This window comes from Rubritalea squalenifaciens DSM 18772, assembly GCF_900141815.1.
Lineage (GTDB): Bacteria > Verrucomicrobiota > Verrucomicrobiia > Verrucomicrobiales > Akkermansiaceae > Rubritalea > Rubritalea squalenifaciens.
Genome location: NZ_FQYR01000002.1, coordinates 1,031,280 through 1,146,622, shown reverse-complemented (window position 1 = coordinate 1,146,622; position 115,343 = coordinate 1,031,280). Strand labels below are relative to the sequence as shown.

General features: G+C 51.4%; 89 protein-coding genes and 4 tRNA genes (2 of these 93 cut by a window edge). 58 read left to right on the top strand and 35 right to left on the bottom strand.

The annotated features are described in order from the left end of the window. Positions 1-415 carry the beginning of a DEAD/DEAH box helicase gene (locus tag BUB27_RS05230; protein WP_143158473.1) on the bottom strand. Its footprint begins 1,361 nt before the window's first position, so the window shows 415 of its 1,776 coding nt (coding positions 1-415); the start codon lies at positions 413-415; the stop codon falls past the left edge of the window. Between the two features lie 327 nt (positions 416-742). On the opposite strand from BUB27_RS05230, the gene BUB27_RS18865 reads away from it, so the two are divergent. Next, positions 743-940, top strand: coding sequence for a hypothetical protein (locus tag BUB27_RS18865; protein ID WP_159434816.1), 198 nt, complete (start codon positions 743-745; stop codon positions 938-940). 142 nt (positions 941-1,082) lie between these two features. Here the strand turns inward: BUB27_RS18865 and BUB27_RS05225 are convergent, their stop codons facing one another. Beyond that, on the bottom strand, positions 1,083-1,418 hold the full coding sequence (locus BUB27_RS05225; protein WP_143158472.1) for an ArsR/SmtB family transcription factor: 336 nt from the start codon (positions 1,416-1,418) through the stop codon (positions 1,083-1,085). Between the two features lie 58 nt (positions 1,419-1,476). Beyond that, on the bottom strand, positions 1,477-4,026 hold the full coding sequence (locus tag BUB27_RS05220; protein WP_143158471.1) for a DNA translocase FtsK: 2,550 nt from the start codon (positions 4,024-4,026) through the stop codon (positions 1,477-1,479). Between the two features lie 147 nt (positions 4,027-4,173). Here BUB27_RS05220 and BUB27_RS05215 point away from each other — a divergent pair, with 147 nt between their 5' ends. Next, on the top strand, positions 4,174-4,875 hold the full coding sequence (locus BUB27_RS05215; protein ID WP_143158470.1) for a TIGR04282 family arsenosugar biosynthesis glycosyltransferase: 702 nt from the start codon (positions 4,174-4,176) through the stop codon (positions 4,873-4,875). Between the two features lie 155 nt (positions 4,876-5,030). Continuing rightward, positions 5,031-7,253, top strand: coding sequence for a sulfatase-like hydrolase/transferase (locus BUB27_RS05210; RefSeq protein WP_143158469.1), 2,223 nt, complete (start codon positions 5,031-5,033; stop codon positions 7,251-7,253). Position 7,254: 1 nt separating this feature from the next. Here the strand turns inward: BUB27_RS05210 and BUB27_RS05205 are convergent, their stop codons facing one another. After that, on the bottom strand, positions 7,255-8,865 hold the full coding sequence (locus BUB27_RS05205) for an excinuclease ABC subunit UvrC (RefSeq protein WP_234991669.1): 1,611 nt from the start codon (positions 8,863-8,865) through the stop codon (positions 7,255-7,257). Positions 8,866-9,012: 147 nt separating this feature from the next. On the opposite strand from BUB27_RS05205, the gene BUB27_RS05200 reads away from it, so the two are divergent. The 4 genes from BUB27_RS05200 (at position 9,013) to BUB27_RS05185 (ending at position 14,955) form a co-directional block, all read left to right on the top strand. Next, a complete protein-coding gene (locus BUB27_RS05200) occupies positions 9,013-9,885 on the top strand; it encodes a MotA/TolQ/ExbB proton channel family protein (RefSeq protein ID WP_234991668.1) in 873 nt (290 codons plus the stop codon). Positions 9,886-9,900: 15 nt separating this feature from the next. Continuing rightward, the gene (locus tag BUB27_RS05195) at positions 9,901-10,320 is read left to right on the top strand and encodes an ExbD/TolR family protein (protein WP_143158468.1); all 420 of its coding nucleotides are present in this window, start codon (positions 9,901-9,903) and stop codon (positions 10,318-10,320) included. Between the two features lie 20 nt (positions 10,321-10,340). Continuing rightward, positions 10,341-12,695: a tetratricopeptide repeat protein gene (locus BUB27_RS05190; protein WP_143158467.1), complete on the top strand. Its 2,355-nt coding sequence runs from the start codon at positions 10,341-10,343 to the stop codon at positions 12,693-12,695. Between the two features lie 178 nt (positions 12,696-12,873). Further along, complete coding sequence (locus BUB27_RS05185; RefSeq protein ID WP_143158466.1) at positions 12,874-14,955, top strand: sodium-translocating pyrophosphatase; 2,082 nt, start codon at positions 12,874-12,876, stop codon at positions 14,953-14,955. An 82-nt stretch (positions 14,956-15,037) separates the two neighbouring features. On the opposite strand, the gene BUB27_RS05180 is transcribed toward BUB27_RS05185, so the two are convergent. The 3 genes from BUB27_RS05180 to BUB27_RS05170 form a co-directional block, all read right to left on the bottom strand. Then, a tRNA-Glu gene (locus tag BUB27_RS05180) sits at positions 15,038-15,112 on the bottom strand. A 146-nt stretch (positions 15,113-15,258) separates the two neighbouring features. Next, positions 15,259-15,663: a YkgJ family cysteine cluster protein gene (locus BUB27_RS05175; protein WP_143158465.1), complete on the bottom strand. Its 405-nt coding sequence runs from the start codon at positions 15,661-15,663 to the stop codon at positions 15,259-15,261. Between the two features lie 126 nt (positions 15,664-15,789). Further along, on the bottom strand, positions 15,790-16,311 hold the full coding sequence (locus BUB27_RS05170) for a peptidoglycan recognition protein family protein (RefSeq protein ID WP_234991667.1): 522 nt from the start codon (positions 16,309-16,311) through the stop codon (positions 15,790-15,792). Between the two features lie 499 nt (positions 16,312-16,810). On the opposite strand from BUB27_RS05170, the gene mfd reads away from it, so the two are divergent. The 9 genes from mfd (at position 16,811) to BUB27_RS05125 (ending at position 34,106) form a co-directional block, all read left to right on the top strand. Further along, complete coding sequence (gene mfd, locus BUB27_RS05165; protein ID WP_234991666.1) at positions 16,811-19,990, top strand: transcription-repair coupling factor; 3,180 nt, start codon at positions 16,811-16,813, stop codon at positions 19,988-19,990. A gap of 130 nt (positions 19,991-20,120) precedes the next feature. Further along, positions 20,121-21,536, top strand: a complete 1,416-nt coding sequence (locus tag BUB27_RS05160; RefSeq protein WP_143158463.1) for a BNR-4 repeat-containing protein — start codon at positions 20,121-20,123, stop codon at positions 21,534-21,536. 271 nt (positions 21,537-21,807) lie between these two features. After that, complete coding sequence (locus tag BUB27_RS05155; RefSeq protein ID WP_143158462.1) at positions 21,808-22,629, top strand: phosphate ABC transporter substrate-binding protein; 822 nt, start codon at positions 21,808-21,810, stop codon at positions 22,627-22,629. A gap of 142 nt (positions 22,630-22,771) precedes the next feature. Then, positions 22,772-24,742 carry a phosphate ABC transporter permease subunit PstC gene (gene pstC / locus BUB27_RS05150; protein ID WP_143158461.1) on the top strand — a complete coding sequence of 657 codons (1,971 nt, stop codon included), beginning with the start codon at positions 22,772-22,774 and terminating at the stop codon, positions 24,740-24,742. 39 nt (positions 24,743-24,781) lie between these two features. Beyond that, entirely contained in the window at positions 24,782-26,914 is a 2,133-nt protein-coding gene (locus BUB27_RS05145; RefSeq protein ID WP_143158460.1) for a PstA family ABC transporter permease, read from the top strand. 113 nt (positions 26,915-27,027) lie between these two features. Continuing rightward, a complete protein-coding gene (pstB, locus tag BUB27_RS05140; RefSeq protein WP_234991683.1) occupies positions 27,028-27,783 on the top strand; it encodes a phosphate ABC transporter ATP-binding protein PstB in 756 nt (251 codons plus the stop codon). A 51-nt stretch (positions 27,784-27,834) separates the two neighbouring features. Further along, positions 27,835-28,527: a phosphate signaling complex protein PhoU gene (phoU, locus tag BUB27_RS05135; protein ID WP_143158459.1), complete on the top strand. Its 693-nt coding sequence runs from the start codon at positions 27,835-27,837 to the stop codon at positions 28,525-28,527. A gap of 117 nt (positions 28,528-28,644) precedes the next feature. Further along, positions 28,645-32,106 carry a translocation/assembly module TamB domain-containing protein gene (locus BUB27_RS05130; protein WP_143158458.1) on the top strand — a complete coding sequence of 1,154 codons (3,462 nt, stop codon included), beginning with the start codon at positions 28,645-28,647 and terminating at the stop codon, positions 32,104-32,106. Then, positions 32,106-34,106 carry a BamA/OMP85 family outer membrane protein gene (locus tag BUB27_RS05125; RefSeq protein ID WP_143158457.1) on the top strand — a complete coding sequence of 667 codons (2,001 nt, stop codon included), beginning with the start codon at positions 32,106-32,108 and terminating at the stop codon, positions 34,104-34,106. The genes BUB27_RS05130 and BUB27_RS05125 overlap by 1 nt, the downstream gene beginning before the upstream one ends. A 57-nt stretch (positions 34,107-34,163) precedes the next feature. Here BUB27_RS05125 and BUB27_RS05120 read toward each other — a convergent pair whose 3' ends face one another. Further along, entirely contained in the window at positions 34,164-35,294 is a 1,131-nt protein-coding gene (locus BUB27_RS05120; RefSeq protein WP_143158456.1) for a citrate/2-methylcitrate synthase, read from the bottom strand. A gap of 214 nt (positions 35,295-35,508) precedes the next feature. Between BUB27_RS05120 and tsaB the strand changes: the two genes are divergently transcribed. Both tsaB and BUB27_RS05110 read left to right on the top strand, forming a co-directional pair. After that, the gene (gene tsaB / locus BUB27_RS05115) at positions 35,509-36,171 is read left to right on the top strand and encodes a tRNA (adenosine(37)-N6)-threonylcarbamoyltransferase complex dimerization subunit type 1 TsaB (RefSeq protein WP_143158455.1); all 663 of its coding nucleotides are present in this window, start codon (positions 35,509-35,511) and stop codon (positions 36,169-36,171) included. An 8-nt stretch (positions 36,172-36,179) separates the two neighbouring features. After that, a complete protein-coding gene (locus BUB27_RS05110) occupies positions 36,180-37,004 on the top strand; it encodes a 1-acyl-sn-glycerol-3-phosphate acyltransferase (RefSeq protein ID WP_143158454.1) in 825 nt (274 codons plus the stop codon). Positions 37,005-37,011: 7 nt separating this feature from the next. On the opposite strand, the gene rnhA is transcribed toward BUB27_RS05110, so the two are convergent. Beyond that, positions 37,012-37,467, bottom strand: a complete 456-nt coding sequence (rnhA, locus tag BUB27_RS05105; protein WP_234991665.1) for a ribonuclease HI — start codon at positions 37,465-37,467, stop codon at positions 37,012-37,014. Positions 37,468-37,542: 75 nt separating this feature from the next. On the opposite strand from rnhA, the gene trmD reads away from it, so the two are divergent. Further along, a complete protein-coding gene (gene trmD / locus BUB27_RS05100) occupies positions 37,543-38,220 on the top strand; it encodes a tRNA (guanosine(37)-N1)-methyltransferase TrmD (RefSeq protein WP_143158452.1) in 678 nt (225 codons plus the stop codon). Here trmD and BUB27_RS05095 read toward each other — a convergent pair. Beyond that, positions 38,217-39,308, bottom strand: coding sequence for a substrate-binding domain-containing protein (locus tag BUB27_RS05095; protein WP_143158451.1), 1,092 nt, complete (start codon positions 39,306-39,308; stop codon positions 38,217-38,219). The genes trmD and BUB27_RS05095 overlap by 4 nt on opposite strands. 233 nt (positions 39,309-39,541) lie before the next feature. On the opposite strand from BUB27_RS05095, the gene BUB27_RS05090 reads away from it, so the two are divergent. After that, the gene (locus tag BUB27_RS05090) at positions 39,542-40,273 is read left to right on the top strand and encodes a PEP-CTERM sorting domain-containing protein (protein WP_143158541.1); all 732 of its coding nucleotides are present in this window, start codon (positions 39,542-39,544) and stop codon (positions 40,271-40,273) included. A gap of 372 nt (positions 40,274-40,645) precedes the next feature. Next, positions 40,646-41,377 (top strand): PEP-CTERM sorting domain-containing protein, encoded by a 732-nt coding sequence (locus tag BUB27_RS05085; protein ID WP_159434815.1) that lies wholly within the window; start codon positions 40,646-40,648, stop codon positions 41,375-41,377. Positions 41,378-41,455: 78 nt separating this feature from the next. Here BUB27_RS05085 and BUB27_RS05080 read toward each other — a convergent pair whose 3' ends face one another. Then, entirely contained in the window at positions 41,456-42,157 is a 702-nt protein-coding gene (locus BUB27_RS05080) for a DUF2845 domain-containing protein (RefSeq protein ID WP_143158449.1), read from the bottom strand. Positions 42,158-42,311: 154 nt separating this feature from the next. On the opposite strand from BUB27_RS05080, the gene hemL reads away from it, so the two are divergent. After that, positions 42,312-43,595 carry a glutamate-1-semialdehyde 2,1-aminomutase gene (hemL, locus tag BUB27_RS05075; protein ID WP_143158448.1) on the top strand — a complete coding sequence of 428 codons (1,284 nt, stop codon included), beginning with the start codon at positions 42,312-42,314 and terminating at the stop codon, positions 43,593-43,595. A gap of 77 nt (positions 43,596-43,672) precedes the next feature. Here the strand turns inward: hemL and BUB27_RS05070 are convergent, their stop codons facing one another. Next, positions 43,673-45,529 carry a LamG-like jellyroll fold domain-containing protein gene (locus BUB27_RS05070; RefSeq protein ID WP_159434814.1) on the bottom strand — a complete coding sequence of 619 codons (1,857 nt, stop codon included), beginning with the start codon at positions 45,527-45,529 and terminating at the stop codon, positions 43,673-43,675. 263 nt (positions 45,530-45,792) lie between these two features. Here BUB27_RS05070 and BUB27_RS05065 point away from each other — a divergent pair. From BUB27_RS05065 to BUB27_RS05010, 12 genes are all read left to right on the top strand, one after another. Further along, positions 45,793-45,867: transfer RNA gene (locus tag BUB27_RS05065), tRNA-Arg, on the top strand. Between the two features lie 195 nt (positions 45,868-46,062). Next, positions 46,063-47,064: a PD-(D/E)XK nuclease domain-containing protein gene (locus BUB27_RS05060; protein WP_143158446.1), complete on the top strand. Its 1,002-nt coding sequence runs from the start codon at positions 46,063-46,065 to the stop codon at positions 47,062-47,064. Continuing rightward, entirely contained in the window at positions 47,061-48,152 is a 1,092-nt protein-coding gene (locus BUB27_RS05055) for a hypothetical protein (protein ID WP_143158445.1), read from the top strand. Before BUB27_RS05060 ends, BUB27_RS05055 begins: the two co-directional genes overlap by 4 nt. 5 nt (positions 48,153-48,157) lie before the next feature. Then, positions 48,158-48,835: a hypothetical protein gene (locus tag BUB27_RS05050; protein ID WP_143158444.1), complete on the top strand. Its 678-nt coding sequence runs from the start codon at positions 48,158-48,160 to the stop codon at positions 48,833-48,835. 498 nt (positions 48,836-49,333) lie between these two features. Next, positions 49,334-52,300 carry a hypothetical protein gene (locus BUB27_RS05045; RefSeq protein WP_143158443.1) on the top strand — a complete coding sequence of 989 codons (2,967 nt, stop codon included), beginning with the start codon at positions 49,334-49,336 and terminating at the stop codon, positions 52,298-52,300. Between the two features lie 39 nt (positions 52,301-52,339). Next, positions 52,340-53,323 (top strand): AAA family ATPase, encoded by a 984-nt coding sequence (locus BUB27_RS05040; protein ID WP_143158442.1) that lies wholly within the window; start codon positions 52,340-52,342, stop codon positions 53,321-53,323. A 2-nt stretch (positions 53,324-53,325) separates the two neighbouring features. Then, positions 53,326-54,207: a DUF58 domain-containing protein gene (locus BUB27_RS05035; protein WP_143158441.1), complete on the top strand. Its 882-nt coding sequence runs from the start codon at positions 53,326-53,328 to the stop codon at positions 54,205-54,207. A 27-nt stretch (positions 54,208-54,234) separates the two neighbouring features. After that, entirely contained in the window at positions 54,235-56,259 is a 2,025-nt protein-coding gene (locus BUB27_RS05030; protein WP_143158440.1) for a vWA domain-containing protein, read from the top strand. Positions 56,260-56,261: 2 nt separating this feature from the next. Further along, positions 56,262-58,454 carry a hypothetical protein gene (locus BUB27_RS05025; protein ID WP_143158439.1) on the top strand — a complete coding sequence of 731 codons (2,193 nt, stop codon included), beginning with the start codon at positions 56,262-56,264 and terminating at the stop codon, positions 58,452-58,454. A gap of 27 nt (positions 58,455-58,481) precedes the next feature. Continuing rightward, positions 58,482-61,274, top strand: a complete 2,793-nt coding sequence (locus BUB27_RS19180) for a hypothetical protein (RefSeq protein ID WP_143158438.1) — start codon at positions 58,482-58,484, stop codon at positions 61,272-61,274. A gap of 24 nt (positions 61,275-61,298) precedes the next feature. After that, the gene (locus tag BUB27_RS05015) at positions 61,299-61,871 is read left to right on the top strand and encodes a DUF4159 domain-containing protein (RefSeq protein WP_143158437.1); all 573 of its coding nucleotides are present in this window, start codon (positions 61,299-61,301) and stop codon (positions 61,869-61,871) included. Positions 61,872-61,979: 108 nt separating this feature from the next. Further along, complete coding sequence (locus BUB27_RS05010; RefSeq protein ID WP_143158436.1) at positions 61,980-66,026, top strand: HEAT repeat domain-containing protein; 4,047 nt, start codon at positions 61,980-61,982, stop codon at positions 66,024-66,026. 126 nt (positions 66,027-66,152) lie between these two features. Here the strand turns inward: BUB27_RS05010 and BUB27_RS05005 are convergent, their stop codons facing one another. Further along, positions 66,153-66,605 carry a bifunctional nuclease family protein gene (locus tag BUB27_RS05005; RefSeq protein ID WP_143158435.1) on the bottom strand — a complete coding sequence of 151 codons (453 nt, stop codon included), beginning with the start codon at positions 66,603-66,605 and terminating at the stop codon, positions 66,153-66,155. 28 nt (positions 66,606-66,633) lie between these two features. Then, positions 66,634-67,143 (bottom strand): gamma carbonic anhydrase family protein, encoded by a 510-nt coding sequence (locus BUB27_RS05000; protein WP_143158434.1) that lies wholly within the window; start codon positions 67,141-67,143, stop codon positions 66,634-66,636. A 152-nt stretch (positions 67,144-67,295) separates the two neighbouring features. Here BUB27_RS05000 and BUB27_RS04995 point away from each other — a divergent pair, with 152 nt between their 5' ends. The 4 genes from BUB27_RS04995 (at position 67,296) to BUB27_RS18860 (ending at position 69,971) form a co-directional block, all read left to right on the top strand. After that, a complete protein-coding gene (locus tag BUB27_RS04995) occupies positions 67,296-68,114 on the top strand; it encodes a hypothetical protein (RefSeq protein ID WP_143158433.1) in 819 nt (272 codons plus the stop codon). A gap of 6 nt (positions 68,115-68,120) precedes the next feature. Then, entirely contained in the window at positions 68,121-68,726 is a 606-nt protein-coding gene (locus tag BUB27_RS04990) for a shikimate kinase (RefSeq protein ID WP_234991664.1), read from the top strand. 87 nt (positions 68,727-68,813) lie between these two features. Continuing rightward, a complete protein-coding gene (locus BUB27_RS04985; RefSeq protein ID WP_143158432.1) occupies positions 68,814-69,821 on the top strand; it encodes a polyprenyl synthetase family protein in 1,008 nt (335 codons plus the stop codon). A 12-nt stretch (positions 69,822-69,833) separates the two neighbouring features. Continuing rightward, entirely contained in the window at positions 69,834-69,971 is a 138-nt protein-coding gene (locus BUB27_RS18860; RefSeq protein WP_159434813.1) for a hypothetical protein, read from the top strand. 53 nt (positions 69,972-70,024) lie between these two features. Here the strand turns inward: BUB27_RS18860 and ileS are convergent, their stop codons facing one another. From ileS to BUB27_RS04905, 16 genes are all read right to left on the bottom strand, one after another. Further along, complete coding sequence (ileS, locus tag BUB27_RS04980) at positions 70,025-72,760, bottom strand: isoleucine--tRNA ligase (protein ID WP_234991663.1); 2,736 nt, start codon at positions 72,758-72,760, stop codon at positions 70,025-70,027. A gap of 161 nt (positions 72,761-72,921) precedes the next feature. Continuing rightward, entirely contained in the window at positions 72,922-73,611 is a 690-nt protein-coding gene (locus BUB27_RS04975) for a thioredoxin family protein (RefSeq protein WP_143158430.1), read from the bottom strand. A gap of 117 nt (positions 73,612-73,728) precedes the next feature. Continuing rightward, positions 73,729-74,283: a thioredoxin domain-containing protein gene (locus BUB27_RS04970; protein ID WP_159434812.1), complete on the bottom strand. Its 555-nt coding sequence runs from the start codon at positions 74,281-74,283 to the stop codon at positions 73,729-73,731. Positions 74,284-74,468: 185 nt separating this feature from the next. Next, entirely contained in the window at positions 74,469-75,581 is a 1,113-nt protein-coding gene (locus BUB27_RS04965; protein ID WP_143158428.1) for an acyl-CoA desaturase, read from the bottom strand. 312 nt (positions 75,582-75,893) lie between these two features. Beyond that, positions 75,894-80,051, bottom strand: a complete 4,158-nt coding sequence (gene rpoC, locus BUB27_RS04960) for a DNA-directed RNA polymerase subunit beta' (RefSeq protein ID WP_143158427.1) — start codon at positions 80,049-80,051, stop codon at positions 75,894-75,896. A gap of 45 nt (positions 80,052-80,096) precedes the next feature. Beyond that, positions 80,097-83,987, bottom strand: coding sequence for a DNA-directed RNA polymerase subunit beta (gene rpoB / locus BUB27_RS04955; protein ID WP_143158426.1), 3,891 nt, complete (start codon positions 83,985-83,987; stop codon positions 80,097-80,099). Positions 83,988-84,221: 234 nt separating this feature from the next. Continuing rightward, the gene (rplL, locus tag BUB27_RS04950) at positions 84,222-84,596 is read right to left on the bottom strand and encodes a 50S ribosomal protein L7/L12 (protein ID WP_143158425.1); all 375 of its coding nucleotides are present in this window, start codon (positions 84,594-84,596) and stop codon (positions 84,222-84,224) included. 142 nt (positions 84,597-84,738) lie between these two features. Continuing rightward, positions 84,739-85,263, bottom strand: a complete 525-nt coding sequence (gene rplJ, locus BUB27_RS04945) for a 50S ribosomal protein L10 (RefSeq protein ID WP_143158424.1) — start codon at positions 85,261-85,263, stop codon at positions 84,739-84,741. 21 nt (positions 85,264-85,284) lie between these two features. Continuing rightward, positions 85,285-85,986: a 50S ribosomal protein L1 gene (gene rplA / locus BUB27_RS04940; protein WP_143158423.1), complete on the bottom strand. Its 702-nt coding sequence runs from the start codon at positions 85,984-85,986 to the stop codon at positions 85,285-85,287. A 173-nt stretch (positions 85,987-86,159) separates the two neighbouring features. Then, positions 86,160-86,588, bottom strand: a complete 429-nt coding sequence (gene rplK, locus BUB27_RS04935) for a 50S ribosomal protein L11 (RefSeq protein WP_143158422.1) — start codon at positions 86,586-86,588, stop codon at positions 86,160-86,162. Positions 86,589-86,670: 82 nt separating this feature from the next. Next, the gene (gene nusG / locus BUB27_RS04930) at positions 86,671-87,243 is read right to left on the bottom strand and encodes a transcription termination/antitermination protein NusG (protein ID WP_143158421.1); all 573 of its coding nucleotides are present in this window, start codon (positions 87,241-87,243) and stop codon (positions 86,671-86,673) included. A gap of 65 nt (positions 87,244-87,308) precedes the next feature. Then, positions 87,309-87,539 carry a preprotein translocase subunit SecE gene (locus tag BUB27_RS04925; RefSeq protein WP_143158420.1) on the bottom strand — a complete coding sequence of 77 codons (231 nt, stop codon included), beginning with the start codon at positions 87,537-87,539 and terminating at the stop codon, positions 87,309-87,311. A 23-nt stretch (positions 87,540-87,562) separates the two neighbouring features. Then, positions 87,563-87,638, bottom strand: a tRNA-Trp gene (locus BUB27_RS04920). Positions 87,639-87,763: 125 nt separating this feature from the next. Then, positions 87,764-88,948: an elongation factor Tu gene (gene tuf / locus BUB27_RS04915; protein WP_143158419.1), complete on the bottom strand. Its 1,185-nt coding sequence runs from the start codon at positions 88,946-88,948 to the stop codon at positions 87,764-87,766. A 59-nt stretch (positions 88,949-89,007) separates the two neighbouring features. After that, a tRNA-Thr gene (locus BUB27_RS04910) sits at positions 89,008-89,082 on the bottom strand. A 353-nt stretch (positions 89,083-89,435) separates the two neighbouring features. Beyond that, on the bottom strand, positions 89,436-90,167 hold the full coding sequence (locus tag BUB27_RS04905; protein WP_143158418.1) for a hypothetical protein: 732 nt from the start codon (positions 90,165-90,167) through the stop codon (positions 89,436-89,438). A gap of 179 nt (positions 90,168-90,346) precedes the next feature. Here BUB27_RS04905 and polA point away from each other — a divergent pair, with 179 nt between their 5' ends. From polA to BUB27_RS04870, 7 genes are all read left to right on the top strand, one after another. Further along, positions 90,347-93,175 (top strand): DNA polymerase I, encoded by a 2,829-nt coding sequence (gene polA, locus BUB27_RS04900; protein ID WP_143158417.1) that lies wholly within the window; start codon positions 90,347-90,349, stop codon positions 93,173-93,175. Positions 93,176-93,178: 3 nt separating this feature from the next. Next, positions 93,179-93,766 (top strand): HD domain-containing protein, encoded by a 588-nt coding sequence (locus BUB27_RS04895; RefSeq protein ID WP_143158416.1) that lies wholly within the window; start codon positions 93,179-93,181, stop codon positions 93,764-93,766. Between the two features lie 25 nt (positions 93,767-93,791). Next, positions 93,792-94,181 carry a DUF2752 domain-containing protein gene (locus BUB27_RS04890; RefSeq protein WP_143158415.1) on the top strand — a complete coding sequence of 130 codons (390 nt, stop codon included), beginning with the start codon at positions 93,792-93,794 and terminating at the stop codon, positions 94,179-94,181. Between the two features lie 38 nt (positions 94,182-94,219). Next, positions 94,220-94,462 carry a hypothetical protein gene (locus BUB27_RS04885; RefSeq protein WP_143158414.1) on the top strand — a complete coding sequence of 81 codons (243 nt, stop codon included), beginning with the start codon at positions 94,220-94,222 and terminating at the stop codon, positions 94,460-94,462. A gap of 47 nt (positions 94,463-94,509) precedes the next feature. Next, the gene (locus BUB27_RS04880) at positions 94,510-95,286 is read left to right on the top strand and encodes a type 1 glutamine amidotransferase domain-containing protein (RefSeq protein ID WP_200797064.1); all 777 of its coding nucleotides are present in this window, start codon (positions 94,510-94,512) and stop codon (positions 95,284-95,286) included. A gap of 75 nt (positions 95,287-95,361) precedes the next feature. After that, positions 95,362-97,209: an endonuclease/exonuclease/phosphatase family protein gene (locus BUB27_RS04875; protein WP_143158413.1), complete on the top strand. Its 1,848-nt coding sequence runs from the start codon at positions 95,362-95,364 to the stop codon at positions 97,207-97,209. 156 nt (positions 97,210-97,365) lie between these two features. Next, the gene (locus tag BUB27_RS04870; RefSeq protein ID WP_143158412.1) at positions 97,366-98,637 is read left to right on the top strand and encodes an endonuclease/exonuclease/phosphatase family protein; all 1,272 of its coding nucleotides are present in this window, start codon (positions 97,366-97,368) and stop codon (positions 98,635-98,637) included. A 69-nt stretch (positions 98,638-98,706) separates the two neighbouring features. Here BUB27_RS04870 and BUB27_RS04865 read toward each other — a convergent pair whose 3' ends face one another. Both BUB27_RS04865 and BUB27_RS04860 read right to left on the bottom strand, forming a co-directional pair. Further along, positions 98,707-99,138, bottom strand: coding sequence for a hypothetical protein (locus BUB27_RS04865; RefSeq protein WP_143158411.1), 432 nt, complete (start codon positions 99,136-99,138; stop codon positions 98,707-98,709). A gap of 65 nt (positions 99,139-99,203) precedes the next feature. Next, entirely contained in the window at positions 99,204-99,917 is a 714-nt protein-coding gene (locus tag BUB27_RS04860; protein WP_143158410.1) for a TrkA C-terminal domain-containing protein, read from the bottom strand. Between the two features lie 108 nt (positions 99,918-100,025). On the opposite strand from BUB27_RS04860, the gene BUB27_RS04855 reads away from it, so the two are divergent. The 3 genes from BUB27_RS04855 (at position 100,026) to BUB27_RS04845 (ending at position 102,940) form a co-directional block, all read left to right on the top strand. After that, positions 100,026-100,934, top strand: a complete 909-nt coding sequence (locus BUB27_RS04855; protein ID WP_159434811.1) for a lysophospholipid acyltransferase family protein — start codon at positions 100,026-100,028, stop codon at positions 100,932-100,934. Positions 100,935-101,003: 69 nt separating this feature from the next. Further along, entirely contained in the window at positions 101,004-101,834 is an 831-nt protein-coding gene (locus BUB27_RS04850) for a glycosyltransferase family 2 protein (protein WP_143158408.1), read from the top strand. Positions 101,835-101,836: 2 nt separating this feature from the next. Then, positions 101,837-102,940, top strand: coding sequence for a glycosyltransferase (locus BUB27_RS04845; RefSeq protein WP_143158407.1), 1,104 nt, complete (start codon positions 101,837-101,839; stop codon positions 102,938-102,940). A gap of 24 nt (positions 102,941-102,964) precedes the next feature. On the opposite strand, the gene BUB27_RS04840 is transcribed toward BUB27_RS04845, so the two are convergent. Next, positions 102,965-103,768, bottom strand: a complete 804-nt coding sequence (locus tag BUB27_RS04840; RefSeq protein WP_143158406.1) for a glycosyl transferase — start codon at positions 103,766-103,768, stop codon at positions 102,965-102,967. A 175-nt stretch (positions 103,769-103,943) separates the two neighbouring features. On the opposite strand from BUB27_RS04840, the gene BUB27_RS04835 reads away from it, so the two are divergent. Further along, the gene (locus BUB27_RS04835; protein ID WP_159434810.1) at positions 103,944-104,639 is read left to right on the top strand and encodes a lipopolysaccharide kinase InaA family protein; all 696 of its coding nucleotides are present in this window, start codon (positions 103,944-103,946) and stop codon (positions 104,637-104,639) included. On the opposite strand, the gene rfaP is transcribed toward BUB27_RS04835, so the two are convergent. Beyond that, on the bottom strand, positions 104,569-105,411 hold the full coding sequence (rfaP, locus tag BUB27_RS04830; RefSeq protein WP_143158404.1) for a lipopolysaccharide core heptose(I) kinase RfaP: 843 nt from the start codon (positions 105,409-105,411) through the stop codon (positions 104,569-104,571). The genes BUB27_RS04835 and rfaP overlap by 71 nt on opposite strands. Before the next feature lie 47 nt (positions 105,412-105,458). Between rfaP and BUB27_RS04825 the strand changes: the two genes are divergently transcribed. Beyond that, positions 105,459-106,628, top strand: coding sequence for a glycosyltransferase (locus tag BUB27_RS04825; RefSeq protein WP_143158403.1), 1,170 nt, complete (start codon positions 105,459-105,461; stop codon positions 106,626-106,628). Between the two features lie 30 nt (positions 106,629-106,658). Then, positions 106,659-107,834: a polysaccharide pyruvyl transferase family protein gene (locus BUB27_RS04820; RefSeq protein ID WP_143158402.1), complete on the top strand. Its 1,176-nt coding sequence runs from the start codon at positions 106,659-106,661 to the stop codon at positions 107,832-107,834. Here BUB27_RS04820 and BUB27_RS04815 read toward each other — a convergent pair. Next, positions 107,831-108,445, bottom strand: a complete 615-nt coding sequence (locus tag BUB27_RS04815; RefSeq protein ID WP_143158401.1) for an RIO2 family protein — start codon at positions 108,443-108,445, stop codon at positions 107,831-107,833. The genes BUB27_RS04820 and BUB27_RS04815 overlap by 4 nt on opposite strands. Positions 108,446-108,583: 138 nt before the next feature. Between BUB27_RS04815 and BUB27_RS04810 the strand changes: the two genes are divergently transcribed. The 7 genes from BUB27_RS04810 to BUB27_RS04780 form a co-directional block, all read left to right on the top strand. Beyond that, positions 108,584-109,597, top strand: coding sequence for a hypothetical protein (locus BUB27_RS04810; RefSeq protein ID WP_143158400.1), 1,014 nt, complete (start codon positions 108,584-108,586; stop codon positions 109,595-109,597). A 100-nt stretch (positions 109,598-109,697) separates the two neighbouring features. Beyond that, positions 109,698-110,210 carry a hypothetical protein gene (locus BUB27_RS04805; RefSeq protein ID WP_143158399.1) on the top strand — a complete coding sequence of 171 codons (513 nt, stop codon included), beginning with the start codon at positions 109,698-109,700 and terminating at the stop codon, positions 110,208-110,210. 15 nt (positions 110,211-110,225) lie between these two features. Beyond that, positions 110,226-111,005: a glycosyltransferase family protein gene (locus BUB27_RS04800; RefSeq protein ID WP_143158398.1), complete on the top strand. Its 780-nt coding sequence runs from the start codon at positions 110,226-110,228 to the stop codon at positions 111,003-111,005. 42 nt (positions 111,006-111,047) lie between these two features. Further along, positions 111,048-111,707, top strand: a complete 660-nt coding sequence (locus BUB27_RS04795) for a putative nucleotide-diphospho-sugar transferase (RefSeq protein ID WP_143158397.1) — start codon at positions 111,048-111,050, stop codon at positions 111,705-111,707. Positions 111,708-111,802: 95 nt separating this feature from the next. Beyond that, entirely contained in the window at positions 111,803-113,785 is a 1,983-nt protein-coding gene (locus BUB27_RS04790; protein WP_143158396.1) for an acyltransferase family protein, read from the top strand. A 44-nt stretch (positions 113,786-113,829) separates the two neighbouring features. Further along, positions 113,830-114,498 carry a BUD32 family EKC/KEOPS complex subunit gene (locus tag BUB27_RS04785; protein WP_143158395.1) on the top strand — a complete coding sequence of 223 codons (669 nt, stop codon included), beginning with the start codon at positions 113,830-113,832 and terminating at the stop codon, positions 114,496-114,498. A gap of 14 nt (positions 114,499-114,512) precedes the next feature. Continuing rightward, on the top strand, positions 114,513-115,343 hold the 5' portion of the coding sequence (locus BUB27_RS04780; protein WP_143158394.1) for a glycosyltransferase. It continues 111 nt past the right edge of the window; only the first 831 of its 942 coding nucleotides appear in the window; the start codon lies at positions 114,513-114,515; the stop codon falls past the right edge of the window.

Genomic DNA, 115,343 nt, shown 5'->3' with positions numbered 1-115,343 from the left:
TACGCAGGTGATCCATCAGGCGGCCTGGAGTACCCACCACCATCTGTGCACCGCGCAAGCTCTTGATCTGACGGTCGATTGGAGCGCCTCCATAGACTGGAGTGGCGCGCATTTTGTCCAATCCGCCGCCTAATTTGCGTACCTCTTCACACACCTGCACACAAAGTTCACGTGTCGGGGAGAGAATGAGCACCTGGGGCCTAAAAATATCCAAGTCGATTAGCTGAAGTGCTGGCAGCGTAAAGGCGGCCGTCTTACCGGATCCCGTCTCTGAGAGGCCAACGATATCCTCACCTTGAAGAATACGAGGAATAGCCAGTGCCTGGATTTGTGATGGAGCCTCGTAGCCAAGGTCAGCTACGGCATCCAAAAGAGGCTTGGACAAGCCAAGCTCTGCGAATGTTTTATCTGTCATGAATCAGTATTGGTTAATGATACTAAACCGCTTCTGATCATTACTTTTACCCAAAAATCAATCGCGGTCTGGAGGCCGTTCGCCCCCCTAGGACGCGACCTATGCGCAGCCCTTTGACAAATAGCAACACTTTTCCCGCTTCTCACACACTCCCAATCCTCAGAAACTTCTGATTCCCATACAGTCCCATAGACTACACCTCCCTTCATCTCACTCAAAAAACACTCTCCATTTTACCATATCTTTTTTTCGGCATATCGTGATATGGAAACCAAGAAATGACTCAATGAACGATCAATCAAAAGGTAGCTGGCTCAGCAGCCCCAGATGGAATCCTTATCTTGTGGGAGCAGGAATAGGAGTTCTCAGCTGGCTCGTATTCTTACTCGTCGACAAACCTTTAGGTATGTCGACAGAGATCTCTACGCCCTCGTCTATCCGGGCTTGAAATCAGGCTTCCTGAAAATGGGAGACCACGGCAAGGCCAGACTTCCTGAGATCACCCATAATCCCGAATACGCCTGATGGGCCATCTTGGCAGCCATTTTCCTGACAGTATTCAAACTACTCAAAGGCAAGGACAGACCAGCAGAATCTTAGCCGAAAACACGGCGACACACACACGACACATTCAAGTGGCATGCGGCTCTACGCCGTGTGCCACTTCTCATTGGACTCTCAATTCATCGGCACGCTGTCTAGCCTGCTCCTCAAGGCGGCAACACATCAGCTTGCACAATTCAAAGACCATCGGGTCGCTGATCTGGTAGATCACAAAATTACCATCACGCTTACGAGCGATGAATCCGGCATTCGCCAGTAGACCAAGATGCTTAGATGCCGTTCCCTGCTTTAAGCCGGTCTTCTCTACCAGCTGAGTCACATTCTGTTCCCCTTCCATCAGAGCTCTGAGCAGATACAAACGAGCTGGTTCAGAGAGGATAGTGAACTGCTTGGCAGCCTCCTCCACCTGAGCATCGGTCATATTCTGTTTTTCCTTCATCCTGTTCGATAATGATCTCTATAAACTGGAAATTCAGCAAGGTAAAATAAAGCGCTTCCTAGTCGTCGAAACGCACGAGAATCTCCCTGGCCTTAGCTCCATCTGCAGGCCCGATAATCCCCCTGTCCTCCAGAATATCCATCATGCGGGCTGCACGGGTATATCCTAGGCGCAACCTGCGCTGGAGAAGAGACGTACTCGCCTTTTGCTCCTGCTGGATCACCTCCAGACATTTTTGAATGATTTCCTCATCAGCATCGGACACTTCATCTGCCCCACCATCATCGCTGCCGCCACCTTTCTCAATGGACTCCTGTACTGACTCTTCAAATTGTTGCTCTGCCTGATTGGAACAGAAATCGACGATCGCCTCGACTTCCTCGTCAGACACAAAAGCACCTTGAGCTCGCTCGAGCTTAGCTGATCCTGGTGGTAGGTAGAGCATGTCACCCTTACCCACCAGCTTCTCAGCCCCCTTGGTATCCAGAATAACCCGGGAATCGAGTGATGAGGATACCTGGAAAGCAATACGACTCGGAATGTTCGCCTTGATAATGCCAGTCACCACATCAGCACGTGGTGTCTGGGTAGCAATAATCAGGTGAATACCTGCCGCACGTGCTTTCTGAGCGATACGGGCAATGTTCATCTCCACATCCGCTGGCGCGGTCTGCATAAGGTCAGCAAGCTCGTCAATGATCACCACGATGTAAGGAATGCGGTCCGGAATCTCGTCTTCGAAATCAAGCTCATCCTCATCACGGTCTGCCATTGGGCCAAGTTCTCCGTCCTCCAACGCACGAGCAATGGACTCGATCGCCTCTGGATCAGGTTCCGGCTCCTCCTCAGGAGTGACCTCTTCCTCCACGACTGGCTCCTCTTCTTTCTGAGGTCGAGGGCGGCTGTTAAAGCCATCGAAGTTTCTTACCCCGCACTTCGCAAAGATACGGTAGCGCTTTTCCATCTCATTCACCACCCAGCGTAGCGCAGCGACCACCTTATTTGGATCAGTCACCACTGGGACTACGAGGTGCGGAAGCTTGCCGTAGATCTGCATTTCAACCACCTTCGGGTCGACCATGATGAAGCGCAGCTCATCCGGGCTAAACTTGAAGAGAATACTCGCAATGATCGAGTTGATACACACCGACTTACCTGCTCCAGTAGCACCCGCGACCAGCAAGTGGGGCATGGCTGCCAGATCGGCAATCACCGTATTTCCATAAACATCCTTACCGAGAGCCAGCGGGATCCTCTTCTTCGCACTGGCAAAGGCCTCATCCTGCAACAGCTCGCGTAGCGGCACAGCGACCTTATTGTCATTGGCAATCTCAATACCCACAGTGTCCTTACCCGGGATAGGAGCAAGGATGTTAATGCGCTCGGCACGGGTGGCACGGGCTAGGTCAGCCTCCAGCTGAGTGATGCGGCTTACCCGCAGACCAATACTTGGATAGACCTCATATCGGGTGATGGTTGGACCGCGGGTAATATCACCAGCGGTTACTTCCACACCAAAGGCCTTGAGAGTATCCACGATGGTTTTTTGGACAGAGAGCAACTCGTCCTTGTTGGTTTCAGGCTCTTCCTCAGAATCATCGTAGGAGAGCAGATCAAAGCCCGGAGTCTCATAATCTTCAAAGGCATCAGTCGCCAATGAGATACCCTTCTCTTTGTCTTTCTTCTTGTTGAAAGGTTTCGCACCGACTTCCAGCTTTGGTTTGCGGCGCTGGGCAGCATCAATGATCTGGGGCTTAGGTACCTCCTTAAGATCCATCTCCACCTGCGGATTCTTGCGGATCTCTTCTTCCTCCTTGGCTTTCTTGGCGGCAACTTCTTTCTCCTTCACCTTCTTGGCCGCAGCCTTCTCTTCCGCCGCCTCTTTCTTCACTTCTTCCTTGGCGCGCTCACGCTCATCAAGACGCGCTTTACGTTCAGCTTCCCGGATCGCTTTCTTGGAATTCTTCTCACGCAGTCTACTCTTCTCATCCTTGCGTTTTTGATTCCACTCACTGAATTGCTTGAATGCTACTTTAGTAAATTGAATCGGGTTCAGGCCGGTAAGCATGATCATTCCGATCAAATACGCCACTAAGAGCAGGAGAACGGCGCCAGTCTTGTTCAGAAGCTTCTCAAAAAATAAGGTACCCACCCCGTACCCGATGACACCACCGGGATGAGTGATCATGATCTCATTTGCCCAGATACTTAGTAGCTCCAGCACGTTGATCAAGCAGGCTCCAGTCAGAATAAAACACACAAAGCCAAACCAAGTCCGGCGAGTCAACTTGCCCTCCATAAAGGCATAAGCTACCCCCAGCCAAATCAGGCCCAGCGGCAGCAAGTAGGAAGCCGCCCCAAAAAGAATCAGCTGCAACCATGCAAGCAAAGCTCCGACTACACCGATGATATTGTGAGCCGGGCTATTCGGTGTGCTATCCGGGCCATAGCCTACCCAGTTCGGCAAATCTCCCGGAGTGTAGGATACCAAAGCAAGCAAAAGCATCAGCCCGAAGCCAATCATCCCTATCCCAACCACCTCGTTGAACCAACCAGGCAACTGGCGCTCCACCGCATCCTTCCGTGACCTATTCTTTGCTGTCGCCATTGTCTTACTTATTCCTCTCGCGCTAAAACTAGCACGACTACCAAACATCCCAGCCTCCAACCCCGATGGCAAGCGATAATTATTTGGAAAGCTTAACGAAAAACTAGCTTCCCGTCCCCACCATCATTACGTTAAGACCTCTGCGGCATGTCGGAGCAAGAACCCAATCTACTGATCATCTTTCTGGATGAACCTATCCCTGGAAAGGTCAACACCCGCATGGCCTCCGATCACGGAGACGAAGAAGCCTCTGTGCGCTACCGGGCCATGACCTCCGTTTTGCTACAGCAACTCGAAGGCTTGAACAACACCCGCGTGCGGTTCTGCTACAGCCCTGACGATGCAGGTGAGACGATTTCCTTCTGGGTCCTCCCCCTCCTACGCGGCCACGTGATCAAACGCGGCCAATCTTTCCTATACACCCCCGAACGCAATGCCACCGCTTTTAATATTGAGTTCGCCCCTCAGGGAGAAGGACCTGAACATGAGCGCCTCAAGCGGGCCACCGAACAAGCATTCAAAGATGGCTTCAGCAAAGTTGCTTCCATCCACAGTAACTGTATCCAATGTGGCTCACGCTGGATCAACGCCGCCTTCCTCCAGACCAAAGACAACACTTGCACCATTGGCCCAGCCCCGGATGATGAGCACTATCTGCTAGCCACAACGCAGTTTTACCCGGAACTCTTCAGCCCAGAGCAGCCTCCACAAGCTGTGGCCGAATCCCTGGGACTGAAACTGATCACCCTTCCGGAATTGCCAAAGATTCACACCAGCGCACACTGGGACCAGACACTTGAGGACCCGATCGGAGGCAAACTCAAAGCCGCCCATAAAAAAGAGTCCTAGCGACTTAAGCACACCTTCCTCTCTATCACATCACATCTCCTCACTCAGTGCCAAAGAATATCTTACACAGCCTTCTATGGATAGGCGGTCTCCTTTTCGGAATTACACCTTTCATCGCCCAACACCAGTACGGTGAGACAAAAGTCTCCCCCTATATGGGTGAAAACTATTTCGGTAGTCATATCCTGATCTTGCTGGGCTTGATGGCCGCGGGCTCATTCATGTGGGGCGGACTCGCCCGGTGGCTACGCTTTGGCGACTCCAAGGCCTACCAGGCAAAGACCTGGTCGATAACGGCCTTGGTTATTCTGACCGTCATCGTCTCCTTGGGATTGAGCTGGAGACTGACTGGCTACAGCTACTTACTGACAGGAGCAGCAGGCTGGATTGCCGTCGCCTTCGGTTCGATTCATTTCAGTAAACACCCTGGCCCCACTTATTCAGATTTTAAATCGATCGTACTCTGGCTTGCAAAGCCACACCACTGGAATGCGGTCTTCTTCGGCACCCTGTTCGCCTTACTTCTCTGGCACAATCACCAGATGATCAGCAGCCTGCGCTCACTTGATGGAGCTCATAAGTTCAGCCTGTTCATCAACCGCTTCTTTACCCAGATCTCCTTCATTGGCGTCCTCTATTTTGTCATCCAGCTCTCCATCGAAACTGGCCCCCGCTGGAGCCGTGTCTTCATCTGGTCCTGTGCCTCACTCGCCCCGATCGCCATTATCCTCGATCATTTCTTCGTCGGTTTCTGGAGTAATACCCTCATGGATTACCTCAATAATCTGGGCTTCGACGGACTCCTCAACATGGCCGACGAACTCAAAGGAGGAGGAATCCAAGTCGGTGTCGTCACCTTCTTCAGCATCTGCATACTTGTCCTCGTCCTCTTTTCAGGAATCACCTGGCTCACCATTCACTTGTCTAAGCGTTTTGACTTCAAGATACGCCCCATCGTGGTGATGGCACTCATTGTCTTGGGCTTTGGTGGTGCCACCCTTGAACAATCTCTGGGACAATCCTGGAAAACCCGCCGTAACTGGATGCGTGAATACGCTGCATTCGAGCTACAAATCTCAACCATACGCCCACCAGAAGGCCTCGCCTTCTTTGAAGTCAAATTCCGTGACCATCACTGGGCGCAGGATGCCATTGATGATGACCGTGAGCTCCGTATCACCCGCAAGCCAGACATCTACATCGTCTTCATTGAGTCCTTCCGCGCCGATTCCCTGACACGAGAAATCACCCCCTTCCTTCACCTGTTTAAATCCGAGGAAGCGCAGCCCATCTCTCACGGCTGGGCATGCTCCAATGGCACACACTTGGGTTGGTATGGCAGCTTCACCTCACAAATTCCCCTCCAGTGGGAAGACAGCCGCGCCATGGACCGAGAACTGAATTGGCCCGGCCTCTACGCATTCAGACTACTCAAACAATCCGGCTACAACCTCTCCATCTTCGCTCCATCAGACCTTGCCTTCAGAGAGATGGGCCCTCACTTCTTTTCTACTGAGAACAAGCTCTTCACCCAGCATCTCATACATGACGAGGATTTGCCTCTACCTGAGCGGGAAGTTGCTTTGTTGGAAAAATTCAAAGGAGATCTCGCTTCCCAGCAGAATGGCTCGCATTTCACACTTTTCGCCATCGATTCGTCCCACTTCATGTACACTTGGCATAAGGATTTCAATCCCCCCTTTATGCCTTATCACACAGGTTCCTTCTTTCCCTCCAGCCCTGATGACCAAGAACTCCAAGAAGTGCTGAACAAGTACTACAACTCACTCGCTTGGGCAGACAAACTAGCCAAAGACTTCTGCCAAAGCCTAAAAGACGCAGACAAATACGATGATTCCATCGTGATCATATTAGGGGACCACGGGGAAGAGTTCCAAGACAACGGCGGCTGGCTGCATGTCTCTTCACTTGAGAACGAACAAGTTGCTGTTCCTATTATGATCAAGTGGCCAAAATCCCATGGAAGAGGCCCACTTCTCAATGATGTCAGCCAGCTAGACATCATGCCTGGAATTTTGGACTATCTCACGGAAGGCAACCCGCCTGCCAACACCGCCGGCCTCTCTGTCCTGCAAAGCGAGGAGCGCACAGCCATCGCCACGACAGCCCAAGGCGGTAAAACACGTGAAGCCATGCTGCTAGCCCGCAATGGCTACAAAGCCTACTTCACCTGGCAGCATTACTGGAACGGGCGCCCACCTAACAGTATCACCCTTTCCCGCATGACCGGACCAGAGGGAGACATCATACTACCTACCGAGAATGACTATCTGGATACGTTGAAAAAGCACTTCCCTGATGCCTTCCCGCGCTTCTTTCACTCATTCCATCTCAAGCCCCAGACCTTTGAAAAGTAAGTTACTTGCTGAACCATTCTACTATGGCGTCGGCAGTTACTTTCCCTATCCCTTCTGCTTTCATCAGTTCCTTCGCAGTCGCTTTCTTGATTCGCTCCACAGAGCCAAATTTCTCCAGCAAGGCGCGCTTGCGTGTCACACTCATACCAGGCACATCGTCTAACAGACTCTCCCGCATACGCTTTCTAAGGAGCAGTTCATTGTAGCCATTGGCAAAGCGGTGAGCCTCATCCCTGATCCGCTGCATCAGCTTGAGAGCGCCACGCCCATGATCTATCAATAGCGGCTCGCTTTCCCCAGGAAAGAAGATCTCCTCCCTTTGTTTTGCCAGCCCAACAATCGGCATTTGCTGCAGCCCCAGCTGCCTAAGCTCTGCCACCGCAGAACTAAGCTGCCCTTTACCACCATCCACAATCACAAGATCAGGTAGCATAATGGGACACTTTCCTTCATCCCCCAATCTCCAGAGAGCTTCTACGATCGGCTCCTGACTATGCTCAAGATACTCCTCATTGGCTTTTCTCGCCTCTAACAAAATCCTAGCATAGCGGCGGCGCACCACCTCGGCCATACTGGCAAAGTCATCCTGACTCTCCACGGTCTTCATCCTGTATCTCCGGTAGTTACCGTTGTCTGGCAAACCATCCAGGAAGCGCACCATACTCGCCACGATATGGGTACTACTCACGTTGGAAATATCAAAACACTCCATCACTTTGGGAGGACGGCGCAGCCCCAGAGCCTCACCCAGTTCAGCCAGATCCTCGAGCGGCTTGACGGTCGTCGGCACACCGCGCCCCTTGGCAAAGGCTCTCGCCGGACTCAGGGTCTTCTCCAGATTGGTGATCACATCACGCAGCTTAGCCGCCTTTTCAAAGTTCAGCTGCTCAGCCGCTTTCTGCATCTCCTCGCGCAGGCTGGCAAAGCGGCTACGCTTGCCTTTGCCCTCCAGAAAATCCACCGCCTCCATCACCCGGGCACGGTAACCCTCTTCATCCACCTTGCCCACACAAGGCGCACTACAGTTGCGAATGATATCCGCATGGCAGTGCTTGTAATCATTTTCTCCGGGAAGCTTCGGACGGCAAGTGCGGAGACCAAACTCACGATTGATCCATTCCAGAGTCCCTTTCAGGGCCGCGGAGTGAACGAAGGGCCCGAAGTATTTGGCCCCATCCTCTTTACGTATCCGAGTAAGCTCAAAACGCGGAAAACGCTCCTTGAGCTGCACCTTTACCATGAGGAAGCGTTTATCATCTTTCTGGCTGACATTGTAGCGTGGCCGGTACTGCTTGATCAGCTTGCTCTCCAGAATGAGAGCTTCCTCCTCGTTGCGCACCTCATGGGTCTCAAAGTCCCAGATACTCTTGATCAAGGCCTGTGTCTTGATGTCCGCCTTCCCCCTGCGTGAGGGCATGAAATAGCTGGAAAGACGCTTTTTCAGGTTCTTCGCCTTGCCCACATAAATGATACTCCCCAGCCTGTCCTTCATCAGGTACACGCCAGGCTGCGTGCTGGTTCCCAACAAGCGCTCTCGAATTTTTAACCGGTTGTCCGCCATAGCTCTGACATCGAGGGAAAGACCTCGCCCTCGTTTAACGTAGTATGACAAAGCCCGTTTTGACAGCCTCGCAACAGCTTTTTCTGAGAAAAATCAACCTTTCCACAGCGCTATCACACAACATACGAAGTGCGAGTTTCATAGCACTACGCTTGCATCTGCCCAAAATCCGTCTACACTGACCATCAATTCAACTACATGAAAGCTTTTCACCTAATCATCAGCGGTCTCATGCTCAGCCTGGCGACGACAGTCTCGGCTGAAGAGGCAGCAGCCGCATCAGAGCCGACGCAACTCACCGCCATGGATCTCATCTCCAAGGGTGGCTTGGTCATGTACCCCTTGGCCGGCATTTCCATGTTCACTCTGATCCTGATTTTCCTCTATTTCCTCACGATCCGTCGCAACGCCGTAGTATCGGACCGCTTCATGAATTCAGCCGAAGCCTTGATTCGCAAACACGACTACCTGGGACTGGTCGCCCAGTGCCAACGCGAGAACAAGTCCATTGCCCGTGTCGCTGAAAAAACCCTCGACTTCATGACCAAGAACTCAGGAGTTTCCTTCAATGAAGTCCGCGAAGTCGCCGAGGCAGAGGGATCACGCCAGGCCGGCATCCTCACTCAGCGTATTTCCTACCTGTCAGACATTGGTGCCATTGCCCCAATGATCGGTCTCCTTGGAACAGTGATCGGCATGATCAAATCCTTCATGGAAATCGGTCAGGGCAATTTCGAGGGCGTCAAGCAAATGGAGCTTGGTGGAGGCATCGCCGAGGCTCTGATCACCACAGCTTCTGGCCTGGTGATCGGCATCACAGCCCTGATCTTCTACTCGATTTTCCGAGGCCGGGTACAGAAATACATCTCCGAACTCGAAGCGGCAGCGACTCACCTGATGGCCCTACTCGCCGCCCAATACAACCGCAGAGGAGGAGCTACTCCACGCCAGTCCTATGCAGATCAGACTTTGGAGGACGACTACACCATGCCCGTACGCCGTACCGCCGCTGTCCGCGGTGACGTCCCATCCCCGATCGAAGAGCAGCGTCCAGATGTCCAAGGTATCTAAACTCACCTGCAGCACATGAAATTTAAAAGCAATCAGCCACCAGCAGCGGGCTTCCAGCTCGCACCGATGATTGATGTCGTGTTCCTGCTCCTCATCTTCTTCATCGTCACCTACCAGCTCTCCGATTACGAGAAGGAGCTGGAAGTCAACGTGCCTACTGCTGAAGAAGGCTCCACAGAGTCACGTGGTTATCTTGAGGTCGTCGTCAACGTCCGCAAGGATGGCGATATCATCATCGAAAAGGAAAACTACACGATCGATGAACTGCAAAAGAAGATGGAAAACCTGGCCCGTGTGAATAAGGATCAGCCTATTCGAATCAGAGGCGACGCCGAGACACATTATCAGGACATCGTGACAGTCATCGACCGATGCCGTAAAGCTGGCATCTGGAACATCTCTTTCGCCACCCAGTCTCCCAAGCCTAAAGGCTAGAACCATTTCCATACTGCACCATGCGACATCTCACCCTGATTACTCTTGCCCTCGCCAGCCCCATCACGGTCTCGGCTCAGGAGCCTGCTCGCGCATTACAAGCAGATCCGGCGAATGACTATTTCGCCCGTGCTCAACAATTGTACGAGACAGGCAGAACGGCAGCCAGACCTGAGGATAAAGCTGAATTTTTCCAAAAAGCCATTCCGGTGCTCAGGGACTACATCCAGCGTTTCCCTCGCCACGAGAACACTCAGGCCGCCTATTACTACCTCGCGGATGCTTATTATGAGACTCAGCAACAGGACAGGGCCATCCCCATCTTCGAGCTGATCGTACGCCAATACCAGAAAGGGCGCTTTGTCTCTGCGGCCGCTTATCGCCTAGCCTACGCCAACTACTCCAAAAAAGATTTTCGCAACGCCGCACGTCTCTTTGGGATCACCGCCCTGAATGCCAGCCAACCGGAGGACCAGATCCGGGCCGCCTATTTCCAGGCCCAATGCTACATTCTTCTCGAGCAAAACGAACGCGCACTGCCCATCCTCAAAGACATCTCAAAAGCAGAAACAAAGAGCCCGTACAAAGATCAGGCCATCATGAAGATTGGCCACATCCTGCTGGCCAATAAACAATACGAGGATGCGCTTGCCAGTTTTCAAAAGCTGCTGGCAGGAGAGCAGCCAGCACCTCTCAAAGCTGAGGCATCTTTCCATGCCGGCTTGGCCGCTGCCGCGCTGAACATGTCCAAGCTCGCCGAGTCACTGTTCCAAGGTACACTCAGCGCCAAGGATTCCGTCTGGATTCCTCAGGCCCACATCGCCCTGCTCAATCTCTACTACAAGAATGAAAACTATGACGCGCTCATCAAGCAGGCAGAGCAGTCAAACGTCGAGCTTGAGCCAAAGATGATCGCCAAGCAAGGCGTCATGGTTGGACGCGCCTTCCTCCGCAAAAAGAATTACCCCAAAGCTGTCGATTACTTCCTCGAGATCGAACAGGCCGTTCCCGGCACAGACATGGCTTTCGAAGCCGGCTACTTCAAGCTACTCAGCTTCTTCAATATGAAGGGCTCTCGAATCGTCGACCAGGTGGATCACTTCATCCAGAACTACGCAGTCGGGAGGGGCACTCACAAGTACATCCATCAGGCTCTCTTCATGAAGGCGGAGACCCAGTACGCTGCAAAGAATTATAAGGAAGCCGCCAAGACCTACAACTCGATCGATCCCAAGCTTATCGATGAGCTCAACCTCCCAAGCTTCCTCTACAAGAAAGCCTGGTGCCTGGCCGAGACTGACAACCACGCTGGTGCAGCCAAGTCCTTCTCGGAATTCATCGATCTGGACCCGGACGACCCTAGAACCATTACCGCCTACGCCATGCGCGGCGAGTCATTCCTTGAACTCGATGACCGCGTCAACGCGCTGCGTGATTTTGACATGGTGATCCAAAAATCACCGAACACCAAGCTAGCCGCCATGGCTTTGCAGAACAGCGCCAAGATCCAGCGCCAGGCCAAGCAGTACCAGGATATGATCAATCGTCTATCCACCCTGCTTAAGGACTACAAAGACTTACCTAACCAAACCATTGCCAATGCCAACTACTGGATTGGCTGGGGCTATTACAAACTTGAGCAATACGCCGAGGCTCCCCCATACCTGGACAAAGCCATCCAGTTAGATAAACAAAGCTACGGCAAGCAGGCCGTCATGCTCAGCATCTTGTGCCACTACTCACTCAAGGATCTGGCAAACCTAACAAAAAGCGTAGAGACCGCCGATGAGATCGGTCTATACGATAAAGTCCCTCTCCCTGTCTTCCGCTGGTTAGGCTCTCAGTACTACAACTCAGGAGATTTTGAAAAAGCAGCCAGCCACCTCGAAAGCGGTCTGGAGAAAGGTGTTCCTCAGAAGACTCCAGCCATCATCTGGAGATTGCTAACCAAGTCTCAGCTGCAATCAGGAAATCTGGAAGACGCCTTGGATTCAGCCAACAAACTTCTCTCTATCGAAAAAGAAGATGCCTACATCGTAGACGCTAAACTCGACAAGACCAACATCCTGCTAGGACTGCAACGATACGGCGATGCCAAAATGATTGGCGACGAGGCACTGCAAATGCGCCCCACCGGCAAAGTCAAAGCAGGCCTGCTCATGGCTATGGGAGACATTTCCTTCCAGACCAATGATTTCAATGAGGCATCGAAACACTATGTTCTCTTGGTTTCTAACTTTGAAAACCTGGATCTCCATGCTGAGGCGCTTTACAAATTATCCCAAGCTCTGGACAAGGCTGGCAAATCCAAGGAAGCCTCAGAGTACAAGAAACAGCTCCAGCAGAAATACCCCAATTATAAACCTGCAAGCTAAACTTCCTAACAAAGCATACATTCTCAGTCTGCACGAGCCTTTTCGATAAGTTTCATTAACCTTTAAGCCTCTTGATGTTTTTCATTGCGTCAGGAGGCTTTTTTTATAGCCTATCAAGTTAGGCTACCCTCTTGATGATAGGCGGGTGGATCTTTCATTAGAAACCTCACAAAAGACTATGACTGAAATGTACTATCTTACCCCGTTGACAGGAATCGTCGGCCTTGTAATTGCGGGCCTCCTTTTACTCACGATCTTGAAACGATCGGGCGGCGAGGGGAAAGTGGCAGAGATAGCCGACAAAATCCACCGGGGAGCCATGGTCTTTATGCGGCGAGAGTTCAAACTCATCTTCGCCTTCGCCGTCGCCATCGCCATCCTGATTCTCATCTTCCAGGATAAAGCCTATGCCACCAATCAGGCTATAGCGTTTATCTTCGGCTGCCTGGCTTCATCCTTTGCCGGTTTCGTAGGCATGTTCACAGCCACCAAAGCCAACGTGCGTACCACCCTTGCAGCGAAAGAAGAAGGGCCCGCCTCCGCACTTAGCGTGGCCTTCTTTGGCGGCTCAGTCATGGGCCTCACTGTAGCAGCCATGGGCCTCATCGGCCTCGGCACCCTTTTCTGGATCTTCGCTGGTGGTGAGCACAAAGCACACGTGGCAGACATCATGGAAGGTTTCGCCATGGGCGCCTCTCTGGTCGCCCTCTTCTACCGTGTCGGTGGTGGTATTTTCACCAAGGCTGCCGATGTGGGTGCCGACCTTGTTGGCAAAGTCGAAGCAGGCATCCCTGAGGACGACCCACGTAACCCCGGCGTCATTGCTGATAACGTGGGTGACAACGTAGGTGACGTAGCGGGCATGGGCTCGGACATTTTCGAATCCTACTGCGGAGCTCAGATCGCCACCATCGCGATTGCTGGCGCTGCGGCAGCACGAGTAGCTGAGACTGGCGGTAGTGCCTTGATCGACAAACTTGGAGCCTCAGCAGACAAAATGGACTCACTGATGTACTTGCCACTGGCTCTGACGACTGTCGGCCTGTTCTGCTCACTACTCGGCATACTCATGGTAAAACTCATGTCCTCCAAGGATCCAGCCTCGGCCCTTCGCATAGGCACCATAGGCGCAGCAGTCATCTACATCGCAGCAGCCTTCGGCGTAGCTGGAATCTTTGGCCTGAACACCAATGTCGGTATCGCAGTACTATGTGGAGCCGTAGGAGGCATCATTATCGGCCTCGCCACCGAGCACTACACAGGTGGACAACCCGTGCGCGATATCGCTAAACAAGGAGAAACCGGAGTCGCCACCATCATGATTTCCGGCCTTTCTGTAGGTCTCAGGTCCGTAGCGATCCCACTCATCACCCTCGCAGCTACCATCTTCATCTCCTACAGCTTTGCTGGCCTCTATGGAGTCGGCCTGGCAGCGGTAGGCATGCTCGGCACCGTGGGCATCACCATGGCGATCGACGCCTATGGTCCTGTTGCCGATAACGCTGGCGGCATTGCCGAAATGGCCGCCATGGGACCCGAAACACGTAAGATTACTGATGGTCTGGATGCTGTCGGCAACACCACGGCGGCCATCGGTAAAGGCTTCGCCATTGGAGCTGCTGGCCTGGCTGCCCTCGCACTCATTACCGCCTTCATCCAGAAGGCTGAAATTCCCGACTTCAACCTTGGAGACGAGACCGTTCTCTCCATCTTCTTTGTGGGGCTGTTCCTCGGCGGTATCGTCCCCTTCCTCAATGGGGCCATCACCATGACGGCTGTAGGTGGAGCTGCCTTTGAAATGATCACTGAGATCCGCCGCCAGTTCCGCGAGATCCCAGGCCTCCTCGAAGGCAAGGCTGAGCCTGAAACCGACAAATGCGTGGACATCGCCACCAAGGCAGCCACCAAGAAGATGATCCTCCCGGCCCTTCTGGCAGTCGGCACACCGATCATCGTCGGCTTCGGCTTCAATGCCATCAAACCCGGCTATGGCGCCATCGCTCTGACAGGCACCCTCTGTGGAGCGCTTCTCGGCTGCATCCTTCTCGCCCTCATGATGTCCAACTCAGGCGGCGCTTGGGACAACGCCAAAAAGTACGTAGAGGAAGGCAACCACGGAGGCAAAGGCTCAGACGTCCACAGCGCCTGCGTGGTGGGTGATACCGTAGGTGATCCATTCAAAGACACATCCGGCCCATCCATGAACATTGTCATCAATGTGATGGCCATCGTTTCCTTGGTCATTGCTGGATTGCTTTAAAAGAGCTCTCCCCCTCAATACCTGAACACAAAAAAGCTCACCGTAAGGTGAGCTTTTCGTTTGATGCACTCTCGGGAGAGAGTGGCATCCCGTAGGGGATTCGAACCCCTATTGCCGCCGTGAAAGGGCGGAGTCCTAACCATTAGACGAACGGGACACTTAGTCGTGTTGTTTAGTGGTGCGCTTTCGGCGCGGGCGGAAAAAACCATGAATCCCGACTTACTGCAAGATCTTTTTTCTCTTTTTTCGCATTTTTCTTTGAGCCGCTTCTGACGAGCTCTCTAAAACCTTGAAAATCAATACTCATAGATCTCGCCCCCTCGTTTCACTATTTGCAGAGAGATCACCCTTCTCCACCAGACCTCGCTCAATTGCCTCCTGCATAGGCACAGGTTTTGCCTGACAAACCTTCTCCCAGCCCGGAAAATTCCATCGATTCGGGAATCCTTTACACTGAAATGGCTTCACTGGCTGGATTTTACACTGCCCGTTCTCGAGCATGATGCACTCATGGTTCTCCTTTTCGATCAATGAGAGTCCATTTCGGTTCATACGCAGCCTAGTGTACTGCTGAATGAAATCATCCACCTCCATCCCAAGGAATTCAGCGATACGATCTACCTCGTCATCTTCCACACGTACATCCCCCGGCCACTTGCAGCAAGCACCACAACGATCGCATTGATACCATATTTCCTTGTTCATCATCGGCTTCCTCTTTCCTCGGTGAGAATCACTGCATGCTCTCATCTACTCCAGATGTCCAACGCAAAAAAAGATGCCCTAGTAATAGGGCATCTTCATATTCATAGAGCTATGAAAGAAAATCTTTGATTAGTGGGAGGCTACCGGAAATGAGTCCCCCACTTGATCGTAGTAGTGCTTCACGCGGCCCTGGAACCAAGCCCACTTGCGTCCCGGCCTGCCGTTATCCAAGAGGAAATGAGGACAGTTTTTATGAGGCCTAGAGAGGCCCTTACGCTTCCAGTGATAATGGGGAACCACGTTACGCAGCGGAATGTCATACTTATGCATCAGGTAGGCTGTCAGTTTGGCTGTTCTATCCACTGTGGCTGTGCGGCTGTTTCCTGGATGCTCACACATTTCAAGGCCAATAGAGTAGTTATTACCTGGTCCGTCAAAATCAGCGTGTTCACCCTGCTCATTGGTTGGCAGATGCTGGACAGCTACACTTTGATCAATCGTATAGTGCCAGACAAGATAGCCGATACGGTTGCCACCTCGTCTCTTTGGAGCTCTCAACTTACCATTCTTCAGAGCCAGAGAATGCCTGTAGGCATCAGCTCCACGGGAAAAGTTCTGGGTACTGTGAATGGTGATGTAGCGAGGGCTCATGCTTCTACGGTATTTGCGAGCATGGCGTCCACGTGGGATTAAATCCTGTTTCACGTTCGCTTCAGAAAGGAGCGAGTTGAGACTCTTCACTCCATGTCTTTGACCTTGGTACGTCGAATTGGTGCTGACCATGGTGGCGGTCGAGCCCATCGCTGGATCACTAGACACAGGCTTCACCATCACCACAGGGGGTGAAGGCGAGGAGCAGGATACAATGGCCACTATCGTAGCGAAGAGGCCAAGGGGGAGAATAGTGCTCAAAAATCGCATATCTTATTTATTATCATACTTATACCTATTACACGAGGGTGATTATGAAAAAACTATAATTCACCATTCATCAGGGCAATGACGCAAGGGGGGAATAGTTCTCACCAACTATAGGTCTACGAGTAAGACAACCTCCTCTTTCATTTCGCTCAAATTAATTTGAAAAAATCTGCATAAAATCACTGCAGGCACTATCTCTAGGCAAACACATGTGCTACCACTCAAGAACTTGAGGCGCTCAAAAGCTCCAGAACCTGGTATCAGCCAAGCCATGCATCATTGCCCACCCGACGCATGGCTGGGAAATCTACGTCCTGGAACCAAGCAAGCGATCGGTCCCGTGGCCGATGCCGCAGCCTCCTTCGCCATTTCCCTCATTGCCCGGGCTTACAACGACAAGCACCCTAACAGAAGAGTCTGGGTAATCACCGAACTCCCGCGCCTCCGGGAACGCATCGCCGATGAAGTCCCTCTGTGGAATGTCTCTGCCCACCTGTTCCACGAAATCTCTACTTCGATTCAATCGAGTGAAATAGCCGACCCCGAGAGTCTCGCGGAGCGACTTGCAGAGCTTCATGCCCTCACCCATGACCCCACCCGCGCCGAGATCGTTCTCGCTTCCGAGGAAATGCTTGAGGAAGCCGCACCGTCTGAGAAAGACCTGAAAGCAACACGAGCTATCCTAAGTGTCGGCCAGTCACTCGACATTGAGCGCTTCTTGGGGACGCTAGACGAACAAGGCTTTGAGAAAGTCTCCCAGATTCACAACCGTGGTCAGTATGCGCAGCGGGGCGGCATCATCGATGTCTTCACCTGGCAGAACCCTGCCCCCATCCGTATTGAACTCTTCGATGTAGAGATCGAATCCATCCGTGCATTCGATCTGGATACCCAGACATCCCGCCGCAAGCTCGACAGCATCGAACTACCGATTAGTGATCCAAATACCTCGGCTACCATTGCGGACTTCATCCACCAGAATGATCTCGTGATTTCCTTGGGGGAAGACGCCCACGAGCTCAGTCACATCCATCTTTCCCCGGACGCTCCCATCGGTAACGACGGTGAAGCCGACTTCACGCACGCTCTCTACGGCAGCCCCCTCGGCGCCTTTGAAGCCGGTGACTTCGTCCTCCAAGAATCCAAGCGTCACAGCTTCCACCAGCAGATCGCCGAATGGAGAAAAGACGACTGGCAGATTCACCTCATCTTCGCCAACAACGGGGAAAAGGAACGCTTCGCCGAACTCATGGGAGCCAGCGTTTTTGATTCCATTGAAACCTGCAAGGGAGATCTCGCTCAGGGCTTCACCTATCCCTGCGCCAAGCTGGCGGTACTCTCGTCCGCGGAACTTTTCGGCCGCTACCAGACCCAGCGTGCCCACCGCACCACACATCTCGACCACCAACGCCGAGCCAGAGCTCAGACTAATATAGAGGACATCAATGAAGATGATCTCGTGGTCCACTCCGAGTACGGCATCGGCCGCTTCGAATCTATAGAAACCAATGAAGACGGTGAGGAGGAAATCCACATCCAGTATCGCGACGGCGCGATTCTCTCTGTCCCCATTGATCAGTCCCACCTTCTGTCACGTTACGTGGGCATGGGTGGGAAGACACCCGATCTCTCCAAGTTGGGAGACAACCGCTGGGCCAAGTCTCGCCGTGCTGCCGAGAAATCCATTCTCGATTACGCCGCGCAACTGCTCAAAATCCAGGCTGAGCGCAATGCCCTACCGGGTACAGGTCACCCGCCGGATACCAAGTGGATGTGGGAATTTGAAAACTCTTTCCGCTTCACCGAGACGCCTGGCCAGCTCGAAGCCATTGAAGACACCAAGGCTGACATGGAAGCGGCCAAACCGATGGACCGCCTCATCTGTGGCGACGTAGGCTTCGGAAAAACCGAGGTTGCTATCCGCGCCGCCTTCAAGTGCATCACCGGCGGCAAGCAGGCTGCCCTCATGGTACCCACCACTGTTCTGGCGGAGCAGCACTGGCGCAACTTCCGCGAGCGTATGTCCGACTACCCGATTCGGGTCGAACTACTGAACCGCTTTCGTAAGCCTGCAGAAATCCGCGAGACCCTCAAAGGACTCGCGAATGGCTCGGTCGACATGGTGATCGGCACACACCGACTCGTTTCCGACGATGTCGTCTTCAAAAACCTCGGTCTCGCCATCGTGGACGAAGAGCAACGCTTCGGAGTTCGACATAAAGAAAAATTCAAAGAGCGTATGCACGGCATTGATATGCTTACCCTCTCAGCGACTCCAATCCCGCGTACTCTCTATCTCTCACTCATGGGCGCCAGGGACATGTCCACCATCGACACACCTCCCCCTAATAAAGTCCCTGTGCAGACATCCATCTGCTCCTACGATGAACGCATCATCCGCGCAGCCATTGAACGCGAGATGAAACGCGGTGGACAAATCTTCTTCCTTCACAACAGGGTCAAGACAATCGACCTGATGAAGAAGAAGCTGTTAGACCTCGTGCCGGACGCTCGCATCGTCGTCGGCCACGGTCAAATGGATAAAGATGAACTCGAAGTCGTCATGCGCACCTTCGTCAATGGGGATGCAGACATTCTGTTAGCCACCACCATCATCGAATCAGGCATCGACATCCCGAATGCCAATACCATCATCATCGACCGTGCAGACCGCTTCGGCCTGTCCGATCTCTATCAGTTACGTGGTAGAGTTGGCCGAGCAGGAGATAAAGCCTACGCAATCCTACTACTACCTGGTGAACTCATCGGTGGTGATGCTCGCAAACGCATCAATGCTATCAAGCAATACACAGCTCTAGGATCTGGCTTTAAAATCGCCATGCGCGACCTCGAAATCCGCGGCGCAGGAAACCTGTTAGGAACAAAACAATCCGGACACATCGCTGCCATCGGCTTTGACCTCTATTGCCAGCTACTGAGACAATCGATCGACCGCCTCAAGGGGAACACAGTCCAAGCACGTATCGACGTCACCCTGCGTGCAGACTTCCTGACCTTCAACGAAACGGAATACAGCCAGGCAAACCCGGACACCAATCTTCCAGCATTCATTCCGGCCAACTACATGACCGAGCCATCCATGCGCATACGGGCATACAAACAACTGGCCGAAACCGTCAGCGAGAAGGAACTCAAGATCATTGCCAACAGCTGGCAGGACCAGTTCGGCCGTCATCCAGTCCCTGTCAAAAACCTACTGACCGCGACTTCCCTCAAAATTGCCGCAGCAAACGCCTTCATTACCAGCGTGGAAATCCAAGGTCAGCGCCTCATGCTCACCCGCAATGGCAACTACATCATGCTGGAGGGCAAACGCTTCCCACGCCTCACCGAGTCCCACCCCGGCAAAAAGCTCGATGAAGCCCTCTCCATGCTCAAGTTGATCTAGAGATTCCAGTCTTCATCTGCAGATCTTGGTTGTCTTGACCAAATTACGCACAGGTGGAAATTTGTATGATAGAATTTCGTACTATGGCAAAAGGTCAGCTCCTTGGCCGAAGTATGTTATTCAGTAAACTATGAAAATCACGATGCTCTCTCAAACAATGATTATTGGTGGTCTTTGCCTGACTGCCAGTTTAAGCTCCCACGCTGACTCCGCCCGCCCACTGACAGAGGTGGAGGGAGCCCACGAAATCAAAGTCAATGGAGGCTGGTGCTGGTATCAAGGCCCACGGGCTATCGTGACTCAGGACGGCCAAATTCTTTTCACCACCATTGCCGGTGACACCTTTGGCGGCACAGATGCCGGTGACCTGTGGATAAGCTCCTGGAATCCTGAGACAGGCAATCTGAAGCATTTTGAGCTGCACGATAAGTTTCACCGCGACGATCACGACGTCGCCGGACTACTGGAGCGACCGGACGAACGCATACTCGCCGTCTATGGCAAGCACGGTCAAGACACCCTGCAAAGATGGCGGATCACAAGCAATCCCCATGACATCACCGCGTGGGAGAAAGAAGAATCACTCAACCACGGCGCAGCCTACACCTACTCAAACGTTTATCAACTCTCGGCGGAGAATGGCCGCATCTACAATTTCTGCAGGGCCCGTGGCTACAACCCGAACTGCAGTATTTCAGACGACAATGGCAAATCCTGGAAGTACGGCTGGCGCTTGTTCTCTTGGAAAAAAGACGACTTGAAGGATAACCCGCTCTATACCGGAGTGGACGGATGCCGCCCCTACCTCCGCTACACCTCCAACAATAAGGATACGATCCACTTCGTAACTACAGAGGATCATCCACGCGCTTACGACAACTCCATATATCACGGCTACTACAAGCAAGGAAAGCTCTACAACTCAGCTGGCGAAGTCGTTGGCAGTCCTGGATTAAGTGGCGACAGTGAACTCAAGCCCACCTCCTTCACCCGGGTATTCGAAGGTGGACCAGAAAAGGTAGCCTGGACCGTGGACATCGAACTCGATGAAAACGAGCACCCTTACACCGTATTCTCGGTTCAGCTGGACGGCGCCAAAGGAAGAGGCCAGCGCCTCGACCAATATGGTAATGACCACCGCTATTATTATGCGCGCTATGATGGCAAACAATGGAATGTGCACCAGATGGCATTCGCTGGCACCAAGCTTTACACCAAGGAAAGTGACTACACGGGGCTGGTAGCCCTGGACCCACAAGACCCGGATACCGTCATCATCTCTACCAACGCCCATCCGGCTACAGGCAAAGCCTTGATTTCATCCAAAGACCAAAAGCGGCACTGGGAGCTCTTCAGAGGAAAAACTTCTGACCAAGGAAAATCCTGGAAATGGGAAGCCATCACCCGGAATTCCGATACAGACAACCTCCGCCCCCTCATCCCATCCAACCCGGGAGGCAAACGCCATATACTCTGGGCTCGCGGCGATATGACCACCTTCACTGACTACCGGCTCAATATTTGTCACCTGAGTGAGCCCCGCTAGTTGAAACTAGTTTTTGTCCCCCCCTCTCATAATGCCCGCAGTTCTTGAGCTGACGGGCATTTTTGCGTTTATCCCTCTATCTAGGATGCATATATTTAATATTTCTTAATTAAAAAACCCATACTCGAAAAACACGTTTACACACTCTATATTAGCCGTTTACGAAATGTGACAACTTCGTTTCCCTGCACCATTTGCCAATCTACAACAGCGGAAGCATCTTGCGCATGTCTCCACCGGGGACCCCAGATAACAAACAACCAATTCTACCATGAAATTCAAAGCAATTACCTCCGCTCTTGCAGCAGGCCTCGTTCTCGCAGCTAGCGCTACAGCTCAGACCAAACTCACCGTTAAAGGTTCCGACACCCTCGGTGCTAAAATGGTTCCTCAGCTCGCTGAAGCCTACAAAGCAGCTGGCAACAACGTAAGCTTCGAAATCGCAGCTGAAGGTTCTTCCACATGCTTCACAAACCTCCTCGCAGGTACAGCTGACTTCGGTATGTCTTCCCGCTCCGTTAAGGCTTCCGAGAAGAACAAGTTCGCTTCCGCTGGTAAGGAACTCGTTGAGCACGTTGCAGGCGTTGACATGATTGCTGTCATCGTAAACGAAGCCAACGGCGTTAAGAAACTCACTAAAGACCAGGTTGCTGGCATCTTCACAGGCACCATCACTGACTGGTCCGAAGTTGGCGGTAAGGCTGGTGAAATCAAAGTTTACACCCGTAACACTTCCTCCGGTACCTACAAGACTTTCCAGAAGCTTGCTATGAACAAGAAGGACTACGGCAAGAACAGCCAGAAGATGGCTGGTAACGAGCAGATCGCTGCTGAAGTTGCTAAGGACGTAAACGGCATCGGTTATGTTGGTCTTGCATACGTCGGCCGCGACGGTATCGCTCCTGCAGCTGTTGACGGTGTTCTTCCTACTCCTGAGAAAGCTGACGAGTACGCACTTTCCCGTAACCTCTACTACTACACTGTTGGTCAGCCAGCTGGTGAAGTGAAGAAGTTCATCGACTGGGCAACTGGTACTGAAGAAGCTGCTAAGATCATCGAAAAAGTTGGCTTCATCGGCGCACCAAAGAAGTAAGTAGCGATTAGTACTTCTGCTTTACTCAGTAACAAATAACATCTAAAGCACCGCACATGACCGAATTGTGCGGTGCTTTTTCCATGAAGGCACTTGCGCTTCAACACGCTACACAGAACTATCTGAACTCGCTTTCCCTGATATGAAATCCTCGAAGACAGCCAAAGATAAGAATCCTTTCCACAAAAAATCCGGATTCAAGGTACTCGGCATCGGCAAACAGGAAGCGATCAAATATTTTTTCGGCGGCAACGCCACGATGGCCATTATTGTCATCAGCCTTATCATTTTTTTCCTCATCTATCACGCATGGTCCTTCTTCCCGGACTATCGTAAGAGTCTCACCCTCTACCGCCAGTCTGGCCAGGAATTCACAGACTACGCATCCGAGCAGATCACGGCTCAAAAAGAACTCAGTTCCCTAGCCATCCAGGCACGCGAGTATGAGATCATGGATCGCCTAGGCGCCCTCTATTTCGTGACGCAAGTACACGCCACCTTCAAATCACAAGTCCTCAAGGAGATTTCCTCGGAACGTAAAGAACTTAAGAGATCCGAATCCAGATTCAATGACCTCCGTGAGGAAGACCCGCCAAAACCTGACCGCATCAAGGAAGCTGAAAAAAGCCTAGCTGCTGCCCGAGAGGCCCTGCGCGCTGAAGCCACCAAAGTCATTTCAGATCTCGACTACAGTGACCTGACCGACAAAACCTGGGTCACCGATAAGAAATACCTCGAGTCCATTCGCCAATCTGTCGTTGAGAACATCATCACAGGGGAAGACACTGAATTCCAGAAATCGATCAAAGACAGTGAAGCCAAGGCAAAGGCTGAGATCGACGCCCTCCCTTTCATCCAGGACCTCGCCGAAGCACGCAAACTTTTCCAGGAGCCTCAATCAGAGTTTTCCAAGTTCGTCGATGAAATCCGCAAGATAGCCGGTAGCAACAAGAGTCAGGCTCTCACGTATTCCTCTGCAGGCGCACGTAAAGAAGCCCTACTTAAAGCAGCTGAACTCGCGCGCGACGAAGAAACCAGAAAACGTAAGCTTATTGAAGCTGAGCGTGTTCTCACCATTGAACCGGACTACTCCAAGCTCAATGAACCACTCTACAACAGCTTAGACAAGCACCAGGAAGTCCTCGCCAAACTCACGGAAAAGACCAAAGAAGGCCTCGCCAAGGTGCCCAGTGCAGACAAATTTGAAGGAAAACTCGCCCGCCGCCGCATCAACAAGATCCACGAGCTAGAAGAATCAATCTTCGAACTCTTTGACGAGAAAAGAAAGCGTATGGAGGAATGGGACCACACCGCGCACATGCCCATGTCCCAGGCGGTAACTGGATTCTTCTTCGGCACCAAATGGGTTACCAACTCCTCCTGGCAGGACTTCTACGGAATCATCCCGCTGCTCGCAGGCTCAGTTTGCGTAGCCCTTGTCGCGGTAGTGATTGCCGTTCCCTTCTCTGTAGGTGGAGCCATCTACGTCAACCGCTTGGCGTCCCCCTTTGAGCAAAAATTCATCAAGCCAGTGATTGAGTTCATCGGCGCGATTCCTTCCATCGTTCTCGCCTTCTTCGGTGTGGTGGTTCTCGGTAATTTCTTGGTCGAGAACACACAGTATCCAATCATATCCTGGATCCCTGGCCTACCGGTAGAAAACCGCCTGACCATTCTCAACGCTGGCATCCTGCTGGCTCTGATGTCCGTGCCGACCATTTTCACGCTCGCTGAGGACGCCCTCAATAACGTGCCAAAATCCTACAAGGAAGCCTCACTTGCTCTCGGTGCCACTCGAATCCAGACCGTGCTCAAAGTGATCATCCCAAGTGCCTCGTCTGGCATCATCGCAGCTGTTCTACTCGGTTTCGGCCGTATCATTGGTGAAACCATGGTGGTACTGCTTGTCATGGGTGGCCGTATTGCCATCCCGGAATCCATTACCGACCCTGCACACTCCATGACTGGTATCCTGGCTCAGGAAATTGGTGAAGTGGATGAAGGATCTCTCCACTGGGGGGCCCTCTTCATGGTTGGCCTCGTCCTATTCGTTATCGCTCTCAGCCTGAACTACATTGCTCAGACCATTCTCCGCAAGTTCAGCAAACACTAAGTTTCACACGTCTAGAATCTCCCGAACACTCTCGACATCATGTCTTCACACACACATCAACCTGCGGTCAACCCGTTCTGCAAGACCCAAGACAGACGGAAAGGCAAAGAGAAACTGGTGACAATCACCTTCATGATTTTCACCTATACCGTCCTCTTCTGCGCTTTCGTTATCTTTGGCAATATCATCTGGAAAGGCGCCCCCGTCCTCGCGGAGAAAGGCCTAAGCTTCCTGACAGAGAAACCTCAAACGTTGAGCGTTCTGGAAGTAGAACAAGCTGATGGCATTGAAGTGCCTGCTAAGAACTTTGATTCCATGCTCAGCAGCAATGGCGACGACAGACTGCCGATCGCCAATGTACGAACCTTTGACAAGTCCTATAAGATGATCAACTTTGATCTCCTCCCAGACTCTATCATCGGCGAGGGATACCTGAAGGACCTGGAGCAGCAGAACGACAACTTCTACCTCCGCTATGATGAGCGCACCCTTGAAGCCCCTGTCGCATTCACCCTGCAGCAGGACAAAGCGATTACCCTCACTGAGGACGCTTACAAAACAGTCAAAGAGCTAGCCCCGAATTTGATTCCTGCAGACGTAAAATCCAGAGAATCCAAACTCAGCGACTTCGAGGTCACCATCGCCAAAGGTGAATACATGATAGGCAAGGGTACTCACGACGCCTTGGTAAACACGCCTCTCATCTTCAAAATGAAGCAGACCTTCGCTGATGATGATGCGGGTAATGAATTCCCATGTATCATCCCTGAGACTCAGACCATCACCGTAGATGGAGGCACATTCTTTACAGCTTTTGACGAGGACGAGAGCGGCACACTGCCACTAGAGGATCAAAAGGACATCCCGGTGGTCAAAAATTTCTACGACTTCACCATTCCTGCTGGCACCTACCAAACCAATGACAAGGTACTGGCGATTCTAGCCAACATGGGTGTACCAACGAAACACAATACAGCCAAGGGATCTATCGTAGTCAATCTCGGCAAAGCCATCAACCTGACCACATCTGCTTCAGAGTATGAGACCCTGATCGCAGCAAACCCTGGCATCAAAGTAGACAACGCTACACCAGCTGTAGAGTCTGAACCATTCGTCAGCTTCACCTTGAAGAAAGACTCCGAAGTTCTTCTCAATGCTGAAGACTATGAGCAGATCAAAGCTGCCAACGAGGGAACAAACAATTTCAAGACCTCATCTGAGCACACCCACTCCTACTCGGGCGGTGGTGTACTGGGCCCGATCATAGGTACAGCTATCTTGGTCATCATCTGCATGGCCATTGCTCTTACCACGGGTATCGCCTCCGCCGTGTTCCTCACGGAATACGCAGCACAGGGACGCTTCATTAAGACTATCCGTCTGGCGATGCTCAACCTCGCAGGTGTCCCCTCCATCGTGTTTGGTCTTTTCGGTCTTGGTCTCTTTGTCATGATCGCCCCGGCTCTCACCAGCACACCAAGTGCTGAGAGTAAATTCATCGTACCAATCGCACCTGTCGCTTCCGAGCCTAACCTGCGTGTTGTCGAGCAGGAGAAAATTTACATCGCCGAAGACAAAGCCTCCATCTCCGAACTTCGTGAACTCACCGCCACTGCTGGCGACACGCGTTTCTATGACGGCTGGTACTACCTCTCCTTCCAGGGCTGGGGCACCTGCATGCTGGCAGGTGGATTCACACTCGCTATCATGATTCTTCCGGTGATCATCACCTCCTGTGAAGAGTCACTCCGCGCCGTCCCGCAGGGATTCCGTGAAGCCTCGCTGGCACTGGGTGCCTCCAAGTGGCAATCCATCCGCACAGCAGTTCTTCCATACGCCTTCCCAGGGATTCTTACAGCATCTGTCTTGGGAATTACGCGTGTAGCTGGCGAGACAGCTCCTATCATGTTCACGGCAGCCGTCGCTGAACGCTCAGATCTTCCTTGGCAAGGCATCCACTCGCTGGGCTTTGATCGTTTCATTGATTTCCTCCAGCAATCGGTGCAAGCTCTGCCATACCACATCTACACGGTAGCCGGCAGAATCCCACAATCTGAATACACACAGCCGATGCAGTACGGTGCCGTACTCGTCTTCATGATCATCGTGATGTCACTTGCCGGCTTCTCCGTCTGGCTGCGCATCCGAGTACGCAACAAAATCAAGTGGTAACCATGTCTACTCAAACCATCTCCAAACCATCCCGCAATATGAACTCCAACAATCCGGCAGCCAATTCCGATTCGCTCCTACAGGCATCTAGAAATGAGCCTCATGTGGAACCGATGATTGAGATCGACAATGTTTCCTTCTCCTATGACCTCGGTAAAACGAATACCCTCCGTAACATCACCCTGGACATCCCTGAGAAGCAGGTCACTGCTTTCATCGGTCCATCTGGCTGCGGTAAGTCCACATTGCTTCGCTGCATCAACCGCATGAACGACCTCGTGGAAACCTCCAAGATCACCACAGGGGAAATTCGTATCATGGGTCAGGACATCAATGACCGCAGCGTGTCTGCCATTGAGCTGCGCAAGCAAGTCGGCATGGTCTTCCAGAAATACAACCCCTTCCCGAAGTCTATTTATGACAACGTAGCCTACGGACTCCGTATCCAAGGCATCAGGGACAAATCTACTCTAGACGAAGCAGTCGAGAGAGCACTCAAAGGTGCCGCTCTCTGGGATGAGGTCAAAGACCGTCTCAAAGACTCAGCACTTGGCCTCTCCGGTGGTCAGCAGCAGCGTCTCTGTATCGCTCGTACCACAGCGGTAAAACCAAAGGTCATCCTAATGGACGAACCATGCTCAGCACTCGACCCTATCGCCACAGCCAAGGTGGAGGAATTGATCACCGAGCTCCGTCAGGAGTTTACCATCGTCATCGTGACCCACTCCATGCAGCAGGCCAGCCGTATTTCGGACAACACAGCCTTCTTCTATCTGGGTGAACTCATCGAGTACGCTGATACCACGAAGATCTTCTCCAACCCAAGTAACAAGCAAACCGAAGACTACATCAGTGGCCGCTTCGGTTAATCCTCTCTGCCAAACCAGCTCCTACCCCAACCTCTAACTTACCTAACAACTATGCAAACTGGCGGACATATCCTATCAGACTTCAATAGTGCCATGGAAGACTTCAGACAGAAGATGATTACTATTGGCAGCCTCACCCAGCAGAACCTGGAAAATGCTATCCGCGGCCTCCTTGACCGCAACATTGAGCTTTGCAATCAAGTCATCGCGGACGATGAAGAAGTAGACCAACTGGAAATCATCATTGATGAAGAAGGTGTCCTTCTCATGTCCAAGTACCGACTCTTCGCGGGCGACCTCCGCATGGTGATCTCCTCCATGAAGATCACCAACAATCTGGAGCGTATTTCTGACCACGCAGTCAGCATCGCCAAGCGCAGCAGAAAGATCCTCAGAAACAGCGAACTGCCAGAGAACCGACTCGTCGAGCCGATCTATCAACTGGCGAACAACATGCTCACCAAAGCTCTGACCGCCTACAATGACGGCAGCAAGGAAATCGCTTTGGAAGTCATTCGTGCAGATGACGAGCTGGATGCCCTCCACAAATCCACGCATAGAAAGCTTACCAAGTGCCTGGAAGGAGAATGCTCCAATTACAAGGACTACCTCAATCTCGTGTTCATTTGCCGCTGGCTTGAACGCGTTGGTGATCTCTCGGTAAATATCGCCGAAGACGTCGTCTTCATGGAGACAGCTACCGATATTCGTCACGGCGGTGAGCTTTCCGACGAGGAAGAATAATTCACTCCATTATTAGGATTAATCACTTTCTAACCGCCGAGGCAGCCGCCCGGCGGTTTTTTCTTTTATCTGTAGTTTGCAAGTGCAGCCAGACAGTCTAGTATGTGACTGCTTGTAATGCCTGAAAAAGAAGACATCACCCCCACCAAAAAAGCAAAGCGCAAGTGGACGAGACGCTTGGGCTGGACTGGAGCCGTTCTGCTGGCCTTAGGCTACACCCTGAACGGTCCTGGTGCACGCTGGGCGGTCTCCTACGGATTAGACAAAGGGCTTGAGACACAAGGCATGTCTGGCTCGGCAGAAGTAGAGGGTACGCTGGCGAGTGGCTTCGTGATCCAAAACTTGCATTACTCAGGTGAGCAAGGCCTCCAGCAGCTAGAAGCGGACAAGCTAGTGCTCGACTATCGTATCCTCGAGCTCCTAGATCAGAAAATCCGGGGAGTTTCGCTAGAGAACGCCCGCGTCGTCATGGACGTTTCCAAATTCCCCCCCAGCAAAGAGGACCCAGAAGACCCGCACGCCAAACTGCGCGAGACCCTCTCACTTGTACGAAGCTGGGTAGAGCAACCTGAAATCACCATCACAGACTTACAGCTTAGCCTACTCCAAGAGGGTGACCCCTTTGCTGATTTCTCCCTCAGCGAACTAAGCCATGCCTCAGGATCCAGCGATTTTCAGCTGAGCGGCTTCACCGCCAAAGACAGCACCGGCTCTAGTACTGCTGAGCAAGTCGTCAATCTGACCTGGCAGGAGTACTCGGCCACTCTTGACCGCTTCGAAATACTTCCAGGAATTGCCCTGAGCTCCGTAAAGGCGGACTGGCAGCAGTACCCGACAGGCTCCGGCACACTTTCATTCTACGACGCAGAGCTCGACATCTCCGTGTGCGAGAGCCTGAGTGCCAGTCTCACTAACGGACAAATCACCACCCAGGCCGTTCAGTTCCACCTGGGCATCCCTCTCCCAGTAGAAGCGGTTCTGAGCCAGCTTGAGCTGGAAATCAATAACTGGCAGGAAACGCCAGTTCCCTCTTGGGAAGTCCAGGCCAAACTCGCTGCGGATTCGCTGCAGTTCAATGAGTATCTCGCGAAAGACCTCGGCCTGGACCTCAGTCAAAAAGACCAAAGCTACACCCTTAAACTCGAAACCAAGCTCAATGAGACTGAGCTCTCAGCATCTGCAAAAGGCTCATGGTCTGACCCTGAATCCAAAGAATGGTGGAAACACACCAAACTCGACTATGCCCTCGAGACCACCAAGCTAGGAAATATCGCAGACCTATGGATCGAACTACCAGAGGGTATCGAACTTCAGCAAGCTGCCATGAAACTCAGCGGGAACCTCAGCCTGTCTGGTGAGGTCCTTGATCAAGTCCAGGCAGAAGCAAGTGTTCGTGGCATTCAGGCAAGAGATTCCAGCATTCCAGAGATCGCACTTTCTGCCGACTATCACTCTTCAGGTACAGTCACAGCATCGGCAAACTCCCCCGAGCGCTTCGAACTGGAAGCTTTTTACGACTTGAATAGCCAAGATTATTCGGGAGCCATCTCATTCAGCGAGCAATCTCCTGAGTGGATCAATGCCTTACTCGAAATATTCGAACTCAAGCTAGCTGCGGGAGGTCCACTAGACTTTGCCTGGTCAGGAAAAGGAAACATCGACCTGAAGAAACCACAAATCGGCACCCTCAAAGTCAACCAGCTAGAGCTCTCGCTTCCTGAGATCCCAAAGCTCTCCGCCTCCACCAACGTGAGCTACCAGTGGCCTGACAAGCTGGATATCCATTCTTTGTCTATCAGAGAAGAAGACTGGTTAGGGCAAGCCCAGTTGAACTGGGATGGAAAAAGTATCTCTATCAAGCAGTTTGGCATTCAGCGCGACAAAGAGCCTATAGCCACCATCACAGGCAACATCCCTTACCATACTGAAATCACCACTCTCAAAGAGTTTCTGGGGCAGAAAACGGCATGGAACCTGAACGTAGACACCAAGCAACTCTCACTCGCCAAACTAAGGCAATGGTTTGCCTTAAAGACAGCTCAGGAAATCAACGGCTCTCTGGAACTTGATTTCAAACTCGCTGGCTCCCCCAGAGCTCCTAGCATCAATGGCCTGATGAAAGCCATCGATGTCTCGGGTATTGATGACGAGCACATCGCTCCACTTAATCTATCAGTCGACTTCCGGTCTGAAGAAGAGCAACTTAGGCTCTCGGCTGAACTCTCAGAGAACCAAGACAAACGCATTGCCCTCAGTGGCACCTTCCCTTTCACCCCAGAAGCTTGGCTCGAAGACCCCAACCTCCTGGAGACTTTGTTAGATAAATCCCCCATAGACGCCAAACTAACGATTGAAGAATTACCCTTGGCTCGCTTCAAAAAATTCATCCCAAAGATCGAGTCTCTAGAGGGATCGATAACAGGCGAGGCCAATGTCAAAGGAACGATTCATGACCCTAAATTCCAAGCCGACATCCAAGCTGAAATCCCTCAGCTCAAGCTAGGGTTTGAAGAATTTCGCGATGCGAGGAACCTCAAACTCAACGCTAAAATCTCAGACTCCTTACTTGCCGACCTAGAACTCACCGCTCAGATCAACGGTGGTGATTTCAAGATCTCCGGCAAAGCTGATCTCAACGACTTCAAAAACCCCAGCTTCGATATCGACCTCATGACCAGATATGCCCTGGTGCATCGGGACGACCTAATCTCAGCAAGGGCAAACACCAACCTAAACCTAAAAGGGACACTCAAGGAGGCTACGCTCTCTGGCAGAATTGGCTTGGTTGAATCTCTGCTCTACAAAGATATCGAACTCCTTCCCATAGGAGTCCCTTCCTCAGCAGTAGCGGAAGTCAAGCTCCCAGCTATCGATCCAGAGAAAGCGGAAGACGGGCTTCCTATTCCGGAGCCCTTCGGCGAATGGAAACTTGATCTAACGATTCTTACAGAAGACCCCATCCTTGCTCGTGGTAATATCGCCTCCGGTTTCATCCGCGGCTCCATCAAAGTAGGAGGAACCCTGAAAAATCCGGAACCAGACGGCAGCCTTTCTATCAGAAACGTGAAAGCCAAGCTCCCCTTCAGTCTGCTAGAAATACCCAAAGGCTCGGTCATCTTCACTCCGAAGAACGGTCTAGTGCCCACGCTCGATATCCGCGGCAAGTCCTCGATCGGCAATTACGATGTGAGCGTCTTCGTCTACGGGTCCGCGTCATCGCCAAAAACAGCCTTCACCTCCTACCCTCCTCTTCCTGAAAGCGAAGTCATGGCCCTGATCGCCACGGGCTCTACAACCAGTGGCTTGGAAGACCAAGAAGTGGCCGCCTTCAAGGCCCTCCAAATCTTTCTCATCAAAATGCGCCAAAAAGCAGAACAACCAGGAGGCAATCAACTCTTTGTCGCCCTGCTGAAAGGAGTAGAAAACCTCAACCTCAACGTGGGAGAAAAAGATGCATTCACGGGACGTGAATATTACTCCGCCACCATAGAGCTCACCCCCCAATGGCACCTAACAGCCCAAGTAGATAATGAGCAGCAAACCCGAGGCTTAGTCATCTACGTGATCAGATTCCGCTAATGCATCCCCGCCACATTCCCATCTACTCATCACTCCTTATAGGACTCAGCCCTCTCGCGCTAAAGTCTGCGGAAATTCGTGTGACCGGGCTGGCACCAGGTCAGCAAAAGGAAATCATCGACAAGCTAACACCCCGCCTAGACTTCGTTACCCGTCGTGAGCCATCTCCTTGGCGAGCTGATGATGCGGCCTTCTTCCTGAAACGCATCCTAGTTCGCGCAGGTCATGCGGAAGCTACAGTCGACTGGAGTCTGCCCGGTGGACAAATTATTCAGCTTACGGCACGCCCAGGCATCCGATATGTGTACGGCGAAATTAACACAAACGAACTGGGTCCACTCACTCAGGAAGAACTACGTAGTTACTTCCTGCAACCTGTGGTCGAATCCGAGATTGTAAAAGAAGACGAAGCCCCCTACATCCCCAAGTTTACCGCACTGGGAGCTCAGAACGTGGACAACTACCTCAAATCTCAGGGCTATTGGTCATCCTCTGTCACTGTCGTCAGTGAACAATATGACCGACAACAAAAAGACGTAGATATCACACTTCGTATCAACCCAGGCCCAGTCCACATTCTTGCCGTCCCCTCATTCCAAGGAGCTAAAAGTGAGGACATTCAGGCTCACTTGGCTGACATCAAGCCTTACCTTGGCAAAACGGCAAATACGGAAAACATCACCAAAGTCAGAACTGCTGTAGAAGAGTACTACCGCAAGAAAGGCTTTCACTTTGCAAAGCTCACCATGTCATCAAAGCACCGAGCTGACTCTGTGAGGCTCACCTTCACCATCGACCGCGGACTTCGCTACAAGGTCGAGGACATCCGGATCGCTGGTAACAAAAAGACCAAAACCAAACGTATTCGGCGCTTCTTCGACGATCTTAAAGGCGAGTATTACGATGCTCAACATTCGGACGAAATTCTCAGAAAAGCGCTCTCAACAGGGGCATTCCGCAGAGTGACCGTCACTCCAGTTCCTCAGCCAGATGCCATGCTGGACTTGGAAATCAATGTCGAGGAGGCCAAAGCCAAATCGATTCGCTCTTATCTCGGACTGGGAACGTTCGAAGGTGGTATTGCAGGGCTCTCCTACACAGACCTGAATTTCAACGGTGAGCTACTTCGCTTCAATGCTCGCGGCGAGTTGTCAGGCCGGGGTTTTCTCGGTGAGACCAGCCTCACAGAACCATTCTTCCTAGGTGAGCCGCTCAGTCTAACCGTCAGAGCATTTACCCTTCAGCGCCTCTATGACGCTTACGACAAATTTGAAACTGGCGGTGAAATCTCTCTCACCTGGTCTCCTAAAAGAGAATACTCGACCAGACTTTACTTAGGAGGCTCCTACGTCACGACTTCCTCTTCAGATCTCACTCCTCTGGAACTTGGTCCAGATGATTACGTTCACACTAAATTAGGCATTATCCAGAGCATCGATTTCAGAGACAATACGACGCTTCCTTCAGAGGGCTTCCACGGCCAGGCAAAGTTAGAGACTGGCACCGTGGCTGGTGATTCAACCACCTCCTACGTCCTCGCCAATATTGATACCTCCTATCGTATCAGGCAGGGGGAGAGGAACCACTTCATTGCTAGCTTCAGCACTGGTGCTATCAGGCCCGGTGACTCAGCAGACCTCCCCATCGACCTCCGCCTCTTTTCCGGCGGCGCCGACTCAGTCAGAAGCTTTGATGAACGGGAGATGGGACCGCGCTCATTCTCAAATGATCCTCTCGGTGGCGAGGCCTACTGGAATGCCAGCCTCGAATACGTCCGTGACATCAGAGAGCCCATACGCGGAGTCGTCTTCTTTGACATGGGCCAGGTCTATTCAGACATCTCCAGCTGGGGTTTCAACAATCCCTCCTATGCAGTGGGTTTGGGTATGAGGATCGACCTACCGATCGGGCCAATACGTCTTGAATACGGTCATAACCTCAACCGCAAAGATGGAGAACCTGCAGGTACACTCCACTTCGCCATTGGCGCTACCTTCTGATAAAAAAAGCGAGACCTTGAGCAGGTCTCGCTTCGGAAGTTTCTGGCAACTTGCTTCCTAGCGCTCGGAAATTGGAGGCACTGGAGAAGTCGTTGCAGGCCCCACATACTTGGTAAGTGGGCGGTACAAGCGGTTGTCCTGAAGCTGCTCGAGCACCTGGGCGGTCCAGCCAGCCATACGCGCGATACCGAAGATCGGAGTGAACAGGTCAGTAGGAATGCCCAGTGAGTAGTAAACTGTCGCAGAGTAGAAATCTACGTTCGCATTGAGTCCCTTGCGCTCACGCATGATGGTAGCAATACGCTCAGACATGTTGATCCACTTGGCTTCACCAAGTTCTTCGGTCAGCTTGACGGCCATCTTCTGGAGATGTGGAGCACGTGGATCGAGCACCTTGTAGACACGGTGACCAATACCCATGATCTTCTTCTTGTGAGTCAAGCAATCTTCGACGAATGCATCCACTTTATCCTCACTGCCGATTTCATTGAGCATCTTGATCACACCTTCGTTAGCACCACCATGAAGTGGTCCCTTGAGTGTGCCGATGGCAGAAGTCATGGCACTGTAGAGATCGGAGAGAGTTGCGATGGTGACACGAGCAGAGAATGTGGAAGCATTCATGCCGTGGTCAGCGTGAAGGATGTAGGCGATATCCAGTGTCTTAGCTGCTGCTTCACTTGGCTCTTCACCATTGATGAGGTAGAGGAAATGAGCTGCCTCAGACAGATCGTTACGAACTGCTGGCAGATCCTTGCCCTGTCTTGCTCGGTGGTAGTAGGCCACGATAACTGGAGTCTTGGCTACAATAGAGAGCGCCACTTCACGGTTCAGCTCGTGATCTGGCTCACCAATCTTGGCACGCTTGTCAAAGATACCCAGCATGGAGACTGCCGTACGAAGGACATCCATTGGAGTCGCGTCTGCTGGCAAGTTCTTCAGGAAGTCAACCACCTGCTCTGGAAGCTCGCGGTCATTACGCAGCTTCTGTTCGAAAGCTTCAAGTTCAGCAGCATTGGGCAAACGGCCATTATGAAGCAAGAAAGTCACCTCCTCAAAGTTGCAATGCTCTACCAGATCATCAATGCTGTAACCGAGATACGACAACTTGCCCTCGAGGCCTTCCACCTTGGACAAGGCAGACTCGTTGGCAATAACTCCTTCCAAACCTTTTGCGTAATCGCTCATAACTTCTTTTCTAAAATTCTTCTCAGTGGGTCCATCCCACGTGACGGAAATAGAAAAGCAGTTCGCGGCGTACAATCAAGGGTGAATGCTGTTCTCATAATGAATTAATCGACACAATTTGATCAAAAACGGCTCATAGCGTCACAATTTCTGCACATTGATACTTTTTTCAGTTTGCTATTCAGTAAATTCCAAAGACCACTAAAGTCACCACGTGCCAACGATTCTCTCCATTGAAACCAGCGTCCCTCAGGCCTCCATCGCATTATCCATCGATGGACAGGATATGCTTTGCCGCCATTTCGAGAGTCATCGCCAGCAGAACCAACTTCTTTTCCCACCACTCGTTGAGCTGCTAGACTCTCTTCCTGATGGATGCCAGTGTGACTACATTTTGGTAGGCACCGGTCCAGGCAGCTATTCCGGCTCTAGAATCGCCATCGCAGCGGCCCAAGGAATTGCCATCGCTCACGGATGCCCCGTGATCGGACTCAGTTCCCTACTCGCTACCCCCATTACAGCTGACGGTGAAGCCGCCACAGCCGTGGGAGATGCCAGACGCGGCTCCTTTTTTACCATCGACATTCCAGCTAACTCAATGCCCGGCGAGCCCAAGCTCATGGACCAGGAGAGCTTCTATCAGACCCTATCGAAGCTGAATACTCCACTCTTCACCTTTGAAGAGTCACTGGATCTCCCTGACGGAGTAGCCGCACCGACTACTTTACCCACCGCGGACCTCTTGATCACCGCCTGGAACCGACTTCCCTCAGAAGAGAGAGAGAGGCTAATCAAGACTCCCCCTTCCCCAGCTTACCTGCGCGCACCGTTCATCACCAAGGCCAAGCCTGGCCACCCCTTGCTTCGCAGAAAATAATCACCAGCATGAGCCAAAAGCCGTCCGCGCCCCGACCTTTTCTTGATTCCGCCCCCGCCCTCCCATCCTGGCTGAGAGGCGATGGCTTTCCCGCCAAGATCAGGCACCTCATTGAATCTATCTTCGGCATCCCCAAAATCCGTACTCTATTCGCTCAGGCAGCCGACAATCCTCACCCGGATTTCTTCACGAGTGTTCTCCGCCTTTCAGGCATCCATACCGAAGCTGAAGGCGTGCACGAAGCCATCCCAAAATCAGGAGGAGTCATTGTCATCGCCAACCATCCATACGGTGGTGCCGATGCCATGCCTCTCGGCTCACTATGTATCCAAGCCAGGAGAGACACCTTGATCCTGGCTAATTCGGTGGCCGAGGGCGCCAGAGGCCTCTCCGATTGGCTCATCCCTCTGAATATTCTTTCTGAACCGGGAGCAGGCAAAAAAAATCTGTTAGCCCTGAAAAGAGCCAGCAACCACGTCAAACAGGGGGGATTACTGGCCGTCTTCCCTGCTGGCGCAGTCTCTTACTACCAGAGTGACCAGGGCAAAATTCTCGACCCGCCATGGTCGGAGCACATCGCACGCATCGCGATCAAGACCAATACCCCTGTCCTCCCCATCTATTTCAAAGGGCAAAACCCTCTTTGGTTTCAAATTCTGGGAGCCAAGGTTCCCTTCTTCCGCACCGCCGCCATCCCACCAGCCTTTCTAGCCATGCGTGGCAAAACCATTGCCTGCAGTGCAGGGGAACTCATCGCCCCAGAAATTCTGGCCGCGCAAGCCAAGCCTACCGACTACCTCCGAGAGCAAACCTACAGACTAGCCGAGTCTTAAGCTTAGCCTAATCCTCGAAGCCTTCGTCCTCAGGCAAGCCCGAGCCTCGCCCCGCCGCAACAGCCAGCGTGTCGCAGCGCTCATTGTGGACGTTCCCAGCATGCCCGCGCACCCATTTCCAGTCCACCTTGTGACCATGGGAGGCGGCATAGAGACGCTGCCAGAGCTCGGCATTTTTGAGTTCCTTACCCGGCCCCCTAGACCATCCTTTGGCCTTCCAGCCGAAAACCCACCCTTTGGTCATGGCATCGATGACGTACTTGGAGTCGGAATGTAGGCTCACTTCACAGGGCTGCTTCAAAGCTTCGAGCGCTACAATGGCCGCCATGAGTTCCATCCGGTTATTCGTCGTCCTTTTATACCCTCCACTCAGCTCTTTCCGGCGACCTGCCGCCATCATCACCACGCCATAGCCACCCGGCCCCGGGTTGCCGCGGGATGATCCATCCGTGTAAATTGTCACCTTGTGCCTCACGCCCCACTGCCTAGCCTACCTTTTTAGAATTTAACATTTCGAAATTTAAATTAAACAAGCCTCATGCGCATCGACATCCTGACCCTGTTCCCTGAAATCGCCCTCGCTCCCTTGAGCGAGAGCATCATCAAGCGTGCCCGGGAGAAAAACATCGTCAGTATCGAGGCCCACAACATCCGTGACTGGGCTAGTGGCAGGCACAAAAAAACCGACGACTATCTCTGTGGCGGCGGCCAAGGCATGCTGCTAAAGCCTGAGCCCATCTTTGCAGCGATCGAGCAACTGCGCACACCTGAGTCCAAAGTCATCCTCATGACGCCACAGGGCAAGCCTTTCAAACAGGCCGTTGCCAGAGAGCTGTCCGAAGAAAAGCACCTCATCATTCTCTGCGGCCATTACGAAGGAGTCGACCACCGGGTGATTGAACAACTGGTGGACGAGGAAATTTCTATCGGCGATTATGTTCTCACCAATGGCGCGATCGCCGCAGCCGTTGTTACCGATGCCATTGTACGTCTGCTTCCCGGAGCTCTCGGTGATGAACGCTCCCATCTGGATGAGTCTTTCTCAGACCCTAACATGCTGGAAGCCCCAGCCTACACCAAGCCAAATACCTTCCGGGACATGGAAGTGCCAGCCGTACTCCTCTCAGGTAACCACAAGAAGATTGCGGAATGGAAACAGGAACAAGCCCTACTGAGAACCCGCCAGAACCGCCCTGACTTGTTAGACGAGGGTTAACTATTTCTCGGAGCTGCAATAGTCTGGCCAGCGACATACTTTGCCGGCACAATATTGACATCAGACTCCAGCTTCCCTTTTTCCAGCCACTTACAGACTTGATTAGCCATTTCCTCTGAGGGAAACCGGAAGCGCTCCAGCGGTGGATCAAACCACTCAGCTTCAGGCTGGTCATTCAGCAACACCATGGACACGTCCTGCGGAACTCTCAATCCGGCTTGGGCTAGACAACAGTGTGCTGCGACCAACTCTTTCCAATCCAGAAAAACAAAGGCTGTCGGCAAATGGTTTTTGATCATGGACTGAACCATCCCTCTGATGACATCAGGCATGAAGTAAGGGCTCTCTGGATTATGATAAGACTCCAGATAAACAGATCCAGCTGACTCCACAGCGGTCCTGGTGACCTGTTTGATTTTTTCTTTGAAGCCATCCGCCCGGTCATTCAGCGGCAGAACAATTTTACGATGACCTTTTTCGACAAGTAAGGACAAAGCCTGTGCAGCAAGATCCGGCGAACTCACTGAAACGGAGGTGACCTGCCGCCCCTCTTTGGTCCCCCCCAGGAAGAGAATCTTAATATTGTTCTTCTTGGCCCAATCAGCGATCGCCGGGCGTCCATACACAGCGAGTACAGGAGTATTTTCATCCGCCTGAATGAGTGTATCCCAGGACTTCTGGACTGTTTTCACGTGCACAAAGTTCACCACCTGGGTCCTCACCTCCCATCCTTTTTGAACGAGCTTGTATTTAATCCGCTCCAGAATCGTACGTGTGGTATCCACCAGCTCACTGATCTCCAGATGAGAGAGAATCAAAACCGACTTCTTGGCCTTACTTACTTTGACCCCTTGCTTTTGCACCCACTGGGGCTTCACCCGATAGGCTTTGCGCTCACCAGGACGCTCCAGCACTCCCTCCTGCTCCAGATGACCCAAGGCTTTGAGAACCGTTGGAGGACTCACCCCCAGACGACTGGCTAGAACCCGAGCTCCCGGCAATTTGTCATTCCACCCACCGCGGGCACACTCTGCCCTCAGGGATTCGACAACTAATTCAAAGGTACTCTGCTGGGGCAATCGTTTCATATTGGAACAAGCTTTGTTCCAATGTACACGCCAGCCATTTCTGCACAACCATTTTAGCAGAACAAGGTCTACTCATCTCTTTATCACTCTCATTCTAAGCATGATACTGTACTGACATGTAAGCTAGATAGGCTGTTTTTCTAAAACTCCCAATCAACAGACAGCATGTACTTCAAGGCCTGGCTGAGTCCAGGCTCCCCCTAAACTAAACACAGACAAGTAACACAAAAACTATGAAAAATAGGACTCACACCAAGAAAATCTGCACTGCGCTAGCTGCCTGTGCTCTTAGTACTTCTGCTTCGTCATTAGCTGCCACCATTATCACTACCGATGCGGACACCTTTGTTCAAGGCACCACAAACACCACAAATCACGGTTCGGCTGAAAGCCTACTTGTAAAACGCAGCTCTGCCGGTGCAGGCTCCCAATTTACACGAACAACTTGGATTCACTTCGACACCACTACCCTAACTGGTGTTGCCACAGCTGCAGATGCCAGCTTCACCATCACAGTTGACGGAGGCGGCACTAATGTTACTTCAGGAACCATCTCTCTGTGGGGTATCGTTGATGGCCAAGCAGGTGATGCTTTGGGGACTGATTGGACTGAGTCAGGTATAAACGGAGCTAATGCCCCGCAGAAACCAGACTTTACAGACGGCGCCATAACACAATTATTGGGTACTATCACTCTGGACGCTACTAATACTGCTGACGGTGCTAGCCACATTTTCACCTCTCCTGAACTGTTAGGCTTCCTCCAAGCCAACAGCAATGACGAGGTCACCTTCATGCTCACGCGCAGTCAAAATGATGGCAACTTCACATACTATTCAAAGGAAAACACCTCAAGTATGGATGCCGCTACACTATCAATCACCCCTGCTGCGATCCCTGAGCCCACCTCCAGCGCGCTCATTGGCCTCGCTGGAATCGGCTTCCTGCTCCGCCGCCGCAGATAATCTCTCCTCTCGAATCTACTCAAAACACGGATTCACCCAGAGCCATCCTCACTTCAGAGGATGGCTTTTTTGGCATTAAGCTGCAGAAGTACTAGGGCCCCGAACCTCTTGAACTCGCCTCTCCTTGGATCCTGTAAGCCTTTAAAAAGGAAGACATCCGGCACCATTAACCCCTCTTCGTCTGACTAAACCTTTTACCAGTTTATAGATGCATTGCCTGCTTCCAGTCACTTCATGGAAGTACTAAAAACATACTCCAGCTTTACTCATATTGGTGCACTGATGGCTTCTATACGAATCACTGAAAACCAAAGCGTACAAGCAGACCTAAGCAAAACACAGGCAAACCCTTACCACTTAGAACACATGCAAATGAACCTAAAAACCTTAGGGGCAATCACCGCCCCCTTCCTCATGCTCAGCAGTGCCGCAGAGGCAGCGACGCTGGCTCAGTATCTCTATGATGCCAACTCAAGCAGTGAATCAGCATCATCCGTGCTGTCCGGAGTGACTGCTGGCAACCTCAACGACTCAACATTCGATATCAATGATTACCGCAACACCAATTTCGGAAGCGCTAGCTTGCCATCCGGATTTTACTGGAAAGTGGCGAACCATAATGTCGATGCCAGCACGGACATCACTGACACAGGCACCCCCACAACCTCCTATCTGGGTTTCACGCTCTCAGCCTCGAATGTCGGAGAATCGCTGACCTTTGATACGTTCTCCTTTGAATGGGGGTCTGCCAAGGATGGGTCTAGTGCCAGGACAAGCGGTGATCAAAACTACCGCCTCTTCTACTCCATTGATGGAGGAACCAACTTTACCCACCTAGGGACTGGTTCGCTTGACTACTCGATCACCAATGTTCCCGGAGACGGCACCTACATTGCTCCGACTGTCAACGTGGATATCAGCTCTATCGGAGCTCAGTCAGGGGATGTCGAGTTCCGACTGTATTCATGGTCTGTAGATGGAGCGGCAAACACGGCCACCCTCATGCGCAACTTTGAATTCACTGGAGCTGCGGTTCCAGAACCTACATCAAGTGCGCTCATCGGCCTCGCAGGCATCACTTTCCTGCTCCGCCGCCGCAGATAAACCAACCTCCCGAACCTACTCAAAACACTGATTCACCCGAAAGCCATCCTCAATTCAGAGGATGGCTTTCTATGGGACTTAAAATCCAAAAATTACAGGCGGGACAATAACTCTCACTTTACCCGGCCCCTTGTCTTCCATCTTGGAAATCGCCGTCACAACTCCCTTCTCAAAATCCACCTCCACCTTTCCTTTTTCCTCAGTGGTGATATGACTGAGCTGACGGAAGGTATTCCCAGTTCGCGGATCCGTAACGTATGTGTAATGCTTCACCTCTTCGGTATCGATGTAGGACCACTTGCCTGTCTGTCCATCCTTAGTGATCTTACTTTCCTTGCGGGTCGGCTCTCCAAGAGAGCGGAACACCTCCTCAGAGCTCATCCCGATCGCTACCTCGTTCTTGCTGATGAGCTCGCGCACCGCGAGTTCTCGCTCATAGAATTTTTTTAGATTTTCCACAAACTCTGGATCTTTCGAGGCCAGATTTTTCGGAGACACCCAGCCGGATACCTTTCCATGCTTGGCCATTCCCTGCACCTTGTAGCCTTTGTCAGTCATTGCCAGCAGAGTCACCTTCGTGTCTACGGGATAAGCCCCGAGCCTCCTTCCACCTTTCTTACTGGCAAAGATGGTAGCTGGTTTGATCACCAGAAGCTCAATGGCCTTACCTCCTACCTCCTCCATATAGACCACATCAGGGTCACTATTCAGCAAGGATTCCGCTGGGGACGCCATCACGAGCGCCGTGGACATCAGGAGGGTTTGGATCAACATTTTCATGGCTACATCACTATAGTACAACAAGGCTCATCACACTAAGCCGAAATATGAGTATTAGACGATTCCCGGATTCATCTATTCACGGGAAAATTCCAACTCGCCAAATTATATTCTGCAAGTAACCTCCCCACATCAATCAACTGCAGCACAGATTATGACTGGACCACTATCACAGAAAATGTTCGCCAAGGCCAAAACGCTCATTCCTGGGGGAGTAAACTCCCCGGTACGAGCCTTCAAAAATGTGGACGGAGACCCATTCTTTGTCCGCTCCGCATCAGGCTGCCGTATCAAGGACATCGACGACAAAACCTACATCGATTACGTAGGCACCTGGGGACCAGCGATTCTTGGCCATGCTCCTATCGAAATCACCCAGACGATCCACGAGGTCGCAAAGCAAGGAGTCTCTTTTGGCTGCCCCTGCCCCTGGGAGGTCACCATGGCCCAGACCATCGTAGACTGGGTACCCTCTGTGGAAAAAGTCCGCATGGTCAACTCCGGCACTGAGGCCACCATGTCTGCTATCCGCCTGGCACGTGGCTTTACCAAGCGTGACAAGGTCATTAAGTTCGAGGGCTGCTACCACGGCCACGTAGACCACCTTCTGGTCGCGGCTGGATCAGGCGCACTCACCCACGGCGAACCAGACTCCGCCGGCGTCCCTAAAGATTTCTCCAACCAAACCATCGTTCTCAAATACAACGACACAGAGGCCCTTCAGGAGACTTTCGACAGCATTGGCGACCAGATCGCCGCCGTCATCCTTGAGCCATTCCCAGCGAACGCCGGCCTCATCTTCCCACGCGAAGGCTACCTCCAGTTCCTCAGAGACATCACCACAAAGCACGGCACCGTACTCATCTTTGATGAAGTCATGACCGGCTTCCGTCTAGCCAAGGGCGGGGTTCAGGAACTCGTAGGCATCACACCAGACCTTACCTGCATGGGCAAAGTCATTGGCGGAGGCCTCCCTGTCGGTGCCTTTGGCGGTCGTTCAGACATCATGGATCACCTCGCACCAGTCGGTGCCGTCTATCAGGCAGGTACCCTCAGCGGGAACCCTCTGGCCATGGCCGCAGGCCTGGCACAGCTCAAGGCCCTGGACGAAGCCAAGGGATACGACCAGCTCGAAAGACTCGGTGCACAGTTTGAAGCTGGTCTGCGAAACCTGCTCGCAGAAAAAGGTCTGGGCTACACCCTCCACCGCGTCGGCTCCATGTTCTGCCTCTTCTTCACCGAGAAAGAAATCTGGAATCTGGATGATGTATCCGGCGCAGATATGGAAGCCTTCAAGAAGTTCTTCTGGGCGCTCATCGACCAAGGAGTCTACATCGCACCATCCCCATACGAAGCCGGCTTTATCTCGCTCGCCCACTCTACTGGCGATATTGATGATACTCTGGATGCCATGAGCACCGCGTTCAAAGCCATCTAACGGGCTAAGGGTAAACCGAAATTTGAATCATCTTCCGCACGCCGACTCCGGCTTGCGGAAGATTTTTTTTATTCAGCTTAAGGAATGTAGCGGGACTTGTCCCTGAAGAGCTTCTGAACCTCTTTCTTGCTTAAGCCGCGGTGCCAGAGGTAGAGTTGGTCGATCTGAACCGGCACATTAAATATCGCACGGAACACCTCATCGGTACCGATGAACAGATCCTTACCTGTGTACAACTCTCTTGTATTTGGAATATCTACTTCTCCTGCAAAATTCCCGTCCTGATAGAACTTCGTTTTTGCTCCATTTTCAAAGACTATCGTGAACATATGCCAATTACCTGCAGACACAAGCATCTGAGAATCTGCAATTCTCGTCTCCTTGCCGTCATAGGTATTCAAACGGAACTTCATGGCCTCCTCGTTCACTGGCACTGCGGCAATACACCATCCACGTGAACCTGGAAGATTGTACTTCTTGTTACCAATGATCATCGGTCCACGCTCCCACTGGCTTGGTGCCTTGATCCATAAATTAACCGTACTCGCGCTGTAGTTCTCGATGAACAAGCCACTCTCTTTGGGAATGCTATAGTAATTTTCCGGCCCCAGAACGAGCGCCTTCCTGTCTACCCCCTCACTATAGTCGAGATTATTGTAGGGCTCAATCGCCGGACTGTTGCGGTTGATAGGTAAAAGATCCTGGTCAAAGTTCCAGCCGTAGGCCAAGCCTCGGAATAGCTCACGAGTTTCTTGGTCCATCTCCTCCGCCTTGGTGGCCTTTTCCACCACAGCCTCCTCATCCGATGATCCGTCAGATTTTTTCGGCTTATCATCCCCACTGGCAGCCACGAGCCCAATGATGATGAGCAAGAGAATACCTCCGCCCACGGATGAGGCGATGATCTTCTTCTTGGTAGTATCCAGGAGTGCCCCAATACCTGATGCAGGCTGAGCCACCCCCACTCCTGCTACGCCCAACTGAGGGCTGACCGCTGCGGCCGGAGCCTGCGCAGACATCACGGGTTGTGTAGACGTAGCTGCTGTAGCTGGACGGATCTGAGAACCCGTTAGCAGTTTCGGGCGATTATGTGGCGCCACGGTCTGGGCACTTGTGCTAGATGCTGGCTGCACACTAACGACCCCCGTGAGATCCATAGGAATCGCTTGCAAGCCCCCTACCTCTGGAAGAGCGGCAAGTGCCTCGGAGGCTGTTTGGAAAGCTTGACCACCACCCACTGCCGTCATGCGGTTCAGCCATTGGACAAAGTCTGCAGGCATATCATTACGGAACTGGTCAATCGATGGCAGCTGGCCATCCTCGTACCCCTGAAGAATCGCTGGCAAGGCCATGCCTCCGAATGGGTGACCTCCTGCCAGGCAATAATAGCAAAGCTGACCGAGGGAAAACAGGCTGCCTGCCTCGTCCTGATGCTCACCACTCAATTGGCTCGGAGACAAGAAAACGGGATCACCCAGCACTCGTCCTTCTTCCCCCTGAATGGCATTGTGAATCTCGGCAAATCCGATATCCGGCAATAAAAATCGATTACCCTCCCCTGCATTCTCACCCACGAGAATCAGCATAGGGTTCAATGCTGAGTGATAGAGGCCTTCCTTCGCGGCATCTACATAGGCGTGCAAGAACTGATAGGCCATCTGCCTTACGGAGGCCGCCATCATGGGTCCACAGTTAACCACATCACTCAGACGCAATCCCTGTGGCTCATCCATGACCAAGAAAGGTCCCTGGTCATCCACCCCATAATCAATAACCGCTGGCAGGCTTGGATCCTGGAGTCTTTTGAGCTTCACGGCATGGGCATGGAAGGTCTCGCGCCAGATATCTTTCTTGTCAGAATCTCCCTTCGCAAAGCGATGCACCAAAACTGTTACTTTGTTAGTCTGGTCAAGCGCCTCGAATTGTCTTCCCATGGGAAGTGCGAGCTTTTGCTTTTTTACAAAAAATCGATCGTCCATTGCTCTGAGGTTTTCTAAAGTGGGTGGTTTTGATGTTTGTGTGTGGGTACCTGTGAGAGGTACAAAACACACCTAGCAAATCCACGCAAACAACCAAGAGTTCTTTTTGCGGCATCAGGGGATTTATCCCTCTATGGCGTGTTTTATTTCATCAGGTATAAGAACTTCATTCTTGAAACCCGCCGCCGCTGACTCTACCTATTCCTCACATCCCTTGAGGGCCCATGGTATAATGGATAGCACGTCGGTTTCCGGAGCCGAAGATCCCAGTTCGATTCTGGGTGGGCCTACCACTCCAAAACTCGCCAAATCCTTATTAAATAAAGGATACAGAGCGATTCTTGAATTTTCCTCTATTCTCGTCCATTCGCTCTCCCAAAGTGAGACAAATCAGAGACAACTTGAAAAACTAGGCATTTCAAGACACGGAACAACCATCGCCTCCTAATAACTTGACCGTCTAGCAAAGTCTCGTCAGCTTATTTCTCATGGCTGAAACTGCAAATATCGCCCAAATGGCAGAGGAGGTATCGACTCGAATTTTTAGTTTATTTGGTTGGCAACTATGTGGGATATTCGATGCGAACTACGATTGCTGCATTGAGGATCATAGCAAGAAAACCCACCCATACGATTGTGTTTTTTACTACGATGACCCAAGAGTGAAAAAGCGGATATACTTGGTAACTGATCTCAAGAGCTACGCAAAAAAGACTATTACCCCAAAAAAATTAGATACACCATTACGCAACATAGCCAAAGCTGTTGAGTGCGCTTACTTAAGCAAGGAGTGGAAGGATGAAGTCATTCATGATGATGTAAACTCATACGAAATACATGGACTTCTTTTTGTTTATAATCACGACAAAGAGTTTGATTCTAATTTTGAAAGATTTGAAAAATCCTTATCGGGAGCAAAACTTAGTTTACCTAAAACTAGTAGGGTTTTTGTAATGAACCCCGAGAAAATACGATTCTTGGAAATGATCACTAATGATCTTGAAAAAATCTTAGGCCAGAAGAAAATTTCTGACATTTCCGAATTTCGATTCTTTTATCCGAATAAATTACTCACGCCTATTCCAGAGACCACTATAGAGCGCCTACCGATTGAATTGATACTGTACCCTCAAATTATAGTGAATTATGATACTCGAAGATATGACAACCAAGAAAAAATTCGTGGGTATCTGGTATATTACGAAGGCTCAGCCAGCTCGGCAGACGAGTGTCATTTCTTGCTAAATTATATTTTACGTCAACGTCTGCTATCAGAAGATCACACCATTGAGATCAGAGCGCCTTTTGCCAGCCATAACCACGCTACTAACTTTCAGAAAGCGCAGGAACGATTGACAATGCAATACCACAATGTCCCAGAATTTAAAACTAGGATCGACGCCATTAAATTTCTTTCCATATCTCAAGCAACCAATTCATTCTCGGAGAAAAAAATAGGCCTTGATCGCCGCAACAGAGCAAGCAAATGAAAAAGTATCAACCTAATTCTAGCTATTACCCTGACGATAAGGATCTCTTGGACTTTTTCCATACAGCAAGACCTTCTACTCGCAATATAAAAAAACACCTTGCACGCTCTGGCATATTCATTTCAAAGCGCGCAGACAAAGCTGACGCATACCTCGCCTCAGCAGATATAGATTTAAGCTGGGAAAGCTGCATCGCCTTATCAAACATCGTTCCTGATAGAGTGTCCAATAAAAAATGGACTAGCATTAGCTTTGAAACCGATGAAGACTTCTCTGTTATTCGAGACATTCTAAATGCTTCCTGCACCAGCCATGATTCCACTAAGGACAACATTTCCTTTCATGGCTCAGGTAATGTTCTTGATATTGATGTCGACTACACAGAGCCAGATTTATCGCAGACACGCCTTTTTCAGCAAGTACCAAAACATTCTCAAGTAGAAGTCTCAAAAACAGATAATGGCTTTCAAATACGTCGTACTGTAGATTCAAAGAGTAACGAGCTTGTTTCAAAGTTCGAAATGAAAATAAAGAGTGAGGTTGAAAAGAGTTCAAAGAAACTAATAAGAGAGTCTATCTTATTAACAGAACTAAAATCAGCCGAAGCTAGAATTAATTTTTTCTTCAGCCTAATGGATGAGTTGGAAGGTTTTGACTACTTGGACCTTATTTCGGTCAAGGTTTCTAACATGGATTCTGAACTTCCAGAAGATGATGACGATGAAACTGACGAAGAAAAAGAATTATCTGAACTAATAAAGAGTAAAATTGCTAAAGCAGACTTTAGTGGTAAAGGTCTGAGATCAGACCCTCAAATTAAACAGTTTCTTGAACAAGGATATTTTATTAGTTCAGCTACATGGGTTGTAGAAGCAAAAGATGCAAATTGGGGGAGAGTCGAAATTCATTGCGGTTTTATGGATGAGAGCGACTCTCAAATCTTTGAATATAAAGTACCTTCCCTTCGTCCTAGAAATCTTGATGAATATGAACCAAAACGCTCCCCAAACCCATTCGAGCAGCGCCAAATATCAGACATATTAATCAAACGCGCTAAAGAGGTTTATTCAGAAATTAAGAATCAATAACACCCATGAAGTATACCCCTGTCAAATTTTTAGTCTCTGATTTAGATACTTCTTCATTATCTAAGAGACTACGAAAATTTCCGTATACACTAAAAAAACAAAAAGGTTTTCGCCTAGAGAACGTTACGAAAGATTTTATTTCTGCTAGATTCATCTATAAACTTGAGGAACTAAAGAAAATCCAAGATCCTATGGGTCATGAAACAGAGTTTCTATCCATTATATTTCAAAATATTGAATTCGAAATATACCCACTGCACCGTATATTGATAATACATAATCTACCTAGATCATCGCGATATTTTTTTTCACTCATAGAGCAAGCCTTTGGCCCTCAATTTTCTATGAAATTAGGTTTCTTTAATATGCATAACATACTTCAGCACCTTAAAGAAACCGACACAAATGCCAAGGTGACACAAGTTAGCCTTAAATCTGTTAGGCTTAATAAACTCAACGAAGCTGATGTTACTGCGCGAGGTGATAATCCCGATCAACAATTAATGGAGCTGTATCCTGACTATATGGATAAAATTCACGACATGACAGTTCAGTGCTCTCTTCCTGATAACATTTCCGGGAAAATTAAATTTACTCGAATGGGTTCTGTAACTACGCCTAATAGCAAGCATTTGCAGTGGAAGCCTCTAATAACAAATTTGATCTTGAGTCAGTTAGTTTAAGATTATCAGTATTATGCATTAAACATTGTATCAGAAACCCGTTATTTAAGAGCTTACAAAACAGGCTACATACATCCCCCTCATAGTACAAGTAAACCCTTCGCTTTCCTGAGCCGAAGATCCAGGTTCGATTCCTGGTGAGCCTACCACTCCAAAACTCGCCAAATCCTTATAAAATAAAGGATAAATAGCGACTCTTAAAATCTTGGCATTGGTCTGACCTCATAGTCAGCACACTCACCTCGAAACCACCCCGCAAACCACTAAGGTTTCGAAGATTATACAATCTCTACTCACACTAACCTACCGAAGATAGCTGATAGCCATTAAAGTGTAATGTAAGCTTTCACTGGACATGGAACCTGTGTGGCCGATAGCGCCCCGTCAGCCCTGAAAAGATAATAGCTCAGTTTCCTATTGCCCTGAGAGCCCGATATCTTTATCAACCCAATTATGCTAAAGTCATGTGTTGTGTCTATATGCGTCGGAGCGTCGCCAATGATTTACTTTGCCCCTGTGGTTTATGCACAAGGCGAAGCGACACAAAATGACCAGCAAACCATCCCCGACTACAGCCAGGCCATCGACATGCTTCTGGAGCTTGGTTTCCCTGATAACAAAGGCTACGAGTACAAAACCATCAAATCCCCCGGTCTAGAAAACTCACGCCGCTCCACCTTCTCTTCCTCAGGAGACTCAGCGGACCCACCGAAACTTAAAGGCACCGGATGGCTTACCAAATCCCCGCAGGATCCGAGTAAGCAGCCCGTTATTTTCCTGGATGGCACCTCACGGCTCTACCAAGAATCCAGCTCACCTAATTACACGGCAAATGATCAGCCCATTCAGGGAAAATCCTCAGACGCAAATCTACTGGATGATCTCAAGCTTGTGCAAAAATGGCTCTTGGCGCACTCATCATCACAAACCGAAAGTCACCGATGGCAATATGGAGGAAAGGATGTTTTCACCAGCTACTTTGCCCTGGCATGCCAAGCTCACCGCGCTGGCCATACAAAGGAAGCGAATCAACTCATCGCCACCCTATTCAGGCTCTCTCCATCTCCTGAGAGCATCATCGACGGCGTAATCACTAATATCGCAGATGCCAAACTGAAGGTAGCTACCCAGACGTTCTACAAGAGCAAGGATTGGAAAGCCTACCACAAGGATCTGATCAGTCTGCAAACGACCTACAGCAGAGGCTGGTCCTCACGCTATGCACTCGCCATGCTCATCCCTAAGGTAGAGAAACGTGCCAATGGCGTTGAGATCACCTCCCCCAGCGTGGAAGGAGTCAAGTTCAGTCCAAAGGTTGTCGACATCATCACCCTGACAGGCAAAGATGGGCAGAAAATCTCAGTTCCCATGAGCGATTACTACTCCAGTAGTGATGATCAAGGTCTATGGCTGCTCGACGACCAAACGCATAATCCGTCTGACCCACCCTTCACTCAGCTCACCCAACTGGGGATGGAAGGCTTCCTTGCGCTTGCTGCCCTCATTGGAGATGACACCCTGCTTCTCACAGTTACTGACCCTGGCACTCATTATTCCTCCTATTCGTATGGCTACTCTTACTACAATAGCGATAGTTCTGAGATAGAGCAGGCTGAACAGTTATACCGTAGAATGGACAGGCCAAAGACTCGCGGAGAAATCGCTCTGGCCTACGTAAAACAGTGCCTGCCTGGGCTCTCATCTCGCGACAATTTCTCAGGTGGCCAGCAATACACGGACGATGAAGTTAAGACCACTGCTATCAAGTTCTGGAAAGAGCATCGCAACGACAGCAAGCTAGAACTGGTGACATACTACCTGAAGAATGGAAACCAAACTACCATCTCAAAAGTAGCCGCATCCCTCCTCAAAGACGGCTCCCCTGAAAGTCTTGCTCTCTTCGAAAACACAGTGCTGGAATCAGACTCACCCAGCCAATATTCTCAAGAAGTTAAAAACTACACCCTCAAGCAGAGACAAAAGGCCAAGGACTTCATCTCCAAGTACAAGGAAGCACTCATCAATGAGCTGGGTACAGAGAAGCTCGAAAACTACGAGCACAGCGGCCAATACACCATTATGAATGATGGTGGTGTCGAGAAATTCATTGAGAAACTCCTGCGCTACACTGAAGGACTCAAACCCTCCCAACTTCTTGTTCGCCTGTCGCGCCCCGAGGGAAATACCCAGGAAACTCTGGAACAGCTGCAAGTAGCCTTACAAAGTAAGCCTCTGGGTAAATATAGAAGTAAGTTCGCCTACGCCGCGGCAAAGTCCGATGACGTGAAGGCCATGCAGATCATCACCTTCCTCTTCCAACTGGACAGCTCAGGTCAGGGCATGAGCGAAGCTGGAACAGCTGTTGATGGCGATAGCCCTCAAGCCCCCAAAGAAGGCTTTGACCCACCCCTTTCCAAATTCGAGGCAGAGGACTGGCTAAACTTGCTCCAACGTACAGAGAAACAAGCCAGCCGCTATGGCGAAGGAACAAGTATTGCTGACCGTGTCGGCGTCCTTCTGGAAAATTATGCCAACCCAAATAGCGACCAAGAATATTTTTATCAGCTCTATGCGCTATTGGGCGCTGAGGAGGCCTCCAAACTCTACATCAATAGATCCACTGCCAGACTCAACGGAGAAGACGTTCCCCCACTACCAAGCAAGGACGACGTCTCAGAGGAACGCCTCGAAGAAATCGTCCAGCAAATCACCGATGCCAAGCCTGCTGAAGTACTGACTATCTTGGAAAAATTGAGCGTCTCCGAGCACCTCGCCTGGGACGGTTATCTGGATGAGAATGACCCACCGGAACCCTTTCAGAAACTGGGTAGTCTGATCACCAAGATCGATAGCAGCAGAGCCACGAAAAATGATACCACCCAAAAGGCCGAGGAGGCGCTAAAGAGCTTAATCATTGGCAAAGAACTCAATGCAGAAACTATCCAGAATCTGCTTCCAAAGTTGTCCGAAAATCACCAGTCACTGGCAGGCTACAGCATCAGCATCTCCAGAAATCAAAGCCAGCCGGGCTATGCGGCATACCTCTTTTCTAGCAGTATAATGAAGGCCAGATCAGAGTCTCTCACAACACTAGACAAGGAGATCTCAGAGAAGAAGCATGACCACTATGTGTCACTTCTTTTGAACCCTCGCTCCAATGACGAGTCCAACATCATACTCCATAGTGCTAAAGAAATCACCAAGGATGATGTCTCCAAGATCGTCTCTACTATAGAGAACATGAATCAAGGCTATCTCAATGCAGTAATCACCATCGAAAGCCAAACCTCCATCGCCGCGTCGAATGCTGCACGGGAAGCGAACAAAGATGAGCGAGAAGCCGTCATCAAATTCATCAAGGAAAACGCCAAAGCTAAACTCCCTGACGAGGTCTTTGAAAAAATGGATCTCGAAACTCTCAAACAAATCAAACTACAGCTCGAAGCAAACCCCGGCTCATTTTAAGCCCAGACCAATCACTAACACTTTAACAAAATCCAAACCATGACTATAGCTGCACCAGAGAAACAATGGGAGTCCGTACAGGAATCCGTCAGCAAAATCCGCCAAGAAACCGCCAAGGTCATTGTCGGCCAGGACGAAATCGTTGAGCAAATGCTCGTCTCCCTCCTCTGCAAGGGTCACTGCCTACTCGTCGGCGCACCCGGTTTGGCCAAAACACTACTCGCCGCCACTCTCGGCCAGATTCTCGGCCTCAAGTTCCAGCGCATCCAGTTCACACCGGACCTCATGCCTACGGACATCGTCGGCTCAGAGATCCTTCAGGTCAGTGAATCCGGCGCTCGTAATTTTGAGTTCTCCCCCGGCCCTATCTTCTCCAACCTCATTCTGGCAGACGAAATCAACCGTACCCCGCCAAAAACTCAGGCAGCCTTGCTCGAAGCCATGCAGGAAAAGCAAGTCACTGTCGCCGGCAAGACTCGCAAGCTAGCTGAACCATTCATCGTCTTCGCCACCCAGAACCCGATCGAACATGAGGGTACCTACCCGCTCCCGGAAGCACAGCTCGACCGTTTCTTCTACAACATCTTTATCGACTACCCGAGTATCGAGCAGGAAGCCGAGATCATCGCCCGCACTACCGGCCACTCTACACCACAGGCCAATACTATCCTCGACGCTAAAGGCGTGATGGAACTTCAGGAAGCCGTTCTCGACGTACCTCTTCCAGAAAATGTGGTGCAAGCCATCCTCAAGCTCGTCCACACATCCAGGCCGGATTCCGAACACGCTACCGAATTCGTCAAAAACTACATCGCCTACGGTGCTGGCCCTCGTGCTTCACAGTGCCTGGCTCGCGCCGTGAGAGGCCTCGCCCTGCTGCGCGGAAAATCATCCGCCACAGTCGATGAAGTCAGAGACGCAGCGCTACCAATCCTGCGCCACCGCGTCATCCCGAACTACAACGCTACCGGTGAAGGTATCACCGAAAACCAAATCATTCAGGAACTGGTCAAGTCCATCTAACCATGGCGTCTCAGCAACACAAGTACCTCAAGCCTGAGGACATCAAAAAGCTCCGCAACTATGAATTCGGAGCCAAAGCCCTTGTGGAGGGATACTTGTCTGGCCGCCACCGTTCTCGCCAGCGTGGCTCTTCTACCGAATTCCACGAGTACCGCCAGTACACACCCGGGGATGACCCTGCAATGGTCGACTGGCGCGTCTATGCGCGCTCAGACCGTTTCTACCTCAAGACCTTCGAGCAGGAAACCAATCTCGAATGCCACATCTTCGTGGACTCCTCAGCATCCATGGGCTTCCGGGATGCCGCGGAACTCACCAAGCTGGAGTACGCCTCCTTCTTTGCCGCCTGCCTCTCCTGGCTGGTCATCTACAAGAACGACCGCGTAGGACTACAGCTCTTTGATCGAGACATCCGTCACCACCTACCACCGGGTTCCACCAGGAAGCACCTCCACTCTATTCTAGATTTGTTAGAAAATAACAAACCTGGATCTCAGACATCTCTAGCAGAATCCCTCAAACGCGCGGTTCCTCTGATCAAACGCAAGGGCACCATCGTGATCTTATCGGATTTCTTTGACTCTCCTGAAGACATCTTCAAGGCTCTCAACCCCTACCTACACCGCGGCTTCCGCGTCCACCTTTTCCACGTGCTTGATCCATCCGAGATCAAACTTCCGGACCGTGGTCTCTCCAGATTCGTGGACATGGAGACGGATGAAAACCTTATCGTTCACACCACCAATCTCCGCCAAGCATGGGACCAAGAGCTCCAGCAGCACACCCGTGCCCTGCGCCGCCTCGCAGCTTCTAGACTTGTGGACTACACCCTCATCCCAACCACCGAGTCCTACCACACGCTCTTCGACCGACTCGCCCACTAATTTCTCAGAATCTCACCACAGACTACCTTGTCGATCATCACTACATTCCCTGCACTCGCTTGGCTGATGGCTCTCATTGCCATCCCCGTTCTTGTGCACTTCTTTGCAAGGAGCAAGCCACCTGCGTTCAAGTTCTCAGACATTACCTTCCTGCAGCGCATCCTCAAAAAAACAGCGAGGATCCGTAAACCTCAGGATTGGCTGACACTGGTTCTCAGAACGCTTGCGGTTGCAGCGCTTCTCTTCGCCTTCCTCCACCCGCTACTGATCTCAAAAGATCCCAATAGCACACCGGGCGCAGACAAAAACATCGTATTCGTGATCGATCAGTCCGCGTCCATGGATGCCCATGAAGGTTCAGACACCCGCTTTTCCAAAGCCTGCGTAGAGGTCGCTCAGATGATCCGCGAACTCAAACCAGACAACGCCAATATTGTCTGGCTCAAAGCCAAGCCTAGCACAGCCTTCCCGGCTCCCAGTCCAAACATCGCCTACCTGAACAACCTCCTCCAGCAGAACGAAGCCCGCCACGAGACTGGTTCTATCTCAGGCGCTCTTAGAATGGCAGTCGAGCAGCTCCAGCAAATAGAAGGCAATCGTGAGATTATCCTCATCTCTGACTTCCAGTCCTCTGCCTGGAAAGACGCCGAGCTCCCTGTCCCCGACTCTATCAAATTTACCAAGATCAAGGTCGGTGAATCGCCGATAGAGAATCTCGCCATCACTTCACTCATTGCAGACCCACCATCTCCTGTGAGCGGTCAGAACACCCTGATCACCGCGCGTATCAACAATTTCTCCGACAAAGCAAAGCACTCCACCATCTATCTCAATGCCGGTGGCAGTCGTCAGTCCAAGGAAATTGAAATCCCAGCTTGGAGCCAGACTGAAACAGCCTTCACCTCATCCTTCCGTGCACATGGCAATGTCCAAGTCACCGCATCTCTCAGCGAAGACACATTCCCGGCCGATGACGAACGCCACCTCATTATCCCCGTGCGTGAGACGCTACGCCTGGTTTCCTCCACAAAATCACCCAGTGATGCCTCACGTATCCTTGAACGTTGTGCCAGCGCTCTCCCTTGGCTTTCCCATGACACGACCAACAAACTCCCTTCTCCCAGATCCTGTGACATTCTCTTCCTCCACGACTGGGACGGCACCCAATTAGAAGCAATCGAAAAACTCTCCTCTGAGGGGATGACCATCATTGCTGAGCCCGGCCTCAAATGCCCACCCGCAGTTTCCTCAACCTTCCTGTCACTCCCTCAACCTAGCTCTAACATTGACTACAAAAAGAACGAACAAGGCTGGTCCGCCCAGATCGCCAGCGAGTCTTCGCCAGTCTTTGCCCTCTTCCGCTCCGGCGAGTTTGGCAATCCGGTCAAAGGTTCCTTCCGCTCTCGTATGGAGTTACCCCAGTCATGGCTGAACGCCTCAGGGATTACCACCTTGATCAGCTATACAGACCAGACACCAGCTATACTGAAAAAGAATGGAGACGCTGCCCAACGCCTGCTCTGGAACCTGCCAATATCCCCAGATTCCTCAGATTGGTCTCAGCAAGATCCATTCCTGCCCTTTGTCGCCGAGCTACTGTTACAAATCCAGCCGACCACCACTGCGAACCATTTCGAGTCCATCCCCGGCTCACCGCTGTCATGGGTACTGCCTGAGAACATTACCGCAGACTCCGTATCCCTACTTCCCCCGGCCGGAGAAGCCTGGGCAGTGGAGCTAAAAAATACGGACAAAGGCACCCTCCTGATTTCAAAACAGGACATGGAACCTGGCATCTTCGAGTGGAAGACTGGCTCCACCACTACCCACACTAGTTTCGCAAACTTCCCGCAAACCGAATCCGACCTTCGCCAGATAGACCCAGCTGACCTCTCTCAAGGAGAAGCCGCTGAGACAAGCAGCCTCCTGCGTGAAGATGCCCTTAATCAGGGTCTTCCTCTCTGGCCATGGCTCGCCGCCGCTGCATTGCTATTCCTTCTCGGTGAATCCATCGCCGCCACACCTCCTAAACCGAAAACTTCTGCTTCCTAACAGTGCACCCCGTACTTCCATTATCTACACTCATCCCGCTCATCCTTGTCATTCTGGCTGCGGGCGGCTTCCTCGCATGGAGGTCTAGTTTCCATGCTGCGGGAAAGGTACGGTGGATTCTGCTATCACTGCGCCTGATTGCCCTGATCGCCATCTGTGTTCTCCTACTCAATCCAGGGAAATGGGTACCTGAAAACAGCGACCAGCAGAAAGTTTGGCCCGTCCTCGTCGATAACTCTGCTTCAATGTCTGTAATAGAAGGCAATGAGTCCCGGCTTGACCAAGCCCTGGCTCTCAGCGGCAAAGTAGCCAAGCTGGCAGAGAAAAGCGATCTCGCAACACCTCAGTTCACCTTCTCAGACAGCGCTGCCCCGATCAAAGAAGGAGACTCAGTCTCTGCCATTGGCGACACCACTGATCTGCTCACTTCAGGTTCAGGTATCTTTACTCGCCTGCAAGCAACAGGAACCTCACCCGAAGGCATGATTATCTTCACCGACGGCAGACAAACCTCCGTGCCTTCCAATTCTAACCTCGCTCTGCAGGCGCGCGCAAACAACGCTCCCATCTATGCGGTCCCGATCGGGCATGACGTAAAGGTTGAAGATATTGAACTCACCTCCCCGCGCCGCAGCATCACCGCCTTTCCTAACCAGAATGTCCAAATCACCGCCGCCCTCAACAACCAGAATCTGGGCGAGCAGCAAGTTACCCTCAAGCTACTTAATGAGAAAGGTGACCTTCTCGCCGAACAGGAACTCGAGCTTACTAACAACAAGCTTACGCTGCACACATTCTCCATCAAAGCTCCTGAAAAGTCCGCCAACTGGAAACTCTCTGTCAATCATCTCGCTAACGAGCAGCGCACCAATAACAACGATGCCTCCGTTCACATCCGTATCCTGACAACCAAAACTCGCGTCTTTATCGCAGAAGGTGCACCCTACTGGGATTCCAAATTCCTCGCACAGCTACTCAGACAGCAAACGCACATGGATGTCCACTCAGTCCACCGACTCTCGGACACCAGGTACTTCAGCATCAATTCCGGAGAAGCCACACCCAGCGAATCCTCCACCGAAGTCTTTCCCGATTCTCTCGAGGAACTTTCCCAATACGACCTCATCGTATTCGGCAAGAACAGCGAACACTTCCTCACCCCAAAGCGAATCGACACCCTCAAGACCTTCGTCAGAGATCAGGGCGGAGCCGTTCTATTCTCCCGCGGCAAGCCATACTCAGGCAAGCTTGATGACTTGGAAGCCCTAGAGCCCGTCACTTGGGCAGCAGGAAACACAGCATCCTTCTCTCTCCTCCCCACCTCAGACGGCCAGGCCGCCGGCCTTTTTGGCCAAGCCCTTCCTGAGCCAGACAGCCCGGTCTGGAAATCACTTCCCAAGCTCAAAGACGCTCACCGGATCGATGCGGTGAAACCATTTACCAGGGTACTTGCCCGCGGCACACTCGAGGGCAACCGAGGCACCTTCCCCCTTCTCATGGTACGCCGCTACGGCCAGGGAGTCACCGGCCTGGTCAATGCAGATGGCCTCTGGAAATGGGACTTCTACCCAGAAGCCCGCGAACTAGGAAACATGTACTCTGAGTACTGGACGCAGCTTATCCAGTGGATGGTAGCCTACTCCGAGTTCTTGCCCGGCCACCAGTACTCACTGCGTGCTTCTAACCAAACTGTCGGGATCCAGCAGCCCATCGTCTTCACCCTCAGCTACCGCGGCTCCAAGTCAGACCCAGCACCCAGCGTCAGTATTCAGACACCCGGAGGTGAGGTTCAGAATCTCACCCCGGCCAGCGTGACTTCCGAGAGTGGCAAGCCCACTTGGAGAGCTTCCTTCACTCCTGACCAATCTGGTAACTACGAAGTATCCGTCCTCACAGATGACCAGTCCCCATCTCCAGCTCTACACGTCGTCGCCACCTCACCGCCTAACGAGAAGGACAACCTGAATCCCGACCCTGTTTTCCTCAGAGAACTCGTAGAATCCACTGGCGGTAAAATCATCCATCCCAGCGAGCTCGAGACCTTCTTAACCGAAGCCTTTTCTGACCAAGAACGCATCGAGGTGGAAGCGAACCTCATCTGGCAACCTGCATGGGCCAAATGGTTCCCACCACTCATCATCCTGTCCCTACTCGCAAGCGAGTGGGTCATCCGCCGCAGACAAGGGCTCCCATAAATTTTAATCAGTTAGAGAACGTACCATATGTTCAGCAGAAACCTCAACCGCATCAAACGAAACCACGCACTCGGTCACATCCTGTTGACCGTACTGCTAGTAGCTGGTGTTCTAGCTACCGTGGCCATCATCTATGGCCTAGCAGACATGCTGTGGGCGTTGGAGTCCAGCACGCGGAAAATACTCAACCTGATTCTGATATCGATTGCCGCCTTTACGGTCATTTTCCTAGTCGCTCGCGCTATTTTCAAACCCGCTTCTAGCATCGCGGACTTCGCAGATGAAAAACTAGCTGGATCTGATCACAAAATCCGTGCTGCTCACGACCTCCTGGATCAAGGATCCCCCAATGACCTCCACGCCTACCTGAAACAAAAGTCACTCGATGAAGCGGCGGCTGAACTAAAGAAACTGCAATTAAGTAAACAGCTCCCACTGAAATGGATCACAGGAAGCATAGCCTCCATCCTTGTAATTTTCGGCATCATCACACTACTTCAGAAATCGTTCCCGGAAGCTTACCTCGTAGTGAGCCAGAGAATTTTGGAACCAAGTAGTGACACCCCACCATTCACTAGACTTAGGTTTGAACTCACGCAAGAGAATCAAACAACCTTCTATGGCGGAGAAAACCTCGTCAAAGCCAGCATCACGGGTGATGAGATCAAAGAACAAGTCACCTGTCTGGTAAGAAACCGGGAAACTGGTGAAATTGAAACCACCAGCACCTTCCAACAGGACGAATCTACCTACTCCAGAAAATTCACCAATATCGTCAGTGGATTCGATGTCGCCTTTGCCTGCGGGAAGGCCCGCTCAAACTGGTTGCCAGTAGAAGTACTTCTCCAGCCCAAGTTTACTTCAGCCCAGATCACCGTCACACCACCTTCCTATACCAAGCAGCAGGAAGTCAGCTTCCCTCTTGAAGGAAACGAAATCAAAGTCATCGAGGGATCCACAGTCACTCTGGAAATTACCAGCAACCGCCCTCTATCAGGAGGCACACTCACTCTGACTCCACTGACAAAGGATGAAACTCAAGCTCCTGAAATCATCCTGGGAACTTCTGACAACTCAAGCACTGCCACCTTCAAGTGGGTAGCCAGACGTAGCTCAGACCTTTCCTGCATCATTCACGATGTACGCTCCACCCCTTCCTCTTCCAGTCTCGATCTCACCATTAGCACCTCTGCAGATCTTCCGCCAATCCCAGAGTTAGAATCGCCGAACAGAATGGTACTCGCCACCCCTAAGGCCAAGATCCCTCTGCGTGGCCGCGTGGAGGACGACCACGGCATCGACTCAGTCATGCTGGTGCGTACTCTCGTAGGCTTCAGAGACAGAGCTAAGAACTTGGCTGAATCCGTCGAAAAGAAAGAGTACGACTACTCTCAGCCAATCGATCTCGAAGCTCTTGGCGTACAGCCTGAACAGACCTTGGAATTCTACCTTGAGGCCAGAGACTATAACCCTTCCATGCTAGGTATCGGCTCATCGGATGTAGCCCGCGTCTACATCATTTCCGAGGAAACCTACGCCGCCCGCATCCGAGAATCGGCTACCATAAGAGAATTCCTTCCACGTTACCGAGAACTAGACAGAGCTATCGATGACGCGCGCAAGGCTCTTGAGAGACTTCAAGAGGCCAACCAGAAAGATGACGAGGAAGCCTTCAAGAAAGCTCTCAAGGAAGCCATCGCTGCCCATCTGAAATCTCAGGACCTTGCCCACAAACTCGCAAACGATTTTTACGCCTACGAGATGGAAGGCCGCTTGGGAGACGTCGCCCGCGAAACCCACGACAAACTGATGGAGAACGAGCAGGATCTTCACGACATGGACTACAAAGACGGAAAAGGTGACAACCAGGAAATGATCGAGAAAATGTTAGAACGTCTCGGTGGCGTCGAAGAAAAAGCTGACGATCTGGTCCAAGACGCCGAGAAAGTAAAGAAGATCGGCGAAGTCATGAAATTGGCCGGTGACTTCATGAGAATCTACTACAACCAGCGCTCACTCGCGACCCGCAAAACAAACATCGCCAAAGAGATCAACAAGGGCATCATGCGTAACAAGATGCTCCTACCGAAACTCGGGCAGAGCCAGCTTAAGAACCAGGACGCGCTTGTCAAATTTGCCAAAGAACTGCGTGTAGCGGCCGAACAACTCCCGGATGAAGCGGTCGACCTGAAAGACGGCTCTCTGGAGTTTCTTGAAAAGCTCGAGGGACTTCAGGTTGCTGAAGCCATGGAGGCTGCAGCCAAAGCAGCCAAGATCGGTCAATCCGTAGAAGCCTCCTCTAAGGCCCACCTTGCAGCCAAATTGTTGCAGCAACTCATCGACATGAAGGACAATGAATTCGCCGCTCTCCTACGCGGCGAAATGCCAAAGAACGACTTCAATATGAAGCCCGATGCTAAGAAAACCCTAGAGCAAATGCTAGAGGCCATGCTCAACCGCGCACGCCGCGCAGGCAATCAAGGTCAAGGAGGTGCCGGAGAAGGCGCAGGCGGCGGTGGTATGGGCATGGGTGGCGGAGGGTTTGGCATGGGCCAGGATGGCCAACCCGGCAGCATGGGGAGAAACCTTTCAATGTTTGGCCCCGAGCGCCTTAATTTCAGTGACTCCCCACACGGAAACTCACAAGGCGGGAAAGCAGGTCAAGGCGGAGGTTCAGGCAAAGGCACGCCGCCTTCCGTATCTGGCAGCAACACCATCAAGCCCACTGATCAGCAAGACAGTAATTCATCACGACTCAAACGAGAAAAAGTCCCTGAGAAGTACAGAGATGCCGTGAAGAAATTCTATACGACTCCTTAAACTAATCTAACCGACGAGAGACAAATGAAAATACCCGCAATCATAGCAAGCTTGGTCATGTCCCTAGGCATCGCCACAGCCAAAGAAGGTGCCGTACAATGCGGCAACCTGATCTACGCAGGCACCAAAACATCCAAGTGCTTCAGTGACGAATTCCTGACAACTGTTCAGCAGAAGACATCCGTATCCACTGAGCGCAGATTCAAGCCTGTGAAGCTCTCCTCCGAAGAACTCTTCAAGTTCCCCTTCGTCATCATGACGGGTGAGGGTGATTTCACCCTTACCAGCAAGGAGAGGGAAAACATGAAGAAATACTTGGAGAATGGTGGCTTCCTGCTCGCCTCCCCGGGCTGCTCTAACAAAGCATGGGCCACAGCCTTTGAGCGTGAAATCAAGCGCATCTTCGACAAAGACGCTCTCAAAGACATTCCGATGGATCACGCCCTATTCAAAACCATCTTTACGATCAAGTCGATGAAGCTCAGCCATGGTGGCACTGCCACCTTACACGGCATTACCCACAACGACAAACTCGTGGTCGTATACTCATCGGATGGCCTCAATGACACCTCTAACACAGAGGGGTGCTGTTGTTGAGGGGGGAACGAAATTAATGACTCGGTCCGAGTCAACGCAAACATTCTCGCCTACGCCTTACTCCATTAACACCTACCATATTTACACCCAATATAAGCTGACTACCTCATGCGCCGATTCTCCACATTTATCTTATCCCTGAGCTTAGCTTGTTCGCTCAGGGCGGAAATCTCACTGCCCGAAAATGCCGATCCAGCATCCTGGGCAGAGGTAGTCGCTCAACTTTCCGACCCTGAATTACGCCCACAGGTTGAAAAGGCCCTATCACAGCGAAAGCATTTCCCTCGCAAGGAGCTAGTCTCTCTCCTCAATCATCCTCAACTCGCAGTACGCATTGGCGCTATCGAACTGCTCGAGGACGCCTCTGGTGAAACCTATGATTTCTCTCCTTGGGCTGAACCAGATAAGTCCGAAGATAACAAAACCTCTATCGAACTCTGGCAACGCTGGGCGAAGCAAGACACAAAAATCAGCAAGAAGTCAGCCAAGCTCAGTGAGGAGCAAATCAACTCCTACATCCGTAACCTTCTCTCAGACGAACGCTCTCGCGTCTCACGAGCCATACGCATGCTGGAAGGTGACAACTACAACGCGGTCTCCGCAATCCAACAGTTCATCGTCGCTCATCCAGAGCTGCCAGCCTCTAAACTATCCCAACTTAAACAAGCCCAATACGAGCTTGTACTTATCAAGTCAGCCAAATCATCTGCCTCCACCATTGCCCGGGATCTCGTCATCGGTAATCGTGACCAACAGCTGGCTGCTCTTGGTCAACTCAAGAGCCTTGGCCTAGTCACCATTCCGATCATTCGTGACTTCATCAATTCGCCAGATGCCCTCGTACGTGAAACTAGCATAGACACGCTGATCTCAGTAGGCGGCAGACAGGTACTCCCCTTCATAGCCGAACAGCTGAAGAAAGAAAAAGACGTCAACGTCATCCACATTGCCATTCGCAGGGTCAAAGACATTCCTGAGAAAGAATCCATCGATATTGTTCAAGTATTCCTAGATCACAAAGATGAGGACATCGTGGTCTCAGCTATCAGCGCGATCACAAAGCTTAGTGCCGGTGAGGATTCTGATTTCAGCTTCAACTCCGGACCTAAAACCACCTCAACGATTCCTGAGGCTGTGCAAGAAAAAGTCCTCTCGCTGCTGGATGATCCCCGTTGGAGGGTCAGGGTTGCCGCGGTTGAATACGTTGACCGCTGTAAAGCGAGTGACGCCAAAGACAAGATTCTCCAGCTACTAAAGAACGGTAAAGACGAGTATGTACGCTCCAAGGCCATAGCCGCAGCTGTCAGCCTAAAAGCCAGAGAGGCTATTCCTATCTTTGAGGATCTCTACTTAAAACATGATGATCTCATTGGTTCTCTCACCCCGGCGTACATGAGCCTCGCTGGATCTTTTTCCGACAAACTACGTGCCCATCTACTATCTAGAGATCCTGACACCATCATCTCAGCGATTAAAGCTTTCAGTGGAGACAAGCAGGATAGGCTCAAGATACTCGCCGCACTTTGTACACACGAAAACCTCGACGTTGCCTGCGTAGCTCTGCGAACCATTGCCAATGACTCAGACAAGCTAGAATACGACTTCGTGGCCAATGTAATCACCGATGCGATCAACTCTGGATCTGATGAGAAAATTCAGGCAGTGCTGAGCACGCTTGAACTACCCAGAACCAATTTTGTAGACCCTAGACTGACACGACTCATCAACGACTCTGGTCTCAACAGTGAAAAAACTTCACTTGATCCACTTTACGACGCCTTCATCAGACCAAACGGCAAGCAGCTAGGCCCGCTCCTCACCGTAGAGACCAGTGCCCATGGTGGCGCTAACACTCTTAAAGAAACACTCGTCAAACTGGCTCAGAATACTGATAACCAAGAACGTACTTTCCAGATCTGCCTCGTACTCACGAAAGCTGGCGACAAGCGCGGTATAGACCTGCTCAATGGGGACGTGGCAAAAATGCCAGTCAGCAAGCGCGCATCACTCGCAGAATCGCTCTACAAAGCCAATAGTGGCAATGTAATCTCCATCTTCAAAGCTCTCCTTCAAGATGAATCCAGTGAAATCCGGGCTGAAGCAGCTGACAACGCCCTCTCTAATGAGAACAATGCAGTTCTCATCCAGATGGTTTTGGAAAATCTCGTTCAAGAAGACACCAAGCTGAAGCCCAGCGAAGCCTACAAATACAGGCTCAGTAATATCGCTCGTAATAGCAGGAACCGTCGCCTGTTAAATTCTTGGTGCAAGACTCAGCTAGAGTCCGACAAATCATCGGATGAAGTTAAAATTCTAGCCTGTATTCTCATGAGTTCAGGCTTGAGGTTATCTGATGAACAAGCGATCGCCGCCCACACGACTTCCGAAAACCAATGGGTACGCCGAGCTGCCTGGCATTGCCTGGGAAATAGCAACTCTAACTGGTTCAAGGAAAACATCAGGAAACTCTCCGCAGACAAAAGCGCCAATGTCCGTTCTGTCATACCAGAGATATTCTCCAAAGGAGGATCTGCATGGATGCACTATTTCAATGACTTGGAATCCCGCAGTGACAGCTCCTACTCTTCGACCAGAAGTAGAAGGCGCCTCTCAACTGATGCAGAGCAACTCCTCTACGACATGGCAAAAGCTGACCCATCGGAGCAGATCCGTTTCGAGGCCTATTTTGCTCTCCTCACCCACTCACGCAGTATCGACCTACCAGCCTTCATCGCGCTGATTAACAAACAGCCCAAAGAAACTCGTGCTGTCTATCGATTGTCTGATCATGTTGAAGACAATTACCGCTTCATGGGCAAAGGCATGCGCCCACTACTCGCCTACATCGACTTCAAGCGAATCTCCAGAAGCAAACACAAGCCGATCCTCAATCACTTCAAAAGTGACGATGACTCCGACTCATCCGGCTTCACCACATTCACCGAGCTTGCTGCCAGTATCGATAGCAGCACAGCACCGCAGCACCTCTCCACCCCAGAGGATAGAGTCAAAGAAATGGCTAAGCGCGCTTCACTCATTCTCGTGTTCTTTGAAAAAGAGGGTTGCAGCCAGTGTGCTAAAGCTATCGAAGTAGCTAAAGATCTCAAACGGGACTTCCCTCTTCTTGAAATCAAACGTTTCTCGATTTCCTCTGAAGACGGCATCCTACTCAATGCCCATCTCTCCAGAGTACTCGATCTTCCGGCCACTGCTGATGGCAAGGTGCCAGCCTTCTTCACTTCCACCGGCTACATTGTCCCTCCTATTACCGCTCAAAAACTTGGCGGACTCTTGGAGAACACCATGAACTCCCCAGAGCAAAAGGACTGGTACATCCTGAAAGCTCCGGAGCAAATCGCCATGGCCAAACAGCATGTTGAGACAAAGTATGATGCCCTCACCCTCCCCATCGTCATCGCGGGAGGTTTGTTAGACGGCATCAACCCTTGCGCCTTTGCCACTATCATCTTTTTCCTTTCCTACCTCACGGTTGCCAAACGCTCCCCGAAAGAGATCTTCATGGTAGGCACAGCATTCATTCTCGCCGTCTTTCTTGCCTACCTTTCGGTCGGCCTACTCTTCAGTAGCTTTGTTAAAAATCTCACTGAAAACACCAGCTATCTCTGGCTCAGAAATGCTCTTAATTACGTCTTTGCAGGCTTCGCTCTCTTAGTAGCAGTCCTTTCATTCAGAGATTACCTGAGAGCTCGCAAAGGCAAGCTGGATGAAATGACTCTCCAGCTACCATCCTTCCTGAAAAACCGGATCCGCGGTGTCATCCGAAAAGGGGCAAAGTCCAGCCGCTTCGTCATCGCCGCCTTCTTCTCCGGCATCGCCATCTCATTCCTAGAACTTGCCTGTACCGGTCAGGTCTATGCACCCATCATCTACAAGATCAACCAGGGCAGCGCAGACGCAGTCTCCATGCTTGTTATCTACAACCTCGCATTCGTACTGCCGCTCATCGTCATCTTTGCACTGGCCATGGGCGGAATGAAGTCCAATGCCCTCATTCAATTCCAGCAGAAACACACTGCCATGATCAAATTACTCACAGCAGGCCTCTTCCTGCTTTTATTTGTAGTATTGATCTTCTCAGATTACATCAGCGGACTGATCAAAAATCTACAACCCTCTATATCCTCCATGATGTAACCGAACTCGTCCCTATATAAACCAGGCCCATCAAGAGAGCTGTGAAGTTCAGGGAGCCGAAGATTTCAGTACAATTCAGGGTGGGCCTAGTAGCACTTATTTAGAGAGTCACATCATCAAGGGTTCCTACCAGGAATCGCCTTCCTTGCGCATTTTTTCGAGCACTTCGCTCATGTCGTCCAGCTGGTCCCAGACTTCTTTCAGGACATACATCGGCGCTTTGGAACGTACTGCGAGAGCAATGCAGTCACTGGGGCGAGCATCGAGCTCGACGATCTTGCGCTCCATGATTTCATTCTGAGCTTCCAGAAAGAGTCTTGCATAAAAGACATCTCCTTCAACCTGGACGATGAGCATCCGTTTCACCTCTGCACCAAAGGCCTCCAAGGTCTGGCAGAACAAATCGTGTGTCAGCGGCCGGGGCGGCACTGCGCCAGAGAGCACCGCATTGATAGAGGCACCAATTCCCGGCTCGATGTAGAAGACGATCGACTTCTTCCCATCGCCTAGAAAGACCGCGCATCCTGCCTGGGTCGGCAACAAGGCGACTGGCTCTACTTTGACCAAGGATTCACTCATGGGTAGATACTAACAAAGTTTGTGTGGTTCAGCGAGAAAGATACTTCTTGGAATTTTTGACATACTTTTCAGCCCAATGCTTGATGCCCTGCTGATCTTTGATGTCCAAGGTTTTGACCACTTTGGCAGGACTACCCAAGACCAATGAACCTGGAGGAACAACCATACCACCAGTCACCAGCGCTCCCGCTCCGATAATGCTTCTCTCCCCGATCACAGCCCCATCCATGATGCAGGACGCCATGCCGACGAGCACTTCGTCCTTCACCGTAGCCGCATGGACAATCGCACTGTGACCGACGGTCACATATTCGCCGATATAGCTACCGTAGTCGTCTGACAAATGAATCACGGCATTGTCCTGCACATTGGACCGAGGCCCGATCACGATTTCATTAATATCGCCGCGCAAGGTTGCATTGTACCAAACACTGGACTCCTCCTCCAGGCGTACACGCCCAATAATATCTGCACTGTCAGCCACATAAACACTCTGGTGAATTTGTGGTAGATGCCCGTCAAAAGACTCAATTGCCATGCCCTTAGTCTAACGCAGCCCATGGCTCGCTCAACGAGAAAGTCCACCTTTGACGTAAACATGTACAATCCTTCCCTTGCACTTAGCCAGATTCGTGCCAAAGCTAAGTGTAACCTCTCCCCCGCACCCACCAGACCTACGATTGATCTATTATGCGAGAAACCCTCACTGTGATTGGCATTTTCCTCATCGGCCTAGCGCTGAGATCATGCAGGAAGCCATTATTCAGAAAATTGGGAGCCCTAGTTTACCTCTTCACTTCAGGGGTCGCATTTTACTTTATCTCAGACAGCTACTGGATTGCGGCATTAGGCATCCTAGTCTGGTTCCTACTTCCCTGGCTTGAGCTTCTCACTCGCGTACGCAAGCTCAGACTCCCATTGAATAACCGCCTCTCTCACCGCCATCCGCCCAGCTGCCAGCATTTCCCGGAAGCTGAAGAGACTCTTCACACGCTGGAGCATGCTGGCTTCGACCACACCACAGACGCTGGCTGGGACTGGGGAAGTTCTACACAGTTCTACCGCTTCTTCTGGCACCCGGAAGAGCGCACCGTGGCCGCTCTCTGCCTCTGCAAGCAATCGAACATCTCTTTCTCCTTCCTGACCCTGACTTCCAGAGACAAGGACGGGAACATCTACCGCACCTCAAACTACCCCTTTTCCCAGACCTTAAAATCCAGCCCTGAGGTCATCTGGAACAATGTCGGCTGCAAGATCTGCTCCTTTGAGCAGCTTCTTACTTCACATCACGATTTTATCATCGCGACAGGTTTGGCGATCTCTGACCTGATGATGCCAGACCCGGATCACACCGAGCAGGAGGTCGAGGATGACATGCGCAAGCAGATCGACCACAACCTCCAGAAAGGAATCATTAGCCTCACTGGCGACGGCCACTTCCGCTATTCCATGCGGGGTCTATTCTACCTCTGGAAGCAATACGTGCGTGATATGATACGCCTCTGCTGACATCTCATGACTCTGGAGGCTGGTCATCTCCGCATCACCAGCTACACTGCTGCCATGCAATCAGAATCAAGCGAATCCGTACCTGCCAGGAATATTGTCCTGATAGGCTTCATGGGTTCGGGAAAATCAACCGTTGGCCGCGAGCTTGGCAAACTGCTCGGCTACCCCATCGTGGATACCGACCACAAGATCGAGGAACAGGAAGGGCTCACCATCCCGGAGATCTTCTCCACCAAGGGTGAGGATTACTTCCGCACAACCGAGACTAAACTCATCCAGTCACTGTGCGAAGAAGGAATCTCCCATCATATTATCGCTACAGGCGGCGGACTGCCCATGCGTGAAGAAAACCGCCCTCTGATCAGGCAGCTCGGCTACGTCGTCTGGCTGCAGGCGGATGTCGACACCATCCTCAACCGTACCTCGCGCAATTCCAACCGCCCCCTTCTCCAGACGGACAACCCTAGAAAAACCATCGAAGAACTCCTGGAAAAACGCAATCCAGTCTACGAAGAGGTCTGCCACCTGCGCATCCGGACCTCCAACCTGGATATCGAAGAAACCGCCCACGGAATCCTCGAGAGCGCAAGATACTTTTTCGCACAGTCTTGACATCATCTGTTTACGGTTGCATCTGAACCGTTACAGGCTCACATTAGAGCAGCTACTGGCATTACACATTACCCAGCATCTATATTCATGGCACTACTGAAACCATTTTCCGATTCTCAGGGGCGTATTCCATTCGAACTCGTCCGCAAGGAAATCAATAAGGTTGAAGCACAAATCCGCGATCAGGTTCGTGCATTCGACCCTAATGTAGAGCCGTATATCGACTACATCTGTAATACCAGCGGCAAGCGTATCCGCCCGGCTTTGGCAATTCTTGCAGGTGGAGCCGTAGGCGAGATTTCAGACGACAACCTCAAGATCGGCGTCATTCTGGAACTCATCCACATGGCTACCTTGGTGCACGATGACATCATCGACGGCGCCACGACACGCCGCAAGGTGCCAACCGCCAACGCCAAATGGGGCAATGGAATGGCCGTCTTGCTTGGAGACGCCCTCTTCTCCCACTCCCTCCTGCTCGCCACAGAGTTTGGCTCTATTGATATCTGCCGCAAGGTGGGCAAGGCCTCCCGCGAAGTCTGTGAAGGAGAAGTCATGCAGACCCAGCGCCGCTTCGACCTCACGCTGACCAAGGAAGACTACTTCCATATCATCGCCATGAAGACTGGCGCCCTCTTTGCCGCTGCCGCTGGCATTTCTGCCTCAATTTCCGGAGCAGATGAAGAGGTAGAACAGAAACTTTACGACTACGGGCTCAAGCTCGGCACCGCTTACCAGATCTATGACGACTGTCTCGATCTCGTTGGCGCGGAAGATAACGTCGGCAAGACGCTCCGTACCGACCTGGAAAAAGGTAAACTCACCCTCCCAATGCTCAACCTGCTGGAGTCAGCCTCTGAAGAGAAGCGCTCCAAGCTCAACAAGCGCATTATCGAGCAACAACCGCTCGATCTTGAAGTCTTGGTCGGCATAGCTGACTACGAGGGAGCGATCGAACAGGCTCTCGATACAGCCTCTACAATGCTTGTAGACGCCCGCACCAATCTCGATTGCCTTGAAGATAGCAAATACCGTAAAGGGCTCATTGAAATCACTCACTATCTGGACGGCCTTCTTAATAAGTGCCGCAAGTAAGCCCTATTCACCATGTATCGCCTGATCGGCCTGATCTTACTCGCGCTGGGATTTGCCTCGTCCTATTTCGGGCTACCCGGACTACTGATTGCCGTTCTCTTCTGGGTACTGGGAACCTTCTTTTTCGCCAGATCCTTTCTCAAGAAATGAAAAAAGCCGCTGGGATTCCCCAGCGGCTTTCTTCATTAAACCAATCACTCTGATTAGACCGTCGCCACGACTGAGTCGCAGCGCTCACAGAGACCACTGCTGAGGAGCGGCTCATAACGGCGGCAACGTGGACACATGCAGTGCTCAGTAGCAGAGGCTTCAGCCTTCAGTTCAGCTCCCTGCTCCACCTTGAGATCAGCCAAGATGAAGAACTCAGTGGCAAACTCCCGATTGTTGAGCTCATCCAGACAAGTGACCTTGTCGGTCACGGTGAGAACCACGGAAGCCTCGTTGTTCTTATTGAAGGCCTTGGACTGCACCTTCTCTTCGATGGCAGTCTGGATCACGCCACGGATCTCAAGCAATTCCTTCACCTTCTCGCTGGCTACGCCAGGAGCGGTTTCTGGAGTCGCCTCAGGGAAATCCTGTTCGTGCACGGAACCTTCAAATCCTGCGTGCTCCCAAGCTTCGTCAGCTGTGAAGGCAAGAATCGGGGCAAGAAGCTTGGCAAGAGCCGTAAAGACATCATGCATGACCGTCTGAGTTGAACGGCGGCGCAGGCTATCCTGACCATCACAATACATTCTATCCTTGGTCACATCCACGTAGACTGCGGAAAGGTCACTTGCACAGAACTGGTTTATCACGGTGAAGACCTTGCGGAATTCGAATGCTTCATAAGCAGCACGGCAGTCCTTGATGACCGTGTGTAGCTTTTCAATGACCCATTGATCGAGCAGAGGCATGTCAGCCTTGGCCACACGGTCAGTCTCAGCATTGAAACCATCCAGGTTACCCAAGAGGATTCGCAGTGTATTACGCAGACGGCGATATGGCTCAGCGATATCCTTGAATAGGTCCTCACCGAACGGCACTTCAGTCTGCCAGTCCACGGAGGATACCCAGAGACGCACGATATCAGCCCCATACTTGTTATAGTAGTGGGCAGCATCGATCGGCTTACCGCTCTTCTCAGCCTCGGACTTTGAGAGCTTACCCTTCTTGTCCTTGTCCACTACGAAACCGTGAGTGAGGACAGACTTGTAGGGAGCTGCATCACGAACGCCCACGGAAAGCATGAGGGATGACTGGAACCAACCGCGGTGCTGGTCAGTAGCCTCAAGGTAAAGGTCCGCTGGGACACTCAACTCTGGGCGACGCTCCATGACAGCCACATGGCTGGAACCGGAATCAATCCAGACGTCGAGAGTGTCACGGCACTTCTTATAGCCCGCTGGAAGGCCAAGACGCTCGCAAAGCTGCTCATCATTCAGCTCGAACCAGATATTGGAACCTTCCGCTTCAATGAGGTCAGCAATCTTGCGCGCCAACTCAGAGTCGATCACAGCTTCACCCTTATCATCGAAGAACACTGGAACGGGAACCCCCCAAGTACGCTGGCGAGATACACACCAGTCTGGGCGGGCTTCTACGGTACCATAGATACGGTTACGACCCCACTTTGGCAGCCAGTTGACCTTGTCGATTTCTTCAAGAGCCTTTTCACGAAGACCATCCAGGGAAATGAAGAACTGTTCGACTGCACGGAAAATGATCGGAGTCTTGGATCTCCAGCAGTGTGGATAGCTGTGCTTGTAAGTCTCCTTGCCTAGCAAAAAGCCTTTACCGGCGAGAATCTTGATGATCGGGACATTGCAGTCAAAAACATGCTGGCCGACGAATTCAGACATTCCCACTTCTTCAGTGTATTTGCCCTCGTCATCCACTGGAGAAAGAACGCCGAGTCCATTCTGCTGACCAGCCACGTAGTCATCAGCACCATGGCCTGGAGCGATGTGTACCGCACCAGAACCCGTATCGGTGGTCACAAAGTTTGCCAAGATCAGCTTGGACGTGCGATCCAGGAATGGATGCTGAGCCTCAAGCCCTTCAAATTCCTCACCCTTTACTTCCTTGAGAGTCTCTTTGAGTTCGAAACCGGTCTTCTCCTTGATGGTCTCAATAAGCTCTTTGACCACGACGAGATTCTTGGTGATCACACCATCATCCGTCGCTTTCTCGAAGCGCCCAACGATGTAAGTGAAGAGCGGGTGCACGGCGATACCGAGGTTCGCGGGAAGCGTCCATGGGGTGGTCGTCCAGATCACCATGGACACATTCTCACCGAACTTGTCACTGACCAGAGGGAACTCTACATAGAGAGACGGAGACTTCTTCTCCATGTACTCCACTTCGGCTTCAGCTAGGGCTGTCTGCGCCCCGTAGGACCATTGCACCGGCTTCTTGCTCTGATATACTGCCTTCTTGTCGATCAGGGCTGCAAAGGTTCGAACGATGTCTGCCTCATAGGCAGGGTCGAGGGTGAGATACGGATTATCCCAATCCCCAAACACCCCGAGACGACGGAAAGAAGCCTTCTGGGTATCAATCCACTTGCTGGCGAAATCCACACAACGGCGGCGGATCTCAGCTGGCTCTAGATCGCGGGCAGCCTGAACCACCTTGAACTCAATTGGAAGACCGTGGCAGTCCCAACCAGGAATGTAGGGCGTCTCGAAACCCGCCATCGTCTTGGATTTCAGCACGAGATCCTTCAGCAACTTATTGAGTGCTGTGCCCATGTGTACATCGCCGTTGGCAAATGGAGGGCCGTCATGAAGGATGTAGCGCGGAGCGTTTTGCTCCTTACGGCGCTGCTGAATTCGCTGGTACAGGCCTTGAGATTCCCACTGCTGCAGCCTTTTCGGCTCGCGCTTGACCAAGTCTCCACGCATCGGGAAATCCGTCTGCGGCAGGCTCAGTGTGTCTTTATAATTCTCGGCGTCCATGCTCATGAAATTAAAACTGAAGTGGGCGGACGCTAGACACTGATTGCCAAGGGGTCAATCGCTCTTTGCCTTAAAGAGTGACAAGAAAAACGCCTCACTCCGGCGCAAGTAACTCGGAGAGAGACGAAAATGAATTTAAAAGTAATGACAGCCAGCTGAGATTACTCAGATTTCTCAGGCTCATCCTCCTGAGGAGCTGGCCCTAGATCAATAATCGGCTTCGGCTCCGTTGATCCTTTTTTACCAGGAGAAGAGATTTGCATCTGCCCCTTCATATCCTTGGGAATTTTGGCTCTTTCAACACCAGGAGGGAGATAACCCTTTTCGCGCTGCACGGTGATCGGCCCGGAAGGCTCTGTCTCGACCTCTCGCTCTAGGATAGGAAGATCATCATCGATCTCCTTGGTGTGCTTGGCAAAGATTTTGTCGAGTTGATCATCAGGCTTCGTACCTACAAATTTATCAACCTCTTCACCGTTCAAATAGCACCGTACATCTGGAGTGCCACTCACCCCGTACTCATCCGCCAAGGCACTGTTACGGTCTATATTCACTTTGAGAATAACCGATTTATCCCCATACTTGGAGGCCATCTCTTTCAAACTTGCCTCAAGGACCCTGCATGGCTCACAAGTGTCACTGTAGAAATCTACGACTACGAAAACATTGGGCTCTGCTTTCCACTTATCCAAAGTCTCTCTACCAGATGAAACAATGTGGCTACGCCCGACTACTCGCTCCTTAGGCTTATCATTGCCAGTCACCTCGTCCACTATGGTCTTCACCTTATCGCATGACGTCATCAAGGCAGACAACGAGAATGCCAGTATCAGGTTTTTCGCTAAATGCATAATTCTATTTATCTTTGTACCGCCTCTAGCCTCAAGGCCAATGCTGGATTAAAAAAACGAAATCTGTGATCTACATTTTATACACCAATAAGCTACACTTGCTTAAAAAGTTAAGCCTCAGTTGGCATCAGAAGACCTATTCAGCACCTTGTTGGGCAGGCGATCACTCAAATCGGGCGCATTCGATGGAATTTTCACTCTCTCAACACCTGGTGGCAACTCGCCTTTCTGCTTAGCAACCACAATCGGTTTTTTGAAATCATCCCGGACAACAATGCTTTCCGGTATCTTTTCCACATAGCCCGAGACAATGTTCTCCAAGGCATCATAATTGAGACTACCAAGAACCTTGTCCATCTTTCTCCCATTCAAGTGCATCTCCATCGAAGGGAATCGGTTGATCCCCCGGGAACGTGCATACTTCTTGAGTGCCGGAGAATCAGATACATTAATTCTAAGGATGGCTACCTTGTCTCCATACTTAGTAGCCAGTGAATCCAAGTACTTGGCGCTTTCCACGCACTCCTTGGAACCTTCGTCAAAATAATCAGTGAGAACCAAAACGTTCGGCTCTTGCTTCCAGCGGTCTACCTCATCAGGAGTACTCAGCTTAACGTAATTTAAGCCTTTCCTCCTCTCTTCCGTTAGAACCTTCTCACTACTATCACCCATGCCTATCAGTCTCTTAACTGATTTGCACGACACCAATCCGCACGCGAACATCGCGCTCAGAGGTATCAATAGGAATGGGGAATTCATCGGACGGTTGTTTACCAAAAGACAACCGACTAGGCAAATAAAATTATCACTTTTATGAATAAAACTTCATTTTAGTGATCTTTATAATTCACAGATCCTTAGCTAAATGAAGGTTTGAATTTACCAAGCTTTCTGGAGACCTGTCTAATTTCTGACTGGATTTTAACCATAGCGGCCTTGGAGAGAGTCACTTTATTAGCAACAGCCTCTTCAAGCTGACTACAGCAATTTGTCAGAGTAGCCGAGAAACCTTCAAGAGCTTCTTCTGCGCGCTGACGAAGAGGACAAGACTCTTCACGCTTGATGACACCCATTCTCTGCTGCTCAAGAAGTCTCTGAGCTTCACGCATTTCAGCGAGAAGAATCTTCTCCTGAGGCACGCGGCGAAGGTTGGATGCGAGACCAAGCTTAGAGAGGAACCAGATCATCCACTTGGTAGGATCAAACTGCCAAGGCTTCACACCGTTACGGTAGTCATGCTGGAATGCATGGTGATAGTTGTGATAACCCTCACCACAGGTGAAGAAGGCCATGATCGCGGAGTCACGAGCGGAGTTTCCGGAGTTGTATGGGCGGCTACCAATGGTGTGGCAAAGGGAATTGATGAAGAAGGTGCAGTGCTGAACTACGACGATACGCAGGATACCAGCCAAAAGAAACGCGCCAAGTGCACCTTCAGCACCTTTGTACCAGTAACCAAGGAGTGTTGGAACCACGAGACCTACAACAGCGCCGATGAGGTGTACCCACTTGTGCTGCCACATGACCATTTTGTCCTTACGAAGGTCACCCACGTTATTCATCAGAGGCATTGGATCCAGCTTGAAGAGCAACCAGCCAATGTGGGCGTAGAAGAAGCCACGGGAAATATCATAAGGGTCACCTTCGTGATCAGTGTGCTTGTGGTGATGACGGTGATCTGATGCCCAGCTGAGGCAGGAATTCTCAAATGCTGCGGCACCAAAGAGCAAGGTAGCCAGACGCACAGGCCACTTAGCCTTAAAAGCAAGGTGAGAGAACAATCTGTGATAGCCGAGCGTAATACTCATGATGGTGGCCACAGTGTAGAAGAAGAACATACCTACTTGGAACCAATCCAGTCCATAATGATAGATGTAGATTGGTGTCGCTACGACAGCGACAATGAAGGTGAGGATCAGGAAAATACTGGTCTTCCAGTTAACTCGGTGAAATGGGAAATTGTTGAACATCTTATTAGTTCGTTAAAAATCATGATACAGGAATGTTTATTCCTGAAATTGCGAAGGGGACGTAACCCGATATTGACCAAATAGCCAATAAAATAACCGTTCATCAATAGTTCTATTGATAAATATGCACAGTCATACTGCGCCAAGCCTTGCAATTTCTAGCATTATCCCCCCTGCGTCATTTTTAATCAAATCACATTTTTTTACCGTTCCCCAGATAACAGACGCACAATTTGAGCCTAGGCATGAAAAAACCTGCTCTCGCGTCAGCAAGAGCAGGTTGATAATCAATCAGTGATGTAAGCTTGTCGACTAGGCGGATTCAGCATCACCAGATGCTGCTTCAACCTCAGAGACCTCTTCAACGATCGGCTCTGGCTCCTCCACAGTGAACTCGAAACGAGTCTCCTTGTGTTTCGGGAAGCCGGTACCAGCCGGGATGAGGTGACCCATGATCACGTTCTCCTTGAAGCCTTGGAGCATATCTACGCGGCCAAGGGTAGCTGCCTCGGTAAGAACACGAGTGGTGTCCTGGAAGGAAGCAGCGGAGATAAAGGAGTCAGTCTCAAGGGAAGCCTTGGTGATACCGAGAAGAACAGCCTCACCTTCAGCAGGCATACCGCCCTGAGCCACGACAGTCTTGTTCGCAGCATTGAAGGCACTGCGATCAACCTGGTCGCCCCAGAGGAATTCAGTATCGCCCGGCTCGGTGATCTTCACCTTGCGGAGCATCTGACGGATGATGATCTCGATGTGCTTATCGTTAATTTCTACACCCTGGACTCGGTAAACTTCCTGAACTTCGTTCACGAGGTGCTCTTGAAGAACCTGGGCGCCACAAGCTTCGAGGAGATCTTCTGGAGATACTGGACCTTCAGTGATCTGCTCACCTGCCTTGATTGGGTCACCTTCGGCAACGATCACGTGTTTACCCATAGGCACGAGATGATCCGCAGAATCACCGCTTTCTGGGTTAGTCACGATAACCTTCTTCTTACCGCGGACGTTACCACCGAAGGAGACAACACCGTCGATCTTGGCGATGGTGCAAGCATCCTTTGGCTTACGTGCTTCGAAGAGCTCGGCAATACGTGGAAGACCACCGGTAATATCCTTGGTCTTGGCCACTTTACGTGGAGTTCTTGCGAGCTGAGTACCGCCACCGACGACCTGACCTTCCTTGACGGAAAGGTGAGCGCCAACTGGAATGGAGTATGAAGCCAGAACTTCGCCTGTATCTTCGCTAACGATGACAACCTGTGGGTGAAGGTCTTCCTTGTGCTCGGTAACAACCATACCCTTCTTGCCTGTTTCCTTGTCAGTCTCGTTGGCCATGGTGATGCCAGCGATCATGTCTCGGAACTCAACCTTACCACCTTTTTCGGTAAGAATTGGCACGTTGTATGGATCCCAAGTTACGAAGGTAGCTCCCTTCTTCACAGATTCACCATCCTTGACGGAAATCACGGAACCGATGACCACGTTGTGATCTTCCACTTCGAGACCGTTCTTGTCCTGGATGGAGATAGAACCGTTCTTGTTCAGAACAACCCAGTTACCATCAGCGTCCTGTACGGTGCGGAGGTCCTTGTAGACAACCTTACCGGAGTTCTTCGCCTTGATGATTGGCTGTTTGAAGGATGATGTAGCAACACCACCCACGTGGAAGGTACGCATGGTAAGCTGTGTACCAGGCTCACCAATGGACTGGGCAGCGATGATACCTACAGCTTCACCGTGCTGACCGATCTTACCGGTAGCGAGGTTGAGACCATAGCATCGAGCACAGCAACCACGCTCGGATTCACAGGTAAGAACGGAACGGATCTTGAGCTGCTGACGGCCGATGTTCTCGACGCGTTGTGCCTGCTCTTCAGAAACGATGTCGTTCACCTTGATGATAATGTCACCTGAAACTGGATCTCTGACCTCTTCACAGGAAGTACGGCCGTAGATGCGCATGGAGAGTGAAGCTACTTCTTCCTCACCGTCGTAGATCGGCTGCACAGTGATACCATTGACAGTATCACAGTCGTGTTGAGTGATGATCACATCCTGAGATACGTCCACCAGCTTACGAGTCATGTAACCGGAGTCCGCAGTCTTAAGCGCGGTATCAGCAAGCCCCTTACGCGCACCGTGTGTGGAAATGAAGTATTCCAGTACGGAGAGACCCTCACGGAAGTTAGAGGTAATCGGGCGTTCGATAATCTCACCGGATGGCTTGGCCATAAGACCGCGCATACCGGAAAGCTGCTTAATCTGTGCCTTGTTACCACGAGCACCGGAGTCAACCATCATGAAGAGTGGGTTGGCCATCTTGCTACCATCGTTGTGCTCAAGCTTACGGTAGAGAGCGTTAGCGATGTTATCTGTAGCGTGTGTCCAGATATCCACCACCTTCTGGTAGCGTTCGTTGTTGGTGATAACACCGTCACGGTAGAGCTTCTCAACCTTGTCGATTTCCGCGTATGCGTTCTTCAACTCAGCTGGCTTCTCTTCTGGAATAACCATGTCAACCAGACCAATGGATGTACCGGAGCGTGTAGCCTCGGTGAAACCAAGGGACTTCAGCTTGTCCAGTGCATCCACAGTAGCGGACTTACCAGCAACCTGGTAGCAACGCCAGATAACGTCACCGATCTGCTTCTTACCAACATTGAAGTTGATGAAGCCAACACCTTCAGGCCAGATCTCGTTGAAACGCACACGACCTGGTGTGGTTTCGATGATCTTGGACTCTTTGTTACCGTAGACAGTCTTCTTATCGAGGTCTGGGTTACGGAGACGGATGATGTCGTGATACTTGAGCTTACGTGAAGCGATGGCGAACTCCACCTCAGTGGTGTTCTCGAACAGCGGGAAGTGCTTCTCCTTGTCTGCCTCGATCTCAGTAGCTGTACGGGTACGGCTGTAAGTGAGGTAGTAGTTACCAAGAATGATATCCTGGGAAGGAGTGGTGATCGGCTTACCGGAGGAAGGTGAGAAGATGTTGTTTGGCGCAAGCATGAGCTGGCGCGCTTCCATCTGAGCTTCCACGGAAAGTGGCACGTGCACAGCCATCTGGTCACCATCGAAGTCAGCGTTATAAGCTGTACATACGAGTGGGTGTACACGGATAGCGGAACCCTCAATCAGCACAGGCTCGAATGCCTGGATGGAGAGTCTGTGAAGAGTCGGGGCGCGGTTCAGGAGAACCGGGTGTCCCTTGGTAACTTCAGCAAGGATGTCCCAGACCTCGGTGGTCTTGCGGTCGATCATCTTCTTGGCAGAACGCACAGTGTGGCAGTAGCCAAGCTCCTTGAGGCGGCGAATGATGAATGGCTCGAACAAGGTAAGAGCCATCTTCTTAGGAAGACCACACTGACCTAGCTTAAGCTCAGGACCAACCACGATCACGGAACGACCGGAGTAGTCCACACGCTTACCAAGAAGGTTCTGACGGAAACGTCCGCCCTTACCTTTGAGCATGTCGGAGAGAGACTTAAGTGCGCGGTTACCGGCACCTGTCACTGCACGACCGTGACGACCGTTGTCGAAGAGGGCGTCCACAGCTTCCTGCAGCATGCGCTTCTCATTTCGGATAATCACTTCTGGAGTCTTGAGCTGCAGAAGGTTCATCAAACGGTTATTACGGTTGATCACACGACGGTAGAGGTCGTTCAGATCTGATGTCGCGAAGCGGCCACCTTCGAGTGGAACCAGCGGACGAAGGTCCGGTGGAATCACTGGAAGTACGTTCATGATCATCCACTCTGGGCGAGTCTTGGAGGAAGCGAAACCTTGAGCAAGCTTGAGGCGCTTGGCCAGCTTCTTCATGGTCTGCTTGGAGCGTGTATTCTCCATTTCCTCCTGGAGCTGCTTAACGAGCTCAGCAAGATTCACCTGGGAGAGAAGATCCTGAAGAGCCTCTGCACCCATACCTGCGCGGAATGTTTCCTCACCGTAGTCTTCTTCAGCGTCACGAAGTTCTGTCTCTGTAAGGAGCTGACCGCGCTCAAGTGGGCTTTGGCCAGGATCTGTTACGATGAAGTCTTCGTAGTAGATCACGCGCTCAAGGTGACGTGCACTCATGTCGAGCATGAGGCCGATACGGGATGGCATGCACTTGTAGAACCAGATGTGTGTCACTGGTACTGCCAGTTCGATGTGCCCCATACGCTCACGACGTACACGGGAGAGAGTTACCTCCACACCGCATCGGTCACAGACGACACCCTTGTGTTTGATACGCTTGTACTTACCACAAGCACACTCCCAGTCACGTGTAGGACCGAAGATGCGCTCACAGAAGAGACCGCCCTTCTCAGGCTTGAAAGTACGGTAGTTGATTGTTTCAGGGTTCTTAACTTCACCCTTGGACCAGCCACGGATTGTATCCGGATTAGCAACCGTAATGGCTACGTGATCGAAAGAATCTGGCTTTTCATCTACTCCGAAGAGCTCGCGAAGATTTGTTTCAACACTCATAATGTTCGGTTAGTAATGTTTTAATTAGTTGCGGGTTCGTGTTGATTAAAGGGTGAGGTCGTCGAGTGAGAAGTCATCCGAACCACCAGTCACACCTGGAATTTCGTCGTCTTGTGGAGCGAGGCCCTTGCCTGGACGTACGTCGAGACCGAGGGACTGCATTTCCTTGATAAGAACGTTGAAGGACTCCGGAGTACCAGCCTCCAGGTTGTTGTCACCTTTCACGATCGCTTCGTAGATGCGTGTACGGCCCTGAACATCGTCGGACTTCACAGTGAGCATCTCCTGCAGTGTGTAGGCGGCACCGTAGGCCTCAAGGGCCCAGACCTCCATCTCACCGAATCGCTGACCACCGTACTGAGCCTTACCACCGAGCGGCTGCTGGGTGACGAGAGAGTATGGACCAACGGCACGGGCGTGGATCTTATCAGCCACCAAGTGACCGAGCTTCAGCATGTAGATATAACCTACCACCACCGGCTGGTGGAAAGCTTCACCTGTGCGGCCGTCATAGAGTGTAGACTTACCTCCTGTGGAGCCGTCCTTACCGTCACCGACCCATGTGTAGCCGTCGACTTTCTTGGCTTCGGACATGAACTCCCAGATCTTCGATTCAGGAATACCATCGAAAATCGGAGTAGCCACAGTGAATCCGAGAGCCTTGGCAGCAACACCAAGGTGAGTCTCGAGAACCTGTCCCACGTTCATACGTGAAGGCACGCCGAGTGGGTTCAAGCAGATATCTACTGGAGTACCGTCATCAAGGAATGGCATATCCTCTTCTGGAACGATAGTCGCTACAACACCCTTGTTACCGTGACGACCAGCCATCTTATCACCAACGGAAAGTTTACGCTTCTTGGCAACATAGACCTTAACTTCCTTGATCACGCCTGGATCAATCTCATCACCGGACTCCATCTGGTCAAGACGGCGCTCACGGTCAGTATCGAGCTCCTGGAAGCGGCTCTCGAAGCTGGAGATGATCTCAAGGATCTTGTTACGGATCGGGGATGGATCGATCTCGATGTGATCGTGGATCGCTGCAAGCTTGCGAAGAAGAGTCTTCGTGATCTTACGGTTCGCAGGGATGATGATCTCACCGGACTGAGCGTTCACTACGTCGAGTGGGATCTTCTCGCCAAGAAGGATGTCGGAAAGCTTCTCAGTGAGCTGGTCAGTGAGAGCATCTTTCTTCTTCTTGTAGTCGTCGTTGATCTTCTTGAGTTGCTTCTTCATCTCAGCCGGATCGACGTCACCGCTCTTACGACGGGCAACACCGTGGGTAGAGATACGGATGTCCTGCACGATACCGACTGTACCGGATGGCACGCGGAGTGAGGTATCCTTAACGTCAGCAGCCTTCTCACCGAAGATCGCACGAAGGAGGCGCTCTTCTGGAGCAAGCTCAGTTTCGGACTTAGGAGTGATCTTACCGACAAGGATGTCGCCAGGCTTCACCTCAGCACCGATACGTACGATACCATCGTGGTCGAGGTTCTTAAGAGCCTCTTCACCAACGTTCGGAATATCGCGAGTGATTTCTTCTGGTCCGAGCTTGGTGTCACGAGCAGCACACTCGTATTCAGAGATGTGGATGGAAGTGTAAACGTCTTCCTTAACCACACGCTCAGAGATCACGATAGCATCCTCGAAGTTATAACCGTTCCATGGCATGAACGCTACGAGAACGTTACGGCCAAGAGCGAGCTCACCACCTTCGGTGTTTGGACCATCAGCGAGGACAGAACCAATCTTCACCTTGTCGCCACGCTTGACGATAGGCTTCTGGTTCATGCAGGTGCCCGCGTTGGAGCGCATGAACTTACGAAGTGGGTAAACATAGATGCCCTTCTCGAGGTCACTCTTTACACAGAAGTTGTCAGAGAGGAATGCCTCATCAGGTACTGGAAGCTCACCATCCTTGGATACGATGATCACCTCACCAGTGGAGGCTGCCACGATGCCTTCAGACTCGGAAACGACCACTGCGCGGGAGTCCTGAGCGGACTTGGCCTCAAGACCTGTACCTACGAACGGAGCCTCGGAAACGAGGAGAGGTACACCCTGGCGTTGCATGTTTGATCCCATCAGAGCGCGGTTCGCATCATCGTGCTCGAGGAATGGAATCAGACCAGCAGCTACAGATACGAGCTGCTTAGGAGAAACGTCCATGTAGTCGACAGTCGCTGGATCCACCTCGATGAACTCACCACCACGCTCACGGGCAGTAACACGCTCATTGAGGAAGTTTCCACCCTTGTCGATTGGGTTGTTCGCCTGGGCGATCAGGAAGTTTTCTTCTTGGTCAGCAGTAATGTACTCGATCTCATTAGTCACCTTGGAGTTCACCACCTTGCGGTATGGTGTCTCGATGAAACCAAACTCGTTGATACGAGCATAAGTACACATGGAGTTGATCAGACCAATGTTTGGACCTTCAGGAGTCTCAATCGGGCAGATACGGCCATAGTGAGATGGGTGAACGTCTCGCACCTCGAAGCCGGCACGGTCACGGTTCAAACCACCTGGACCAAGAGCGGACAGACGGCGCTTGTGAGTAAGCTCGGCAAGCGGGTTAGTCTGGTCCATGAACTGGGAGAGCTGAGAACGGCCGAAGAAGTCACGCACAACGGCGGAGAGAGCCTTCGGGTTGATCAGCTTCTGTGGAGTCATACCCTCGATGTTTACATCGAAAAGGGTCATACGCTCCTTAACAAGACGCTCAGTACGGGCAAGACCGACACGGCACTGGTTGGCGAGAAGTTCACCAACAGCACGCACGCGGCGTGAACCAAGGTGGTCGATGTCATCAAGAACACCGTCACCCTTCTTCAGTTTGAGAAGGTACTTGGTAGCGTGGAGGAAGTCTTCACCCACCATGGTACGCTCACCACCGTCGACTTTGATGCCGAGCTTCTGGTTGATCTTGTAACGGCCAACGCGAGTCAGGTCGTACTTCTTGGCGTCGAAGAAGAGACGCTTGAGAAGTGCACGTGCGTTTGCGGCTGTCGGAGGATCTCCTGGGCGGAGCTTCTTGTAGATATCTTTGAGAGCAGACTCTTCGTCGTGAGAAGGATCTTTCTTCAGTGTCTTGAGAAGGATCTCATCCTGACGAGAATCAACTACGTCGAGTGACTTGTAGCCAAGAGCGATGAGCTGGCGCACAACACCGATGGTGAGTGGCTCATACTGCTTGGCAACAACAACCTCACCGTCGAGGACGTCTTCGAATGGAACTTTGGAGGAAAGCTCCTCCTCATCCATGCTGTCCTTGAGCTTAAGGGTTTCAATGTCGTAGAAATTGGAAACGAGATCGCGGTTGCTTGGGTAACCAAGGGCACGGAGGAAAGTAGTCGCAAGGAACTTTCTTCTGCGGCGACGGCGATCAAGATAGACGTAAAGCAGGTCGTTGGTATCGAACTGAGTTTCGAGCCAGGAGCCACGGTCAGGAATGATGCGGAAGCTGAATAGTTCCTTACCATTGAGGTGGAGTGACTTCTCGAAGCAGATACCAGGGGAACGGTGAAGCTGAGAAACGATTACACGCTCAGCACCGTTGATTACGAAAGTACCACGGCGGGTCATCATAGGAAGTTCACCCATGTATACACGCTCCTTCTTGGTACCAGTCTCATCCTTCAGCTTGAAAGTGACGTAGAGAGCAGCACTGAAGCTCTCTCCGGTCTGGAGGGATTCCAAAGCAGTCGCCTTGGGGTCTTCAATGTCGTAGGAAATGAAGTCGAGCTCAATTGTCTCGTCATAGCTTTTGATGGGGAAAACTTCCATCAGTACGGCTTGCAAGCCGGTCTCAATGCGCTGGCTAGCAGGCACATCTTTCTGAAGGAAATCTTCATAGGACTTGGATTGAACTTCAATGAGGTTTGGTGGTTCAATCACTTCCTCAATAGTTCCGAAGTAGCGTCTTTCGGCCATGGTAGAATTCTTATGTTTATTAGGCGGTTAAACCCGATGCCGTTGCCGGCCCGGGCGAGCTTGGTTAGGATCCTGTTATTTTCTAATCAGACCTTGGGTATGGCGTCCCTTACCCTGAGGTTTGATCAGACCCCAAACTTCCGAATTTCTCCGAAAATCTGGGATCTAATCGATGAGGCGCAAAAAGGTGACCCCGCATTTTCGCGGAGCCACCTCTTCAGAAAGGTTTCGAAATTACTTGATTTCGACCTTGGCGCCGGCTTCTTCGAGAGCCGTCTTGGCAGCGTCTGCAGCGTCTTTGTCAACACCTTCAACGAGGGCAACTGGAGCGCTTTCAACGAGCTTCTTAGCTTCAGCAAGACCGAGACCGCTAACTACGCCGCGGACAGCCTTAATGACAGCAATCTTGTTGCCACCTGCTTCAGCGAGGACAACGTCGAATTCAGTCTTCTCTTCAGCAGCGTCACCGCCACCAGCAGCAGGACCAGCAACTGCAACAGCAGCAGCAGCGGATACACCCCACTCTTCTTCAAGGTTCTTAACGAGTTCAGCAGCTTCGATGATTGTAAGCTTACCAAGTTCTTCAGCAATTTTTGCTAGATCAGCCATTTTATTATATGTTGTTTTGTAGGTTTCGTCGCGCCCGGAGCATCCGGGACATTTCAGTTCTTCAGACCGAAGGCCCGACGAGGAACCAAGGTTGGTTATCAGGCCGCAGAAGTTACCCTAAGCGGCCATCTGTTCAGATTGTTTATTCGGCAGCAGCTTCTTCTGCTGGAGCGGAAACACCTTCTCCGCCGTCTTTCTTGATTTTCTCGTTGAGTACACGAGCGATCTGTGTCGCTGGCTCCTTGATAACTCCGAGGAGTTGAGCGAGGAGAACTTCGCGAGACGGAAGGTCTGCAAGTGTCTTCAGTTTCGTTACGTCGAGGACTTCACCGTCGAGGATACCGCACTTGAATACGTCATCCTTGCCAGCATCCTTGGCGAACTCCTTAACAGAACGGGCTGCGGCGCAAACATCGCTCTCACCAGTGATGAAAGCTGTTTGACCGACGAGCTCGGAGCTGATGTCAGGAAGTCCAGCACTGTTGAGTGCTGCACGCATGTAGGTATTTTTGGCAACGTGGCACTCAGAACCACCTTCGCGGAGCTTGTCGCGGAGTGTAGCAAACTGAGGCACTGTGGTACCAGCATAGTCGACAACGATGACGAAAGGAGATGCGTTTACACGCTCGAAAAGTTCGTCGATGATGATCTTTTTATCAGGATTCATGAGTCGTTCCTTTCTTTAAAATTATGCGTTAGCGCCGTATACAGTTGAATCAAGCTTAACGCCTGGGCTCATGGAAGCTGCAATAGTAGCACTCTTGATGTAGTTTCCTTTAGCAGAAGCTGGCTTGGCTTTCACCACGCTCTCAACAAGAGCCTTGGCGTTTTCGATGATCTTTGTCTCATCGAAGGAAGCTTTACCGATAGCAGCGGATACGTTACCGCTCTTGTCTACCTTGTAGTCGATACGACCTGCCTTAACAGCTTGAACAGCTTTGGCGGTGTCGTCTGTTACAGTGCCAGTCTTAGGGTTCGGCATGAGACCGCGTGGACCGAGTACACGAGCGATCTTACGAACTTCAGCCATTGCGTCTGGAGTAGCAATTGCTGCGTCGAAATCGGTGAATCCGCCCTGAACTTCCTTGATGAGGTCAGCAAGACCTACTTTGTCAGCACCAGCAGCTTCAGCAGCCTTAGCTGCATCACCAGTCGCGAATACGACTACCTTAACATCCTTACCTGTACCGTGCGGGAGAGCTACAGAACCACGCACCATCTGATCACTCTTACGTGGGTCTACCCCAAGAGCGAAAGAAAGTGTGACGGTTGGGTCAAACTTGATGCCAGGAAACTTCTTGATAGTTCCGACAGCCTCTTCGATGCCGTAAGCCTTGGTGCGATCCACCAGCTCAGCGGCTTTCTGATAACGTTTACTACGTTTAGCCATTGTATTAGTTAGTTTTGCAGTGCATACGGGCCACTTCTACACCCTCCTGCGTTAATATTTCCTCTGCGTTTTTATACAGAGGCGGGAAAGGGGACTCGCTTATGGAGCCCCCTTTGTCAAGCACATTCCGTGCTAAAATGTTAAAATCTTCAAGGTCGATCAACCCAAAGGAATTACATCCCTTCGACGTTGAGACCCATCTGACGTGCTGTACCAGCGATGATCTTGGCAGCTGCCTCAGGATCGTTCGCGTTAAGGTCAGGCATCTTCTGGTTCACAACTTCCATGATCTGATCTTTGGTGATAGTAGCCACTTTCTTCTTGTTTGGCTCACCGGAACCAGAAGCAATCTTAGCAACCTTCTTAAGAAGAACTGCCGCTGGTGGCTGCTTGGTGATGAAGGTGAAAGAAGCATCTTTGTAGACGGTGATTACTGTAGGAAGAAGATCGCCTGCCTGCTTCTGAGTCGCGGCATTGAAGTCCTTACAGAACTGCATGATGTTCACACCAGCCTGACCAAGTGCAGGACCAACCGGTGGAGACGGGTTTGCCTGTCCAGCTTGGATCTGGAGCTTGAGAACTTGTTTGATTTCCTTAGCCATGGTTTGCTATAGGTTAGTTTGTTAATTTGTGCGATGTGTTTGGCAGACAGGGACCCCCCCTGCTCTGCTGGAGATGCAGGACTTACTCGCCTTGTTCGACCTGCCAAAATTCGAGTTCAACCGGAGTTGCGCGACCGAAGATCGTTACAGAGACGCGCAACTTGCCGCGCTCAGCATCAATCTCCTCTACCACGCCATTCTGGCTCTGGAATGGACCGTCAGCAACCAATACAGTGTCACCAACTTCGAAAGCTACAGCTGGGCGGACATTTTCCTCGCGCTCACGGATCTGAGCAAGCATGCCATCAACTTCACGCTGACGCATTGGAATCGGTCTGTCCTTGGTACCAGCAAACCCAATCACACCATCCATCTCCTTGATGAAGTACCAGGTATCTTCGACGAGACGATTGTCTTCAGTCAGAAGATCCATGTTTACAATGATGTAGCCCGGGTAAAACTTACGCTTAGTTTCTGTCTTCTTACCACGGCGCACCTCTGAAACCATTTCGGTAGGAACAAGAACCTCAAAGATCTTGTTGCCCATCTCCTCGGCCTCAACCTGGCGCAGAATGCGATCACGTACACGCTGTTCCTGACCGGAAAGGACGTGAACTACATACCACTGGTTTTTTGCTGGAGGAATGGTTGGCATCGGTATTGGAAAATATTTGAAAATTACGGGTCAACTGTCGCACAGCGTCAGCCACCCTGAGGAATTTAACCCGCGAAGAACTTTGAGATCAACTGGATTGCATTCATGAGAAGCACGTCGGACACAGCAACAAACCCGGCTAGGAGCGTAATTGCAATGAGAACCACCACAGTAGAATCTACAAGCTCCTTGTATTTCTTGAAACCACGCGCCTTTGGATCTGGATCCCACGGCCAGGTAGCTTTGCGAAGCTCACTTTTAACTTCGCCGATGAATGTTGTGATTTTCTCGAACATGCTTTGTTTAGAAAAGTGAAAGGTGGCAGGGGCACAGAGACTCGAACTCTGAACCAACGGTTTTGGAGACCGCTACTCTACCAATTGAGCTATACCCCTTTATCTTTCGAAATTTGAAAATTTTAAGGCGATTGAGGGGCACTTCTGACATTGATTCATCAGAAGCACCCCCAATAAATCCAGCTTTCAGCGATATACACTGAAACCCAGCGCGTTAAAATTAATTAGTCGAGGATGTCGGCAACACGGCCAGCACCTACTGTACGACCACCTTCACGGATCGCGAAGCGCATACGCTTCTCCATAGCGATCTTGGTGATGAGCTCAACTTCCATTTCAACGTTGTCACCAGGCATAACCATTTCAACTCCGTCTGGAAGCTTGATGGAACCTGTAACGTCTGTGGTACGGAAGTAGAACTGTGGACGGTAGTTGGAGAAGAATGGTGTGTGACGACCACCTTCTTCCTTGGAGAGACAGTAGATCTCAGCCTTGAACTTGGCGTGAGGAGTAACGGTACCTGGCTTAACAATAACCTGGCCACGCTCTACGTCTTCCTTCTTAAGACCACGAACAAGGAGACCTACGTTCTCACCTGCACGACCTTCGTCGAGAAGCTTACGGAACATCTCGATGTCAGTGATTGTGGTCTTCTGTGTGTCACGAATACCAACGATTTCAACCTCTTCCATCTTCTTGATGATACCACGCTCGATACGGCCTGTAAGAACAGTACCACGACCGGAGATAGAGAAGACGTCCTCAACTGGCATGAGGAACGGCTGATCGATTGGACGCTCTGGCTCTGGGACGTACTCGTCAACAGCTGCCATGAGCTTGAGAATGTTTTCTTTGTGAGTTGCGTCACCCTGAAGAGCAAGGAGAGCAGAACCCATAACTACTGGGATGTCATCACCAGGGAACTCATACTGGGAGAGGAGTTCACGGATTTCCATCTCAACGAGCTCAAGAAGCTCTTCGTCATCAACCTGGTCAACCTTGTTAAGGAAAACTACGATTGCTGGAACACCTACCTGACGAGCAAGAAGGATGTGCTCACGAGTCTGTGGCATAGGACCATCAGCAGCGGAGCAAACAAGGATAGCACCGTCCATCTGGGCAGCACCAGTAATCATGTTCTTCACGTAGTCAGCGTGACCTGGGCAGTCAACGTGAGCGTAGTGACGCTTCTCTGTTTCGTACTCAACGTGAGCTGTGGAGATTGTGATACCACGCTCGCGCTCCTCTGGAGCACCGTCGATTTCGTCGTATGCCTTAGCTACTGCACCACCGGTCTCAGCGAGAGTGTTGGTGATAGCTGCGGTAAGAGTAGTCTTGCCGTGGTCAACGTGGCCGATTGTACCGACGTTAACGTGTGGCTTGTTTCTTTCGAATGCTTCTTTAGCCATTGTTTTAATTTAGTTGCGCTTTTATTGGGTCTTGCTGGATGCAAGATGGAAATCGGAGATGGAGCTCTTGAGCAGATTTGAACTGCCGACCTCGTCCTTACCAAGGACGCGCTCTACCACTGAGCTACAAGAGCATTTATCCACCGAATGGAAACCTTTGATAGATTCTGGAAACCCTCACTTGCCACTTCTTTTCAGAAGATCCAAGCCAGCGCTTCCGAGGTAGTGAACCTAGGAAAGGCGGGGCGGAAACTAGCAAAGGCGGCCCCACTGTCAAAAAAAAATTGACCCTCGGCTGCATTTTTTATTGAGCACGCCTCCCGACCGACTCTCAACCGAACCACAAATCACGCTATATCAACAGATTACAAACCAATTACAACATTTCAAAAATATTGCCCTGATTTGGCAATTAATAAGCATGTCTAAGCAAAAAGCGGCGCCCTTGCAGGAACGCCGCTCTTATCGAGATCTAAATGCCCTAAAACTAGCGTACTTCCACGCCAGTTTGTGCCCAAATCCACTTTTTAATCTTACCGTCCAAAATCAAGGCCTTCACCTCATGCTTCTGCTCCCCAAAGATCGTATCGGCATTGTAGATTATCAGACCTACCTGATATTCCTGCCCGTCGATCTCCTCCTCACCCTCTAGCTTCCAGCCAAGCACCTTGTCGGCAGTAAACTCTTTGATTGCGCCAGCAGCGATACTGCTCTTCATCAGATCAATGACTGCAGCCTCACTCAGTTGCGCAGCTTTCGGCTCAGGCTGAGGCTCAGGCTTGGGTTCCGGCATAGGCTCGGGCACTACAGCTTCATTCGCTTCATTCTCTTGAGCGGCAAGCCTCGCCTTCTCTTCAGCCTCATTACGTCGCTTCACCTCCAGAATCGGCTTAATCAGCGCCTTGAAGTTGGTGTCATCGATCGGGATTTTAGCATTCACGCTGACCATTTTCGGCTTAAAGATCAAACTATCGCCCTGCAGCCTTACCGGCTCAACCATGGCTCCCTTCTTGAGCACCATAGGCTCCTCCATCCCAGGGATCTGTAGCTTTACAGGAACCAACAACTGAACTTCATCAGGAAAGTCCTCTGGGGTCACCCCCGTCAAATCGACTTCCACTACAGGAGCGGGCTCTAGTTCCTTAACAACCTCCTCGTCCTCGCTCGGTTTTTCAGCCTTCGCCACCAAACCGGCATTCTCCATAATCGGTAAAGCCATCGGATAAAGTACGTACCCGGCTCCCACCAAAACTAACAGCAATAGTATGGAACTACTCTTCATTGCTTAAAATCCTTAACAAGCGATCCCCAGCTGACCAGCTCTTTCTGCGCAATAATCATTGATATTTTTCACGGTAACCATTGACCAATTCTCTCGTATTACACCATCTTCTCACCATGGCCGACACCACTAAACGCCTTTTCCTGCTAGACGGCATGGCTCTCGTCTACCGCGCGCATTTCGCCCTGATCCGCAATCCTATCTATAACAGCAAGGGCATGAATACCTCAGCCGTGTTCGGTTTCATGAATACTCTGCTGGATATTCTCGACAACCATTCCCCTACCCACCTAGGTGTCGCCTTCGATACGAAAGAGCCCACACCCCGCCATGAGATTTTCCCGGAGTACAAGGCCCAGCGCGATGCCATGCCCGAGGATCTGGCAAAGGCCATCCCTGAAGTCAAACGCCTCCTTAAGGCCTTCCACATCCCTGTCATCGAGCTTCCCGGCTACGAAGCAGATGACATCATAGGCACCCTAGCCCACCAAGCTGATGCCACAGGCGAGTACCAGACTTTCATGGTGACCCCCGATAAGGATTTCGCCCAGCTCGTCACCCCCACCACTACCATGTGGAAGCCAGGCCGCAAGGGGTCTGAGGTGGAACTCATGGATGTCCCAGCCATTCTCTCCAAGTGGGAAATCGAGGACACTTCTCAGGTGATCGATATCCTGGCTCTCTGGGGAGACGCATCGGACAACATCCCCGGAGTCCCCGGCATCGGTGAAAAAACCGCCAAGAAGCTCATCAAGCAGTTCGGCTCCGTGGAAAAACTGCTGGAATCCACCGACCAGCTCAAAGGCAAGCAGAAGGAAAACGTCGAGAACAATAAGGAACAGGCCCTGCTCTCGAAAAAACTCGTCACCATCATGGTAGACGCCCCAGTAAGCACCACTTTCAAAGATCTTGTCCTCGACCAGCGCGATGATGAAGCTGTGAAATCCCTCTTCACAGAGCTTGAGTTCAACGCCCTTGGCAAACGCCTCTACGGCAATGACTTTACAGCAGGGCGCGGCCACAGCACCACCGCCAGCGCTGAGCAACCAGAACTCGTCCAGGCCGAACTCAAGACCCTTGCCGATTTCAAAACCAACTACGCCCTGGTCAATTCGGCAGCTGAACTGGACAAACTCGTCAAGCAACTCGAGAAACAGGACCTCTTCTGTTTCGACCTGGAGACCACCGCACTCAATCCGCGCACCGCAGACCTCCTGGGGGTGGCCCTCAGCTGGAAAGCCAGGGAAGCCTACTTCGTCATCCCCGGCAAGGATCTCTCACCATCAGCCATGCTGGAAAAATTAAAACCAGCCCTGACCTCCAAGGCCACCAAGATCGGCCACAACCTGAAGTTCGATCTATCCGTCCTGCTGGCAAAAGGCCTGCAAGCAACAGGCCCATTCTTTGACACCATGCTTGCCCACTCACTAGTGGATCCCGAGCAACGCCACAACATGGATTACCTCGCTGAGTCCATGCTAGGCTACACCACGATCAAACTGGCCGATGTCGCAGCGGAAAACGAAGCGGAAGCCTCCACCCAGTCAGACGACCTCTTTTCCTTCGCCGAGAAGAAAAAGACCACAAAGAAGGATTACGTGGACATGAGCGCCATCCGCGCCGAGTCCCTCAAGGATTACGCCTGTGAGGATGCCGACATCACCTTCCAGCTGGCAGAGATCCTGGCCGAGCAGCTTGACACCTCCGGCCAGTCAGACGTCTTCTACGATATCGAGTCACCCCTTCTCCCAGTTCTTGTCCGCATCGAACACGAGGGGATCTGTGTTAACCGTGACTCCCTCACCGAAATTGGCCACACCCTCGCCAAGCGCATCGAGAACCTCACCAAGAGCATCTACGAACAAGCCGGCAAGGAGTTCAACTTGAACTCGCCAAAGCAGCTCGGAGAGATCCTCTTCGGCGAGATGCAACTCGTTGAAAAACCGAAGAAGACCAAGACCGGTCAATTCAAGACAGACGAATCCACCCTTTCCCTTCTCGCCCCCAAGCACGAGATCGTGGCGAACATCCTTGAATACCGCGAGGCATCCAAACTCAAGTCCACATACGTGGATGCCCTGCCAGAGCACATTTGCCCGTCAGATGGGCGCATTCACACCCATTTACATCAGCTTCTCACCGCAACAGGGCGCCTCGCCTCCTCTGACCCCAACCTGCAAAACATCCCGGTACGCTCCGAGGCCGGACGCGAGATCCGCAAAGCCTTTGTCCCTCGCGGAGAGGAATTCACCCTCTTTGCCTGTGACTACTCCCAGGTGGAACTTCGCGTGATGGCTGCCATTTCAGGAGACCAAGCGATGATCGACGCCTTCCAGCACGATCACGACATCCATACCGCCACAGCAGCCAGAGTCTACGGAGTCGGCATGGATGAAGTGACCCGCGACATGCGCTCCACAGCCAAGATGGTGAACTTCGGCATCATTTATGGTATTTCCGCCTTCGGACTCTCCCAGCGTCTGGGCATTCCACGTGGTGAAGCCGCCGAAATCATCGACACCTATTTCGAGCAATACCCTGCTATCAAGGAGTTCATGGACAAGACTATCGAGCAGGCGGAAAAGGACGGCTACGTCACCACCCTCTCCGGCCGCAAGCGCGTGCTACGTGACATCAACTCCCGCAATGCCTCTATCCGCAAGAATGCAGGCCGCGCAGCAATCAACACCCCGATCCAGGGCACCGCGGCAGACATGATCAAGCTTGCCATGATCAAGGTGGACGACCTCCTCAGAAAAGGCGGCTACCACAGCAAGATGATCCTCCAGGTACACGACGAACTCCTCTTTGACCTTCATCTCGAGGAAAAGGACGAACTCATCCCTAAAATTGTGGAAGCCATGCAGACCGCTCTCCCACTCCCACACGACGTCCCCGCCAAAGCCGATACCGGCATGGGCGGCAATTGGCTCCAAGCTCACTAATCCATGGCCGACGCCCTCCAGCAACGTATCGACTTCATCAAGGCCATCGACGCCCTCAAGGAAGTACAGCGCAAGACCTACCTGCTCACGGAATCCCGTTTCGAGAATTCTGCCGAGCATTCCTGGGCTGTAGCCACGATGGCCCTGACCTTCGCCAGCTACGCCCCAGAAGACACAAACATCAACCGCGTAATCTACATGTTGCTGCTCCATGACATCGTGGAGGTCGATGCCGGGGATGCGCTTTTGTATGACGATGCCGCTCGTGCCGCCAAAGCCATCCAGGAAAAGGAAGCCGCTACTCGCCTATTCGGCCTGCTCCCCGAGGAGCAAGGCCGAGAGTTTCGCGCTATCTGGGATGAATTTGAAGCCGAGGAAAGCCAGGAAGCCCAATTTGCCGCTGCACTAGACCGCTTCATCCCCATGCTCCACAATCTGGAGACCGAAGGACGCGCTTGGCGTGAGAACCACGTTTCTTACCAGCAGGTCATCGATAAGAACCAAAAAATCGAGAAAGCTTCCCCCGAACTCTGGGAATACATGCACACGCGCATCAAAGTCGCCGTCAATCGGGGCTGGCTCGCCCCCTGAAGACTCTGCTAGTATAAACATTGCAATGCTCAGCTCACTCATCAAGAACCGCCCACTCTGCATTGCACTCACTGTAGGCTCCCTACTCTACTCCACTCTCTTTTTAGCCGGCATCTGTATCTACGAATGCCCGGTCCCCATTCTGTTTGATGCACGCTGTCCAGGCTGCGGCCTGAGTCGATCTATCGTGGCCCTACTTCACGGAGACATCCTCTCATCTCTGCGGTGGCATGCATTTACGATTCCCGTACTCCTCATCTTTTTCGTGATCGGCATCGCCTGCATCCTCCCTCAGTCAGGAATCAAACATCTATCATCATTCATAGAAAGAAGCGAAAAGCTCACCAAATGGCCTTACTGCCTGCTAATCTTGCTAACAGCTTATTCCTTGACCAGAGTCGCACTAACATTTTAATATCTGACACTTACAAAACCAAACCCCTATCTTATCAGATGACTATTCTCTACTGGGCTGCTGCAGCCGTCGCCTTTGTTTTCTGGATCATGGTATTGATTCAGATGTTTAAAGATGAAAAAATCCTCCTTGGAATCCTAAGTATATTCTGCGGGATTGTCGCCTTCATCTGGGGATGGATGAATGTCGCAAAAGTGGGCCAGAAACTGATGCTTATCTGGACCATCGCAGTGGTTATCAGTGTCGCTTTAGGGTCAACCGTGATGAGCTCCTTCAGATAGCATTCCGACATCTGGCAAAGGTGGAATTCTATGCTACTATGATCCCTATGATGAAAAAGTCGTTCTTCGCACTGATACTCCTCTGTGGCCTGTCCGCTCTCTTACTCCCCCAAAGCGCCAAGGCTGAGGGATCACCTGGCAAAATCCTTATGGTGGTCACCAACCATGCCAAGATGCCCAATGGTAAAGCCACAGGCTTCTGGCTGGCTGAAGTCACCCATCCTTGGGCCCGCTTCACCAAGATGGGATTCGGAGTGGACTTTGCCAGCCCCAAGGGAGGCCTTGCCCCGATTGACCCCCGGAGCAAGGACATGAAGGATGCAGACAACAAGCTGTTTATGGAGACCGAGGGCACCCAGGAAGCCCTCAAGAATACGCAGAAGCTCTCTGAGGTAGACCCCAAGGAGTATCGCGCCATCTTTTTTGCTGGTGGACACGGCACCATGTGGGATTTCCCGGATGCTCCTGGCCTTTCTAAAATCTCCGCCGCCATTTATGAGAATGATGGAGTCGTAGCTGCTGTCTGTCACGGCCCTGCTGCCTTGGTAAACCTGAAACTCTCCGACGGCTCTCTCCTGATCAAAGGCAAGAAAGTCACCGGCTTCACCAATGAGGAGGAAGAAGCTGTCGGCCTGACAAAAGAGGTCCCTTTCCTGCTCGAGGACAAACTCAAGGAACAAGGAGCCACCTTCGATGGCGCCGAGAAGTTCAAAGTGAAGGTCATCACCTCAGAACGTCTCGTCACCGGCCAGAACCCGGCCTCTGCCGGCCCCACTGCTGACGCCGTACTCAAGCTCCTGGCGAATCTTCCCCTCAAGAACTAGGCGAACAAAAGGCCAAGGGTTTAGACGATTTTGCAACTACCGCCACGGGAATAGCCACCTTATGTTGCTATTCCCATGAAAACTAAACTCATAACCATGATCGGTGGTTGCTGCATGCTCTCTTCCGCAGTAGCCCAAACCTTAACACTCGACAGCTCGTCCTACACGGAAGGACAGAGTATCACCGCTTCCTGGACCAATGGCCCTGGAGACGGTCAGGACTGGGTAGGCGTCTACCCTTCAGGTGTCACCCCCGGTAATCAGGCAGCCAGTGAGTGGCTCTACATTGGCGGCTCCCAGACCTCGAAGAACAAAGGCCCCAAGAACGGCTCCGTAACTTTTAACAACCCGAGCCTCACCTCCGGCACTTACAGCGCCTACTACCTGAGTAACGACACCTACACCGTCCTCTCAGGCCCCATCAACTTCTCGGTCACCCAAGGAGGAGGACAGGGTAATGATCCAGCCATCACCACCAGTAAGGCCAGCTACGCCTATGGTGAAACGATCACCGTCAATTTCAGCAATGGCCCGGGTAACACCAATGATTGGATTGGTCTCTACAATCCAGGTGTCACTCCAGCCCAAGGCAGCCCCTCCCTCACCTGGAAATATACCGGCGGAGCCACCAGCGGATCGGTAGATTTTCCCAATCCCGGACTCCAGCCAGGAAACTACGTGGCCTACTTCTTGGAAAACGACGGCTACAACGTCCTCGACGGACCACTTTCCTTCAGCGTCACAGGAGGAGCAGGACCAGCTCAGCCCGAATGGGTCATGTCCCCTTTCCGCAGGATTCACGGTATTGCAGGTACTGCTTATAGTGGAAAAATTGGCAGCTACGCCTCCGACCCTGACCCGGGAGACACCCTCAGCTACAGTAAAGTCAATGGACCAGCCTGGCTCAGCATCCAGGCAGACGGCTCTATCTCCGGCACCCCCACAACCAACGATATCGGCTTGAACGCATTCACCGTCCGAGCAACGGACTTGGGAGGAAACACCTCAGACGCTACGATGAACATCATCATCTATGCAGCGGGATCAGAATCCGTTTCCACCCTCAAGGTCATGAGCTTTAATATGTGGCACGGACTCGGCCAAATCAATAATGGTCACCGCAAAGGCCTCGAAGCCATTATTTTGGCAGATGCTGACATCATCGGCACCCAGGAAACCGTGGACAACGTCAGCGGCTCAAACGTTAACCAAGCCCAGAAAATCGCCACCGATTTGGGATGGCACTATTATTCAGGCTATCCTGGAATCATCAGCCGCTATCCAATCACTGAACAGTCCATCGTAGGATCAGCCACCCGCGCAAAGATCAAGCTCACCAGCAGCCCGCTTAAGGAAGCTATCCTCTACAACTGCCACCTCGACTACCTCTACTACGGCCCTTACGAAGCCCATAAACAAGGCTCAACCGCTCAAAAGGTACTTGTCGAAGAGAAAAAGTCTCAGCGTGACGAACAGATCGCAGCCATCATCAGCGGCATGACATCTGATATCAACAATGCGGAAAACATCCCTGTATTGCTGACCGGTGACTTCAATGCCCCTTCCCATCTCGACTGGACGGAAGATACCGCTCCTTTCCACGGAGGAGTCGGCTATGTGGCCTGGCCTACCAGCCTCGCTTGTACTGACGCGGGCCTACTGGACTCTTTCCGCGAGGTGAATCCTGACCCAGTGCTAAAGCCCAGCAACACCTGGTCACCCCTTTTCCTTGGCGACGCCCAGGACCGCATCGACTTCATCTATTACAAAGGCAGCAGCCTCACCCCTACATCATCTGGCATGTTTCACACTGCAATCGAAGAAACCCTGGGAGCCTGGGGCAGTAGCATCACCCCAGCTCTAAACAACACCTGGCCATCAGACCACGGTGCTGTACTCACAACATTTACGGTACAACCGTAATACACTCACTCTGCTCACGCACAAAAAAAAGCGGCCAAGGATCACTCCCTTGGCCGCTTTCATTTCTTTTAAATTCGCAATGCTCCCCAAACTGCAAGCTCTTCACCACTTTTGCTAGATAGAATAAGTTATCCCCGGACCGTAACCTCCTTACTCATGAAAACTGCTCTCATTCTACTCATCACAAGCTGCCTCGCACCATTCCCGGCAATGGCGCAAGCACAAACAATTAACGGGATCCATGCAAACACCCCTCCGACATGGGTCAGCCCAAGCTTCCGCCGGGTACACGGAGTCGCCAATACCGCCTACTCGGGAAAAGTAAGTGCCTACGCCACAGACTTAGATAAAAACGACTCACTCAGTTTTAGCAAAGTCGACGGCCCCTCATGGCTCACAGTGGCTACCAATGGAGAGATCAGCGGAACACCGACTGAAAAGGACAGCGGAATCAACAGCTTCACCATCCGGGCCACCGACCTCAAGGGCAGCTCGGCTGACGCGACATTGAAGATCCCAGTTCACCGCCTTGCCTCAGAAAAAGTCACGGAGCTCAAAATCATGAGCTTTAACATGTGGCGGGGCCTCGGCTGGATCAACGATGGCTACCGGAAAGGCCTCAATGCCATTATTCTCTCTGATGCGGATGTGATTGGGATCCAGGAAGGCAAAAATACAGTCTCCTCAGGTGAGTACATCCTTCCTCAGCTCGCAAGGGATCTGGGCTGGCATTACACTCCTGAGGGTTATTGGGGCAGCGGCATCATCAGCCGTTACCCCATCACGGAGACCTTCAAAGCCGGCATCGCCACAGGGGCTAGGATCCAACTCACCAACTCTCCAACGAACCAGATTATCCTCTTCAATTGCCACCTACACTCTGCTCACCCCGGAGCTCATGAGGCGCAAAAAGCAGGATCAACTGTGGAAAAAGTCCTCAAAGTAGAATTACGTTCTCAGCGCCACGGTGAGATCACGACCATACTCAAGGGCATGGATAAACACCTGACCCAAGCAGATAAAACCCCAGTCCTCTTAGTCGGAGACTTCAATGCGCCATCTCACCTTGACTGGAATGAAGAAACCGCGCCCCAACACGGTGGCATCGGGAAAATCGCCTGGCCAGTGAGCACCGCCTGCATCAACGCCAAGCTCAAGGATTCCTTCCGCATGATCCACCCTGATCCAAAGGCCAAACCCGGCAACACCTGGTCACCTCTTTATCTCAAAGACCCTCAGGATAGGATTGATCACATCTACTACAGAGGAAGCAGCCTGAAACCTCTCGTTTCACAGGTGTTCCATACAAAGATCGAAACAACACTAGGCATATGGAAACACGACGTCGCCTCTAACATCGCATCAGCCCTCAATAACACCTGGCCATCTGACCACGCCGCCGTGATCACCACTTTCTCCCTCAACTAGGAAACACCTCCCTATGGGCACAAAAAAGCGGCCAAGGCTTATTCCTTGGCCGCTTTCTATAAGAAAAAATTACTTGGCCAGCTTGTCGCGCAGCTGCTCCTGGAAGGTGATCATATCCTCCTCATCCGGCTTGTATCCCGGAGTATCTGCATCCAGAGACAAGCGCCCCATCTGATCGATAGCCCAGAGAGCCTTCTCTCCATCGCTAAAGGTGACACGGCCGCTCACAAGGGCACCAGGTCTCACCAGCTCATCCACGGTGGTCTCCACCATTCCTGTAGCTACTTTAAGCTCTTCCTCAGGCGCACTCTCCACTGGGGCTTCCTCCTTCTTCAGCTCGATACCCAAATCTAGAATCAGGAATCGTGTATCCATGTAGGTGATCTGGATACCCAGCTCTTCAGCCATCCGCTTTTGAATGTCTGCCATCTGGGCACCATCGTCCGCCCATTGATGGATCTGCTGCTTCTGCTCGTCTGTTAGTTGGGATACGCTAAACATAATCTCTGCCCACTTCTACTAAGCTGCCTTGTTGATTGGAAGCACCAATCAGGAAATCTCCCGCACTATTCCGCATCTCCATTTTCCAGTTGATCCACAGAATACTTAGCCACCTTGTCCACAGCATCATTGGCCCCATACACCATGATCTCATCCCCCACATGAAGCGTGCAGCCTTTGTCTGGTGCTCCGGTGAACGAACCGTCCTGCCTGCGTATATTCAGGATCACCACGCCAACGTCTGAGGGACGAGACTCCCCCAGTTTCTTCTCACTCCAAGGATGCCCTTCTTCAAGTTTCACTTCCGAGATACAAAAACCTTCCTCCACCCTCAGCAAGGTATCGTAATCCATGGCTCGAACTACGCCAGCCGACTTCAGGCCGATCTTCATGATATGGTCCAAGGGCTTTTTCACCCAGCGCATATTCAAAAGTACAGAGATAATCACGATTCCCACCGCGAGCATTACCAGCCCCTCCCACAGATCCACGTCCAACTTCTCTCCACCCTGCACGAGAGTCACGATCAAAGTCGCCATAGCCGAAGTCAGACCAATATTTCCTGCAATAATCAAATGAAGGACGATTCTTCGGCGAACCGAGCTTTTCATGATCATCTCCGCCTCGGCCGTGGTGAAACCCACTCCAAAAAAAGCAGAGGACGCCTGGAATTTTGCCGCATGCTCACTCATTCCAGTAAGGACCAAGGCATTGGTCCCCAGTCTTACAACCAAAAGGGAAATCAGAACAATGACCAGTAGCGCTAGCAAGGAACCCATATCCTAACACCTACACTATCCCCTGAAGGTACTCAAGCCCCGCCATTGACAAGCTGCACCCACAGACTAATGCTGCGACCAAGAACTCGATCTTATCCCTCATCCCCAATGCTGAGCCGCCTCACCGCCATTCCTATCATCTGCGCCATATGGCTGGTCAACTTGCTATTCCGCCTGTTGCCAGTCTCTATATGCTGGAAAATCGGGGAATGCCTTGGCTCGCTGTGCTGCACGATCATGCCCGAGCGCCGCCGCGTGGTCCGCAACAACCTGCGTATTGTCGCCAAGCAGCACCCGGAAATCACCGTCACCGAGACCTTGGTTCGTCAGGTATTTCGCCGCTCTATTGCCAACCTGACCTGCTCCCTCAAGACCTACGGCATGACTCCAGAGCAGCTTTCCAAGCATGTGGAGATAGAAATACCGGACCAATACATGCAAGACATGGAGAGCAAGCGAGGCACCATCGTCTGCCTTGCCCACATGGGAAACTGGGAGATTCTTACCAAAATCATCGTTTCAGCAGCCCCTGACAACACCGAGTTCGGCGCCGTCTACCGCCCGCTCGATAACAAGGTGGCCAACAAGTATGTGGCTGGAGAACGTGAAAAGCATGGCTGCACCATGTTCCCCAAAGGCACTCCGATGACTACACTCAGCCAGTTTGTCAAAAAGGGAGGCAACCTGGGTATTCTGGCCGATCAACGTGCAGGCAAACGCCGCAAGTACGAGCGCCCGTTCTTTGGTGAAGGTTCAGCCCGCTCCAAACTTCCAGCCATTCTCCATCGGCGCAGTGGCTGCCCGCTCTACATGGCCGCCATCTACTCCGACACACCGGGTAAGTGGAAAATTAAACTCTTCCCCGTCGAAGTCAGCTCTGAGGACACAGAGGAGATCGTGGCCGCCATTACTGCCTCCTACGAACAAATTTTCAGGGAGCACTTGATCGATGTCTTCTGGCTACACACCTACTGGAAAAAGCCTCGTGTCAAGCCACGCAAGCCTGCATCAAACTAATGCGGCATAGCTGTCACGATTCTTCCATTCATCTGTATCAGCTGGAGCATTAGACAATGCAGCTTGCACATGAAAGCAAGCGTCATCATCAGCACCTACAACCAGCCTCAGTGGCTCGCCAAAGCACTCGCTGGTTATCTTTACCAGAGCAACAAGAACTTTGATATCGTCATAGCCGACGATGGCTCTGGAGAAGAAACCCGCGAAGTCATCAAACGCTTCGCGGCCTCCAGCAAGATCCCCGTAAAACACGTCTGGCATGAGGACAAAGGCTTCCGCAAATCCATCATCCTGAACAAAGCCATTCAGGCCGCCCCCTCAGACTACCTGATCTTCACAGATGGCGATTGCATCCCGCATCCAGATTTTATTGACGTTCACCTTTCCAAAGCCAAGCCAGGCTACTTTGTCTCTGCTGGCTATTGCAAACTGAGCATGGAAATCAGCGAGCGCATCTCCTTGGCTGATATCGCCATGGGTCAATGCTTCAAATCATCCTGGCTCATCGAAAACGGTCTACGCAGCCTTTCTCAGCACCTCAAAATCTCCTCCAAAGGAGCCATGGCCATCATGCTAGACGCCATTACGCCCACTAAAGCCACTTGGAACGGATGCAACTCCTCAGGCTGGAAGAAGGACATCCTGAACGTCAACGGCCACAACGAGGTAATCGAATACGGTGGTCAAGACCGCGAAATGGGCGAACGCTTGGTCAATCTGGGCATCAAGCCCCGCCAGCTACGCCATCGCTCCATCACGCTTCATCTGGACCATCCACGCGGCTACAAGTGTGAAGAAAAGATCCGCAAAAACCGCGAGCTACGCTCCCGCGTCCGCAAGGAGAAAATCACCCGCTGTGCGAACGGCATCCATCAGCTGGTAGGCCCTGAGCTCTCCTAGACATGGCATCCTTACTCAAGTCACTGGAGTACACCAGTCACGCCTTGCGCAGCTATGTACTCCCCTCCCACATCCGTACATACGCCGAGCTATCTAAACGCAAAGGCGTCCTGGATGGGCCCCTTGTGGTTTTCGACATGGTGAACACCCAGATTGACAATGTCATGGGGCGTTACCTCTACCACATCGTTAAAGATTTCCATACCCAAGGCTACACCCCTCATTACATGGCCAACTACCGATTCTTGGCCACGGTCCGTAAGAAACGCTACAAGGTCAAGCTGCTGGACATGCCCTTTAGCACCATCTCCAGCCTCAAGGAGATCGACCGCCCCTTCATCTACATCACGGACAAGCTCATCCATGAGCAACCAGCCTTGGCGGAACGCGTCATTCGCATCAGCTACAAGAAGCGACGACCTGAGAACACCTCTGAGATTCCGCTACCCTTCTTCGTTCACCCAGAGATCAGCACTCAGGAAGAATTTCCGCCTCAGGTGGATGACTCCAAATCGCGAAATACTCGTATTTTCTTCGGCGGCAATACACGCGTCAGTAGTTATGGCGACAGCTCCGTCAATCAAGTCTACAAAGTCATGAACCGTGTCCATGTCTTGGAAACGGTGAAAAGCTTCCTGCCAGCTAAGCAGCAGCAGATGATCCGAGAGAGCTTCAATGAACTCCCACCAATCACCTTCGCCTGCGTAGAAACTCAGCACTTCAAAATCCCATTCGCGCACTGGCTGGATACCATCATGCAGGCAGATTTCTTCCTGGCTTGCCCAGGCACCAGAATGCCTCTCTGCCACAATCTGGTCGAAGCACTCTCCTGTGGAAGCATCCCAATCATTCAGTACCACAAGTACCTCACACCTGAACTGATCGACGGCGAAAACTGCCTCACCTTCCATGATGAGGAGACCCTCAGACAAGCTATCCAGCGAGCCGTGGAGATGCCTGAAACCGAAGTACTGAAGATGCGGGCTGCCGCACTTCGCTACTACGAAGACAATCTAACCGAAGGTCAGTTTGCCAAGCGACTGCTGGACACACCGTCCAAGCAGATCACTTTGCTGCTCAACGCCTACCGGGCCCCTATCCTCTAGCAGGATAATTTCGCCCTTGCCGGCTTAGGCCCTCCAATGCTCGCCTACCCAGTCGGCTTTTTGAATGTAGCGAGACAAGTGGCGGCGCCACTTCTTTCCACCAAGCAGCTGTGTACCCACCCACTTCAAGTGCTCAGTTGGAGTCCGGACAGGTTCATGTGGCTTCCATTTGCCCTGGGCAGCATTCTCAGGCTTGGGGATCCCCGGAAAGGTAATCATCTTTGCTCCTCTGGGCACCACGGGTGGACGGAAGTAGCGAGTAAGAGCCGTCCCCATGCAATGAACTCGAAAATGCTTCGTCCAATCTTCCGGCCAGAATTTAACGCCGCCCTTGACTCCGTGGGTCACGTAATTTTGCTCAAATCGATACTTGCGGGAAATCCCCACTGAGTCAGCACGCAAGTTCTCTAACATATAAGCATGCCCGCCGATGGGAAAACGAAAAACCGAGGTCTGGGCACTCTTGCGGAAGTAGAGCCAGTTACGTGCCGTGATCACATCCTGCGGATCACCGTACTCGAAGTAGCCATCGATGTTATCCACGATCACGGTATCCAGATCGATAAAGAGAGCCACACCCTCCAGCCCGAAAAGCTCTTTTCCCCAAAGAGCACTCTTAGGCCATTTGCCAGGGACATCCTTCGGGATCTCACACCCCAATTCAGGAAGAGGTAGACAAGTAACCTCCTCCCGGATTCCTGATTCATCATCCGTGAAACAATAGAAACGAAACTCACCGCTCACATTTCTCGACACCATGCCATAGAGAATGTTCACATCCTTGGCACTGTAGGCCGTCCCCCATTTCATGCAGAGTATTTGCTTCATCGTCTTGTGTGTGTTGCGCTGCCCCGGCAGCAATCGAACAGCAGTAGCACCGACTTCACTGCTGCTGAAAAACGGAAGCGCAACACATGTGTCACATCTATTAGGCTCCCCAGCCCAGCCTTGCCCTCGATTGCTCAGAATGTATAAACGCAGGCACACTCCAGCGCCTGTACCCATGCCAGACTTCGAATCCCTTAATCTCCCCTCTTGTAAAAGCCTTTGCCTGAGCGATTGCTCCCCCGCATTGCGCGCCTACATGACCAGTCTGGAGAAAACCTGGATCGCCCCAGGAGAAAGCCTGAAACAAGGGTCACGCTCTACCGTTACCCGCATTGATCTGGAGGGCATTTCCTACGTGGCCAAGATCTACAAAAAGATGCCATTTCACCGCAGGCTCCGCTACGCGCTCACCCGCTCACGTGCCTTCCAAAGCTGGGAGACAGGCCATGCCATGTTGGAGGCAGGCATTCCGATCGCACGGCCTCTGGCCATCGTCGAGGAGCGCCCGATGGGCATCCCCGCCCGGGCTGCTCTACTGATGGAAAATGCCGTTGGTGAAGACCTGCTGAGCCTTGTGCAACGACAAGCGCTTGATAGCGATCAATTGAAAGAGATCGCTGCAAAGTTGCAGGTAGTTTTTTTCACGATGGAAAAGAAGCGAATCACGCACGGTGACTTCAAGGCGACCAATATCATTCTCGACGACACGCTCAGCCCCACCTTTATCGACAACGACGCCGCCATCCTTCATCAAAGCCAAAAGAGCTATCAGCCAGCAGCGGAGAAAGACCGCAAGCGCTTTATGGCAAATTGGCAAACACACCCGGAAGCACAGGAAGCTTTCCGCGATGTTTTCGGTAAAACCCCCTAGCTCTGGACACCACGGAATCCCACAGAGCAGCATCCTTCTTCAGCTCGCTTTTCCACTGCTCCCCTAAGTAGCCTCTCAAGAAGGCCACCATATCTCGGTCCGTAATACCGCAGTCGATAGCCGAGTAGAAGAGAGCCCCTAAATCCTTGGCCAGCCAGCGGTGCGGCACCTTCCCTCTGATCTGAGCACGGTGAAGATCCAGCAAAGGCAGACGGATTTTCTGATCTTCCGTCCATGTGGACCAATCTCGCTCCCCGATGTGAAAGTGACAGAGATAAAAATCACGGTGGTTCATGCCTGCGCCATGCATCCTGCGGCCAATATCCGCCACCTGGCGAACAAGAGTACGCTTCAGCTTCAGGCGCTTGGAACCTGTGAGTCCACCGTACTCCTTCATGAAATCCTCAAGTTCGACCTTCTCCTTTAGCTCGTCCATGATGACAAAGGACTGACGCTTAGCCGGATTGGCTCCACGAGCCCCCTTACCTACGAGGCTCACGGTTTCTACTCCCACACTCTCCAGCAGGGACACCGCCTTCCACTCATTGGAGGCATCAACCACCGGACAGCGGAACTGAGTAAGATTCTTGAACACTTCACCCCAGCCAATTCCCAGATGCACTTTGGCAAAGTAGCCTTTGCCCTCGAACTCAAAACGAAAGGTCCTTCTCCCCTCCTTGGCACGGACAACATCTCCCTCAGCCTCAAGCACCTTTTCAAAGGAACCCGGCTCTGGGAAGCAGCGCTGCATCTCGGGAGATAGATCGATCATCTGCCCAGAGCAGATATGACAAGAGCCCTACGGTCAAGCCCCGAGGGATGCTCACTACACTGGAGAACACGATTGCTCTTGGCAGCCCTGTTCCCATTCCTATATTCAGGATCTCTATGAGGCTGGGCATTTTCCTACAACACTACTTCCCCTACGGCGGGCTCCAACGCGACGCTCTCAGGCTCGCTCATGCCGCCAAGGAAGCTGGTGACGAGCCCATCTTGGCAGTCTCCCGGTGGGACGGCCCCCGCCCGGACGATATTAAAATCATCGTCCTGAATAGCGGAGGAGGCCGCAACCACCAGAAAGCCAAACTCTTTGCTCAGGATTGCCAAGAACTCTATAGCAAAGAGAAACTGGATACAGCGATCTGCTTCAGCCGTGTACCCGGTACTCCGTTCCACTTCTGTGGAGACCCATGCTACAAGGAGCGCTTCACCCGCACCAAGCCGTCTTGGCTAGCGATGCTGCCCCGATACCGCTACCTGCTGGAGACCGAAAATAGCCTTTTTGGAGATCATGCGAAGACCCACATCTTCTATCTAGCCGCCTCGGAGATCCCTGCCTACAAGAAGTTTTACCCCCTCACTAAGGAACACTACACCCTGCTTCCGCCATGGCTAAAAAAGCCAGAGACTCAGGAACTCGACAAAGACAGCCTCAAAACCAAATTACTCACCGAGCTAGATCTTCCGTCCAATGCTAATCTCCTCCTCTTTGTTGGATCTGATTTCAAACGCAAGGGATTGGACATCGCCATCCAGGCACTCTCCAAGCTACCAGACACAAATAGCGTACTCGTAGCCTGCGGTCAGTACGACCCGACGGCCTACCTCAAGCTAGCCAAGGAGCTAGGTGTGGCTGACCGAGTTCGCATTCCCGGTCCTCGTGATGACATTCCAGCATGGATGGCGGCGACCGATCTGCTCGTGCACCCAGCACGCCAAGAGACAGCCGGCATGGTCTTGCTGGAAGCTTTGACCTATCGACTCCCGGTCGTTTGCACAGAGAACTGCGGCTACGCGCAATATGTCTCCGAAGCTGGTTGTCAGACCGTCTCTCAAGACTGCGGTGTCGATGAGCTGGCAAAATCTATCGCTCAACACCTAAGCAGTCACGAAGCACTTCAGAACAGCATTACTCATTGGCTTGAAGCTGAAGACCGCTACAACACAGCCAATATCATGCTCGAGCGCATGAGAGAGAGCGCCCGTTAAGCTTTATCCTCATTGATTACTTCCAATTTTATGAAACCTTACGTCCTGATTCTTTGCGCCAATCTTAAAGGGAACATCGGTGATTATGCGATTCTTGAGGCAATGGGCGTCAGTCTGGCTAAGCTTCACCCGGACCATGAGGTGAGATTCCTGTATCACGGAAACAAAGGCATCGACCCACAACGTATCGAGCCTTTTACAAATGAGCTGCTCGTCCCGATGGACAATGCTGGGGCCCCACCATCCTACCGCAGACCTCGATGGTTCCGCCTCATGTACAAGCTCGGTTTGAGTCAGAGTCTTTTACAGAAAACTCACGCTTCCTTGATCGAGAAGACCGCAGACAAATTGCTGCAGGATGAAGCTTTTAAAAGCACTCTCACGGGAGCGACCGCGGCCTACTTCGCAGGAGGTGCCCAGTGGGGACGTGGTGATCTGCACCTAAACATGTTTGCCCAATTAGTTGCCACTAAAAAAGTGGGCTGCAAGGTCTACGCCTACCCCTTTTCGCTAACAAAGCAAACCGTCGACTGCATAGGAGAACCAGCGTTCGCCAACTTGACCCAGCAGCTAGAGACCCCAATCCCAGTACGAGATGCACTCTCACATAAAATCATCGAGACCTCTGGCACGGAAGCTGTCTCCACGTGTGACATTGTCTGGAGCATGGCTGACCACCTAAGCACCCTCTCCCTATCAGACTCAAGCAACTCTAACAAAGTCGGCATTTGCGTCACACGCTCTGGTGGCGCACGTGCACCCCAAGTCGCTCAACTCATTAAGACCATCAAGGAAGCGGGGCTGGAACCCACAGTCATCAGCACGTGCGAAGTAGAGGACAGAAAACTTATCGCTCAGATTGAGGAACTTACAGGCATCAAATGCATCGCTCCAGATTCCTGGAAACAAGCAGTACAGTTGCTCTCTGAAATGCGCTTCGTGATCACCAATCGACTTCACTGCATCATCTTCAGCTCACTCGCAGGAACAGCTGTAATCCCCATAGACAACCGGGCGAAAACCAAAGCATTTGTCATCGACGCCAATCTTCCATGCTCTGTACAAGAGCTAGATAAGGTCAGCATTGAGGATATTGAATCTTTCAAGGACCAGACTCCTCTGATCAAAGAACGCATTCAAGCCTTCAAGAGCAAGTGCCTAGATGACCTAGCTAGTCTTCTTCCTAGATTGAGAGCCAAAGACTAGATCCTCTTCAGGTCTTCAGGAAGCTTCTCATTGAGCATCCTAACAAAGAAACTCCATTCATCGTCACTGAGCACACCAGGGTCGCACTTGTGGTGCATTCTTTCCATGCGCGACCAGAACTTCTTGCGTATCTCAGCAGCAGAAAAGGTCATCTCAGGGTCAATCCACCAAAGCTTGCCTAACTCATCCACCAAGACATTGCCCAAGTGGAAATCCACAAATAAGAATCCAGATTGCGCCATCAGCGCCAGTTCTTCTGCCAGCGTGCTAAGTAGCAATGGTCGATCACCATCTAGAAGCGCCTGATGAAGTGGCTTCGCATTCTCCAGAAATCGATAGAGGTAGGCAGCTTCATAGTCACCCTGAAAACCAAAGACTTTCACCTCTACTGGCTCCGGTGTCTGTAGACCTATCTTCCTCAAGGCACTTGCGGCATTCCATTGCTTGTGCGCCTTTGTTCCTTTGCAGGCCACCCTCATCAAATGCACCAGCGGCGAGCGTCTGGGAAAGAACTTCACTGCCACACCATCAAGCAAAAGCAGTGGTGCCCCATTCCTCTCATTGGTATGGATCAGTTTGCCTTTTCCCAGCAACTCTTGCTCGTCAGTCATGCCCAGCACACCGCTATCCAAAACTTCTCCATCTGATGATCAAGCCAAATATCCAGATCTCCAGGCCTTCGTTCATTTCAGAGTTGAAAGGATGGACCTTTTCCCGACACTAGCATTCCGTTTCAGACCTACGCCAAGATGCCCGACCTCTACAACCCGATCACACAGAATAGCTTCACACCACCCCCTCCCGGCATCTGGCAGAAGTTTCTCCTCAGCTGCGTCAGTAAACTTGATTCATCCAGCTACCTCTCCCGCAAATGCTCGCGCATGGCCTATGGCAAGGAACTCAAACACATGCGCAATATAGGCGCCAATCTGGAGCTCGTCCCGAGCGACGAGCCTGACGTCTGGGAAATCTATTGGAAGAAGGAGCATCTCGGCCGCACTGCTCCCTTACCGAAAGCTATAAAGGGTGAAGACCTCTGGATCCTAGCCACCGGGCCATCCATCAAAGATCTCGACCTCTCCAAACTGCAGGGCCACAAGGTACTCGGCCTCAATGGAGCTATCGCCACCTGCCAGGAAGTCGGCATTTCCCCCAGTCACTATGCTATTACAGACCGCGATTTCTTTGAGCACCGGATGCCCTTGGTAGTCGATGCAGTCAATTCTGGTGCTCACTGCCTGTTTTCCGTGAATGGCCTAGCCAGAATCTGCGAACAAGCTCCTCAGCTCCTTACTTCTGGAAAAATCTCACTCCTTCAAACCGTCAACCGCTACTACGGCCTCCCCCAACTCAGCGCAAACGATCTCGTAGAAGCTCTGCAGCACCACCCAAGCCTCAGCATATCCTCTGACGGTGACAGCAAGATCGGCTGGAGTCGTCATATCTCTCATGGCGTCTTTACCGCTAACACCATCGCCTACATCGGATGCCAGATTGCAGAGTCCCTTGGCGCGGAAAATGCTTATCTCCTCGGCATGGACCTAGGTTCTCCCACAAACACCCCTGCCCGAAGTTACGAGGACGGCCAAAAAGCCCGCCCTACGACCTTAGACAAGGACTACGAGAGCACCATCTTACCATCCTTTGAGCTCCTCAGAGACACTGAGACGCACTGCCGCTTTTGGAACTTGTCCCCCGTGAGCCGGCTGCCCGAATCGGTAATGCCGCGGAAAAGTTTTCCAGACTCGCTAAAGTGCCGATAAAGCCGCTCAAAGGAATATGCAATGAAGCCTTTTCAGAAGTGACAAATTTGTCATGCTCTCACCACTCAGTCCGCTTACGCAACCTTATCGAGATAGATACATGTCTTTCCTAAAAAAACTATTCGGCAAGTGTAGCTGCGAGAATAATGCCTCCGAGTATTATCCGCAGTTCTCCGATACTACCCCAATCAAAACAATCCTGGATAAGTATGTAGGCGAAAACTACTCACTACTCATTGCTGGCCCCATCCAGACAGCTCTGACGAGAGAATCAACCGGGATTGAATGCAGGCACTTGCAGACAGCCACTCCCAAGCTGGGTCAGATTATCAAGGCCAAAGCCAACTCCAGCGGGACTCCTCAAGTCCTCGTAATCAGTGCCTGGTTTGAGAACAAAGAGAATATTCACCGTATCGCGCGCAAACTAGCACCTTACTACTCTAACTTGGTCGTCGTTTATGCCGACAAGGGGAGGTTTCCAGAGGCCGGCAAACTTGGGGAATCGCTACTGACGCGCAATAAATTCATCTCAAAGTTCATCAAAAGCTATACCCTCACCGAGGAACTATTCTGCAACTCATTGGGTATCTATTTTTTCCAAAGAACCAACTAATCAAGGTCGCTCAGTATGAAAATTTATAATGTGTTCCGAAGAGATGAGAGCAATGCAGGTGACTGGTACAGCCCCGCCTTCCGCTATTTCCCATTTCTTGGACAGGAAACCCTAGACATTGCCTGTGACCCGGCCCCCGAGGAACCAGCTATACTGATATTTGGTGGTGGAGGATTGATATCCCCCGGCGGTTCCTTCAAAGATATTCATCGCTTCTTCAATGACAGGCACCACTGCATTGGATGGGGAGTAGGTGAAAACTGGACCATCAATATGGATGATGGCTTCTACCCAAAACAGCCACTTCACTACCCTGAATGGCTCAGTAATTTCAAGCTTCTAGGATTGAGAGACTTTTGCAACCCTTACGAACACGTCCCTTGCGCATCATGCTTCCACGAAGCATTTGATCAAGACTATGAGGTTCAGCACGAAGTAGGCATCTATCAGCACAAACGTATGCACCTTCCAAAGAAAGGGTTTCCAGCCTTATCTAACAACGGTGCAGACATGAATGAAAAGATTGCCTTCATAGGCAGCTGTGAGACCATTGTTACAAACTCCTATCACGGTATTTATTGGGCCTTACTTCTGGGCAAAAAAGTGATCTCTGTCCCTTTTGCTTCGAAATTCTACGGTATTTCTCCAGACCTCACCCACTGTCCACCATGGGACATTGATATTGATGCCGCCCAAGCACCTGAAGACCCCAAAGCCTACCTAAGAGAATGCAGAGACCTCAATAAACAGTTTGGTAAAAAAGTTGAGTCCTACATCTCCCAACTGAACCAATAATTATCGCCATAGACTATTTCGTAGCTTTAACTACTCCAATTCATGAAAATCGTTTTCTACCATACAGATGACCCCCTGTACTCCAAATATGCTGGCATCTTAGAGCAATCACTCAAGCGGCTTGACATCGACTACCATAAAAAGGTCATCCCAAAGGAGTCCTGGTATAAAATCGTGAACGTGAAACCTACATTCCTATTGGAATGCCGCGAAAAATACGAGGGGGACATCCTCTACATTGACTCAGATGCTTATGTACACAAGGATTTCAGAGCGGACATGGCGAAGCTCGACTGTGATATCGCCTTCTGCAAGTACAAGGATTACATCACAGGCACCCATGGCAACCTATCCAGCACCATTCTGCTAAAAGATACAGAGAAGACACGTGAGCTTCTCAAACTTTGGAAAGAAAAATCTGATAGAGAACCTCACCGTTGGGATCAAGCCACACTAACAGAAGTTCTTGAAGAGATCGAAGACCTCAAGGTTCACCACCTCGGTTTCTGTTACAACTTCATTTTCGATAATAAAAACTGCATCCGTGCGTGCGATGACCCGATCATCGAACACTTCCAAGCAAGCCGCCTATCAGACAAGAAGCGTAAGTGGTATCACAAGCTGATCAATAAGAAGTCCAAGAGAGCACGTAGAACCATTGCAAGGACCAAGGAAGTACTAAAGGAGTTGGAAAACCAATAATTCTTTTCCCTCAAAAAAATGCGCCCCCCACTAATGGTAAAGGAAATCCTAGGATTCTTTGCTGAGCGCTACCATTGCATCATCCTCACCTCTTCATGACGCAAATCCATACCTCTACTCGATACCGTCCAGAGATCGACGGACTACGAGCACTCGCCGTTCTGCCTGTCGTCCTCTATCACGCGGCCCTTAGCTTTCCCGGTGGCTATGTTGGCGTAGACATATTTTTCGTCATCTCCGGCTTCCTGATCACCACCATTGTCCAAAAACAGCTCCACCAAGGAACTTTTTCCATTCGCAGTTTCTGGGAGCGCCGGATCCGTCGGATCTTTCCCGCCCTAACTGTACTTGTGTTATTTACTATCGCAGGCTCCTACTACTTCCTCTATCCAGAGGCCTTCAAAGACTTTGGCAAAGAAGTCGTAGCCCAAGCCATTCTCGTCTCCAATTTCTATTTTGCACAACAGGACGGCTACTTTGCAGCCCCCTCGGAGTTTTTCCCACTACTCCATACATGGTCTCTGGCAGTCGAAGAACAATTCTATTTCCTCTTCCCCTTCCTCCTCATCTTTCTCTATAAGCGCCATGGTGACAATACCCGCATTATTCTCACCTACCTTACGGTAATAGCGCTTTTATCCTTCTCCTGGAGTATTTATGGAGTAGCCCACTCACCTTCGAATACTTTTTTCCTCCTTCCAGCCAGAGCGTGGGAACTACTGTGTGGATCCATACTCGCCATATGGAAACCTCGCCACTCATGGCCAGCAATACTAAATGAAATTCTCAGCTGGTTCTCCATTGCCACCATTCTAGCTACTCTGTTCCTCTATACAGCAGAGACACCCTTTCCTGGCCTCGCCGCCTTGCCTCCATGCCTTGCAGCAGGTTTGATCATCTTCTGTAACCGTGAACAAGCCACCAGCTCAGCTAAACTATTGAGCGCAAAACCAGTCGTCTACCTTGGGAAAATATCCTACTCATTCTACCTCTGGCACTGGCCGATAATCGTTTTCGCAAACTACTCCTCCACTGGCGAACTCTCACTCACCACAAAAATATTCCTCGTGCTAGCAAGTTTCCTCCTTGCCTGCGCATCCTATCACTTCATTGAAACCCCCTACCGCATCCGAGAGATTCGCCGAAAAACGATCTTCCGAGGCTTCGCTACCGTAACATCTCTTTTTCTCATCTCAGGGGTCATCATTTACATAGGAAGAGGCTGGCCAGATCGCTTCTCCCCCGATGTGCGTCAGTACGCTGTGGCGGGCGGGGAGCGAAGCAAACTTCTAAAAGATGACGGGCTACTTGATAAGCAGACTCTCAGCACCATTCCACTGGATGACTCCACTTCGGAAATACGCCCAATCCTACTCTGGGGAGACAGCCATGCGGCTTACACCGCTCCAGCCTTAGAAGCCATATGTAAGCAACTGCACTGCCGTATCTATGCATCCGCCAAAGCTACTGTCCCCCCCCTGCTACACGGCTTCAGCATATCCAAACCCATTGCTGTCGATCGGAATAATGCTACTCTAGAGTTCATTAAAAAGCACAATATCAAAAAGGTCATCCTTATTGGCCGCTGGGACTTCTATACAAATACAGAAGGTGAGGCCCACAAACCACAGAGCTTTTACGATAATCGCAACAAAACGCTCGACACCAATCAAGCCTTTGAATCCTGCCTGAAAGATACGCTCGACAAACTAACTGCTCTTGGAGTTGAGATTTATATCCTTAAGCAGATTCCGTATCAACACCAGGATCCTCCGCGAATCCTCGCCAACAGCCTTCGTTTTGGCATTGGCCCAGATAGTTTAGGAACTCCACTAACAGACCATTTGGCATTACAGCAGTTTCCTAACACCATGTTCGAAAAATACATCCATCCTAACATCACCATTATCGACCCTACACCCTTCTTTACCCGCAATAGCAAAACCTGCTACATGGCTGAGAATGGACATTCCCTCTATAGGGACAAAGACCACATCTCACAATATGGAGCACGCAAGCTAGCACCTCTTTTTGAAACGATTTTTTCTACTGAAGAGCAGTCATCGCAACTCGAGTAGATTTCTCTCGCCCTCTCAAAAACGTTGACCCACTATCAGTTACTATGAACTCCCCCTCAATGATCAGCCAAAAAGCTTATCAGCACACTATCACCAATGGTGAGGCTATTGGCATGAAACACGGGCATCCAGCGATCGTCATCCACCCGGATTCGACAGTCTCCAAGGTATGGGCCAAAAAGCCTAAGCTATTTTCCTCCTCCCGCTTCAAGCCCTACGCTCACCGGTTTGTCCAGAATGCCAAGCTTTTGGCTGAGAGAGACGTGATCGTTCCAACCATTCTCGATTTCCAGCAAGTCGACGGAGAATCCATCCATGTAGTACGCTACAAAATGCTGGATGGTACCAGCATCCGCGACCTCTTGGCTACTCAGCCAGATCAAGTCAACTTGGAGAGGCTGGCTGAGTACTTCTACTCCCTCCATGAAAAAGGCATTCTCTTTAAAGCCATCCATTTTGGCAACGTGATTCAAATATCAGACAACCATTTTGGCCTGATTGATTTCACCAGCACCAAGTTCTTCTCAGGAAAAATCCCTCTCATTAGGAGGGCCGCCAACCTTTCCACACCATTGAGATATAAAGAGGACACCTCAAAACTCCAAACCTCAGGCGTTCAAGAATTCATAGATCTCTATTTGAACTGCTATAATGAGCGGGAAAAAGATAGACAACGTTTGAACAAGATATTGAACTCACTTTCACCTGTATAGGAACAGCTGACATTATGCACTTTAACCTGATCGCCCGCACCAATGGAGTAGGACTCGACCGAGACGTGATGCTCGTTCGTGATGTACTGCACAGTTTCGGCGCCAAGGTTACCCTCAGTCCTGCAAGGGGCATTCCCGCCTACCATCGCTGGATACCGGCTCCGACGAAATTTCACGTCAATATCTTCATGGAGCGGGTCTTTCCCCGCTGGCTATCTTCGGCCAAAAAGAACTTCCTCATCCCGAACCAGGAAAGGTACCCTCTCAGACAAGTGCGCTTGCTCAATGGCATCGACCAAGTCCTCTGTAAAACCCAGCACGCAAAAACCATTTTTGACCAACTGCATGCCAAGACATGCTTCATCGGCTTCACCTCCGAGGATAGAAACCTCACTAAAGTAGCCCCAAATTACCGGAGATTTTTCCATTTGGCTGGCCGCTCCACACTCAAGGGCACAGAAACCTTACTCAGCATCTGGGCCAAGCACCCAGAATGGCCACAATTGACCTTGGTACAGCACCGTCAGAATGCCCCGGAGCAAGTGCCTGACAACGTGAAGCTCATCACCAAATACCTTGAAGATAACGAGCTTCAGATGCTGCAAAACAAACACGGCATTCATCTCTGCCCCTCCCGCTCTGAGGGCTGGGGGCATTACATCGCCGAGGCCATGTCAGTCTCAGCCGTCACAGTGACGACCCATGCGCCACCGATGAATGAACTAGTCGACAACCGTAGAGGCGTTCTCGTACCATTCAATCACACCGAGCCTCGCCATCTGGGCACCAACTATTACGCCGACCCAAGAGAGCTGGAGGCGGCCATAGCCAATTTGATCAAATCT

Bases quoted from the DNA above. Each gene is read 5' to 3' on its own strand.
- BUB27_RS18865 (WP_159434816.1), top strand. From the start codon at position 743: ATGGAATCCTTATCTTGTGGGAGCAGGAATAGGAGTTCTCAGCTGGCT.
- BUB27_RS05225 (WP_143158472.1), bottom strand. From the start codon at position 1,418: ATGAAGGAAAAACAGAATATGACCGATGCTCAGGTGGAGGAGGCTGCC.
- BUB27_RS05220 (WP_143158471.1), bottom strand. From the start codon at position 4,026: ATGGCGACAGCAAAGAATAGGTCACGGAAGGATGCGGTGGAGCGCCAG.
- BUB27_RS05215 (WP_143158470.1), top strand. From the start codon at position 4,174: ATGTCGGAGCAAGAACCCAATCTACTGATCATCTTTCTGGATGAACCT.
- BUB27_RS05210 (WP_143158469.1), top strand. From the start codon at position 5,031: ATGGGTGAAAACTATTTCGGTAGTCATATCCTGATCTTGCTGGGCTTG.
- BUB27_RS05200 (WP_234991668.1), top strand. From the start codon at position 9,013: ATGAAAGCTTTTCACCTAATCATCAGCGGTCTCATGCTCAGCCTGGCG.
- BUB27_RS05195 (WP_143158468.1), top strand. From the start codon at position 9,901: ATGAAATTTAAAAGCAATCAGCCACCAGCAGCGGGCTTCCAGCTCGCA.
- BUB27_RS05190 (WP_143158467.1), top strand. From the start codon at position 10,341: ATGCGACATCTCACCCTGATTACTCTTGCCCTCGCCAGCCCCATCACG.
- BUB27_RS05185 (WP_143158466.1), top strand. From the start codon at position 12,874: ATGACTGAAATGTACTATCTTACCCCGTTGACAGGAATCGTCGGCCTT.
- BUB27_RS05175 (WP_143158465.1), bottom strand. From the start codon at position 15,663: ATGATGAACAAGGAAATATGGTATCAATGCGATCGTTGTGGTGCTTGC.
- BUB27_RS05170 (WP_234991667.1), bottom strand. From the start codon at position 16,311: ATGAGCCCTCGCTACATCACCATTCACAGTACCCAGAACTTTTCCCGT.
- BUB27_RS05160 (WP_143158463.1), top strand. From the start codon at position 20,121: ATGAAAATCACGATGCTCTCTCAAACAATGATTATTGGTGGTCTTTGC.
- BUB27_RS05155 (WP_143158462.1), top strand. From the start codon at position 21,808: ATGAAATTCAAAGCAATTACCTCCGCTCTTGCAGCAGGCCTCGTTCTC.
- pstC (WP_143158461.1), top strand. From the start codon at position 22,772: ATGAAATCCTCGAAGACAGCCAAAGATAAGAATCCTTTCCACAAAAAA.
- BUB27_RS05145 (WP_143158460.1), top strand. From the start codon at position 24,782: ATGTCTTCACACACACATCAACCTGCGGTCAACCCGTTCTGCAAGACC.
- pstB (WP_234991683.1), top strand. From the start codon at position 27,028: ATGATTGAGATCGACAATGTTTCCTTCTCCTATGACCTCGGTAAAACG.
- phoU (WP_143158459.1), top strand. From the start codon at position 27,835: ATGCAAACTGGCGGACATATCCTATCAGACTTCAATAGTGCCATGGAA.
- BUB27_RS05130 (WP_143158458.1), top strand. From the start codon at position 28,645: ATGCCTGAAAAAGAAGACATCACCCCCACCAAAAAAGCAAAGCGCAAG.
- BUB27_RS05125 (WP_143158457.1), top strand. From the start codon at position 32,106: ATGCATCCCCGCCACATTCCCATCTACTCATCACTCCTTATAGGACTC.
- BUB27_RS05120 (WP_143158456.1), bottom strand. From the start codon at position 35,294: ATGAGCGATTACGCAAAAGGTTTGGAAGGAGTTATTGCCAACGAGTCT.
- BUB27_RS05110 (WP_143158454.1), top strand. From the start codon at position 36,180: ATGAGCCAAAAGCCGTCCGCGCCCCGACCTTTTCTTGATTCCGCCCCC.
- trmD (WP_143158452.1), top strand. From the start codon at position 37,543: ATGCGCATCGACATCCTGACCCTGTTCCCTGAAATCGCCCTCGCTCCC.
- BUB27_RS05095 (WP_143158451.1), bottom strand. From the start codon at position 39,308: ATGAAACGATTGCCCCAGCAGAGTACCTTTGAATTAGTTGTCGAATCC.
- BUB27_RS05090 (WP_143158541.1), top strand. From the start codon at position 39,542: ATGAAAAATAGGACTCACACCAAGAAAATCTGCACTGCGCTAGCTGCC.
- BUB27_RS05085 (WP_159434815.1), top strand. From the start codon at position 40,646: ATGAACCTAAAAACCTTAGGGGCAATCACCGCCCCCTTCCTCATGCTC.
- BUB27_RS05080 (WP_143158449.1), bottom strand. From the start codon at position 42,157: ATGAAAATGTTGATCCAAACCCTCCTGATGTCCACGGCGCTCGTGATG.
- hemL (WP_143158448.1), top strand. From the start codon at position 42,312: ATGACTGGACCACTATCACAGAAAATGTTCGCCAAGGCCAAAACGCTC.
- BUB27_RS05070 (WP_159434814.1), bottom strand. From the start codon at position 45,529: ATGGGAAGACAATTCGAGGCGCTTGACCAGACTAACAAAGTAACAGTT.
- BUB27_RS05060 (WP_143158446.1), top strand. From the start codon at position 46,063: ATGGCTGAAACTGCAAATATCGCCCAAATGGCAGAGGAGGTATCGACT.
- BUB27_RS05055 (WP_143158445.1), top strand. From the start codon at position 47,061: ATGAAAAAGTATCAACCTAATTCTAGCTATTACCCTGACGATAAGGAT.
- BUB27_RS05050 (WP_143158444.1), top strand. From the start codon at position 48,158: ATGAAGTATACCCCTGTCAAATTTTTAGTCTCTGATTTAGATACTTCT.
- BUB27_RS05045 (WP_143158443.1), top strand. From the start codon at position 49,334: ATGATTTACTTTGCCCCTGTGGTTTATGCACAAGGCGAAGCGACACAA.
- BUB27_RS05040 (WP_143158442.1), top strand. From the start codon at position 52,340: ATGACTATAGCTGCACCAGAGAAACAATGGGAGTCCGTACAGGAATCC.
- BUB27_RS05035 (WP_143158441.1), top strand. From the start codon at position 53,326: ATGGCGTCTCAGCAACACAAGTACCTCAAGCCTGAGGACATCAAAAAG.
- BUB27_RS19180 (WP_143158438.1), top strand. From the start codon at position 58,482: ATGTTCAGCAGAAACCTCAACCGCATCAAACGAAACCACGCACTCGGT.
- BUB27_RS05015 (WP_143158437.1), top strand. From the start codon at position 61,299: ATGAAAATACCCGCAATCATAGCAAGCTTGGTCATGTCCCTAGGCATC.
- BUB27_RS05010 (WP_143158436.1), top strand. From the start codon at position 61,980: ATGCGCCGATTCTCCACATTTATCTTATCCCTGAGCTTAGCTTGTTCG.
- BUB27_RS05005 (WP_143158435.1), bottom strand. From the start codon at position 66,605: ATGAGTGAATCCTTGGTCAAAGTAGAGCCAGTCGCCTTGTTGCCGACC.
- BUB27_RS05000 (WP_143158434.1), bottom strand. From the start codon at position 67,143: ATGGCAATTGAGTCTTTTGACGGGCATCTACCACAAATTCACCAGAGT.
- BUB27_RS04995 (WP_143158433.1), top strand. From the start codon at position 67,296: ATGCGAGAAACCCTCACTGTGATTGGCATTTTCCTCATCGGCCTAGCG.
- BUB27_RS04990 (WP_234991664.1), top strand. From the start codon at position 68,121: ATGACTCTGGAGGCTGGTCATCTCCGCATCACCAGCTACACTGCTGCC.
- BUB27_RS04985 (WP_143158432.1), top strand. From the start codon at position 68,814: ATGGCACTACTGAAACCATTTTCCGATTCTCAGGGGCGTATTCCATTC.
- BUB27_RS18860 (WP_159434813.1), top strand. From the start codon at position 69,834: ATGTATCGCCTGATCGGCCTGATCTTACTCGCGCTGGGATTTGCCTCG.
- ileS (WP_234991663.1), bottom strand. From the start codon at position 72,760: ATGGACGCCGAGAATTATAAAGACACACTGAGCCTGCCGCAGACGGAT.
- BUB27_RS04975 (WP_143158430.1), bottom strand. From the start codon at position 73,611: ATGCATTTAGCGAAAAACCTGATACTGGCATTCTCGTTGTCTGCCTTG.
- BUB27_RS04970 (WP_159434812.1), bottom strand. From the start codon at position 74,283: ATGGGTGATAGTAGTGAGAAGGTTCTAACGGAAGAGAGGAGGAAAGGC.
- BUB27_RS04965 (WP_143158428.1), bottom strand. From the start codon at position 75,581: ATGTTCAACAATTTCCCATTTCACCGAGTTAACTGGAAGACCAGTATT.
- rpoC (WP_143158427.1), bottom strand. From the start codon at position 80,051: ATGAGTGTTGAAACAAATCTTCGCGAGCTCTTCGGAGTAGATGAAAAG.
- rpoB (WP_143158426.1), bottom strand. From the start codon at position 83,987: ATGGCCGAAAGACGCTACTTCGGAACTATTGAGGAAGTGATTGAACCA.
- rplL (WP_143158425.1), bottom strand. From the start codon at position 84,596: ATGGCTGATCTAGCAAAAATTGCTGAAGAACTTGGTAAGCTTACAATC.
- rplJ (WP_143158424.1), bottom strand. From the start codon at position 85,263: ATGAATCCTGATAAAAAGATCATCATCGACGAACTTTTCGAGCGTGTA.
- rplA (WP_143158423.1), bottom strand. From the start codon at position 85,986: ATGGCTAAACGTAGTAAACGTTATCAGAAAGCCGCTGAGCTGGTGGAT.
- rplK (WP_143158422.1), bottom strand. From the start codon at position 86,588: ATGGCTAAGGAAATCAAACAAGTTCTCAAGCTCCAGATCCAAGCTGGA.
- nusG (WP_143158421.1), bottom strand. From the start codon at position 87,243: ATGCCAACCATTCCTCCAGCAAAAAACCAGTGGTATGTAGTTCACGTC.
- BUB27_RS04925 (WP_143158420.1), bottom strand. From the start codon at position 87,539: ATGTTCGAGAAAATCACAACATTCATCGGCGAAGTTAAAAGTGAGCTT.
- tuf (WP_143158419.1), bottom strand. From the start codon at position 88,948: ATGGCTAAAGAAGCATTCGAAAGAAACAAGCCACACGTTAACGTCGGT.
- BUB27_RS04905 (WP_143158418.1), bottom strand. From the start codon at position 90,167: ATGGCTTTACCGATTATGGAGAATGCCGGTTTGGTGGCGAAGGCTGAA.
- polA (WP_143158417.1), top strand. From the start codon at position 90,347: ATGGCCGACACCACTAAACGCCTTTTCCTGCTAGACGGCATGGCTCTC.
- BUB27_RS04895 (WP_143158416.1), top strand. From the start codon at position 93,179: ATGGCCGACGCCCTCCAGCAACGTATCGACTTCATCAAGGCCATCGAC.
- BUB27_RS04890 (WP_143158415.1), top strand. From the start codon at position 93,792: ATGCTCAGCTCACTCATCAAGAACCGCCCACTCTGCATTGCACTCACT.
- BUB27_RS04885 (WP_143158414.1), top strand. From the start codon at position 94,220: ATGACTATTCTCTACTGGGCTGCTGCAGCCGTCGCCTTTGTTTTCTGG.
- BUB27_RS04880 (WP_200797064.1), top strand. From the start codon at position 94,510: ATGATGAAAAAGTCGTTCTTCGCACTGATACTCCTCTGTGGCCTGTCC.
- BUB27_RS04875 (WP_143158413.1), top strand. From the start codon at position 95,362: ATGAAAACTAAACTCATAACCATGATCGGTGGTTGCTGCATGCTCTCT.
- BUB27_RS04870 (WP_143158412.1), top strand. From the start codon at position 97,366: ATGAAAACTGCTCTCATTCTACTCATCACAAGCTGCCTCGCACCATTC.
- BUB27_RS04865 (WP_143158411.1), bottom strand. From the start codon at position 99,138: ATGTTTAGCGTATCCCAACTAACAGACGAGCAGAAGCAGCAGATCCAT.
- BUB27_RS04860 (WP_143158410.1), bottom strand. From the start codon at position 99,917: ATGGGTTCCTTGCTAGCGCTACTGGTCATTGTTCTGATTTCCCTTTTG.
- BUB27_RS04855 (WP_159434811.1), top strand. From the start codon at position 100,026: ATGCTGAGCCGCCTCACCGCCATTCCTATCATCTGCGCCATATGGCTG.
- BUB27_RS04850 (WP_143158408.1), top strand. From the start codon at position 101,004: ATGAAAGCAAGCGTCATCATCAGCACCTACAACCAGCCTCAGTGGCTC.
- BUB27_RS04845 (WP_143158407.1), top strand. From the start codon at position 101,837: ATGGCATCCTTACTCAAGTCACTGGAGTACACCAGTCACGCCTTGCGC.
- BUB27_RS04840 (WP_143158406.1), bottom strand. From the start codon at position 103,768: ATGAAGCAAATACTCTGCATGAAATGGGGGACGGCCTACAGTGCCAAG.
- BUB27_RS04835 (WP_159434810.1), top strand. From the start codon at position 103,944: ATGCCAGACTTCGAATCCCTTAATCTCCCCTCTTGTAAAAGCCTTTGC.
- rfaP (WP_143158404.1), bottom strand. From the start codon at position 105,411: ATGATCGATCTATCTCCCGAGATGCAGCGCTGCTTCCCAGAGCCGGGT.
- BUB27_RS04825 (WP_143158403.1), top strand. From the start codon at position 105,459: ATGCTCACTACACTGGAGAACACGATTGCTCTTGGCAGCCCTGTTCCC.
- BUB27_RS04820 (WP_143158402.1), top strand. From the start codon at position 106,659: ATGAAACCTTACGTCCTGATTCTTTGCGCCAATCTTAAAGGGAACATC.
- BUB27_RS04815 (WP_143158401.1), bottom strand. From the start codon at position 108,445: ATGACTGACGAGCAAGAGTTGCTGGGAAAAGGCAAACTGATCCATACC.
- BUB27_RS04810 (WP_143158400.1), top strand. From the start codon at position 108,584: ATGCCCGACCTCTACAACCCGATCACACAGAATAGCTTCACACCACCC.
- BUB27_RS04805 (WP_143158399.1), top strand. From the start codon at position 109,698: ATGTCTTTCCTAAAAAAACTATTCGGCAAGTGTAGCTGCGAGAATAAT.
- BUB27_RS04800 (WP_143158398.1), top strand. From the start codon at position 110,226: ATGAAAATTTATAATGTGTTCCGAAGAGATGAGAGCAATGCAGGTGAC.
- BUB27_RS04795 (WP_143158397.1), top strand. From the start codon at position 111,048: ATGAAAATCGTTTTCTACCATACAGATGACCCCCTGTACTCCAAATAT.
- BUB27_RS04790 (WP_143158396.1), top strand. From the start codon at position 111,803: ATGACGCAAATCCATACCTCTACTCGATACCGTCCAGAGATCGACGGA.
- BUB27_RS04785 (WP_143158395.1), top strand. From the start codon at position 113,830: ATGAACTCCCCCTCAATGATCAGCCAAAAAGCTTATCAGCACACTATC.